We start from the raw sequence: 115,343 nt of genomic DNA, 5'->3' as shown, positions 1-115,343 counted from the left end.
CCGACGCAGTCCCATTATAAACTACAAATTGCCCAGGAGCTATTTCATTTCCTAATCCGAAACTACCGGCTAAATAGTCAGCCCCGTTAATCGGTTCTGCAGTTACAGGACTTGTACTGGCAACAATAATTCTTTTATCTCCACTACCTGTCTGCTTAGTAAAACTTACATAAAATCGGTTTCCATCAATATTGGAGATAGAGAGGTTGGTTGATGGTTCAGAAGGTGCTTGGGCAAAAACAGAGGTGTGAAGTAATAAAAGTAGAATTATCAAAAATGAATTTCGCCCTTTTAAAAAGCAATTTCCAAAATCAACCAATGAAGAGATTAGGGTTACTTTTTTACCTAAAATGGATTGTAAAATTGATTTCATAGTAATTTAGCTTAATTCCAAAAGTTCAGGACAGTCCTGATCCATCCCCAAAAATCCAAATCCTAACCTACAAAGAATATCACACCTGTATCAAATGATAGCATTTCAGTAACATTAATTTTTATCTTCAAAAATCTTTGATCTTCAGTAAATTCTGTAAAAAATGAAAGCTCGAATTTAAACCTTAAAAAGTCTTCAAAAAATGCTTGAGGTTTAAAAACCTTTAACATATACGAAATTGTAATTATATCCTTATTCAAAAAATCAGATTGGATCAAGCATTGATCTTATTCTATTCTCTTGACTAATGAATCTGCTAAAAAACCTAATGGATATTCATGAATGAAGTCTACCAATTCCTTTTTTTTCATTTTACCTGAATGAAATTTAACTCGAAATCTATTCTCATAAATTAATTCAAACTCCAAAATTGAGTCTTGAAACTTTTCCTTCAAAAACCCACGGTACCCTTCATGATAAAACACCCGTATTCGCTCGTTAGAATTGATTTCCTCAAAATTTTCTTTCAGACGCTCCATACTACTTAGCAAAAAAATAGAGCCGTTGACCCCAGCCCCGTCTAAAACCTCCACATAGATATGCTTTGAAGAATCATATTTGTGAATGAAATCAGCCTCAACCGAACTTACTCCTATTCTTTCATTTAAACCACCTATAATTTGAAATCTCAAAAAATCACACACTTGCAAAGGAAAAAAGTAATTAAGCTCTTCTCTTGTGAAAGGGATTGTCTGAGATAGTACCTCCTGGAGCTCAGTAAGCGAATGATAATCGGTAATTTGCTCATCCAATACAATTTCAGATTTATTGGAGACTTTCGAATTGCACTGGAAAAAGAGAATAAATAAGAACGGCAAATAGAGTTTCATTTTCACAATTTTAAATTCTTTGTGCTTGGTGAAGCTAATTTATTCTCTGCATTCTGGATAAAACAGTTGTAACAGTATCTGCTCCGCACGTAACATCAATTGAAAATCCATGTATTGAAATGGTATTTTTTAGATTAGAGTTTTTAAAATTGATATATGTTAAAATAAATACTTATAATACAGCGAATTATCAAAACGATAAAGTAAGGAATGTCAATTTCAACGAATTTTTTCATTATTTTAATTAGCGGCCTGTTTCTACTAGGAAATAATCAAGTAGCTTTTTCCCAAGAAAACGTCTCTTTCCGCCAACTTTCTGTTAATAATGGACTTTCACAAAACAGTGCAGTGTCAATTACGCAAGACCCAAAAGGCTTCCTCTGGATAGCCACACAAGAGGGACTTAACAGATACGATGGGAATGAATTCATCATTTATCCTAAAAAATTCAATGATATCACCCAAGAAAATCAAGTCATCTTGGGAAAAGTACTAGCCGACCGACAAGAACGAGTTTGGATAATTCCCGACACAAATATTCCTGAGCTTTTAGAGAAAGGAGAAAAGGAATTCAAACAAATCAACGAGATCCATGCAGCAAGCCAGCTATTCGAAGATGGGTTAGGAACAATTTGGATCGGTACTTTATCTGGTCAAATCTTTCGTTGGAATGAGGCACTGAATATTGCCGAAAGCGTATGGACAGATCCAGGAAAGGAAGTAGTGGATATTTCTGAAATAAATGATAAGCTCTTGATTACGTTCAGGAAAGAGGTGGTGATTTTTGATAAGGATGATTATCAAACCAGATCGATATTCGAAAACCAAAATTTAGGATCATTCTCCACTTCAATTCATACCTATAAGCAGGAAATTCTTGTTGGCACACTTAAGCACGGACTATGGATCGCAGAATCCGTTGAGGGTGATTTCATACCTATCCATGATTATCTGAAAATCGAAAAAACTGGTTTGGAAAATGCCATGATTTTAGACTTATTCCAAGACTCAAAAGGGCTAATTTGGATAGCTACCTATGGTCTAGGGAATTTTCTGATTGATCTTCAAAAGAAGCAGATTCAAAACTTTACTTACAGTAAGCAAAACCCCCGTTCCATTCATTACAATGATGTCCTGTGTATTTTTGAGGATTACACAGGCACGATTTGGATGGGAACAGATGGTGCGGGATTGAGTTTTTACGATTCTTTTTTAGAAAAATTCAATTTCTATCACGATCAGCAACTCCCAGAAAATATCAGTATTGATGTCATTCGATCGATTTTTGTTGATAAAAGAGAAAACGTGTGGCTCGGAACTTCGGGGAAAGGATTAACAAAGTTTGATCATGAAACCAAAGCTTGGAAAACCTATAAAGCTCAAAATTCAAACCACTCATCTATAAAAAGTAACCGTGTTATGAGTCTGATTGGTGACGAAAATCAACTTTGGATTGGCTACCAAGATGAAGGCTTGAGTATTTTAGATCATAGAACTGGAACCTTTACCCATTTTGATCAGGAAAGTCTGCCAAATTTACCTGCAAATACTGTATGGAAAATCCTTAAGGATGATCAAAATCGATTTTGGCTTTGTACTCGAAATGACGGTTTGATTTGGTTTGACCCCAAAGAAGGGGTGAAAAAACAATTTATCCATGATCCCAGTAACGATCAAAGTATCCCCGACAACAATATAAGAACCATCATTCAAGCTTCTCATGATGAGTTTTGGATAGGTACCGAAAACCGTGGAATAGCCCACCTGAATTTAAAAACCGGAAAATTTAAGCGCTATTTGGCAGATGAGTCTAATCCGAAGTCGATCAGCAGCAATGGTATCAAATCCCTATATCTTTCTCCAGATAATCACTTATGGATAGGGACCAATGGCGCAGGAGTCAATAGAATGAATCTCGAGTCAGAAGAGTTTGAATTTTTCACCTCTAATAATGGCCTAGCAAATGATGTAATTTATGGAATCCTCCCCGACGAAAACGGAGATCTCTGGTTGAGCTCCAATAAAGGAATATCTCAAATACAAAAATCGAAATCAGGATTCACTATTACCAATTATACCAACTACGATGGTCTAGCTACCGAATTCAATACCGGTGCCTATTTTCAACATCCCAGCGGAACTTTATATTTTGGAAGTCTGGAAGGCTACTATTGGTTTCATGCAGAAGATATATCACTAAATCATACTCCACCAAAAACTGTAATAACTAAACTAAATACTTTTGACACGACACTTCCATTAACTGAATTTTTAAAACTAAGTCACCATCAAAACACCCTCACATTTTCAATGGCAAGTATGGTTTTTTCATCCCCTGACAAGAATCAGTATCAATACAAATTAGAAGGTTATGATATGGACTGGATCGTCAACGAAACAAACAATCAAGCCCGATACACCAATTTACCAGCGGGAAACTATACCTTTTGGGCTAAATCAAGTAATTATGACAATATCTGGAGTGAGAAACCGGTAGGGTTAAGTTTCACAATCTTGCCTCCTTGGTATTATAACCTTTGGGCCAAATTATTCTACTTTTTTATTTTCTTAATCGGGATTTATGGGATTTTCAATTACCTGAGATGGCGATGGAAAATACAATACGAATTGAAGCTGAAAGAGGAAGAAACCAAACGATTATTGGAAATCGACGAGTTCAAAACCAATTTTTTCACCAATGTATCACACGAATTCCGAACACCCCTAACCTTAATCATGGGCCCAGTACAACGTCTGATAAAAGAATCCGAAAACCCTGTCATTAAGTCCCAGCTCAACCTAATCAAGCAAAACTCTGCACGCTTACTTAATCTAGTGGATCAATTGCTTGAAGCAAGTAAAATCAAAACAGGCAGGCTTAATTTGAAAATCCAAAAAGGAAATTTGGGGCTGCTGCTACAGACTATGGTTATGAATTTCTTTTATCTCGCCTCGGAAAAAGGGATGAAATTTAACCCTTCGATTCCTCTGATGACTGAAATATGGTTTGATTCGGATAAGGTGGAAAAAATTGTAGGTAATCTGATTCAAAATGCAATTAAATATGGAAAACCGAATACAGTAATTGATTTGGAATCAAAAATCATTGAAAATCAAGCGATAATTATTCTCAGAAATCTCAGTTCACGAAAATATAGTCAAGAAGAAAAAGATCAATTTTTTGACAAATTCTATAAACCTGATCAAAAATCAGAAGGTTTCGGAATAGGACTTCCCATGGTCAAGGATCTCACAGAACTACATCAAGGAAGTTTAAAATTGAATTTGGACGACCCGGAAATCTTTGAAGTGGAAATTCATCTACCAATCGATAAATTCTCTTTTTCTCCAAAAGATGTCATTGAAGAGCCTACAGAAAGCCTGAAAATCAACACCCGATTAAATTCTGGACACAAAGGAGTAGACACTCCTTTAGTGCTTATAGTTGAAGACAACGAGGATGTTAGAATGTTTCTTGAAAATGATCTAGAGGAACATTTCAACCTTCTGTCTGCAAAAAATGGGAAAGAAGGTATATACCTCGCTTTTCAAAAAATTCCTGATTTGATCATTTCAGATGTAATGATGCCAGAATTGGATGGTCTTGAGCTTTGTAAAACCTTGAAATCAGATGAAAAAACCTCACATATACCAATCATCCTTTTAACTGCAAAATCAGAAGAAGAGCAAATATTAAAAGGACTTGAAGTCGGAGCTGACGATTACATGATCAAGCCATTTTCCACTCGTAAATTGCTATTGAGAATGGGAAAATTGATTGAGCTGAGGAACAATCTCAGAGTCCGATATTCAGGAAAAAATGAAATTTTACCCAGTGAGATCGCAGTCAGTACAACAGACGAACGCTTTCTACAAAAAGTCCAGGAAATCGTAGATTCGGACCTCCTAGATTCAAATTTTTCAGTAGATGATTTTAGTAGAAAGCTGGGCATGAGCCGAATGCAGCTTCACCGAAAACTGACCGCCCTAACCGGTCTTTCAACTACAGCTTTCATTCGAGATCAACGCTTACGCAAAGCACTTCAAAAGCTAGAGAAAACAGATGACACGGTAGCTGAAATTGCTTATTCCGTAGGTTTTAGCTCTCCTTCTCATTTCAATAAATGGTTTAAGGAGATCTATCAAGTCACACCCTCAGAGTTTAAATTGAAAAGGAAAAATTCGAAATAATACCCTTCTATTTTTACGAATACCCTAAGGAAAATCACGGCGTTCCTAATGCCTCAATTTATCCGCTCCAGATAAAATTCCCCTTCGGTGATCATCACTGATTCTTTGGTAATTATATCATATACCCGACCTGAGAAAGTTCCTTTTGCCTCTTTTTCAGTAAGCTCAGTTAATTCAAAGGTCGGGTCTTCTTCATCTACATCGGAAACATAGGTTTTGCTATTGCTTTGTGTAAAATAACCTAAACTGGCCCCTCGAAGTCCGTATCCAGTAGATTCGAAAGGCTCTAAGAAATCATAGCTACCCACCCGAATTTCTTCCTCGTCTTTGATGGCGATAGTAAATCCTTCAGAGCTTCCATTATCGTCCTCATTGACTGCACCACCAACAATACTTGCCTCAAAGATTCCGGGGATATAACTCCCCACCATGATATAGAGCATATCGGGATTGTTGAACTCTCGCATTTGCCCATCTACTTTTGCACGGATATAGTAAGGGTAATTTTCATTTACTGTTAATTGAACTTTACTTTCATTTTCAGTAAACTCATCCGAATCATCGGATCGTTCTGCGCAAGAGAATACCAGGAGAGGAACTAATAGGAATAGACTCCAGAAAGTGCTATTGGGCTTAGTTTTCATATTAATATCGCTGGAAATCAGTTAAAACCATTCGATCATTAATTTTTCTGTTTAAATCTACAGATAAAAGGGAATCATGCTGAACTCGATAATTTACCTCTTGTCTAAGATTTGTTTTATCCCAAATTCCAGCCCATTTTCTAGTTCGCCCATCCATATATGTTTCAACATCCATGAGATTCCAACCGTCCTTTATTCGAGCGGAAACCAATTTCTGAAACGCTGATAATTCATAGTTCCTGTTAAGTAATCCATCTTTTCCTTCCACCCATACACCACACCATTTTTGTTGGCCATTTAAATAATAAACTTCGATATCAATTAATTTAAATCCATCATTTCCCAATTCTTCCCTCTTTTTGCCAAATTCATCAGGAGAAAATCCGCGATATAGGGCATACTTTCCATTACCCGGTAAAAATAATCCTGCATAGAGTCTTTTTGAACCTTCCATGTAGGTTTCCAAATCTATCAATCGATACCCTTGTTTACTCATCTCCTGCCATTTCTGATTGAATCCATCGGAATCAAAATTTCGCCACATCGCTTGTCCCCCCCGCTGCTTTTTGAAAATCCCATCCCAAACTCGTTTATCATTATGCATGTAGGTTTCAAAGTCCACGCAGACATATCCCGCATCTCTGAGCAATCTCCATTCATCACCAAATGAGTTGGTACTATATCCTCTCCTTAAAATAGTATTCTGATCTCCAAGGTGCCACACTGCGACATTCGATTCATTACATGGATTGTTGGTATTCCTATTATCTATATCTGAAAAATGATAGGGTTCAGCGTCAAAGGCCCGGTTACTAATTCCGGTAGCCCTAAAGATCCTTCTGATAATATTATCTCTAGTTCGAGTAGCATAAGCGCCCCCATTCACGGCAATGGCGATCCCATTATCAGCTTCGGTGCTAAAAATCATTTTGGTTCGCATATCTGCGTGGGCGCCCCCATGTTCTACAAATAATTCAGAACCTAATTGAACTCGCCTTAATCCTAACGAATAGTTTTCATTATCTGTAAACGTTCTTGTCCAAAGATCTTCTGTATTGTCTAAAAGGTCATCGTTCATTAAACCAACCATGAATTTTCTTAAATCATCTATTGTGGATAAAAAGCCACCGCCGGGAACTTTCCAAATGACATCACTCCCATCTGTTAAGGTCAGCATATCATCACAGAATTTATTGTACCCGGTCATTTGACGATTAGAATTATAGGTGAGAGATCTCATTCCCAGTTTATCTTTAATATTGGTATTAATGTAAGAGTCAAAACCGCCTCCCTGCTCATCAATTACAGCACCTAATAAACTGGTACCAAATGTGGAATACCGATGATCTGTCCCTGGTGTAAAGGCCAAAGAACCAGAACTAAACACATCCACACCCTCTTCTGCATCATATGCTTCATCCGCATCTCCAGTATAATTATTCCTATTATATAGTTGATAGTGTCTTATTCCACTTCTATGAGACAAAAGATGCTCTACGGTGATCAAGTTTTTATTACTTCTTGTCGGCCAATAATCGACCAGATCTGAAACTCGGTCATTGAGATCTATTCTCCCCTCTTCGACCAATTTATGAATAGCTACTGCTGTCAAAACTTTTGAAATGGAAGCCCACCGAAATAAGTCTGTGTTCCGAAAAGGAGTACGGCTTTCTACATCTTTATGGCCATAGGTTCTTTGATGAATCGTACGTCCATTTTGCACCACGGCAACTGCTACACCTACCAAGTTCCCATAGATCATTTCCTCTTCTATAATGCGATCTATGGCAGCTGTGGTTTGTTCCTCAGAACTAGAATCCTTCGTTGAATCGATCAAAGAAGGAACAAGAATGAGGATAAGAATTGGAAGAAATTTTACCGAAAGGATAGTTCGATTCCAATCCAACAGATTTTTGATAGTATTTTTCATCTGATTATAATTTGTTTTTTAGAGGTCAGATGGAATCTCGCACATTTTACAATCATCCTCCTGTGTGTCGCTTGCGTTGTGCTCGATTTCATGATTACTTCAGTTAAAAATTGGTTAAAATATTACCAGCCGTATGCGTCGATAATTGCATTGGCTAGCTCATAGCGAAAATCCGTATTACTTCCATTAGTTAAGACCACAATACCTGCACTGGAAATCCTTCGGTCTCGATCATTGATAGTAGGGAAACCGATAATAAAACTTCGGTACCCATTATTAACTCCACCATGGCAGTAATAATCGTTTTGTGCATTTATACTTGGATCACTTGTGTTAGTACCAAGCCCATCTTGTATTTTTAAGGCATGCTCCTTGGTAATGACAGATCTTCCTTTATAAACCCCACCATTATTGATCGTTATTAAAAGATTAGCCAGTTCATTGGCATTGGTATAAAGGCCCGCAGCGGCATATTCAGGATAGCGGTTTCGCACATTTTCATTTCTATATCCCCAAGTAAGTTCTTCAGGTTTGTATGTAGTTTCTGGAGATACCGTAAAGGCACTTTTTTGCATGCCCATTGGATTTAAGATAGTTGACTTCATCCATCGTTCATATGGGCTCCGATTAAGGTCAGTGGTTAATTTTTGTAAGACTGTAAAACCAGGTCCTGAATAATAATCCCTTCTCGCAGTATCTGCTTGGTAGGCAATCGTTATTTTTTCGCTATTCGCGGGATTATCCCCTTTTAAAATTTGGGTCAAATTTGGAAGTCTAGATGCTGGAATGTTTTGGCCATATCCTGAATATCCGCCACCCTGTAAAGGATCAAAAACACGAATTCCAGGTAAAGAGACGCCAGCGCCGTCAATCCCACTTCTGTGATTCAAAATTCCTTCTATGGTAATGTCATCTGCTGTAAAATTTTTCAAACCACTGTTAACCGGTACTTGATAATTGGTGAATGAATCTTGAATATCTTCATCCAGCTCGATTGAAAAATCCTCAGTTAATTTTACTCCGCCTAAAGCCGCTACTACTTTACTCACAGAAGCCGCTTGAAACATGGATTCAGGATGCACCGCATTCGTTTTGTCTCCGTTTTTCAAGAATCCGTAGCCGGTTGACCAAACAATCTCGTTATTCATCACCACCGCAATACTTACCCCAGGAACATTTAGCTCCCTCATTTTTTTCCATATATCTGGACTCACTGAATTTTCAAAATTCCTTATGGGATCTGAAGGGATTTGATTGATCCTTCCATTCGAAATGACCGACCATCCTCCTGTAGGAGTAAACATGACCAAATCGAGACGCTCCTTATTCCCACGCATCGTATTCATTCGTTTAAATGCCTCATTATCAATATTACGGGCAAAATGGTAATCATCTGCAATCACCAGCCATCCTCCAGAAGGGGTAAATTCTAGATGATGAATTTTGCGTGAGGCAGGTTTTCCCGGTAAAGGAGATTGAGAAAGGTTAGTTAAAATCTGATAGCATTCATCATCAATATTGCGCGCAAAAAAAGTCCCATCTTCTGCCAGAATTACCCAAGAATTTTCTGTCCGTGCAGAAGGAGGAAATACTACTTTTCTGATTTTTTTTCCTCGTTTTTGAAGACTTTGGATTTGTTTATGAGCTTCATCGGGAATATTTCTAGAAAATGTAGTTTTATCGGTCACAATTATCCAACTATTCCCCCCCTTTGGCGGAAAAGCTACATGCTTTATTATATGACCAAGTTTCTGAAATTCTTGTATCTTCTCATAGCATTCATCAGGGATGTTTCTGGAGAAACTTTTACCATCTTGGGTAGCGACTACCCATCCCCCATTGGGAGCAAATCCCACTGTATTAATCCCACCTGAAATCAGCTTTCCTATTTGGGTATGTGCTTCGCTAGGAATATTTCTGTTAAAATGGGCCTGGGAATTAGCTAGGTGATGAATTGAGAAGAATAATGCTAGGATTCCGCTTATTAAAAGTGACTTTTTCATTGTTCCAGTTAGTTAAATGGTTTAAAAAAACTTCCCGATCCAGCGAAACTGACTTGAGTCATCCATATTCCGAATAGTGGTTTTGGAAGGGAATGATCCCCTGATCATAGGATCAGTTTCAAACACTTCCTCGATATCGTATTGCACCCAATTAAAACCCGGCTCCAAAGTCAGTTTAAACTGATACTCTTGAAGAATATTCTCTCCCTCGTAAGGCATGGTTGCGGAGGTGGAATAATCAAGGGTGACTGGTTCTTCCACGTAAACGATATTCAAATAAGATCCGATCACCGCATTATTGTAAGCCGAATCTTCAAGCCAATTTTTTACTTCCTCACTGGTCACCGGAAATACATTTCCAGCCCAGCGGTTTTTACTGGCCATGATGGAAATATAGGGGTTTCTTAAGGCAATGACATCTGCCAACAAACCAAAATCATCTTTGGAAAATGCCCCATCAAAAGCAGTATTTAGTCCGCCAAAAAATACCGCCATATCCTCCTCAGCCATGTCTGCGGGCAATGTTGCCTGAGCCAGATCTATCGAAAAATCCCCTCCCTTGTTCACCGTTCCGATCTCAATGGGGAAATCCGCTCCCAGCGTAAACAAACCCAACTTCATTTCTGGAAGTTTATCAAATCCTTCAATAGTACCGGTGATAGCTTCCTCGTTTAGCGGAGTCATTGCCATCAGTCCAATCATTAAAATTCCAACTAGCTTTTTCATATATTTTGTAGGTTAAAGTTTATTCACATGGAAAATCATCGCTTGTCTTATCCATCATACTGATCAGTTTGGCCAATCCTCCCATGATTTTTTGAGGACGCCCGGATAGTCCGCTGTGGATATACCAAGCTGCATCACAGGCCCGCATCTGAAGGGCATTGAGTACATCTTGCTCTAGGTTTCGTGTATCCATCGTTTTGATGGCATGGGATGCAATGGCATATAATCGGATTAAGGCTACATGAAAGCCTATGAATCTGAAGCCACCCATAGATGTAAAGCTTAGAGTTCTACTGTAGGCCTTCATCACATCATTTAGGTCCTCATATTGAGTAAAAACTTTTCGCTTTCCGCCACCCGTTTGATCTGGCAAAATACCTAGTAACTCCCCTGTCTTCTTATCAATTTGCCAATAAGCCAAGGTGTCTAGCTCCTTTCCAAAAATCTTCACTTCCGAACCTGCTCGACTCCAATATTCTCTTATAAAATTGGCATAAGGTCCATCCCGAAGTTGCTCCTCAAACCAAACTTCATTTTTGGCTTCTTCGGTACTGATCAAATCAGCATTGCCCAAAAGGCTTAAGGTACTCTCTTCGAAAAATGCTCCCTCCACCAAAGCTAGATGGGCGGTCTTTTTGAGATTCAACCGAAAACTTTTCTCCAAGTCTTCTGATATCGTTACAAAATTTGCCGTCGGTAAAATATCCACCGAATCTTCGGAAAATTCTTGATTGATTCCCGTGGATCGCTTGACAATGACCATTCGAATCCCACTGGCAAAAGTCAAGGAATCCTCTCTGACTTGATCTGGCAAAGGCGCCAAAAGATGAATCATCAATGGATCGTAAATCCAGTTGGACTTTTCTACAGCTTCAATAGCTTGATCGAGATTTTCCGCTTTTATAGCTTCGATCCAAGATTGATTGCTAAGTCTAAATTCCAAAAGTTCATTCAGAGCATTCGCAAAAGTGGGGCCCTGTCCTTCCACTCCGATGATTACGGAACCAAACAGCAGATTACGAACTTCATCTGCGTGGTTTTTGCCGATTTGGCCTTCTTCCTCGACCGCCGGATCCCAACCGGCCAAGACTCGCTCTGTTGTTTGATTCCCGATTTTTATCTTCAAATAAATCCCAATGATCTTTGGACCGATTGATTGGGATTCTTCTCTATATTTAAATTGATAAATTTCACTTGCATTAACTCGATCTGAATCTAGAGAAACTTTAATTTCATTGCTTTCAGATTGAAGCGAACCATAAAAAGTAAATACATAAGGTGGCAATTCCAGCAGGGAAAGCTGCTCCAAAATCTCCTGCTGCGCGACACTTTGATCCTGAGCATTTATAATGTTGCCTTCACTGGATACGGACAGGTTTTCGAAAACCTCCCGGCTACTCGCTCGAGTCGAGTTAAATACATCCAACACGATCACCGGTGGTCCAGCTCGAAAAGCATCCAAATCTCCATCTTTCAGATCATCCTTATTATCCCCATCCGTGGCAAAAAGGATCAAGTCAAAGGAAGTTCTACTCGCTTTTCTTAGCCATTGGTATAAAGAAGAATCGGTGGCCCAACTTGTGACTGATGCTTTAGGAAAATCCTGCCGTATACCCTCCTCCAATTTTTCCAAAAAAGCTTCCATCCCTTCATTGCGATATTCCACGGGCATACTCAACGACGTATCGTAAAGGATCAACACTTTAGGAGCTGTTTCATTGGACTCCATCAAAGGATTGAGCGGAAGATCATTTTCCCAAAAAGTAAAATCAGAGGCCATCAAGCCTTCTACCAGATTTCCTTCTTGATCAGTCGGCCAAACTTCCATTTTAACCAGTGAAGGAAGTCCCGCAGTGATTTTTAACTTTAATTCCGATACATCTTTTGCCCGCGTGGATTCCTCTGTCCAATTGATCGGAAAACCGTTGACTCGGATAATCTTTGCTTTTTCATCTACCTCGATTTTCTGCCCCTCCAACGTAATGGTTTCGCCGAGTTGCGCCAAACCTTCCTTTTCTTCTTCGGAAAGATCAGGACGCTCAATACTTAAAGCAGGTGTAAAAACGCGAACTTGTTTAAAAGTAGTACTTGCTTGCTCTTCCCAGTCCAACCCATGATAAAATCCCAAATGCACCTGCCTTCCGATCAGATCTTTAGCCTCGTAATTTTTCGTCAAAAGAATTTTCTCTTCTGTTGGTTGTATATTGTCTCGATAGCTTAAGCTAAACTCGACCTGATCCAAAATATATTCCGCAGGATCAGCACTTCGGACCCTACCACCCGAATCAAAAGCTTCTCCAAATGGAACATTCGGATCAAATAGATGTGCAATAAGCGTTTTATTTTCCCATTGAAATTGGACAGCAGGACAGCGGGAATTATCCCATCTGAAGTCAAAATCATGAAACCGAATCTGTTCCTTTTCAGGAATGAGTTCCCATAGTTGATTGGCTAACTTTTCAGCCTCTTTTTCTTCCGAATTGATAAAAGTGAGCTCTTGAAGATCGGTTTCGGAAAGCTCCAGCATCTTCATCCATCGCTCATATTGACCTTCATTCAAATCTGCTAAAATTTCATTTTCTCTTGGCCTAAAAAAGAGGGAATTAACCTTTTCTTCATCAAAATCAGTTCGCTCAAAAACGACGGCTGCTTGGATTCCTGACTCTTCAAGAAGTTGTCTCAATAATTCTGCTTTTTCCCTTGGTGTAGCAAATCCATCTCTCAATACTCCTCTGACTCCCCCACGCATTGCGTTGCCCATTCCCCTCAATGAAGCTTCATTTGCAGGAATCAGAAAAATGGAGTCTCGCACAAATGCTAACATCTCCTTGGGATCCTTACTTTCCTTGACTCGCTCGTAGGCTTTGATCAGACAGTCTGGACTTGTTTGGATCAACTGCTGCATTTCCCTCCAAACCTGAAAAACACCTCCTTCCAGATTTTCGGGCTGAAGCTCAGCGTCATCACAGGAGGCCAACCAGCCCCCTGTAGATGACACTAACCCAAAAAATGCCAGTTTTTTGAAAAACTCTCTTCGATCTGAGGAATAAGACATGATTAAAAAATTAGATTAAAAGTTTTTAAACCATTCTTCAAAGCGAGCCCCCAAAATGGGTACCGGTTCCATCCGCCCATTGACCGCGTGAATCAAGCCCATCACCCACATGTAAATCATCACGATCAGACCTAGCAGGTAAATAATCCATCCTAAAATGGGGATCAAACTGATAATCACCAAGACCAAACCGACCACGACCAAGCCCAAGGATTGCTTGATGTGAAACTTGGTAAAGGGATACTTTTTCTCATTGTTCATCACAAATGCGATGATCAAACCAATCACGGTAATGTAAGCAATGATCGCCTCTGTTTTCCCCTCAGGGGCTGAAGCTACCGTTAAATTTTCTTTCGATTCTTGCATAGTTTTTTATAATTAATCCATGGTCCATCCTTCATCTCCCGGTCTCATGCGGAAAGTGAAGTCTCTGATTGTTATTTGATGTGAACCGTTAAATGTGGCCAAAGTCATAGATGCCACCTCTCCTGTCAACATATCGCCATCCGTTTGGATAGTGACCGAATTGCTGGTGTTTTCAAAACGGTAATAAGACACATAATCCCGCTCTTCGACATCATTCCAATAGCTCACGATGGCATAGCTATCGTATTGCTGCAATTGATTGATATAGGCGGTGGTATAATCATTGGATTGCGCCCATGGCTTGAGTTCAGGTGCTTTGATCGTCACCGAGAGCACATCACCTGCCCTAGGATTATCATCCGGTGGATAAAAATTCAGTGTCATCGTCCGGTCAAACTCCGTTGCGGTAACCATCAAATAAGTATCAAAATCATCGGTCAACAAAGTTTCTCCTTCAGTGCCCACATACTTGGATTCGTCGTAAACAATGTTTCCTGACACATCACCGGTGACATCCACCGAAAAATATTCATAGTCAAATGGCTCCATGTCATCATCTTTTTGACATGAAAAAGCGAGAATGCTGATCACTAAGAGTAATAGTTTGTTTTTGTAATTCATGGTTTTATCGATTAGAAATTGTGTATTCATAAGGTTCAAAAGTCACACACTCCATCGTGGCGCTTCCGTTCTTTTTACCTTTGTTTTCTTTATCCTCCATCTCCATGTACATCATCAGACTGCCTTGATGCTCTTCCACAAAGCGCTGCATCTCTGGGGGAAGATTACCCTGAGTATTTTTAAAGACATTATCAAAATTGGCCGGCATGTCAGTGGCGAAATAGACGATGAATTTGTACTGCTCATTTTCCATTTGCCTGCCTATGCAGTCATAGCCTAAAAATTCCCGATTGGGCAATTCGGTCAGCGTAAAGCTCTCATAGTCGATTTCGTACTCATCTTCAAGAGCCTCCCCGTCTTCTGCAATATCCATGGAAGTGGCAATAGGGTTGCCGTCGATGTAGTTCACGATGACTTTTCTGTCCTCATCGATGATGGAAAATAGATCCATTCCCATATCCATTTTATAACCGAGGTAGGATTCATTAGGATTGAGGAAATAGTCAAACTGCATATCACCAGCAGAAGTGGACATCTTCATCGCATACCTGTATTCGAAATAATAATTGTCGGGTAGCTCGGATGCATCTACTGACATTCCTTTACCGCCACCTTTCATCAATCCCTCCAGATTTGGATTCAGGATTTTGTCCAAGGCATTTTCTGTCATTTGACCGGCTTTGTCCGCGGTTTTATATTCGATGACTTCTTTGGTTCGCTCCTCTACTCTTTTTTTGAGATTTTTTAGAAACTGAGCCTCCGCAATCGGAATACTGCAAACCAGGGCAAGCAAGATTAAAATTGATTTTTTCATAGTCGTTTAAAATTTGATAGGATAAAGATCTCGGATGAGCTAAAAATGGGATATCAATGATGTATCAAATGATATAAAAATGGTAACATGAAGTGAAAAAGTGACTCTATTACACTGAAATGGATATTTCCCTTCGGAAAGAATGTTGTTATGTAAGCAATTCCCTGGAAAAGTATCCTGGATTAATTCAAAAAAATAGCCCGGAATTTTGTCCGGGCCATTGCAAAGTAGGTTTGTTGGATTTATTCAATTCTAAAAGAAAATTCAGCCGGAGCGATTCTTCCTCGGATTTCACCAACCGGAACCATTTCAAATTTGATCTGATAGGTGCCGGATCCTAAATTTCCATCCAGTTTATTTAAGTCTAATCTACTTCCTAAATCCGGCGCTGCAATTTTTTGCAAAGCCGGAATCAAATCAAAGGCCTCAATCGGCACATACATATCTCCGGGAAGCCATGGCCAATTGCCCCGAGAGCTGTGATGAATCGTCTTGCCGTCCTTGATCAGGGTAGTTTTCATATCAAAGAGTACGATACCTCGTTTTCCTACCTGATCAGCTTTGTAAGAGAACATGATTTTGTATTTGTTCTCTTTAAAACTTTTGAATATATCTACCGGTACTGATTCTCTAAGAACCTGACCACTGGAAAATCCCTCTACTCGGATTCTACCCTCGAGCGATTGGGCGGAAAGGGAATAAGACCCTAGAAGGAATGCGAAAATTAGAAATTGTTTTTTCATGGTTATATTAATTATGGTTGATTGAAACTTGCCTTTGATGAAAACTCCCACAGCTGGGATAAACTGATCCCAAAGCCTTTGATTTGAAATAAATACCGATTTTGATCTACAAACTCGATCTCGGCAAACTGCTGCTCTTTGTTTTCAGATTCCCTAACTCGCAGTCCATCAAGGAGATAAACCCGGGTCTCCATCCCCTCTTTATTTTCCTCGATATCTAATTTGAGGCGCTCTTGGGCGGCTTTTAATAAAATTGAACCATTTTCACCAGCCCCGTCTAAAATTTCAACTTTCACCTTTAATTCCTGAGAGTCTTGATGCTGATAATCGGCCAATACAGAAACTATTCCCGAATCTTCACGATGACCAGAAATCAATTGCGTTCGTTTATAATCCCCAACAGTCTCAGGTAGCCAGGTTTTCAATACCTCTTTAGAAATCGGCACTTTTTCCCGAAGTGGCACTTCCTGATTTAAGACGGGAACCTCTCCTGAATCCCGGCGGCTTTGGGACTCATTAATCACTTTGACCGGAGGCTCTATTCGATCCAAAAAACGCTCAGTCCGCTGACAAGCAATTGCCAGCGAACCAACAGAAAAAATGAATAGCGCTAGAATAAAATTACGTTTCATTGGGAAAGAGAGGTAGGATCTAAAATTTTTTGAAACTCCCAAAAAACCTCCGGGCCAATCTGCTGTCCCTGGAAGTTAAAGTAAAACCTATTGTCCACAGCATAATGCAAAAAAGCTTTACCATCTGCCGGAGTATGCCGTTCAAAGGCTTTGACCCCATTGTTTACAAAGACTTTGGCATAGCCGTCCAGCAAGGGCTCATCGTACTCCTCCCCAAGATTTGCCTTGATCATTCCGTTCACAGCGACCACTAGCGGACCTTTACCATCCAAAACATCAAGAGTAAATCGTTTCTGTGTATCTTCATCATGAACATATCTGACTTGTACCCGCGGAAGGTCTCCATAATCGGTAGACGGCTCTTTTTCACGTGTAAATCCCGCATGATTCATTGGCAACCAATCCAGCAGATCCGCTTTCGAAACAGGACTTGAATTAGTCGAAGAAGGATTTTCTTTGGCTGTTGATTCCGATCTTGCTTCCGCTTGGGTAGCCAATAAGGATTCATTTTTTGAATTTTCATTCCCCTCGCATGCGGTTAAACCTATAAGCATAATTCCGAGAATAAAGTATAAATAGTTGGGCGTTTTCATCGGTTGATTATTTTGGAAATTGATTGTTCTGAAGCTCATCAAAAGCCCCATATATTTCACCTGGCCCCACCTGATTTCCTAGGATTACCACGTGATAGCGTTGATTTTGAATATATTCGAGTTGAAAGTCCTTTCGGTCTTTTCTGGTTTTGCTAACGAAAAGAATTCGCTCGCCCTGATGATCTTTGATTTCGGAATGGAAGTCATATCCTGATTCGCTTCGAACAGTTTCAAGCATTTTATACACAGCATTGACATGCTGAAACTGATTGTTTCCTGCCCCATCGATTACTTCCAGACGCAATCCCGGATGTTCGCTTCCTTCTTCCTTGCTGTAAAAAGCGATAAAGCCATTCAAACCCGATTTTGGCTCTTTGGACTGCAAAGGAAACCCTTGTAGTGAAGCAGGCACCAATGCCAAGTACTCTTCCTCCGTCAAAGGCTTCTTGTCCATTAGCTTCATCAGCCAGGTTTTAGAATTCCCCTGTTCTGCACTATTTTCAGTTGAAAAATTCGCTAATTCCTCCGTACTACTTTGGGTTTTGTTTTCCTCACAAGAGAAAAAAATCAAGAAGATAAAACAGGCAAAATTAATCAGTTGGTGTGCTTTCATTGCTGTCTTCAGTTTGGTGTAAATGAGACAGCCAAGGTAATCGGCCAAAAAAAATTGGGATAAAAATCCTGTAACAAATGATCCTACTGTTGTAACATCAGGTTAAAAACAGGCCTATTTTAGCCTAAAATTTGGGAATTTAAACTTAGCGGGAGCCCTCCAAATAAAAAATCACCTCCGTTCCTGAGGGCCCCAATTGATCACCTTCATGGTCGATTATATCGAAATGATAATAAACCCGTTCATTTTGGTTAAAAAGTTCCAACCTTTCTTTGGACAAACTCATTCCGATTGATTCCTTTTTCATCGTGCGCTTGGCATTGATTTCTTGCGAAGCTTTTCGACCGATTCCATTATCCCTAATCGAAAGAAGGTGGCCCTTGTCATTCCTTTTTAACACAACTTTGATCCATTTCTCTCCTGCCCTATTCATCAATCCATGCCAGATCGCATTTTCAAAAAATGGCTGTAACAATAAAGGTGGAAGCTCGATCTCATTAAGCCGGACATCCTCAGCAACCTGCATTTTCAGCTCGATTCCATCTTCAAAGCGAATCGACTCCAAGGTCAGATAGAGCTGAGCAATCACTAATTCCTCTCCGAGTGAAATTTTCGTTTTCCGGGAGCTTTCCAGCACCAAGCGGATCAATTTGGAGAAACGATTGAGGTATAAAATCGCCCGGTCCTTATCTTTTTCAATCAGGAAAACTTTGATCGAATTGAGGGCATTGAAAATGAAATGCGGATTCATCTGACTGCGGAGTGATCGAAGATGCAATTCGGTGATTTTCCGCTCGTAATGAGCCTTGATTCTACTCATCCGTTCAGATTCCGCGTCTGATTCTAGTTCAATGATTTTTTCTTCTTTTTGGACGATTTCATGCTGTAATTGTCGATTTAACTGGGCTCGCAATTCACCATTTTCCGTAAATCGAAATAGCAGCTCATCTTGAATTTTAATTTTTTCCTCAAAATTTTCCCGTTGCTTGATGGCCAAAGCATAGGTGAAAAAAAAGTTTTCGATCAAAATCCCTACATATAAAATGTAAAAATACCGATCGGTAATGACCGTGTCTTTTTCAGCGGCAAGGAATCCAAATAAAAAAGCAGCTATTCCAATCGCTAGAAAACCATAAAGAATCGGAGCTTTTACTTTTTCGTTGGATTTGACTATCAAAAAAATGCCAATCAGCGTAAAAATTAGTGTAATCGGCATAAATACGAAAAAATAAAACTGCCTCATCAAGTCATATCCATCCCAGAAAAAAACACCCAGAAAAAAAACACCATAAACCAAAGAAATAAATACAGTGTAGCGGATATAAAATTGAATGAATCTTGGGTAATATGATTTTAACCGTAATATTTCGATCAGAAAGTATGAGAATACAATGAAGCTGATAAACTGAAGCGGGGTAATACTTAGCCTGAAAAATTCCGGAAAGGTGAAATAAATCTCCTTTAAAAAACTTTCATATGGTCTTCCGATTAAGGCTACGGCATTGACGAAAGCATAAGTACTGTAATGCAAAAAATACTTTTCTCTATTTTTTATATAGAGGATTAAATGAAAAACTGCTAGGTAAAAAAGAATAGAAATAGCCATGAGAGCCAGGCCATTTCGGTTGCTATTTTCCAAAAAATTCATCAAATGCTCCACAGATCTATCCATTTTTGACGCGTTTAAAGCCAAAAAATCACTTCAGTGCCCGTATCGTTTGGGGTGGAATGGTCCACGATCTCAAAGCGATAATTAACCGACTCATTCCGATTGAAAAGCTCGAGGCGGTCTTTGGAAAGGCTCATCCCGATGGACTCCTTTTTCATGGTTCGCCTGGAATTGATTTCTTGAGATGCCTTACGCCCAATACCATTGTCGCGGATAGAAAGCACAAGTACTCCTTTCTCCTTTTTTAGACTGACCTTGATCCATTTTTCGCCGGCCTTATTCATCAGACCATGCCAAATGGCATTTTCAAAAAAAGGCTGAAGTAGCAAAGGCGGAAGTTCAATTTCATTTAGACGGACATCCTTTTCGATTTCCATCTTCAGCTCAATTCCATCCTCAAAGCGAATCGATTCTAGCGTCTGATAGAGTTTGGCGATTTCCAGCTCCTCTCCAAGTGAGATCTTCGTTTTCCGGGAGCTTTCCAGTACCATTCGGATCAATTTGGAAAAGCGATTGAGGTACAATATTGCCCGGTCCTTGTCTTTGTCTATTAGGAAAACTTTGATCGAATTCAGGGCATTGAAAATGAAATGCGGATTCATTTGACTGCGGAGAGAACGCAGATGCAGTTCGGTGATTTCACGCTCGTAATGAGCCTTTACCCGTGCCATTCGCTCACTTTCTGCATCAGCTGCCAATGTCACGATTTGTTGTTCTTTTTGATCCAGTTCACTTTGAAGTCGCTGATTGAGCTTTTCCCTCAATTCTTCATTTTCCTTCAACTTGGCCACCAGTTTTTCCCTATAAAGGAGCTTCTCTACATAAACTTCGCGCTGCTTGACAGCCAAAGCAAAAGTAAACAGCAGGTTTTCCACCAAGACGCCGATGTAGTACACCCAAAAATTCTGATCTATCACCTCGGCAGGTTGTCCTACAGTTAAAATGGCAGAGAGGATGGCTCCCACTCCCAAAAACAAGGAACCCGTCAAAATATAACCTTTGACTTTCTCCTCGATTTTGAAAATCAAAACCGATCCGTAAATCATCACCAAAAAGTAAATGGGTAAAAAGATAAAATAAAAAAAGGTCTGAAGAATATTTAGGTCGGGCTTGAAATACTCAATAACTCCTAAAATCAAATAAATTCCCACACCGGAAATGGTGAAATAATCAAAAAACCGGACAAACTTTGGCAAGTGATTTTTCAAATGCAACACTTCTATTACGAAGTAGGAGAATAAAATATAACTCGCGAATTTTAGAGGAGAATCCAGCTGAATAAAAAAATCCGGAAAGGCAAGAAAGACATCCTGCAAAAAAACATTGTAGGGAATAGGTACCAATATCAAAACATTGGTAAAGGCATAGATGCTGTAATAAAGGTAAAAATTATCCCTGTTTTTTAAATACAAGACAAAGTGGTAAATCGACAAATAAAACAGAATAGATATGATTGAAAAGCCCAATCCGTTGTAATTACTATCCTGTAAAAAATTTATAAATCCACTCATCAGCCTTTCTTTAGTGAAGATTTTAAGGTTTCTAAAAATTCTTTTTTTCGAAGCCTCGATAGTGGCAAGCTTACCCCAGCGTCTAAAATCACATTGGAGTGGGTTTTATCCAATAGGTTGATTCGTTGGACATTCACCAAATAACTATGATGAATTCTAAAAAACAGCTGATCCGGAAGAATACTTTCCAAGTGTTTCAGATTCTTGGAAACCAATATTTTATCTCCTGATTTGGAGAAAACCCAAGAATAACTGCCCTCACTCTGACAATAGATGATTTCCCCAGGATCGATCAAATGCAATTCCTGATCGGTATTCAGGAGGACTTTCCCTGATTCTGAATTAAGTTGCTTTTTGGTTTCCAACTTACCCAGCACCCGATCCAAATCTTCCCCATCCACAGGCTTGAGCAAATAATCAAAGGCACGCTCTCGAATAGCCTGAATCGCATAGTCAGAATATGCCGTAACAAATACGACTTCAAAAGTACGAGGAGCTAATTTTTCCAAAAAACCAAATCCGTCCATTCCCGGCATCTCAATATCCAAAAACAAACAATCCACTTTTTCATCCTTCAAATGAATCAACGCCTCTTCCACCTGAGTGTACTGCGCGACTATCTCTACCCGACTTGCAAACTGCTCCAACTCATAAACTAATGACCGAATTGACTTCGATTCGTCGTCCAAAATTGCCACCCTAATCATAAAATAATGTTTTACTTTAAAGAATAAGCTAAAAACGTGTAACTAAAATACGGCTTTTTTCATTTTGGGAAAGCTAAAAAGCAAATTTTACCCAATTTTTTCCCATAAAAAGCAACAATTGTTTGGTTTTGGGCTGAATATACCCAATTACAAAAAATCTGATACATATACCTTTTGAGGTTGAGCCAATGAATATCTTCACTGATTAACTAATTAAAGAAATGATTAAGACTACTTTTTTTATCCATTTGTTTAGCCTCCATTTCATCTGGATCAATCCAGTATTTTCGCAGGAAAATATCAATTTTCACCAAATTTGGATGCCAGAAGGTCTAGCCAACAACCGAGTTTTAGACATTCAGCAGGACCGGGATGGATTTCTTTGGGTCGTTACCGAAAAAGGGCTCAATCGATACGATGGCTACGAAATCAAAACCTACCCAAAAGAATTTAACTTCCTTTTGGAACGGGATTTACTGATAAAGGGTAAAATATTAATCGATTCAAAAAATACGATTTGGACGATCCCGGCAACCCTGAATCCCGAATATTTTGACCGTGATTCAGAAAAATTCATTCCCTTGCCGGAGTTAAATTCGGTCATGGCGATGGTCGAAACGGACGCTGAAAAACTGCTATTTGGAACTTTGAGTGGGCAACTTCACGAGTGGGATCCTATTAGCAAAACAAAAAGTTTAATTCTTGCAAAGACTGATCAGGAAATTCTCAATCTGATCAAAAATCCTAGAAAATCCGATGATGTACTGGTTTTATTCCAAAATGAATTTGGAATTTTCAATACTGAAAATCAAGAATATAAATCCCTCTTCACTCTTCCTAGATCATCTGACCTCTTGTTTAGTGCTGCTGGTTTGGATGAGTTGGGTCATATTTGGATTGGAACTTTTGAGCATGGTTTGTTCCAATTTAAGTTAAATCAAGGACTGCTTCCTTTGGAAAATCCAAGTCACGAATCGAGTTCCTATTCCCCTATTTTAGATATTAAATATGATTCCGCCGGCCATATTTGGTGGGCCACTTACGGTGATGGAGTTTTTCGATATGATTTGGGAAATCAAGCCAATCAAAAATTTTTCTACCAAAAAAATAAAGTCAATTCATTGGCCAGCAATGATATTTCTAGCATCTACATGGATTACTCCGGTACGCTTTGGCTAGGAAGTCTCGGAGCTGGACTCAATTTCTATGACCCATATTTGGACAAATTCCAGGTCCTTTCCAATTCCAATGCACCGAATTCGATTACTCTGGAAAACATTCGGGCCATCTGGATAGACTCTTCCAACAAAATCTGGGCGGGAAGTGCTGGAAACGGATTGATCGTGCATGATCAAAAATCAAATCAATGGCAATCCTACACCAGCTCAAATGCTAGTCAAATCAAACTAAAAGAAAACAGAATAATCAGTTTAGCCGGAGATGAAAATGAACTCTGGATTGGATACCCGAGTGAAGGCATCAGTATTTTAGACCTGAAAACGAAGCGAATCAGACATTTTGATGAATATTCAGAGCCGGGTCTTCCCATGAGTCAGATTATAAGGATTTACAGGGATAATCAGAATCGAACTTGGCTCTGCACCCGAAACGAGGGCTTAATCCAATTTAATCCTATCGAGGGAATCAAAAGAAAATTTTCCTTTCATCCCAACCAGAATCAGTCTTTTCCTGATAACCATATCACTGATTTTATTCAAATTGGAAAAGATGATTTTCTAATCGCAACCCGATCCAAAGGGCTGTTTAAACTCAATTCTGAATCGGGCTCTTTTTACGGTATTTCACGCCGAGATACTACTCACAATTCAATGATAATAACAGTACTTTTCAAAGACAAAAACCAACGCGTGTGGGTGGGCACGGCAAATCAAGGACTAAAAATTCTGGACTTACAAACGGAGAATTGGCTCGATGATTCCAGCTTGGAAAGCTTTGAAAGCGCCCAGATTCACGGTATTCTCGACGATCAAGCCGGCAAAATATGGGTCAGTTCAGATTTGGGAATTTCCTCTTTGGAAGAGAAAAGTAGCTCCAATTTTAAAATCACCCATTACAGCAAATCGAATCATCTATCTTCTCCTTTTTATCCCAGAGCCTATTTTTCATCCCAAGCAAATGAATTGTTTTTTGGAGGATTTGACCGGATACTTCATTTTAGAGGAGAGGATATCAAATTAAATCCCATTTCTCCGAAAATATCCCTGACAAAAATCTCAAATGGAACTGTAGATTATAGCTCGGGAAAGACCAAAAAATTCAAAGCCAAGGAAAATAATTTGACGTTCTATTTCGCGAGTCTAACATTTTCTGCTCCAGAAAAAAATCAATATCAATACCGTCTGATCGGATATGATGACCACTGGAAAACCCAGCAGGGTAGCAATTGGGTTAATTATACCAACCTAGATCCAGGGAAATATGAGTTCCAAGTCAAAGGCAGCAATTATGATGGGGTTTGGAATGAAATACCCGTGACCTACACTTTCGCTATTTTACCTTCTTGGCACCAAACTCACTTAGCCAAAATTGCCTATTTCCTTATTATTATTGGTCTTTTTATCCTTATTTATCAGTACCTCAAATGGCGGTGGTCCATGACATACAAACTGGAAATCAAAAATCATGAAGCCCTTCGTCTCAAGGAAATTGACCAGTTGAAATCAGCATTTTTCAGTAATATTTCCCATGAATTACGAACTCCCCTCACCCTGATAATGGGACCCACGGAGCGTCTGATTCAGGAATGTGAAAACCCGGTACACAAATCACAGTTGAACTTGATTCATATTAATGCCAAAAAGTTGGAGGTGGTGACGGATAAAATTCTTTCCATCCGCAAAATATCAGCGGGAAAAGCCAAATTGAAAATAAGGAAGGGTAATCTGGGACTCCTGATTCAATCTGTTATCGTTAATTTTTATTACCTCAGCACAAAGAAAAATCTTACGATACAATCCAATATTCCGCTCATCACAGAGGTCTGGTTTGACTCGGATCAAATGGAGCGTATCCTAGAAAATCTCCTTCATTTTATAATAGAAGAGGCCAAACCCAAAAGTATATTGAACTTTGATGCAGCCTATAAAAATCAGCAGGTTACGCTCAATTTAAGCTTTATCGGCAACTCTCAAAATGAGATCCTGGGGGAAAAAATAAGCAAAAATGACCCCGACTCCGAAAATGATCTTTCAGATCACAGCCTCAAACTAAAACTGATCGAAAAATTAATCGATACACATCAAGGACAGTTAATTTTGAATCAGGAAAATAACGAAAGGAACAGGATCACAATTGATTTTTCACTGGATAAATATTCCTATCATCCTTCCAAGGTGGTGGATGAAGAAGAATGGGAAATGGACGGGATCAGCAGTGCTAAAGACACTACCAAACTGAGTGATCAAGCTCCCAAAATTTTGATTGTTGAGGACAATAAAAGTTTGCGAAATTTCTTGGTTCGAGAACTCAGCAATACCTATCACATCATTGAAGCAAGCGATGGCAAAGAAGGGATTTATGAAGCCTACAAGCACATTCCTGATTTGATTCTGTCAGATATCATGATGCCGGAGGTAGATGGCTTAGCCTTATGCAAAGAACTCAAAACCAATGAAAAAACATCTCATATCCCCATCATCCTCTTGACTGCCAAGATCGAAGAAGAAACCCAGTTGATGGGTTTTCAGCTAGGTGCCGATGATTATATTCAAAAGCCCTTTTCTTCCAGGCAATTAGCCCTTCGAATCGAAAAACTAATTGAGCTTAGAAACCGCCTTCGAATTCGCTACTCCCAAGGGACGTTTATTTCCCCAAAGGAAATTGCCGTTAGTTCCACCGATGAAAAATTCTTACAAAAAATTCAAGAAATCGTAGATTCAGATTTTATGGAATCAGACTTTTCAGTAGATGAATTCTGCCAAAAACTAGGTATGAGCCGGATGCAACTTCATCGAAAACTCACCGCATTGACAGGATTGTCTACCTCAGCTTTCATTCGAGATCAGAGATTGCGAAAAGCTATCCAAAAACTCGAAAAAACAGACGAAACGGTAGCTGAAATAGCCTATTCCGTGGGATTTAGTTCTCCCTCCTACTTTATCAAATGCTTCAAAGAAACCTATCAAATGACTCCTTTGGAATATCAGCAAAGTAAGGTTAACTAAAAAGCAGCTTTATTTTCCATCAAAGCAGCTTTCAATTTAATTTTCGTATAGTTCCTTGTAATAATCCTGATAGGCCCCTGAGGTGACATGATCCAGCCAGTCCTGATTTGACAAATACCAATCAATAGTCAACTCAATCCCTTCTTCAAACTGTAGGCTTGGCTCCCATCCGAGTTCCTGCTGGATTTTTGTCGCATCAATGGCATAGCGCAAATCATGTCCAGCTCGGTCTTTGACAAAGGTGATTAGCTTTTCGGAGGTTCCGGGTTCACGCCCAAGCTTCTCATCCATTTTTTTACAAAGCAATCGGACGATATCTATATTTTTCCACTCATTGAATCCGCCGATGTTGTAGGTTTCACCAGCCTTCCCTTTATGAAAAACCGTATCGATCGCCCGGGCATGATCTTTTACAAAAAGCCAATCCCGGACATTTTCACCTTTACCATAAACGGGAAGCGGCTTTCCGTTTTTGATATTGTTGATACAAAGCGGAATTAACTTCTCCGGAAAGTGATTCGGACCATAATTATTGGAGCAATTGGAGACTACGGTTTGCATTCTGTAGGTGTTGGCATAAGCACGGACAAAATGATCGGAAGCTGCTTTTGATGCCGAATAGGGTGATTGTGGATCGTAAGCCGTCGTTTCCAAAAAGAAGCCTCCATCATGAAGCGAACCATAAACCTCATCAGTGGAAACATGGTAGAATAGATGATTATTCAATTCATCCTTCCAATATTCTTTGGCAACATTCAGCAGATTTACTGTCCCAAAAACATTTGTTTTCACAAAAGCCAGCGGATCTGAGATCGATCGATCGACATGAGATTCTGCAGCCAAGTGAATGACATCAGTAATCTGATGTTTTTTAAAAACCTCCTCCAAGGCTTCCGCATCCTGAATATCCACTTTCTCAAAAGTATAATTTGGAGAATTTTCGACTTCCTTCAAATTTTCCAAATTACCAGCATAGGTTAAGGCATCCAGATTTACAATCTGATAATCAGGATACTTATTTACAAAAAGTCGGACCACATGACAGCCAATAAATCCAGCCCCACCGGTTATTAAAACATGCTTACTCATCAATTTTAACTTTATAATAATCTAAATACCAATCAGTAAATGCTTTCACCCCAGTTTCGATCGCAGTATTGGGTTTGTAATTGACATCGCGAACCAAATCTTCCACATTTGCATGGGAAGCCGGAACATCCCCCGGCTGAAGGGGCAAAAGGTTCATTTTGGCCTTTTTGCCCAAACCTTTTTCCACAGCCTTGATATAATCCATTAATAGCACAGGAGAAGAATTACCGATATTGTAGATTTTGAACGGTACTTTTCCACTTCCCGGATCGGGATTTTGTGCATCAAAATCAGGGTTGGGTCGAGCCGGTCGATCAGCCACTTTGAGCACCCCTTCGACGATATCATCGACATAAGTGAAATCCCGCTTCATCTCTCCATAATTAAACACTTGGATTGGCTCGCCTTTGATAATGGCTTCCGTAAATAAAAACAAAGCCATATCCGGTCTTCCCCATGGACCATAAACGGTGAAGAAACGTAAACCTGTCGTGGGTATTCCAAACAAATGACTGTAGGTATGCGCCATCAATTCATTGGACTTTTTGGATGCTGCATAGAGTGAGATCGGATGATCCACATTGTCGGAAGTAGAAAAAGGCATCTTTTCATTACTTCCATAAACCGAACTCGAGCTGGCATATACCAGATGTTTCACCGGGTGAAAACGGCAGGCTTCCAAAATATTCATGAAAGCAACAATATTACTTTCGATATACACCTCTGGATTGCTTAAAGAATAGCGCACTCCAGCCTGTGCCGCCAGATGGATCACCACATCGAATTTTTCCTCTTTGAAAAGTTCGAGTAATGGTTCCTTTATGGCCAAATCCATTCTTACAAAGCGGTAAGAGGGAAAAGTGGAAGACTGAACTACTTGGTTAAACTCCCGAGAATCACTTCCAATTCCCATATGTGCCAATCGGGAAAATTTCAGGTCGATATCATAGTAATCATTTACGATATCCAATCCTACTACCTCTTCTCCTCTTTCGACCAGTTTTTTGGCCACATGGAATCCAATAAAACCGGCAGTTCCGGTCACTAAATATTTCATATAGGAAAAATTCGTCTTTTTTAATCGGTCAAATATAAACTATTCATCGGTTTTGCTTGCCTTCAAAAGCTTCTCATAGGCCGAAAAAATTGATTCCTGCAGAAACTTTCGGTCATAATTAGTTTTCACTACCTGATGAAGATTATCAGCAAGGGCAATCATATGGTCTCTTTTCACAAATGCAAACTCAAGCGCTTCACGCAATACTCCTACATTTTTTACAGGAAAAATCAATCCGGTTTTTTGCTGGGCAATCAAATCGGTATTACCAATAATATCCGAGCAAATGACAGGCAACTGCATCGCTCCTGCCTCCAAAAGCACATTGGGGAATCCTTCACGATGGGACGCATGAACCAGTACATCTGCCAAAGCCATGTAATGGGCCACATGATCAGTCCAATCGATCTGAACTATTCGGGGATGATCCTGAATCGTTTGAATCGTTTCAGGATTAAGAGGATTGAGATTTTGTTCGAATTCTCCAAGCAGGATCAGCTTGGACTGATTGACAATCTTGGATCCCAAAAATGCCTCGACCAATTCTTCCACTCCCTTATCCTTGACTAACCTTCCCACGGCCAAAATCAAATACTCATCCTCACCGGGTAAAATCCGCATCGTAGCAGCCACCAAATGATTCTCTTTTAGCGCTTGCCGATTGAATTTTTCTAAATCCACACCATTGGAAGAACCCTTTGCAATAACTTTTAATTTGGATTCGGGACAGAGTTTTTGGGCTAAAACAAAATCGAGCAGGCCTTTAGAATTTGGCCAGATATGGGTGGCATTGGAATATGTCCACTTTTCAGCTTGCTCCAACAATCCCTTTTTCCGGCCATTTGCCGCCATTGCGGGAATTCCTGCAATCGTATGAATTCTTATCGGAACTCCCGCCATATTCGCAGCTATCATCCCTAGCAAACCCGCTTTGGGTGTGTGCGTATGGACGATATCCGGTTGTTCGCGTTTGAAAAGATGATAGAGCTTAACTAGAGATTTCAAGTCCTGAAATGGGGTGATTTGTCGAGTAAATGGCACTACTTCATGACGCACTTCCTCGGCCCGCTCCACAGTCTGCACTTCTCTGCCATCGGCGCTGACCATAATGACCTCCCAGCCCTTTTCTTTCAAAAAGCGCATTTGACCAGCGAGCAATAACTTTAAAGAAATAGGAACGGTGGTTATTCGGATTATTTTTGGCATCAGCAGATTCTAGTAAAAACGCAAAGGTAAACGATTATGGGATCATAGTCCCAAAACTTTTCCACTCAGGATCAAAAACCAATTTGATGAGAGCTCAAAAACAAAAAGCGACAAAATCATGCCGCTTTTGAATATTGTTCGGGATTTCCTCCGAATTATTCATCGATTAATCCTCCTCTTCCAACTGAAAAACTTCCTCCAAAGCAAGTCCAAATACACGAGCAATTTTTAAGGCCAACACAGTGGATGGAACATATTTTCCTGCCTCGATTGAATTAATGGTCTGACGCGAGACTTGGACCTTTTCAGCCAAATCCTGCTGGGTGAGATTGTGACGGGCCCGCTCTACTTTAATGGTGTTTTTCATAAAGAGAGTCCCATATTTCTATTCTGACGAAAAAGCGTCCAGCGAAAATGAAGGATAAAAATGACCGGAATCGAAAACATGTTGAAGAATAAAAATGAAAGGTAATCTAGGCCATAAAAAATGATCGTTCCAGCCATGTTTATGAAAAAATAAACGTAACAGGAAATCAAAATGGAGTCTAATCGCAGCTTTTGAATGTATTCATCTTCATTTCGTTCTTTGGAAAAAGAAATTAAAAATAAAGCCGAAAACAATCCCAAAATCGCCAGTTCATTGGTCAGGTTATTATCCGTCCCATCAAATGCTTTCGAAATGGAAAGTGGTCCCAAATCCAGCCATTCAAACTGAAATTCATGAAAGGCGGTCACATAGGCAAAGAATGCAAAAGGAATCAAAGTCAACCAGCCGAGTTGCTGATATCGATGAGGAAGAAGAATTTTTGAAAGTAGGTTAGTCATGGTATTCGTTAGTTTTGGTTTGATAAAGCTGCAATTGAAAGGCGGCATAGATATAAAGATTCAGAAGAAAAAGGACCAAATAAGCCGTAAACATTTCGGAGGTAAATCGCTCAAATCGAATGTAATTGATTAGCATCAAAGCACCCATTCCCCAAATCAGCCAAAAAAAGCCGGTCTGAAAAGCCTTTAGTCGCATCGATTGAATCATTTCATCTTCTACCTTTTCTCTTGTCAAATTCAAAATCGCAAAGGCTATGGCCCAAAACCCATAAATAATCTGGGCAACATCATTGGGATCAAAATCCGGATCGGCAATTCCCAATCCAATCACCAACAAAACAGGCAAGGGAAAAAAGATCAAAGCTATCTTTTTCCAAACCGGAACAAATAGCGGGACATTGAACAGCGCATTAGTCTTCATAAGTCAAATTATTTTTACCAAATGTAAAACAAACTTTACCTAAAGTCAAAATATCTTTTCAATTTTTTTCTCTACAAGGATTTTATGAATTTTAATTTCTTTAATAAAAGCCTCCTTTTATTTACCTTTATTTAACACATTCACTAAAAAATTGAAAAGTTGAAACTTCTCGATCAAAAAATTGCAATCATTGGTTGTGGTAACTTAGGAACTTCCATTGCCAATGGACTACTTCAGTTGGAAGGATTTCAAGCCAAAAACCTCACACTGACCAAACGGAACACGAAAGCCTTGGCCAAATTTGAAGCGAAGGGGGTTCACGTTCATCCAGACAATCTCCAGGCAGCCAAATATGCGGATATCCTGATTTTGGGTGTGAAACCCTATAACGTCGCTCCAATTCTCCGAGAAATCAAGCCCGAATTGGATCCCACGAGACAAATCATTGTCTCTTTGGCAACTGGAATTGCTTTGAGTGAAATATTTGAAGTAATTGATGGTCATTCCGTCGCTTTTCGGGCCATGCCGAATATTGCTGCTGACATCCAGGAGTCCATTACTTGCATTTGCTCTCAAAACTCAAATGCAGAGCAGATCGACTTAATCCGTGAATTATTTGATGCGGTTGGATTTACCATTCCTATCGATGAAAGTCTAATGGAAGCTGCCACTGTTTTGGGTGCTTGTGGAATAGCCTACGTTTTACGCTTTATGCGGGCGATGATACAGGGAGGAATCCAGATTGGGTTTGATGCCGCGACCGCAAGCAAAATCGTCAATCAAACCGTAAAAGGTGCCGCAGAACTCATGATTCAGCGAAACATGCATCCCGAAGAAGCAATTGATAAAGTCACCACTCCCAAAGGCTGCACTATCGTCGGCCTAAACGAGATGGAGCATCAGGGATTTAGCTCGGCCATGGTCAGAGGAGTGATTGCCAGCTATGAGAAAATCGAAAAAAATTGAATTTCCTTACCTTCCAATTCAAGCCGGTCAAATCGATCGGCTTTTTTATTTCAAAAAAATCGGTCTTCACAATAATTTAATATAGTTGAATTTAGGCTGGAAAAGGCCTTTTTAAAAAATCATAATTATTATAATCACACACATTATTGGTTTATTACAATTTAACAAAAAAGGAATTAATTTAAGTTTGTTTTTCTTTTGAATATTTTCATTAGTTTTGTCTCGGGTGATAAACAACTTTTGCTATTCCTTTTTGAAAGTCACGATTTTTAAAGGAAGGATTGTTTGGTATTTTTAATCCTTCCTTCCTTTTGGATTCTCTGCTCACAAAAAAACCCTGCCTCTCACAAGGCAGGGTCTTTTTTTTGGTGCAAAGCTGATTAATCAAAAAGCTCTGCCAATTTATTTTCCAGACTTGGTCCCCTGAGATCTTTTGCAATGATATTTCCATCCGGATCAATCATATAAGTAGCCGGTATAGCCTGAATCTGATAAGTTTCGGCTGCTACCGAATTGAAATACTTCAAATCAGAAACCTGCGTCCAGGTCAATCCGTCCTCGGCAATCGCCTCCACCCAGTCTTCTTTGGTCCGATCCAGCGACACGCCAAATACTTCAAATCCTTTGTCCTTATATTGATTGTATAATCTCACCACATTGGGATTTTCTACCCGACAGGGTTTGCACCATGCAGCCCAAAAATCGATCAATACGTATTTTCCTCTCAGGTCTGAAAGCTTCACCATTTCTCCTTCAGGATTGGGCAGCTCTATCTCAGGTGCAGGTTGCCCAACAGAAAGTGCGCGCATTTCATCGAGTTGCTGCTTCATCTGAAGAATCGAGTTGGTACCTGGATATTTTTGGTTTAATCGAGCGACCAATTCATCAATAAACGGAAAGTCATTTTTGGGATTCAAAAGCCCGATTGCGGCCAAAGACGCAAAACTATCCCCCATGCTGCTGATAGTTTCTTTGACTCGTTCGGCTTGATTTGACTCCAAAAGCAAGGCTTGAGACTGGATTTCCTTCACTTTTTCGGTATCATTGTTTCCCATGGCCTCATAGTAGGACTCATTCAGATTATTTACCTGAGCCTGATATTCATCCATCAAAGTCTCCAGCTTCAACATTTCTTTACTATCCTGAGATCCGATGATTTCTAGGCTTGACGGACTGTTCAAATCATATTTGATCTCCACATCCTCATCCAATAAGGCCAATCGAACGGAACGCTGACCGAAGAGATTGAGCTCATAGAATGTCGGGGTATCCACCTCCAATTCGTAGTCAAATTTTCCTGAATCGTCAACCGATAGCGTGTCCAGAACTTTTGGTCTATTATCAGTAAACTGGGATAAAATTACATGCCCGCTAGGCATATTTTCCAACTGGCCTTTGATTTTAACTTTTCCCTCCTCCTGCTGCGAACTGGTATTGCCGCAAGAGAAAAAGGTAAAAAGAGCTAAAGCCCATATTCCGATCATCGAATATTTCATCTGTATTTATTTTATTTTCAATTTAAATTTTAAGATTCATCGAGTGAAACTTTTCACCAAATGACACCCAAGTTTTGTTGGATTCTAATTTTCTAATAGTTCTGTCAATAACTTTGTAGCCACCTTTGGGTCAGCTTTTCCCTGAGACTTTTTCATCACTTGTCCCATAAACATCCCGATCAGCCCTTTTTTACCCAATCGGTACTCGGCTACTTTTGCTTTATTTTCCTCCAAAACACGCTCCACAACAGGTCTCAAAGAAGCCTCGTCACTTTCCTGAATCAAATTCAACCGTTGAGCAATTTCAACCGGGGATTCATCTTTTCCCTTAAGCAACTCCGGGAATATCGTTTGGGAAGCAGCCGAAAAACTCACCTTACCTTCATCAATTAGATGAATGAGTAAGGCTAAAACCTCGCCTGATATCGGGAAATTTTCTATGCTGAGGTTTTGCTCATTTAAATAAGACTTGATCGGTCCCATCATCCAATTGGATGCCGCTTTGTAATTACTTGTTTTCAAACAGAGCTCATCAAACCAAGCTGCCATTTCCTTGGATTCGGTCAGGAATCCGGCATCATAATCGGGCAAGCCATATTCGGACACAAACTTCGCATAAAGCTCTCTGGGCAAAGATGGCATGGTCGTACGGATCGAATTGAGCCATTCTTCCGAGATGACAACCGGGCTAAGATCAGGCTCTGGAAAATATCGATAGTCGTTTAAATCTTCCTTGGTTCGCATACTTGCAGTAGTGCCCTTTTCTGCATCAAAAGTTCTCGTTTCCGAAATGACCTCTTCCCCTTTTTCGAGCAAATTAATAATCCGCTCATGCTCATGATCTATTGCCCTTGCCACATTCCTAAAAGAATTCATATTCTTCACTTCCACCTTTTTACCATATTCCTGAGCTCCTTTGGGCATCACCGAGACATTGGCATCACAGCGCAGGGAACCCTCTTCCATATTCCCATCACAAATCTCAAGGTACTTCACCAGCTTTTTGATTTCTGCCAAAAAAGCGGTGGCTTCCTCCGGACTTCGTAAATCAGGTTCGGTCACAATCTCAATCAGCGGAGTACCAGCCCTGTTAAAATCCACCAAAGTATCCGTCTCTTCAGCCAAATGAATAGATTTGCCGGCATCCTCCTCCAAATGTATGCGATTGAGCTTAACCGCTTTTTTACGATCATCCCCGAGTTGGATGGGTACCTGTCCCCCTACACAAATCGGCTCCTTGTCTTGGGTAATCTGATAGCCTTTGGGAAGATCGGGATAGAAATAATTTTTCCTGGAAAAAATCGTATGCCTCGTAATCTCCGAATCACAAGCCAAACCCATTTTCACCGCAAATTCAATAGCTTTTTTATTCACCTTCGGCAAAGTACCTGGATGACCAAGGGTAATCACAGAAACCTGAGTATTGGGTTCATTCCCAAACTTGGTCGAGTCAGCAGCAAAAATTTTGCTCTGCGTCTGCAACTGCGCATGTACTTCCAGGCCGATGACGAGTTGATACTTATTTTTTATTTCTTCGCTGATCATTCGCGTATTTTCTCTCTGTTAAAGATACAATTCCCTCGCTTTTGCCACGGCTCGGTCCAATCCGTCAAGATCTTTTCCTCCTGCTGTCGCAAAGAAAGGCTGTCCTCCTCCTCCACCCTGGATCTCTTTAGCCAATTCCCGAACGATTTGACCGGCGTTTAATCCTTTGGACTGAATCAGTTCTTCGGCTAGAATTACTGCAATCTGTGGTTTATCCGAAATATTTGCAGCCAAAATCACAAAGGCATTTTCCAGCTCATTTTTCAATTCATAAGCTAACTTTTTCAAGGCATCCGCATTTGGAAGGATGACTTTAGCGATAAGGATACTTACACCTTCCTTATTTTGTACTTGCTGTAGCAGTTCTTTTTTGATCGAATATGCCTTTTCCATGTGAAGGCTTTCGATTTCCTTTTTTAACTCATTTCTCTCTCCCAACAAATTTTCCACCGCTTTCCGCAGATCTTTTGGGTTTTTTAACAAGTCCTTGATTTCTCTCAAAAGGTTTTCCTGCTCACGAAAATGATTCTCAGCTGCAGCGGCTGTAATCGCCTCGATCCGACGAACACCGGATGCTACTGAACCTTCAGACATGATCTTAAATAGCCCAATCTGAGAGGTAAATGGGACATGCGTACCTCCACAAAGCTCCACAGAAAAACTAGGATCAAAAGTGATCACACGCACATAGTCCCCATATTTCTCACCAAAAAGTGCCGTAGCACCCATTTTTTTAGCCTCTTCGATGGGGACATTCCGCTGCTCCATCAAAGCAATATTCTCCCGGATTTTGGTGTTTACGATTTCCTCCACTCGGCTGATTTCCTCATCAGATAGTTTGGCAAAATGTGAAAAATCAAAGCGTAATACCTGATCATTGACCAAAGAACCACGCTGCTGAATATGACTACCGAGTACTTCTCTGAGTGCTGATTGAAGCAAATGGGTAGCCGTGTGATTATTCATCGTTAGCTGACGCTTTTCCTTATCAATTTCTGCTGAAAATCGGACTTTAGGATTTTTTGGAAGCTTCTCGACAAAGTGAACAATCAGATCATTTTCTTTTTTGGTGTCGATGACTTTGATTTTTTCGGTTTCAGAAATCAACCAGCCGGTATCGCCTACCTGCCCGCCGCTTTCGGCATAGAAAGGGGTTTTGTCAAGTACCAATTGATACTTATCTCCTTTATTATCCTTGACCGTGCGGTATTTGATGATCTGGGAAAAAGACTCCAGAAAATCATAGCCGATAAATTCCACGCCTTCATCTTCGTGTACAAAAACCCAATCGCCAGTTTCAGATTCAGAAGCGGCTCGGGACCTTGTTTTCTGCTTTTCCATTTCCACGGCAAAACCTTTTTCATCCAGTGAAAAACCATTTTCCCGAGCTATCAGCGAGGTCAAATCCAAGGGAAAGCCATAGGTATCGTACAGCTCGAAGGCTATCCTTCCTGAAATTACTTTTTCTCCTTTTTGGTTCAGCTCAGACTTGATCGAATCGAGCATTTTCAGGCCATTGTCCAAGGTTCTTAAAAAGGAAATTTCCTCCTCCTGAATGACTTTGGCAATAAAATCCCGCTGGTCTTTGACTTCGGGAAAAATCTCCCCGAAATTTTCCGCAATCAGCGGAGTCAATTCGTATAAAAACGGTTCTGAAAAACCCAAAAAGGTGTAGCCATAGCGAACCGCTCTTCGAAGAATTCTTCTAATCACGTAACCCGCTTTATTATTGGAGGGAAGCTGTCCATCGGCAATAGTAAAAGAAATGGCCCGAATATGATCCACGATTACCCGAAATGCAATGTCGATTTGCTCGTCTTGACCGTAAGTTTTCCCAGACTTTCGCTCCAAGTATTGAATAAACGGAGTAAACAAATCGGTGTCGTAGTTAGAAGATTTGGCTTGGATTGCTCTTACCAATCGCTCAAAGCCCATTCCTGTATCGACATGCTTGGCGGGAAGTTCTTTCAAACTCCCATCCGAAAGTCGATTATATTGCATGAAGACCAAATTCCAGATTTCGATCACCTGAGGATGATCATTATTCACCAAGTCTCTCCCTGGAATTGAGGCTCTTTCTTCCCCTGAACGCAAGTCAATATGAATTTCTGAGCAAGGTCCGCATGGGCCGGTATCACCCATTTCCCAAAAATTATCCTTTTTGGAGCCCATGATAATCCGATCTTCCGGCACGATGCCTTTCCAAAAATCATAAGCCTCTTGATCCATGCCCAATTGATCTCCTTGATCTCCCTCAAAAACAGAGACGTAAAGTTGATCCTTAGGCAGTTTATAGACTTCCGTCAAAAGCTCCCAAGCCCAGGCGATGGCCTCCTTTTTGAAATAATCTCCAAAAGACCAATTACCCAGCATCTCAAACATGGTATGGTGGTAGGTGTCCACTCCCACCTCTTCCAGATCATTGTGTTTGCCACTGACTCGAAGACATTTCTGCGAATTGGCTACCCGGGAAAACTTAGCGGTTTCATTTCCGAGAAAGGCATCTTTGAATTGATTCATCCCGGCATTGGTAAACATCAAAGTCGGATCGTTTTTGACGACGATGGGTGAAGACGGGACAAACTGATGTTGCTTGGACTGGAAAAAGGATATAAATGTACTCCGGATCTGTTTTGCTTCCATGAAGATTATTGCAAACGAATGATTGAATTAGCGAATTGAGGCACAAAAATGCGCCTTTTTCATCGGGACTCAAAATTAGTAGAAATGATGGGCTTATGCGCACTTCTTGCAGTAAAATCCCAATTGCGTCTGAGTGCTTCTGCGAGATGAGAATTATTCCAAAGATTCACGGCTTACCAGTTTAATTATCAGATTCCTTTTCCTGTTTTTTGAAATACCTTCGAAAAAGAAAATTACTCCGCATCGCTTCTAGGTTTTCATTAAGCTTTTCCGAACTTTCTTTTAGTTCCAGCATCATTTGGGAGACATTTTCCTGAAAAGTAGTATCATTCAGCAGCATCCCCGCGGTTCCTTTTCCCTCCTCAAGATGATGACTGATGGTTGTCAGGCTTTCCAAAAGCTCCTCTGCTTTGGCTGTGCTTTTGACCAGCGACTCCATGGACTCCTCAAAAGAAGAAACCATCGTAGTATCGGTAAAAAGTGAATTGACCAACCCTTCGCCTTCTTCGAGATTGGTCATCATTTCTTGGCCAGCCAGCGTCATATTTTTTGCCGCAGATCCAGCTGCTCTAAATTCAGAGATAGTTGTTTTGATCGCTAAAGTCAGCTCCTCATCGGCAAGAAGATCCCATAACAAATTATTTTCATTGAGCTTCTCTGTAATCGAAGCAATATTAATCAGTGATTTCTCCAGATATTCACCCGATTTATCGAGCCTTTCGAGGATTTCGTCAGTACCTGAGACCAAGCTTGCTTGAAGCACATCCCCTTCTTCTACTTGAACAAAATCTCCCGCTATGACTAAAACTTGAAGGACTTTATTTCCCATCAATCCATCGGTACTGATTGCCACTTCATAATTTTTTCCGATAAATTGCTGCTTGGATTTATGAATAAGCAACTCTACCCGGATGGTTTGATCGTCCAGCATTTCTATCCCACTCACGGTTCCCACGTCCATACCCCGAAAGCGCACATTGTTTCCCGGAAGCAATCCATTGATATTTTCGATGTCAGCATATAGTCGAAAAGAAGTCCCGAAGATATTTTGATTTCTCCCGATCATATAAAGCGAGAATACCAGAAATATCAATCCCGCCAAGACCATAAAGCCCAACTTTGCATTCGCTATTTGTTTTTCCTTTTTCATAATCAGTCAAAGAATTCCCGGATTTTTGGATCGGGGTTATTACGTAAATTTTCTAATGTATCACTGGCATAATTTTTCCCATCAATCAGCATGATGACTCGGTTTGAAGTAATTCGGATACAATTCATGTCATGGGAAATAATCACCGAGGCAGTTTGATATTTTTGCTGGATTTTGACGATCAGATTGCTTATTTCTCGTGCAGTAATCGGGTCAAGTCCAGTGGTTGGTTCATCATAGAGGATTACTTTGGGCTTCAAAATCAAAGTTCTCGCTAAAGCAATTCGCTTTCGCATTCCACCGGAAAGCTCGGCCGGCATCATGTCTATGGTATGGGCTAATCCCACATCTTCCAAGGCTTCCAAAATAGCAGTTTTGGCATCTCTCACTCTTTGCTCAAGAGTCCAGTGCCTACGTAAGGGAAATTCAAGATTTTGCCTCACAGTCATCGAATCGTAGAGTGCGTTACTCTGAAATAAAAAACCAATATCCGCTCTTAAATCATCCATTTCATCTTGGTCCAGTTGATTGATATTTTTTCCCAATACGGTGATAAGACCTGAATCGGGTTCAATCAAATTGATGATGCATTTGATCAATACGGACTTGCCAGATCCAGACTTTCCCAGAATCACCAAATTCTCCCCCGGCAACAATTCCATGGAAAAATCATTCAGCACGACATTGCTCCCAAAGGCCTTGCTGATGTGTTCGACTTTAATAATTGATGCAGCTCTTTCCATATCAAGTCAGGCCCAATAAATCCATCAATTGCACCGCCAGCAAATCAATCAAAAAGACCATCAGCGAAGCCACAATCACCGCCGTGGTGGCTGATCGTCCCACCCCTTCAGTTCCTTTTTTGGAAGTATAACCTTTGTAGGACCCGACGATTCCGATGGCAAAACCAAAAAAGAAAGTTTTGATAAATGCAGGGATAAAATCACCATAACTCAGCGCATCGTAGGCTTGAAACCAATATAGTGACCAACTCACCTCACCCTTGATATTCACTCCCAAATAACCTCCATAGATAGAAATCGCAATGGCGAGACTTGACAAAACAGGAACCATCAAGGTGCTGGCCAATACGCGGGTGACAACCAAATATTTAAATGGATTGGTACCGGAAACCTCCATGGCGTCAATCTGCTCCGTGACACGCATTGAGCCCAGTTCCGCACCCATTCCCGAACCGATCTTTCCGGCACAAATCAATGCTGTAATCACCGGTGAAATTTCCCGCACCAAGGAAACGGAAACCATAGCGGGCAAAAGTGAGGCTGCACCAAATTCGACCAAAGTGGGGCGGGACTGAATCGTCAAAACCAAGCCCATGATAAATGCGGTAATACCCACCAAGGTCAGCGATTTGTATCCTATCCAGTAACATTGATTGATAAACTCCTCCCATTCCTGCTTAGGCTTAATGACCTCTCGGAAAAATCGACTCGTAAATCGGGCTATTTCTCCGATCTCGGTGAAGAATGGACCTTGGATTTTGAAAACCATAGCTGCTTAAAATTTTATAATGAAAGATTGATATTTTCCTTCAAAAAGTGGAGCGTAGAAATCAACAGTTTCAGTGATTAAAATCATAAGATTCTGAGAAGATTATAAAAATTCAATCAGCTGATACGGGAAGTTAAGCCCTTAATTCATTTTCCGGTCCTAAGATTTCCTTATTTTTAAAATTCAAACCAAAAATCCAGACTTCTAACTCATGTCATATCTCTCATCCATCAGTTCCCCCACTTTACTTATCAGCGAAAAAATCTGCAGAGCAAATATCAAGCGTATGGCAGACAAAGCTGAGCGCCACGGATTAAATCTCGCACCTCATTGGAAAACCGCTCAGTCTCGAATAATAGGTGAATGGGCTAAAGACTATGGAATTACCGAAATATCGGCCTCCTCGATCAAAATGGCCGAATACCTCAGCGGCCAAGGCTGGAAAAATATTCATATCGCCTTTCCTTTCAACATCCGGGAAATTCCAAGATTGAATAAAATTGCAGCTACACAATCCATTTCTCTGCAGGTCATCAATCCGGTAACAGCTCAGCGATTGGTCGATGAACTGACGGTTCCCGTTGGATTTTTTATTGAAATAGATGCCGGATACGGTCGAACCGGAGTTTCGGTTTCTGATTTTGGACTGATCGAGGAGATATTACTCATTGCCAAAAAGTCACCCAAACTCAATTTTAAGGGCTTTTACCTTCATGCCGGACATTCATATTACATGCCTGATATTCCCGAACTCTATGAGCAAACCCGAAATGCCTTAGACATGCTCAAAAACAAATATCGAACGGAATATCCCGAGCTCTTGACCCGAACCGGTGATACGCCAGGCTGTGCGGTCATGGAGGATTTTGGCGATATCGATGAAATGGGACCCGGTAATTTTGTCTTTTATGATTTGATGCAGGAGAAATTGGGGGGCTGTTTCAAATCTGATATTGCCGTGGCGCTAGCTGTACCAATCGTGGATATCAATCGGGAAAGAAATGAAATTTTGGTCCACGGAGGTGGCGTCCACCTGGCCAAAGATGTCCTCAAGGAGGAGGATGGATCTTCTAATTTTGGTGAGGTAGTTTACCTCAACGAAAATGGTTGGGAAATCCCTGAAATTCAAAACAGGTCCTACTTGAAAAGCATATCGCAGGAACACGGAATCATCAAAGCCTCCGATTCCTTGATGAAAACCGCAAAAATAGGTGAACTCCTTGGGATTTTACCGGTACATTCCTGCATGACCGCTGATGCCATGGGCAGTTACCTGAGTCTTGATGGAAAAATAATCGATCACTGCGAGGGTTCTTTTGACAAAAAATAAAATAGGCTAGCTTACGAGTTAACTTGGGTCAGTCTCCTTTTCTCATTTAAGGAACGGAGATTTTTTTATTGCTTTCGTAAAAGGCGTTTCTTTCTATTTTTGACAAAAAATTATCCCATGTCAAATTTCATTCTGGGCCGAATCAAAAGTATCTACTTTGCTTTGAAAGGCTTTTTTTGGTTGATCCGAAACGAAAACTCCATTATCACCCAGTCTATTTTTGCGCTCGGATTTACGATCTTGGGATTTTATTTGGAAATCAATCGGATGGAATGGGCACTCCAAATCCTCGCGATCGGATTTGTGCTTGCGATAGAGAGTCTAAATACGGCTGTCGAAAAAGTCTGTGATTTTATCCATCCTGATTACAACGGAAAAATCGGATTGATCAAGGATATTAGTTCGGGAGCAGTTGCATTCGCTGTTTTTACCGCAATCTTGATCGCTTGTCTGATCTATATTCCTTACCTCCTCTAAGTTAGAAAACAGGCTGGAATTCTACCGGAGGAGTTTTTCGCTTGGTGAAGTCGAGATTGTGATACACCGAAAAACGGATTAAATCTCGATTGGCATAATCGATTCCCGAATCCCGCTGCTGAAAACTCTTCGCATACCCTGCCTGAAACTGCACTTTTTCATTCAAAATATAACCGATCCCGACAAAGGTCCGGTTATCTTCAAAAGGGTTTCGGATGACCGGTTTTCCGGTTTGGATAAACAGCTCATTATATAACGAAGCAAAATAAGTTCCCTGCTGCAATTTTGGAGAATTGATCGGGATGTAGGTGGCGATTTTATAGCGCCATCTCCAAGTCAGCTCAAACGGCGAACCGACGTAATTATCTCTTCTCCAGCGCTGTTCGGTACGGATTTGATGATAAACTTTTGCCCGTCCCATCGATTGAATAAAAAGGGCCTGCTGCCAAAATCGAAACTGATTGACAACTTTGTCATAGGGTTTTTCCTGATTTTTGTAATCAGGAGTCGCCCAATAAAATGGAGTCGCGATTCCACCGGTGATCTCCAGGTTTTTGTTAATGATATAACTCATCCCAAACCGGAGATAAATCTGCGCCATATTCTGAATCAGCTGATCACGTGTTCGCACATGATATTCTCCATAGTAATACAGCTTTTCTCCCACTCGGTATTTGGTATATAAGCCATTCCACAGTTCAGATCTTCGCGAAGTATTTCGCTGTTCCGGTTCATCCTCTTTGCTTTGACTTTGGGCAAAACCAACTCCAAAAAGAAGCGTAAATGCGGCAGTCAGAAGAAAAGTAATTCCTGCCTGAGGTATCGTTAGTTTATGCAATCTCACAGTGATAGCAATTTTTTAAGTTGGTTAATATCGGATCCGGCTTGGTTGAGATTTCGTTCCAATCGCTTGGTGTTTCTACCTTTCAGCTCCATTAGTCGGTTTTCGAGGGATTCGAGTGTAAGGAATCGCGCTCTGACCACTTCAAAATCTTTAGTTTCTTTGATTTCCTGCAATTCATGATTGATGATTCGCTGGGCTGCCTGTACCAGAGTGGCTTGTCTAAGCACTTCAAATTCAGTCTCAAAGGTAAAGGGATCGAGCGTTTTCTCCGTGAAATCCTGCTGAAGATGCTGTCCCAAACCTGCGTATTGATTCAGTTCGGGAAGTCGGGAAAGCACAAATTCAAGCAATTCGATGATTTCATCTCCTGCGCTTGCTTTATCCAGAAAGTCCTCAGTTTGGTTGTACTCGTCCAATAAGAATTGGTATTGATCGACAGCCAGGTTTTCATAAAATGCCTGTACCAAACTTCGATGGGTTTCATTTTCTATAGTAAGCGATTTTCGCAGACTATCGATTAAGCCTTTTTCACTCAAAATCCTCGATTCGATCGCTTCGAGGTCCTTGTCCTGACGAAAATCCTGTTGCTGTCTTCCGACATATCGTTCTATTTCCTTGAAATAGGCTAATTCCTGATTGAGGTAATTGAGTAAGTCTTCTCCAAGCATATTCGCTTTCTCCACTTTTGAGAAATCGAGTTCTTTGGTTTTTACTTCTCCTCTATAAGTATATTCGATGCTTTCCGATTCTTTAAGGAAGTCCAATCCGTCTCGGAGATAATTACTCGGATCAAAAAAGCGAATATTCTCACTCTTTAATAAGTCAATAACCCGTTCAAACTTGTTGAGTTTATTTGTCAAATAGTCAAAATACGCCATGCTATAGGATAGTGAATCGGCGGTATTTTGATTGAGCATCAAAAAGTCCAAGCGACTCTTTTGGCTTGCCTCTCGCTGTAATTCATCAAAAATTCCGATTGCATCTTCGTATCGCTCCTCATCGTCTTCGCTGATTTCGTAAGCAAATCTTCGGGTCGAAATAGGCGATTTGATCAATTTGCCATCTTGGATAAAATTATCTTGCTCAAACTGCAAAATCCGAATCAGGGCATCCTCCAGCAGGTAAGTTCCTCGATATTGTCCCTGATATTCCTCGCTTTCCTCAGAAAATCCATCATTGAAGGTCAATCCAAAAAATTCCTCCGAAACCGAATAATCGACTTCAAATCCCTGATTCAGGGAATCCAGCTTTTCGATTGCATTATAGAAGACGACTTCATCTATATTTTCATTAGTGAGACTATTGACTTTGGACAGGCCAATCAGAAAGCCACTTTCGTATCGCCGGGTTTCGTGAATCGAAATTTGATCTGAAGTATAGAAAAAGTCCCAATTCCCATTCATCAAACCTTCATCATTGACTTGCCCAAAAATCTGATAGGAATTTGTTCCATCCGCACTTTCGAACCGGACTTCCCCGGTCAGTTTATCCGCTTCGAAAACTAAATCCTCAGCCTTAAAAATCTCGGTGGATTCCTCCCCTAACCATCTATTTTCGTAATAATCCCAGGTCCCCTGAAGATTTCCTTCAGCGTATTCGGCATTCAGATCGATGATTTTGCTTTCCAGTTCGGCGATGATCTCCCGATCTTGTATGTCTTCAATTTCAATTTTATGCTCAGATTTTTTGTAAACCCAGTTCTTATCTTTTTCATAAGACTTAAAATATCCATCTACACTGAGCTTGAGAAAGCTGGATCGAGTCAAACTGTCGAGTTTTTTATACTCAAAGTTAAATTCACCATCTAAAATAGCCTCATTCTCTTCTTCCAGGTAATAGTAAAAATCTCCTATTCCGCGAAGATTATTAAAGGTATATCCTCCTTTGTAATTTTTTGTTTCTTGGCCATACAGATTCAAACTGCTGAAAAGCACAAGTGCAAAGAGGAATAAAAACTGTTTCATAAGATTGAAGTTACCAAAATACTTGCCAAATAAGAATTGGCAGAAAATCGGGTGAATGGACTGAAAAAGAATCTGTTTCACGAAATCGATTGATTTTTTTCAAACCATTCCACTCATGGATTTTTTCCATAGATTCTTCTTTGATGGAAGGAATTGACAGTTTTTAAATTTTAAACTTAATTTTCATTAAAAACTGACCCAAGCTCAAAAATTTTGGTCTTGTTCCCTATATCCCAAAACCTTGAGCATGCTCTCCTCCGTTTGATCCGCGGCAAAAAGCCAGTGTTTGACTTGGCCGTTTTCATCCCGATCGATCAATACATGCTTGGGTGCCGGAATCAGACAGTGCTGAATCCCCCCGTAGCCTCCGAGAGATTCCTGATAGGCTCCCGTATGAAAAAATCCGATGTATTGGGTCTTTCCCTTTTCCACCTTCGGAAGATAAATATTGAATTGATGAGCTTCCGAATTATAATAATCCATGCTGTCACAAGTCAGTCCTCCAAGGGAGATATTATGATATTCTTCATCCCAATTATTAACGGCCAGCATGATGTATTTCTGATTCAGTCCCCAGCTATCCGGAAGCTGCGTAATAAACGAGCCATCGATCATATACCAGAGCTCTTTGTCGTTTTGAAGCTTTTCTTCCAAAACAGAATAGAGCACTGCACCGCTTTCTCCTACCGTGTAGCTGCCAAATTCAGTGAAAATATGTGGTTCGGTCGTGTTGTTTTTGGCACACATCCACTTGATATTTTTGACAATCTGATCCGCCATATATTGGTAGTCATAGTCAAAAAACACATTTGTCTTGATCGGCCAACCGCCACCGATATCCATAGTATCCAGACTTGGAGCAATTTTTTTGAGATCCACATACTTCTGGATAAAGCGAGTCAATTCAGACCAATAATAAGCCGTATCGCGAATTCCTGAATTGATGAAAAAATGAAGCATTTTCAGGCTTACTTGGGGGTTGTTTTTGATTTTTTCCTCATACAGGCTGAGAATGTCATTGTACCTCACGCCCAACCTCGAAGTATAAAAACCGAATTTAGGCTCCTCGTCGGCTGCAATTCTGATTCCCACCTGAAATGGCACTTTCACATGCTCCAGATAGTAATCGATCTCTGTCAAATTATCCAAAATCGGCACACAGTTTTTAAAACCGTCATTTAGCAATTCGGTGATGTATTGCTTGTACTTTTCCCGCTTGAAGCCATTGCAGACGATGTAGGTATCCTTGGTGATTTTGCCTTTGGCGTAGAGACTTCTCACCAAAGGAATATCAAAAGTCGATGAGGTCTCGATGTGAATGTCATTTTTCAATGCCTCGTCCAGCACAAAACTAAAATGCGAGGACTTGGTACAGTAGCAATAAGTGTATTTGCCCTGATAATTATGGGTCTGAATCGCATTGTTAAAATAAGATTTTGCGTTCTGAATGCTTTCAGAGATTTTGGGCAAATATGTGAGTTTTAAAGGAGTGCCGTAGGTTTGGATGATTTCCATGAGATTTACTCCATTGAAAAATAACTCATTATTCTCTACATGGAATTCATTAGTTGGAAAGTCAAAAGTCTGTTGAATTAAATCAATGTATCGGTTCATTTGCCCAGTTTTAAGATTGCAGTACAAAAATTGCTTTTTCTCAGCGCAATTCAAATCAATTGACAAAAATCCCACGAAAAGCTTCTTGATTCCGAGACAGTTTGAAACCCGAATCTGCTTTTCCCTTCATCATTATCTCCATTTCTAAATCTCAAAAGAAATGGATAAATGGGGCTTTTTAGCTAGTTTTGCGCACTTGAAAAAGGAAAACCCAAATCATTTTTGAAATTATGAGAGATATCAAATTAGTAGAAGTAAGATCCGAACTCGCTGCCGGTACTCGAGGAGCTAGTTTGGGGATCGATGCTTTGAAGATTGCCAGCTTGGACAAAAAATCGGATTTCTTCACCCAGTTTGACCCGATCAATGTGCAGGACGCCAATAATTACCTATGGAAAGGCAATAAATTCCCTCACGCAAAATATATCGATGGCGTCTATCAGGTGCTCAAAAATGTCTATTCCACGATTGAGTCCCTTCGATTGGAAAAGAAATTCCCCATCGTTTTGGCTGGAGATCACAGCACTGCTGCCGGTACCATTATGGGAATCAAAGCCGCCGAGCCTGAAAAGCGACTGGGGGTAATTTGGATCGATGCGCATGCCGATTTGCACACTCCCTACACCACCCCTTCTGGAAATATGCATGGCATGCCCTTGGCGATGGTTTGCCAGCTCGACAATCTGGAATCCAAAGTCAATGATCCCTCTGAGGAAACCGTGACTTATTGGGAACGAATCAAGCGAATTGGTGGAGATCAGCCCAAAATTGAACCCAAGGATATTGTATTTATTTCGGTACGAGACACCGAATCACCTGAGGATTTTCTTGTCAATAAATATGGAATCAAAAACTTCCCAACTCGTGAAGTCCGGGAAAAAGGGATTTCAAAAGTCGCGGCTGAGACTTTGGAGATTCTTAAAGATTGCGATCAAATCTACATTTCCTTTGATGTGGACAGTTTGGATACGAGCATTTCAGTCGGTACAGGCACTCCGGTTCCCGATGGATTGACCATCGAAGAAGCCATCCTGCTCAATGCCGAATTGATCAAAGACAAGCGGGTTTGCTGCTGGGAAATCGTCGAAGTTAATCCAACTTTGGACACCGAAAACACCATGGCAGAAGCTGCCTTTGAAGTCTTGGAAATTACTACCAAATCCTTGGTGGATAATTTCTAAATACCTAAAGTGATAAATTAGATGATTAAATTCAACTAACTTATTTACAAATATTTAAAAGAAAAATTAATTACAGGTAGAACAAGCCATTATGAGCATTCAGCAAAATATCCTTAGCGGAATTCAGCAGGCGTTTCATCAGATTTTTAAATTGGAAGTCGAGCTCGATAAACTCAGCCTAGCTCCCACTCGAAAGGAATTTGAGGGAACCTATACATTCGTCGTTTTTTCTTACTTGAAAGAAACAAAAATCTCCCCGGAAATGACCGCCTCAAAAATCGGTGATTTCCTCAAAGAAAACTGCGGAGATGTGGCGGATTACAATGTCGTCAAAGGGTTTTTAAATTTGGTGTTGAATGAGAATAGCTGGATCGATGTTTTTACCAGCTTGTATGCCAAAGAAAACATCGGTCAACTTCCCACCAATGGCCAAAAAGTCATGGTGGAGTACTCATCCCCTAATACCAACAAACCCCTTCACCTGGGTCATCTCCGAAATAATTTTTTGGGATATTCCGTCGCCGAAATTCTCAAAGCCAATGGCTATGAAGTGATCAAATCCAATTTGGTCAATGATCGAGGAATTCACATCTGCAAGTCCATGGTGGCTTACCAGCATTTTGGAAATGGAGAAACGCCCGAATCAGCTGGACTAAAAGGAGATCATTTGGCCGGGAAATACTACGTGCTTTTTGATAAAGAGTACAAAAAACAAATCAAAGAACTTCTGGAAAAAGGCCAAACCGAAGAAGAAGCCAAAAAAAATGCGCCAATTCTGATCGAAGCGCAGGATATGCTCCGAAAATGGGAAGCCAATGACAGCGAAACGGTTGCCCTTTGGAAGCAGATGAACGAATGGGTCTATGCCGGATTTGAGGCAACTTACCAGACAATGGGAGTTGATTTTGACAAATTCTACTACGAATCCGATACCTATTTATTGGGAAAAGACATCGTCGTGGAAGGCCTTCAGAAGGGAGTGTTTTTCAAAAAAGAAAACGGATCGGTCTGGGTTGATTTGACCGATGAAGGCTTGGATGAAAAGCTTGTTTTGCGGGCGGATGGCACGTCCGTTTACATCACCCAAGACATGGGAACGGCAGACTTGAAATACCAGGATTTTCAAATCGATAAGTCGGTTTATGTCGTTGGAAATGAGCAGGATTATCACTTTGATGTCTTGTTCAAAATTATGCGAAAGCTTGGCCGACCCTATGGTCCGGGGCTTTACCATCTCTCCTATGGCATGGTTGATTTGCCAACTGGAAAAATGAAATCCCGAGAAGGAACCGTGGTGGATGCCGATGACCTGATGCAGGAGATGATTGACACTGCCGAAAGTCATACCAAGGAACTCGGTAAAATCGAAGGATTTGACGAAAAGCAAGCCAAAGAACTTTACAAAATCTTAGGTTTGGGTGCTTTGAAGTACTTTTTACTCAAAGTCGACCCCAAAAAACGAATGCTATTCAATCCCAAGGAATCCATCGAGTTTCAGGGCAATACCGGACCTTTTATCCAATATTCACATGCCAGAATCGCATCCATTCTCCGGAAAGCCGATCAGATTGGAGTCAATTTTCAAACCCCGAATTTTTCCCAAATCGACCAATTGGCAGATTCAGAATCGGCTCTGATTTTGGTTCTCAATGATTTTGAGAAAAAAATCAACCAAGCCGGAGCGGAATACTCACCGGCTGTCATTGCGCAGTATCTTTTTGATTTGGCAAAAGAATACAACCGTTTTTATGCGGATGTGCCGATTTTCTCAGAAAATGATGCGACTCTTTTGGCTTTTCGGGTAGCTTTGTCTGCGCAGACCGCCAAAACAATCAAAAAAGGAATGCGTTTGCTTGGTATTGCAGTCCCTGATCGAATGTAATTATGAAAAAACTACTCGCGATTTTATTATTTTCCACGTCAATAGCCTGCGGTAAAACACTGGAAAGGCCTGAAAAGCTAAATGCCGATTTTCTCAAACAGAACGAACAAATGATGGATAGTAAATTTTACGATTTTAAGCTAAAAGATATTGATGGCAAGGAGGTGGATTTCAGTCAGTTTAAAGGCAAAAAAGTACTCCTCGTCAATGTTGCATCAGAATGTGGTTTCACGCCACAATATGAAGCATTGCAGGAACTTCATGAAAACTATGGAGATAAAATCGCAATCTTAGCCTTCCCCGCCAACAATTTTGGTGGACAGGAACCCGGAAGTAATGAAGAAATCAAGGAGTTTTGTACCAGCAATTTCGGTGTGACATTTCCCGTATTTGAAAAAATCTCAGTCAAAGGGTTTGATAAGCACCCGCTTTATCGATGGCTTTCTGACGAAAAAGAAAACGGTTGGAATAATCAGGAACCCAGCTGGAATTTCTGCAAATATTACGTCAATGAAAATGGAGAATTAGAAAAATTTTTCCCTTCATCGGTCACTCCTTTAGATGAAGCTATACTTTCATTGATAAGTTAATAATCTTTGAATGTCAGTGACTAGTGAAATAAAAACTAAAAAAGAAGCCTGGCTGCATGCAGTCAGGCTTCGTACTTTGCCCCTAGCGCTAGCCAGTATTTTGGCAGGTTCATTTCTGGCTGCCTATGCCCAGAATTTCCGATGGGAGGTTTTATTCCTTGCTGCATTGACCACCACTTTTCTGCAGATTCTATCCAATCTATCCAACGATTATGGAGACTCCATCCACGGAGCGGATTCAGTTGATCGACAGGGACCGATTAGAGCAGTACAATCGGGACTGATCAGTCTGGCAGAAATGAGGAAGGCGATGATTTTATTTGGTCTTTTATCGCTCGTTTCAGGCTTGAGTTTACTTTATATTGCTTTCCAGGATTGGATCCTATTTCTGATATTTTTGGGTTTGGGGTTTTTAGCCATCTGGGCGGCGATCACTTACACTTCCGGCAAAAACCCTTACGGCTACGCCGGTTTGGGCGACATATCGGTTTTCGTCTTTTTTGGGCTACTGGGAGTTTCTGGGACCTATTTTCTTCACACAGGCACTTTTAATGAACAAAGTCTGCTAATGGCATCAGCCTTGGGATTTTTCAGCACCTCAGTTTTGAATATCAACAATATCCGGGATATCGAATCTGATCAAAAAGCTGGAAAAAAATCCATCCCGGTGCGGATCGGAAAAAAGAAAGCCATTACTTACAATTGGGCTTTGGTGGATTTGGGAAATATCAGCTTAATCATTTGGGCTATCCTAACTCAAAATTACTTTTCACTCCTGGCCTTGGCGGCTTTACCACTGATGGTTTTAGTAGGACTTGGGGTACAAAAAGCAGAATCTTCGAAATCTACCGATCCTTTTCTGAAAAAAATGGCACTCAGCACCTTACTTTGGGTTTTGCTTTTTGGATTGGGACTTCTTTTTTAATCATTCCCCCCAAAAATCTTTTTTGATCTAAAAAAACTGTTAATTTGGCATAAACAATAACCTTTTTGACCATGACCAAAATACTCGTACCATACGATTTCTCAGAACAAGCCCAATATGCATTGGACTTTAGCACTTCGCTAGCCGATCGCCTGGACAATGTGCATGTAGAAGTCCTTCATGTACTCGAAATCCCAGCGAATACCGGCTTTGGGACCATGGGTGGCGGTGAGATGCTACCAGAAATGGAAAATCAGATTTTTTTCGTGGAATTAATGAATCGACGAAAAAAGCAAATGGAAGAACTGGACTCAAAATTCAAAAACAGTTCCTTTAAGTTTTCTACCCATCTCAAAATGGGGAATGCTTTCAAAGGGATCCATGAGTCGATCAAGGAAGAGGAACCGGATCTCGTTGTCATGGGTTCTCAGGGATCTTCGGGCATTGAGGAGATTTTCGTAGGAAGCAATACGGAAAAAGTGGTCAGAAATGCCACCTGTCCGGTGGTCACCATCAAGCATCCTATTGACCCAAAAGTGATTAAGAAAATCGTGTTTGCCAGTGATTTTAGAGAAAATTCTGCGGAAGTGGCGGCGCGAGTGAAACGACTTCAGCATTTGTTTGATGCCGAGCTATACTTTGTCATCGTAAATACACCAGGAACCTTCGAAACCAGCAGAGAATCTCTTCAGCGCATCAAGTATTTCGCTAAGCAGTTCAGTTTTGAAAACGTACAGGCAGAAATATATAATTCACTATCCGAGGAAGGCGGAATCATCGAATTTGCCGAAGATATCAAAGCGGATATGATCGCCATGGCCACTCATGGCCGAACCGGATTCATGCACCTGATTACAGGTAGTATTGCTGAAGATGTCGTGAATCATGCCAAACGGCCTGTCTGGACCTTTAGAGCAAAAGAATAAACACCTAAGCCTGTCTAAACCGCAGGCTTTTTTTATTTTTGGGCATGGCAAAGCGAAATAACGACTGGAAAAAGAGAGACGGTGTAGTTTTCTCCACTAATGATAATTTTGAGTTTGATTACGATTCGGAAGAAAGTAGCCAAACGCTTCCTCCTGCCCAGCAAAATCTCAAAGTAATGCTGGATAAGAAAGCCAGAGCGGGAAAGCAAGTGACTTTGGTGGCGGGATTTTCGGGTACCGAGGAAGATTTGAAAGACCTGGGAAAAATGCTCAAAACCAAATGCGGAGTCGGCGGATCTGCCAAAGATGGAGAAATCCTGATTCAGGGAGATCATCGGGACAAAGTCCTGCAGGTTTTGCTTTCCGCAGGCTATAAAGCCAAAAAATCAGGAGGATAAATTTTACTCTGTTTTTCAAATGCAATTTAAATGAATTCCTATCGGCTTTTTCAACTTGGACTTTATCCGGTTTTGCCGATTTTGATCTGGCAGGCAAGGGCTGTCAAAAACCAATTCCCTATTCCAATCGCCCAAAGTGAAAAAATCGTATTGGGTACTGGTTCCCGCAGATATCTGATCTTGGGAGAATCCACAGCAGCTGGTGTAGGCGCATCATCAATCGATCAAACTATCGCAGGTCACTTTTTCACCGCCAAGGGAGAATCGACCCAAGTGATCAATTTTGGAAAAAACGGAATTCGAGTTGCTGAGTGTCTCGACCATTTCCAATCCGATTTAATAGAATTATCACCTGAAATCGTGGGGGTTTTACTGTTTTTTGGTGCAAATGACACCTTCAAACTCACTCACCCACATAAATACAGGAAGGATTTTCAGCAACTCATAGTGGATTTACAAAGTAGATTTAATCCCAAATGGATTTATCTGGCCGATATTCCTCCGGTTCATTTATTTCCGGCATTTCCTCCTTTCCTCAAAAAGAAACTCCGAATTCAAAGAGAATTTTTAACCCATGAAATGGAGCAACTGGCCAATCAAAACCCCATTCTTATTTTTCAAAAACTTCAACTGCACTTAAGTCCTTCCTTTTTTTGCGAAGATCAGATCCATCCATCAGATCAAGGATACAAGGCAATTGTGGATTTTGTTTTACAAAGTATTCGGGAGTAAAATCCTGCCAAATTTTATCATTTAAAAAACAGTTCCCTTTCTTGTCTGTTTAAAAGGGGTACGTATCTTTGTCCTAGAAATGATTCAATTCTTCCAACATATTGAAACTTTTAGCAGCCATCAGATCGCAGGTGGTATGCATCATTTCCATCATTCCCATTGAGGAATACTTTTATACCCCCACCCGGTGACGCTGATGACAGGGATTCGGCCTTTCACCACTAATTTATTACCACCATTTTATTTCTTAGTGTAACTTGCAGACATGGAAAAAATAATTCGCATTGCTGTCCAAAAAAGCGGCAGACTATCCGATGACTCACTCAGCCTGATCAAAGAATGTGGAATCAAATTCTACAATGGTACTGGCAAATTAAAATCGACTTCGACCAACTTCCCCATAGAGTTTTTATTCCTACGTGATGACGATATTCCCGGATATGTCGCTGATGGAGTCGCAGATTTGGGAATCGTCGGAGAAAATGAACTGGTCGAAAAAAACAAATCAGTCACCACGCTCAAAAAACTGGGCTTTTCCAAGTGTCGGCTTTCGCTGGCTATTCCTAAGGGTCAGGAATACAACGGAATTCAGTATTTTGAAGGGAAAAATATCGCTACCTCCTACCCAAAAATCCTCGGTGATTATCTGAAAGCCAAAAACATCAAGGCCGATATTCATGAAATCTCCGGTTCGGTCGAAATCGCTCCTTCCATCGGTTTGGCCGAAGGAATCTGCGACATCGTAAGCTCAGGCTCTACTCTTATGATGAATGGACTTAAAGAGGTGGAAGAGATTTTCAAATCCGAGGCCGTACTAATTGCCAACAATAACCTGGAGGGCTGGAAATCGGAGATTGTAGAAAAGCTCCTTTTCCGGATGAATGCAGTCCAAAAGGGAAAAAGCAACAAATATGTGCTCCTCAATGCGCCGAATGAATCCTTGGATAAAATTGTCAGCCTGATTCCGGGAATGCGGAGTCCTACTATCCTTCCATTGGCCCAAGAAGGTTGGTCATCCGTACACTCAGTGCTCAGTGAAGATCAATTTTGGGAAAATATCGAAGAACTCCGGGCCGCCGGAGCCGAGGGAATCCTAGTCGTACCGATCGAAAAAATGGTGATTTAACCTTTTGACTACCTATGAACATTCTTGTAAATCCTGCCCCTTCCTCTTGGAAAAAAGAACTGGCCAGACCAGTATTCAAAACCAAGGATATCAATAAAATCGTCAAGCCGATTCTCCGTAAAGTCAAACGAAACGGAGACAAGGCCTTGTATAAATTTGCGCACGAATACGATCATGTTGATCTTGACTCTCTTTTGGTTGGGGAGGAAGAAATCAAAGTTGCTACAGCGGCTTTGGACCCTATACTCCGTACAGCTATAGAAACTGCCAAAAAGAATATCGAACGGTTTCACCAAGCGCAATCCAGTCCTGAACTCGTCGAGGAGGTCATGCCTGGCGTAATTTGCAGGAGAAAAAACGTTCCTGTTCAGCGAGTGGGACTGTATATTCCAGGAGGAACCGCTCCCCTATTTAGTACCGTACTTATGCTGGGCATTCCTGCTAAAATCGCAGGTTGCCAAGAAATTGTACTCTGCACGCCGCCAAACCGGGAAGGTAAAGTTCATCCTGCCATCCTCTTTACCGCACAACTTATTGGCATCCACAAAATCGTCAAAGCCGGTGGGGCTCAAGCCATCGCGGCCTTGACGTTTGGGACTGAGTCGGTACCGCAAGTGGATAAAATCTTTGGTCCGGGAAATCAATTTGTCACCGCAGCCAAACAATTGGCCACAAAATATGGGGTAGCGATTGATATGCCTGCCGGACCATCTGAGGTTTTGGTTTATGCTGATGACTCCGCTATTCCTTCATTCGTGGCAGCGGATTTATTATCTCAGGCAGAGCATGGCGTAGATTCCCAAGTGGTTTTGGTTACTCATTCTGAAAAATTTGCCAAAAAGGTGCTCAAAGAAGTCAATAAGCAATTGGAAAACCTTTCCCGTAAAGATATCGCTAAAAAAGCACTGAATAATTCGGTAGCTGTCGTGCTCGAAACTCAACAGGATGCTCTTGCTTTGATCAACGATTATGCGCCTGAGCACTTGATCATTGCTGTGAAAAACGAAGAGGAAGTGGTAGCTGGCATCATAAACGCCGGTTCGGTTTTCATCGGAAATTATACCCCGGAATCGGCTGGAGATTATGCTTCGGGCACCAATCACACGCTTCCAACTTATGGCTATGCGCGAAATTACAGCGGTGTTTCGCTTGACTCTTTTGTCAAAAAAATCACCTATCAAAAGATCAGTGCAGAGGGACTTAAAAACTTGGGACCTACGGTAGAAATCATGGCAGAAAATGAATTACTCGACGCACATAAAAATGCGGTGACCATTCGACTCAATTACCTGAAAGAAAACAACTTATGAGTTTTGAGCTCAAGTCCCTTTTGCGGCCACACATTGCCAAAATCCAACCTTACACCTCAGCAAGGGATGAGTATAGTGGCAAGGAAGGCATATTTCTGGATGCCAATGAAAATCCCTATGGTTCGATTACTGAGCAGGATTTCAACCGCTATCCCGATCCCTATCAGCAGCAATTGAAAGCTGAGATTGCTAAAATCAAACAGGTCAAATCAGATCAGATTTTCTTGGGGAATGGATCGGATGAGGCCATCGATTTGCTGTTTCGGGCATTTTGTCGACCAGGAATTGACAATGTGATTCTTCTACCTCCGACCTATGGAATGTATGAGGTCAGCGCGGCGATCAATGATGTAGAAACCAGAAAAGTACCGCTCACCTCGGATTTTCAGTTGCAGACCGATCGGATTTTGGATCAAGTGGACTCCAACACCAAAATCATTTTCATCTGTAGCCCTAATAATCCAAGCGGGAATAAACTACTTCGAACGGAGATCCAGCGAATCATTCGAGAATTTAATGGGTTGGTCGTGGTGGACGAAGCCTACATCGACTTCAATGATGAACCTAGCTTTACTACTGAAATGGCTGAGTTTCCCAACTTACTCGTCATGCAGACTTTCTCCAAAGCCTGGGGACTTGCCTCACTCCGCCTGGGAATGGCCTTTGCCTCTCAAGAACTCATCCGGATCCTTAATTTGATCAAGCCGCCTTACAATATTTCGGGTTTGACTCAGGATACAGTTCTCAAGGCGATTCAAAATATTGGAAAAGTAAACCGGATGATTGCGGAGATTCTGGAGGAAAGAGCCTTTTTGGCAAAGGAACTAAAAGAATTGACCTTCGTTCAAAAAGTTTACCCCTCACAGGCTAATTTCCTTTTGATCAAAATTCCGAATGCAAATGAAGTATATAATGCACTGATTAACGCAAAAATCATTGTTCGCAACCGGTCTAAAGTGATTCTCTGTGAAGATTGTCTGCGAATTACGGTGGGTACCCGGTTTGAAAATGAGATGCTTTTGACCGCACTGAATAAAGTCTTTGCCGAAATCGAAAATTAAAAACTAAGAATTATTAGACTTACTTCGATATTTTCAAAAGAAATAAAGAAAAATAAGAGCAACTAAGGTGCTCCTAAATCATAAATTTTAAATGAAAAAGAAAGTATTATTTATAGATCGGGACGGAACCATCATCAAGGAACCGCCTACTGACTTTCAGGTGGATAGCTTAGAAAAGCTGGAATTTGTCCCCAAAGCGATTTCCAACCTTCGGAAAATTGCCGAGGAAACCGATTATGAGTTAGTTATGGTCACCAATCAAGATGGATTGGGAACGGATTCTTTTCCTGAAAAAGATTTTTGGCCGGCACAATACAAAATGCTTAAAACCCTAGAGCAGGAAAACGTCATATTCAAAGCGATTCATATTGACAAAAGCTTTGAGCATGAAAACCTACCAACCCGAAAACCACGAATTGGATTGCTTCAAAACTATTTCTCTGATGAGTATGATTTAGCTTCAAGCTATGTGATCGGTGATCGGTTGACTGATATTCAACTTGCGAAAAATCTGGGAGCCAAGGCGATTTTTATCGGTGAAAATCAGGATGATGCCGAGCTCTCCACCCAGGATTGGGATGAAATTTACCGCTTTTTGAAATTTCCGCCTCGAGTGGCTGAAGTCAAACGGACCACCTCGGAAACAGATATTTACATCAAACTCAATTTAGATGGCAGTGGCAAATGCAAGATTTCTACGGGTTTGCATTTCTTTGACCATATGCTCGAGCAGCTTGGAAAGCACGGTTCGACCGACTTGGAGATTCAAGTCAAGGGCGATCTTCAGATCGATGAGCATCATACGATCGAAGACACCGCATTAGCGTTGGGTGAAGCTTATCTGAAAGCTCTTGGGGATAAAAAGGGAATTTACCGCTATGGATTTTTGCTTCCCATGGATGATGTCTTAGCACAGGTTGCCATTGATTTTGGGGGAAGACCCTGGTGTGTATGGGATGCTAAATTCAATCGGGAAAAAATCGGGGAAATGCCCACGGAGATGTTTTATCATTTCTTCAAATCCTTCTCCGATACCGCCAAATGCAACCTGAATATTAAAGCAGAAGGTGAAAATGAGCACCATAAAATCGAAGCGATTTTCAAGGGATTGGCCCGTGCAATCAAAATGGCTGTCCAGAAAGATCCCAAAAATCTTGATCAATTGCCCTCGACCAAAGGGGTGCTTTGATTTTAAATTAGTTGTAAGGGATAGAAAATATTTCAAAAAATTATTTTCTATCCCTTTATTTTTTTGTTTATTTAAGCATGCTACGAAAAATTCATATACCAACTATTGTACTGATAACTTTTTGGCTTTGTTCCTGTCAGTCTACCTTAAATGAAGCCGAAAGCTTATTCAAAAATCAGGAATACGAGGAAGTTGTGTCCAAACTAAACAACTACCTTTTTTTCAATGTGACAGACCTTAAGGCGCTGCATCTCAGGGCGAGGTCTTATGAGGAATTGGACCGTATTCCGGAAGCAATCGCGGATTATGAGCGAATTATTGATCTGGATAGAGATTATGCCCAAGCTTTTGCAGGGATAGGAAAAATTTATTTTAATCAAAAAAACTATAAAGACGCAGAACTCGCCCTACTCAATGCAGCCAATAAAGATCCTGAGGATTATGAGATTTTATACCTTTTGGCAAGGACACTTTTGATCAATGAGAACTACAGATTGGCAGAAGAATTTTTTATGAAAGCCCGCGATATCAATCGAAAGGATCCCAAGCTGCATTTTTATCAGGGCATGGCCAGAGCCATGTTGGGAGATGTACTCGGCTGTGCGGCCTCCTTCAACTCCTATGTACAATACGAGCCTGACAATGTCGTGGGTCGGTACAATCGGGGTTTTGCGCTGATGCATGTAGGCTATCTCGAGTGGGCTCTGGAGGATTTTGAAGCGGTTTTGAAACAAAACCCCAATCATGTCGAAGCCTTAGCCAAAAAAGGGATTTGCCTAACCCAACTCGGGGATTCTCAAGGCTGCCGATTGATTCAGGAAGCAGCTAATAGAGGTTCGGATTATGCCCAAAGCCATTTGGATCTTTGCAGCTGATCAGAGCAAACGTTCCCTGAGTGCGGTGATGTAATTTGGGATAGCCTCGGGAGTCAAGGCGAGAAACAGATACGGTTCGATGAGTTCCAATTCCATTAAGTGAAATTCGCCATTGACTAGAACTCCATCTACGCGGGCATAAAGCGAATTGGGGGCAAATTCACGAATCAATCGCTTGGCAGATTCGAGCATTTCTGGATCAGGTTCTATGACCTTAATTGTACCACCGAAATAATGCTGAACTCTAAAATCGGCTTTAGCGGGCGTTTTTAAGACGGCATGCGAAAACACTCCGTTGAAAAATAGAAGCGAATACTCACCTACCTCAGCTACTTCGGCCACAAAAGGCTGTACCAAAAATGACTCATCTTCTAACAAAGGAGTCAATTTGGGAAGGAAATTATCCCAATCCGAAAGCGAAATTTTAAAGGTATTCTTAGCTCCACCACTGACCAAAGGCTTGACCACGACCATTTCCTGCTGGATTTGCTCTCGGATCGCCTCATTATTAGGCAGCTTGCCTTTTTCCAAAAGCATCCCTGAGATCACCGGGAATCCTTTTTCGGCGATTTCTAATAAATAAGATTTAGAGCTATTCCAGCGAATCGTATCCAGATCATTTAAGACCGGAATTCCCAAATCCTTGATTTTTTCTAGCCAGTTTAAAAACTCCGGATAATAATCAAAATAATCCCAGACCGATTTGATCAGTAGCGTCGAATACTGGGTCCAATCTGCTTGTGGATCTGACCAAGGAACGATTTCATTGGTAAAACCTAAATCGGTTAAAATCCCCGAAAGGATCTCATCTTCGTTGACGGTATTGGCGTCATAGGCTCCTGTGGAAAAATAACTGACGATCGCAATTTTGGTAGACATAGGGTGAATTTTGCCACAAATGTAGCTTTTAAGTAAAATTTGCAAGCACCATTCTTCAAAAACTCCCGCTATCTCTTACTTTTGGACTTTGTATTTAAAATGAAACACCGCAAACTCGTCATCATTCCGACCTACAACGAATGTGAAAACATCGCTGAAATGATCCATCAGGTCATGGACTTAAATGGCAATTTTGAGCTGTTGATTATCGATGATGGTTCTCCGGATGGAACCGCCGAAATTGTAAAAGGATTTCAGGATCAATTTCCAAATCGACTTCACCTGTTGGAGCGAGAGGGTAAGTTGGGATTAGGAACTGCTTATATTCTAGGCTTTCAATGGGCACTGGCAAACCGCTACGATTACATTTTTGAAATGGATGCGGATTTTTCTCATGATCCCAAGGACCTCAGCCGACTTTATGAGGCCTGCTCAGTGGATAGCTACGATATGGCAATTGGTTCCCGATACATCACGGGTGTCAATGTAGTCAACTGGCCTATCGGACGCGTCCTGATGTCTTATTTCGCCTCCGTTTATGTCAAATTCATCACGGGACTACCGATCAAAGATGCTACGGCAGGATTTAAATGTTATCATCGTTCCGTTTTGGAAGGGATTAGGCTAGAAAATATCCGATTCATCGGCTATGCTTTTCAGATCGAAATGAAATTTACCGCATGGAAACTCGGATTTAAAATCACAGAGGTGCCGATCATTTTTACAGACCGAACCAAAGGAACGTCAAAAATGAGCAAGGGAATTTTTAAGGAAGCTGTAATTGGAGTGATATGGATGAAAATCAAAAGTATTTTTTCGCCCTACAAACTCAATCAAAGCGAATCGATTGAATGGGATTCACCCGTGAAATAACCACCACAGGAATCCAAAGCACCATCGCAGTCAAAACAGCAATACCCAAATTCAACAGCACAAAAACAGGCCAATTCCAATCAATGGGTACATAACCCATGTAGTAGCTTTCCGCATCCAATGGAATCAAGCGAAACTGGTATTGTAAAAATCCAAGTCCCAAACCAATAGCGTTTCCGATCACCAATCCACGTCCCAAAATCCGCATGCCGTTCCAGAAGAAAATCCGACGGATTTGGGCATTTTTGGCGCCTAGTGCTTTAAGCAACCCAATCATCTGGGTACGCTCCATGATCAGGATAAACAGGATCGCTCCCATATTGAAGATTGCCACAAAACCGATTAAACTAATAAACACGTACACATTGGTATCCAACAACTTAAGCCAGTCAAAAATCTCCAAATATTTTTCTTGAGAGTTGATAAGTTTCAGGTCAAGATCCAGGATTTTTTCCATATCAAAACTCATTTCTTCGCTTGGATCCTGATTTACAAAAACCTCCAATCCTCCGATTTGGTCTGCTTTCCAGCCATTGAGATTTCGAATGGTTTGAAGTTCTCCGATGACAATTTTTTCATCAAAATTTTCCAAAAAAGTTTCATAAATCCCCACTACTTCCACACGACGGTATCGGGGCGGATCCTGTACAAAATAGAGAATAATCCGATCCCCCACATTCAGCTGCAATCGATTAGCGATGAATAGACTTAGCATAATTTCGTTGGAAGTACCCTCGTCAGGAATCTGAATCATCCGACCTTCGATTAGGTATTCCTGAAATGCCAAGGTATCAAAATCCTGCCCGACGCCTTTCATGAGCACGCCTTCGACTTCCTCATCTCCTTTGATCAGGGCGGCCTTATGCGCAAATGATTGGGTTTTTTCGACAAAATCCAATTCGTTTTTTTTCTCCGAAAACTCAGACTTCTGCGAAAATGGCAATTCTTCAAAAGCATTGCTCATGCTAAAGCGCTGAATCTGATAATGCCCCGTAAATCCATACACCCGATCGGAAACCGTTTTTTGGAAGCCTCCCAACACCATGAAAGACAACATAGATACGCCCAGTCCCAAAGCCAAACTTCCCACAGCTATGCGATGGATGGTTTTGGAGAAACCTCCGCTTCCTTTAAAACTGATTCTTTTGGCTATGAAATAGGAAAGGTTCAAGAGAGTGATTTAATTTGTCTAAACGCAGCGCAAAATACTATGAAGCATATGAAAAATACAGTTCTTTCCCACTTTTTGACAGGGGTTTTATTTTTAGCCGCATGGACTACCGCAATCGCTCAATCCCAAATTCTCACCGGAGCCGAGCAAGGTGACTTGTATTTGCCTATGCTTCAAGGTAAAAAAGTAGGTATTGTGGGCAATCAAACCTCAATTCTCCCCCAGTCGGATAATAAACATGTGGTGGATTTTTTGTTGGAAAAAGGAATTGAGATCAATAAGGTTTTTGTGCCGGAGCATGGATTCAGAGGCACCGCAGATGCCGGGGAAAAAGTGGACAATAGCGTGGATCAAAAAACAGGCTTACCGATCATTTCGCTTTATGGAAGTAACAAAAAGCCTTCTGCGAATCAAATTCAAGATCTCGATGTTATTATTTTTGACCTGCAGGATGTGGGAACCCGTTTTTTCACCTACATCAGCACGATGCATTATGTGATGGAGGCCTGCGCTGAGCAGGGCAAAAAGGTGATCATTTTTGATCGACCCAATCCCAACGGTAGCTATGTGGATGGCCCAATGCTAAAGCCCGGCTATGAATCTTTTGTGGGCATGCATCCCATTCCGGTTGTCCATGGCCTGACTGTAGGCGAGCTAGCCCAAATGATCAATGGAGAAAAATGGCTCAAAGGAGGAATTACCGCTGATTTGGAAGTTATTCCAGTGTCCAATTGGACTCGTGACCAAGCATATAGCCTTCCGATAAAGCCTTCTCCCAATTTACCGAGCGACCTGGCCATCAAACTGTATCCAAGCACCTGTTTCTTCGAAGGTACGGTGATATCGTTGGGCAGGGGAACATACGATCCCTTTCAGATGTATGGCTATCCCGATCCTAAATTTGGGGAGTTTACCTTTACGCCTGTGAGTATAGACGGCATGTCCAAGACTCCGCCCCATCAGGACAAATTGTGCTATGGTGTGGATCTTCGCGGAGAATCAATGGATCATCAGTTTACACTTAAGTACCTGTTAGACGCGTACCAAAAATCCGGGATGAAAGAGAAATTTTTCAATAATTTCTTCAATACATTGGCAGGAACCGACGAACTGAAAAAACAGATTTTAGCAGGAAAAACTGAGATAGAAATCCGAGAAAGCTGGAAAGCGGGTTTGGAGGAATATAAGCGGAAGCGGGAGAAGTATTTGATTTACGAGTGAGAGGGAAGACAGCTTAAACCGAGCTTTTGCATTGATTTTTGCTAGTTAATTCCTGAAATATAACGGAGAGAAAACTCATAAAAAATACTGGAAAGAGAATGCTGAATAAGGAAGTGAAGTCAAAAGAGGATTTGCGAATTATATTCATGGGTACGCCGGAGTTTGCGGTCCCTGCCTTAGAAAAATTGGTGGATGCCGGTTGGAATGTGGTGGGAGTCATCACTGCGCCGGACAAACCTCAGGGACGTGGTCAAAAACTAGTGGGTTCACCCGTCAAGCAAGCCGCCGAGCGACTTGGTATTCCTATTCTCCAGCCGACCAATCTCAAAAATCCGGAGTTCCAGCAAGAACTGAAAGACCTTAAAGCAGACCTTCAGATTGTGGTTGCATTTCGTATGCTTCCCGAATCGGTTTGGAGCATGCCGCCTTTGGGCACCTTCAATCTCCATGCTTCACTCCTGCCCGATTACCGTGGAGCCGCTCCGATCAATTGGGCGATTATCAATGGGGAAACAGAAACCGGAGTCACTACATTTTTTCTCAAGCATGAGATTGATACCGGAAGCATCATTTTTCAAGAGAAAGTCTCTATTCTTCCCGAAGACGATTTGGGATCGGTTTATGAAAAATTGATGAATGTCGGTTCGGATTTGGTACTGAAAACGGTCGAGGCTATTGCTAAAGATGAGTTAAAGCCTTTGATTCAAGATGAAAGTAAGGCGCTGCATCATGCTCCCAAAATATTTAAGGAAACGGGTAAAATTGATTGGAATCAAGATGCTAGTTCCATTCACAATCTGGTGAGAGGACTCTCTCCCTACCCTGCGGCTTGGGCAGAATTTGAGGGGAAAATCTGGAAGTTTTTTAAGACAAAAATTCATAAGAGTTCAAAAGCCTTGGCTCCGGGTGAATTTTGGTCCGATGGCAAAAACACCTTTCTTATTGGAACGGGGACAGTTCCGCTTGAAATCCTCGAATTACAACTGGAAGGCAAAAAACGAATGAAAACTGAAGATTTTCTAAGAGGATACCGAATCTCCTGAAAGAATAGGTTACCCTGCTGATTAAAACCCTAAAAATAGTGAATGAAAAATATGCGATTATCAGCACCTTTTTTTCTGCGTCTATCTGCGGGGAAATGGTAGAGGATAGATATTACCAAATCCTCTGATCAGTTTTAATTCGTGAATTCGTGGCTAATCTTTTTTTGAAAGCCACTAATGCACGAATTCCTTTTTGAAGAATTTGACCAATACGCATAAGGTAGGCCACTAAAAATCTGCGATTATCTGCGCCTTTTTCTGCGTGTATCTGCGGGAAAAATTGTAGAGAATAGATTTAACCAAATCCCCGGATCAGTTTTAATTCGCGAATTCGTGGCTAATTTCTTTTTTTTGAAAGCCACTAATGCACGAATTTCTTATTGAAGAATTTGACCAATACGCACAAGGTAGGCCACTAAAAATCTGCAATTATCTGCGCCTTTTTCTGCGTGTATCTGCGGGAAAAATTGTAGAGAATAGATTTTACCAAATCCCCGGATCAGTTTTAATTCGCGAATTCGTGGCTAATTCCTTTTTTCGAAAGCCACTAATGCACGAATTCCTTTTTGAAGAATTTGACCAATACGCATAAGGTAGGACTCTAAAAATCTGCGATTATCTGCGCCTTTTTCTGCGTCTATCTGCGGGGAAAATTTCTGAGGATAGACTTTAACAAATCCCCGGATCAGCTTTAATTCGTGAATTCGTGGCTAATCTTTTTTGAATGCCACCAATGCACGAATTCCTTTTTAAAGAATTTGACCAATACGCACAAGGTAGGCCACTAAAAATCTGCGATTATCTGCGCCTTTTTCTGTGTGTATCTGCAGGAAAAATTGTAGAGAATAGATTTTACCAAATCCCCGGATCAGTTTTAATTCGTGAATTCGTGGCTAATTCCTTTTTTTGAAAGCCACCAATGCACGAATTTCTTTTTGAAGAATTTGACCAATACGCACAAGGTAGGCCACTAAAAATCTGCAATTATCTGCGCCTTTTTCTGCGTGTATCTGCGGGAAAAATTGTGGAGAATAGATTTTACCAAATCCTCTGATCAGTTTTAATTCGCGAATTCGTGGCTAATTTCTTTTTTTTGAAAGCCACTAATGCACGAATTTCTTTTTAAACAGACCCAATTTAATCTCTTAAACCTGATTCAAAACTTCTTATTCGCTGATCTGCTGGAAACATTTCAGAGGATAGATTTTACCAAATTCTTCCGCTTAACTTTTAATTCGTGAATTCGTGGCCATTCCCTTTTAAAATTAAATGCTGAAAAACCCCAATTCTCCTTTCCACTTTATCATATTTCGATGGATAATTTTTAATTCCACCAAATTTTAAGGAACTTTATATATGTAATAATTAACATTTTAACCTAAAAAACTATGAAAAGGCTACTATATATTTTTCTACCTATTCTACTTCTGACAAGTACCACGGTAGAAGCTCAATTAATCAAGAAAATCAAGCAAGCAGCTCAGCAGGGAGCGGAAAACGCCTTGGCCAAAAAGACCGAAGAGGAAGTCAATAAGCTCGTTCAGCGACAAATCGAAAAACAACTCAGCACCTTGGGAGGAAGCGAATCCAGCCCGCTTGATATGGATATGGAATCAATCATGTCCAAATGGGGCGAACCGGTAGACACGGAGGAAGCTTACGATTTCACCGGCTTTATGACCATGGAGGTTACCGCCAAAAATCAAAACGGGAAAGCAGAAGATCCGGTCACCATGAAGTCACTGCTCACCCCAAATGAATACATCGGCATGGAAGTAAGCGATCCAAAAACCAAAGAAGGTGCTTCCACCATCGTGTTTGATCTGAAAAATAGCGCCTCCATCATCTTTATGGAAAGTGACGGTACCAAAAATAGCCTTGCCTATAAGATCGACGGTGAAAATATGGTGAGTGAAGAAGTAGAAAATCAGATGGAAGACGAGGATGTCACCTTCGAAAAAACAGGAAACACCAAATCCATCCTGGGATATGAATGCGATGAGTTTTATGTGAAAAGCGAGGATGGAGAAGGCTATTATTGGATCACCCAGGAGCCAATCGAAAACCTGAAATCATTTTGGGGTATGGACAGTCCCATGTTGAAAAACAGTACCAAGCAGAAATATGCCAAGCGATTTGCCAATTTGCCCGCAGGGGATTTTATGGCGATGACATTCACTGACGTGGATGGTAGCAGTGTGGAAATGACCGTCATAGAAATCGAACTCAACAGCCCAAAATCACTAACCATGGCTGAATATCCCAATGTCATGGAAAGTATGGGGAAAAAATAGAAATATCCAAAAACCCTCAAAACTAAAAAGGCGATGATTTTTCATTGCCTTTTTCTTTTCAACCTAATTTGTTGTCAAATTTCATTTTTATAAACCGGGCAATCAGGGTAAATTCAGCACTTATCTATTCTTTCGCATGAAGCTAATTATCATCGCCGCTCGGGCAAAAAACAACATCATCGGAAAAGAAAATGATCTTCTCTGGAGATTACCCGCTGATTTCAAACGCTTTAAATCCATCACCTCCGGTCACTACATATTGATGGGGCGTAAAACTTACCTTTCATTAGGGAAACCCCTTCCCAACCGAACCCATCTGGTGATCACCCGAGATCCAGGTTTTGAAGTTCCCGAAGGCCATTATACCTTCCAAAATTTCGAAGATGCTTTTCGCTTTTGCAACAAATTAAACGTGGATAAGCTTTTCATTATCGGTGGAGGTGAAATCTACAAACAAACTCTCCCTCTAGCCGACGAGTTGATTCTGACCGAAGTGGAAGCCGAACTCGAGGGCGATACTTATTTCCCTGATTTCGATCCTGAAGATTGGAAGATCACCTTTGAAGAGTATCACCCTGCAGATGAAAAGCACCGATATGCTTTTCGATTTGTGGATTATGAACGGAAAAAAGCCAAATGACGGATCAAAAGGTAATCTGGATCACCGGAGCATCTTCCGGAATCGGAAAAGCCGCCGCCCTGCGCTTTGCCCAAGCCGGTTATTCTCTGATTATTTCAGCGAGAACCAGTCAGGCGCTACAGGAGGTAAAGACCGCTTGCCCAAATCCCAAAAAAGTAAAAATCCTGGAACTGGATTTGGCTGATTCCTCACTTATGCCTGACAAAGTAAGAGAAGCCATTTCTTCCTTTGGAAAAGTGGATATACTGCTTCACAATGCCGGCATCAGTCAGCGCTCCCTGATCAAAGATACGGCCCTTTCGGTGGACCGAAAACTGATGGAAATCAATTTCTTCGGTACGGTTGCTTTGACCAAAGCCATTCTGCCTCATTTCATCCAAAATCAAAGCGGGCATTTTGGTGTGGTAACTAGTCTCGTCGGAAAATTCGGTACCCATTACCGCTCTGCTTATGCCGCCTCCAAACATGCCCTTCACGGCTTTTTTGACACGCTCAGAGCGGAGCATTTTCAGGATCGGATCGGAGTAACCTTGATCTGTCCGGGTTTTATTCGTACACAGGTATCGGTCAACGCACTGACTGCCGATGGCACACCGCTCAATGAAATGGACGAGGCACAAGAAAAAGGGATGAAACCCGAAGATTGCGCCGAAGAAATTTTCAAAGCCATCACCCACAAAAAAGAAGAAGTGCTCATTGGGGGAAAGGAAATCTACGCGGTTTACCTCAAGCGCTTTTTCCCCAAACTCTTTTCAAAAATTCTCAGAAAAGCAAAAGTCAGATAAACAAATGAAGCAAATCAAGGCAGAAATCATTGCCATAGGAGACGAACTGCTCTACGGACAGATCGTGGATACCAACAGTCACTGGATCTCTCAGGAACTGGATCTCAAGGGAGTCAAGGTCGTTCGAAAAACTACCGTTGGAGACAATCGGGGAGATATTTTGAAGGCTTTTGCCGAAGCTGATAAGCGGGCGGATTTGGTTTTAATCACAGGAGGATTAGGTCCAACTCAGGATGATTTGACTAAGCCGCTGTTGGCCGAATACTTTGATTGCCCGATTCGGGAAGTTCCTGAGGCAGTCGAGGCAATCACCGCATTTTTTAAGCGTAGAGGCCGGGAGATGACTCCACTCAATGTACTTCAAGGACACCTCCCCTCCTGCTGTACCTATGTACCCAATGAAGTGGGAACCGCTCCGGGAATGTGGTTTGAGCGCAATGATACCTATTGGATGTCCATGCCGGGAGTGCCGCATGAGATGAAAAAACTGATGCGTGATTTTGTACTGCCCAAGCTCGATAGGATTTTTGAATTGCCAGTGATATTTCATAAACTGATCAAAACTGCCGGAATCGGTGAAAGCTGGCTTTCGGATATGATCAATGACTGGGAAAATGCCCTTCCCGATCATATCCGCTTAGCCTACCTACCATCCCTCGGTCATGTCAAACTTCGACTTACTGGATTTGGGACAAATCTGGAAAAAATTCAAGCAGAAGTCGAGCAGCAAATCCGACTGGTTTTGCCTCGAATCGAGAAATATGTTTATGGATTTGATGGGGAAAAGCTAGAGACTGCCATTGCCAAACTTTTGAAGAATTCGGGGAAAACCCTAGCTTTGGCAGAGAGCTGCAGTGGAGGATATGTCTCCCATTTGATCACAACTGTACCGGGAAGCAGTGCATATTTCCAAGGTTCGGTCGTTCCTTATCACAATCAGTTCAAGGAAAAAATCCTCGGTGTTTCCTCCGAAACCCTAAAAAATTGCGGGGCGGTTAGTGAAGAAACGGTGCAGGAAATGGCTCAGGGAGTTCGGAATCTATTTGACTCGGATTTTGGGCTTTCCTCCAGCGGAATCGCCGGTCCAGATGGCGGAAGCGAAGAAAAACCGGTAGGAACGGTCTGGATTGCAGTCAGTAATCGAAAGGAGACAAAAACCAAAAAACTGCAATTGACTCAGGATCGGATGCTGAATATTCAACTGACCGGAGTGGCTTTACTCAATTTGTTGAGAATATTCATTTCCAAAATTGAAGAATAAAATTTTATACTAAAGGCTTGTTTCAATGTTTGATAAAATTTAATTTTAAAACTTTAATATAAACCCAATTAAATACCAAAACTAGTATGGCAAGTGTAGAAATGCTGATGCCCAAAATGGGCGAAAGTATCATAGAGGGCACCATCCTTACCTGGCTCAAAAAAGAGGGCGACTCCATCGAGCAGGATGAGTCCGTGCTCGAGGTCGCCACTGACAAAGTAGATACTGAAGTACCTGCCACCCATGGCGGAGTGCTCAAAAAAATATTGGCCAAAGAAGGCGATGTGATCGCTGTAGGCGCACCCATCGCGATCATTGAGACCGAAGGGGAAATTTCCTCAACTGCTCCAAGCGCTGCCTCTACTGCGGAAAAACCTTCCCAAAAAGAAGAGCTAGTCGCCGCTGCACCCGCACATACTGAGTCGTTGATTGCTGCGGCAGAACCGGACCAATCTGGGGACGATGAGCGCTTTTATTCTCCCTTGGTTCGAAGCATCGCCAAAGAAGAGGGAATCGGAGCTACAGAGCTTTCAAAAATTCCGGGTACCGGCAAGGATAATCGGGTCACCAAACAGGACATGTTGGATTACCTGAAAAACCGAGGTTCTCAAGCACCAGTCAGTCAGCCCGCTGCCTCTGCCCCGTCAATTTCAGAAACTCCGAAAGTTCAAGTTAGCATATCGGCTACCGACGAAATCATTGAGATGGACCGCATGCGCAAGATGATTGCCCAGCGCATGGTGGATTCTAAGCGGATTTCCCCCCATGTGACCTCTTTTGTCGAGGCAGACATGACCCATATCGTGCATTGGAGAGAAAAAAATAAAATTGCCTACAAACAGAAATACGGGGAATCCATTACCTACACTCCGTTTTTTATCGAGGCAATTGCCAAGGCGATCCGAGATTTTCCGATGATCAATATCTCCGTGGACGGCGACCGCATCATCAAGAAAAAAGACATTAATATAGGGATGGCTGTAGCCCTTCCTTCCGGCAATTTGATCGTGCCGATTATAAAAAATGCCGATCAGCTAAATTTGGTCGGGATTTCCAAAAAAGTCAATGACCTCGCCAATCGAGCGAGAACCAATAAGCTCACCGCTGATGATCTCAGCGGCGGAACTTACACCGTATCCAATGTAGGTTCATTCGGCAATGTGATGGGCACACCGATTATTCCCCAGCCGCAGGTGGCCATAATGGCTGTAGGGGCGATTGTCAAAAAGCCCGCGGTGGTCGAAACCCCAACCGGCGATGTGATCGCAATCCGACACAAAATGTTCCTCTCCCATTCCTATGACCACCGAGTGGTGGACGGTTCCTTAGGCGGTATGTTTGTCCGGCGAGTGGCAGACTACTTGGAAGCCTTTGATATGAATTCCACCTTTTAAAATTTAAAGCCTCGATATTCGGGGCTTTTTTTGTGGAATCTAGACCTGCCAGGTTTCCAAAACCTAGCAGGTCTTCATTTTGAGGGTTCGTGCACCGGATTGCGCTGAAGGCGCAAACCATAAAAGCCCAAAATATAATTTTGGGGTACAGAGGATCAGGTGACAGCAGGAGCGCTGAAGGCGCGATCTATTTTAATTCGGATTAGAAATCCTACGAAAGGAGTTCGAGATTACACCCGATAATTATCGTGGATCCCGAACAGCCTAACAAAATACCCTTCAAGGGTTCAGCTCAGTCGAAAAGAAGGATTGGATATTTTCACAATCGTCAGAAAAACCAATCCCTTGGAGGGTTCGGAAAATTGGTAAAAGAAATCATGCCGAATTTAGGTCCTCAACGCTATTTCACTACTGATACCGCTTGGATAGCCTGTCCCTTTTCTTATACTTTTTGCTGATCCCAAAAGGACCAAAAACCCAAGGCTTTGAGCTTTGTAATCTTTCTGAAGAAAGATTTTTTTCAGGAAATCTCACTTAAAAATTGGAAATAGACCGCATAACAACTAAGCTTTCGTCGCGAGCGAAGCTCAGTAGGTCCCGATGACATTTGGTAAACAACGAAACCGATACTGAACAGTCTGCCCCGCTTAAGAAGGGCATTTTTGTGGCATGGATAAAGATTTTTCTACCTGCTAATAGTTAGCTATCAGATTTGGTTTGGGTCCTACGAAAAGTTTGCCCTGGAAGATCCTGTGAAAATAAAAAAAACAGTTGGCAGAACAGTAAATTAAAACACTAACTTGTTGTAGCCAAGGATGGTAGGATTGAAATTAGATTTGGATTCCTTTACCCAGCTTCACTCCTATCTTCTTGAAAAGGAGTCCACAATTCCGCTACTGTTTCTACACGAGGAACAATTCCACATACATAAATTAACCCAAGCATGATGATTATCGATCGAATTAATTATCTCAACGGAAGGAAGACGACTACAATGATCGTCATAGCAATTGGCTTAATTTGCACGCAATCATGCAAGCCTGAGGAAAAGCAAAATAATCAGGTCTCAGAAACAAAAAATGAGGAAAGCATAGAAATCATCACGGAAGCCATGGAGTTTCAGATGCCGGATACCATCACCTCAGGTTGGAATCTATGGCGGTATCACAATAAATCAACCCAGACCCATTTTATTCTCATCGATAAGTATCCTGAAGGAATCACTCTCGATTCGGTCAAACAACGGGTCCTTCCTACTTTTGCAAATGGGATGACATTAATTAACGATGGAAAAGCCGAAGAAGGATTTGCCGAATTCGGAAAGATGCCTCAATGGTTTTCGGAAGTTATATGGCCTGGTGGTGTAGGCTTGATATCACCGGGACTTACAGCCGAAACTTCGCTCAAATTGGATCCCGGTTATTATTTGGTGGAATGTTATGTGAAAATGAATAATGGCATGTTCCATACTAATATGGGCATGATCAAAGAATTGGTCGTGGTTGATAAGAAATCAAATCTGAAAGAGCCAGAAGCCGATATTGCTATAACTATTTCAAGAGAATCAGGTATCGAAGTTGAACCGCCCCTAATTGCCGGTTTATATACATTTTCTGTAAATTATCTGGATCAGGCTACCTATGACCATTTTTTGGGACATGACATCAATCTTGTAAAAATCGAGGAAAATGCAGACGAAGGGATTTTGGAAGCATGGCTGGACTGGCGTGATCCTAAAGGGTTGGTAGAACCGGCACCGAAAGGATTTATTTTTCTAGGTGGAGTAAACGATATGCCCGGGGGTAGTACGGGGTATTTTACTGCAAAGTTAGAACCCGGAAGGTATGCCTTGATTTCCGAAGTGCCTAAGGCCTCAGAAAAAGGTTTATATAAAACCTTCCTGATATCAGAATAATAGCAGATTATCACAAAATTTATTTTTTATATTCAGCATGCGGACAAGTTTTAATTTTCATAGATAAAGAATTACAACCATTTTTTAGCCTGAAAATAACCTCCAAAAATTGACAACTAAATTTTAGACTTATGCTCACAGCCATTAATCCAAAGTTACCCATGCGAGATATCGATCGAACAAAGGACTATTACCTGGATAATTTAGGTTTTACCCTGCTCGGAGATTATGGAAACTATTTGATCGTTGGAAAAGACCATATAGAAATCCATTTTTTTGAATTCAAAGGACTTGACCCCAATGAAAACTACGGACAGGTTTACATCAGAACTGAGGACATCGAGACACTTTATCAATCAATGATTGCCAATGACATACCCATACATCCTAACGGACATTTAGAAATCAAACCCTGGAGCCAGAAGGAATTTGCCTTACTTGACCCGGATAATAATTTGCTGACATTTGGGCAAAGAATTTAAAAATTCAGAAGCAAAAAATTATATGAAACCAAAATGTTCCCTGTCTCCATGTCCCCCTTTGGAACAATACACTTTGCCTGGATCAATAGGCGATTTCTGAATTTTTTACACAGAAAAGAGAATCATGTATCGGAATTTAAAGTAAACGAAAGGATGAAATTTAGAAAAGCAACAAGAAAGGATGTGGCAATAATTGTGGAAATGCTTGCCGATGATGAATTGGGAAAAACCAGAGAAAATTTTCAGATTCCCTTGCCTGCTGAATATCTGGCCGCTTTTGTAAAAATAAATGCTGATCCAAATCAAGAACTTATTGTCGTAGAAGATGAAAATGCAGAAGTAATCGGGACTTTACAGCTGTCATTTATCCAATACCTGACTTATCAAGGGGGAATTAGAGCGCAGATAGAAGCTGTCAGAATTAAAAAAGACAGAAGAGGAATCGGCATTGGAAAAGCGATGTTTGAATGGGCAATAAATAGAGCGAAAGAACGGAATGCGCATTTGCTACAATTAACGACGGATAAAAAAAGACCCGAGGCGATTAAATTTTACGAGAGTTTGGGATTTAACCCTTCTCATGAAGGAATGAAAATTACTTTGAAAAATAACCATTAGATATACTTATTCTTAAGCACTTCATTCAACTCTATAAAAATTGAACAAAAGAACTACCTAAACCGAGGCTTGTCTATTGTTTTTAATTATTACATAGCTTGACAGTTTGCCGACCAGCTACCTACTCTTTTCAATCAACTTCTGCAGGTAAAATTCTAATTTCTCTGCCAACACAGCCAGCCGAATAGGCTTCGTGAGATAATCATTCATCCCGGCTTCGATCGCCAAAATCTTATCGTCATCGAAGACATTGGCCGATAGCCCAATAATAATCAGCTTTTCTTTTCCAGGAAGATTACGGATTTCCCGGCTGGCTTCCAGCCCATTCATCAGCGGCATCTGCACATCCATCAGCACCACATCAAAGTCCTCTTCCTTGACTTTTTCAATCGCCTCCAAACCATTTTTGGCGATTTTGTACTCAAAGCCCAGCTGCTCCAGCATCAACTCCAATAGCTGAAGATTCAAATCATTATCTTCTGTGACCAAGATTTTAAATGGGGTATCCTTTCCCTTTTCTCTGACTTCTTTCCAGCTAATCGGCGACTTGGCCTCCTGCTCAAGTTCTCCCTGAGAGACTTTTTTGACGATAATCCCAAAAGTAAATTCAGAACCTTGACCGACTTCACTTTCGATCTCCAGTTCACCGCCCATCAGCTCGATCAGTTTTTTGGCAATTGCCAATCCTAAGCCTGTTCCCTGATAACTTCTCGTGGATGAACTTTCTATTTGATAAAAAGGGTCAGTTAGGTGCTCCAAATGCTCCTGAGAAATTCCGATTCCGGTATCGGTGATGCGGCATTTTAAAAAAAGTAAATATTCCGAAATGGGCTCCATGGTCAATTTCACACCGACCTTACCTCCTTCATTGGTAAATTTGATGGCATTGCCAACCAGATTCAAAAAGATCTGATTGAGCTTCACTCGATCTGCAGATACGATCAGAGGCTCTAGGTTTTCCTTTTCAATCGTAAACCGGATTTTCTTCTTTTTGGCCAAGCCAGAAAGAATCTGGGCTTGTTTTTCCAGTTCATCCATTGGGTCAAACTGTTCGGAATGAATCTCAACTTTTCCCGCCTCGATTTTGGAATAGTCCAAAATATCCTTGATAATGGACAGCAGGGTGTTCCCGGAGTTTTTGATGATGTCCACGTACTGCCGCTGAATCCTGTTTAAATCCGTATGCTCCAGCAGATCAATAATTCCCAACAGGCCGTTCATCGGAGTACGAATTTCATGACTCATATTGGCCAAAAATTCGGATTTGGCGCGGCTTGCCTGATCTGCCGCTTTCATGGCATCGACGAGGCCTTTTTCCCAGATTTTTTGCCCGGTGATTTCCTTAGAAATAGACATCATCCGATCCGAATCCAAGGGAAAAAAGCGGATTTCATAATGCCGCTCTCCCATTGGAGATTCCCATTTGACATCCACAGCCTTCATCTCCCCATATTTCCGGGCTTCGTTAAATGCTCCTCTCACCAAACTTGCCTGCCCATGAGGAACAAAGTCATCCAGTTTTTGTCCTACCGTGGCCTGGGAGGCATCAAAGATATTCCCCTTTTCCTGCACATGAAAATCCTGCACCACCCCCTCATTATTATAAATAAAAAGAATATCCGGAATATTTCCGATCAGAGTTCGTAGCCTATTTTCACTTTCAATAATTTTCAGGTTTGCCAGATAGTTCGCCGTAATATCCGTGCAAATTCCCATCCCACCGGTAAAGTCTCCAGCTTCATCATAGACCAATTTTTCGAATACCCGTAGTCGAACCTGACGACCATCCGGATGATGATAATCATATTCCAAATCGATCACGTCCTTGTGCTCAGCCACTGCCATTTTCACATTGTACTGAATTTGATCAACATCCTGATGCTCAATCTCCCTGTTAAAAGCCTTTACAAAATCAGATTTAGGATGGCCTAAAATTTCTTCTACCTCATCACTGACGCGAGTGATTTCGCCCTTGGCATCATGAAAAAACACAAAACCACGGAGTTCCTGCAAGAGCAGGTTCTGCTGCTCAAATAGCACTGAAATTTCTCGGATATTTTCTTCTTTGATTCGATCCGCTTCCAGGTTGTTTTTAATGGAAACGATGAAAAACCCAATCGTAAAGATCAAGAGGATCACAAATCCCAAAAACAGCAACAAGTAAGTGCCATAGATCCCAGACTGCAACCCCTCCACCGGCACTAAAAACACCAGCGTTCCCATTCGGCTAGTCAAATCAAAACTAAAGGGATATTGCGCCAAAATACCGGAGACATTTTCACCGTCTTTTCGCCATTTTAACTCATAAAGTCCTTTCAAACCCAGAGACAAATCCTCCAAGACAGGTTGGAGGTTTTGGGGTGAAAATTCAATCCCGGAAGAACCATAGGAACTCAAATCGATCAATCCATCATTGAAAATCATAAACTTAGCTCCTCCTGGATTGAGGTAATAATTGAGCACCTTTTCCTTGGTAAAATCAATCAAATTGAGCGAATAAATAATCCGGAAGCCCTTTTTCCCGATCACATCGTAGGTATACCGCCTAGAACCAGCCTCGGGATAAGCTTCCGTAGACTGGGTACGGATAAAATTATTCCGATCAGTAAGTGTAAAAATCAAAACCGAATCCTGCATATCCACCCAAGCGGTATCGATCAATCCCGGATAGGCATTGAAAAAGCGCCTTGCCGCAGAAGTCAACTCCTCATCGTAATCATCCAATTCGTGAAAAGGATCCTCCAAATAACTGATCAAGCCTTTGCCCTCATCCTCAAAACGACGGATATCCATTTCCAAACTTTGGGCAGCGAGTTCGGTCTGTTTGTAAAGAAACTCTTTTCGGGAATTAATCTGTGCTTCAAAAATGGCATCGAAAAAACTCAATCCTAAAATAATCACCAAAACCACCAATAAAGTACCGGCCGTTAGCGTCAACCAAAAATTAGAATGCCATTTAGCTTTACCTATCATCAGTAGTTATCGTTGATCCGAATAAGGTACCAATCTATCGCGGAAAATGACTTACAAACCGCATCGTTTAAAAAGGATTCCTCTACAAAACTAAAATGATTGTCTTTAGCCATCAGGAAGGTCTGTCCCATACTTCGGACTTCTCTGCTTTTGCTATTAAAGAGGTTGTAATCCGAGATCCGGAAATTATCCGAATTGATGGTTTCCAAATACACGTGATTTCGCAGCGGCGGCATACTCAATGCCTCTATTGCCGTAGCTTTTCCTGCTACGATATCTCCCTTTTTATTGACAATAATATAATTGCCTTTCTCCTCTTCTAAAAATCCCTGAATGATGTCATTGACGGTAAGATCTATCCCGATCACCGAATGCAACTCATCCTGATAATACACCGGATGAACAAGGGATAAAATCCATCCCCGACCCGCCGGATCCACATAGGGCTCGGGAATCCAAACCGGTCCACGGCTGGGATTGTGTTCTTCATCGCCTTCATAAAAAAAATTGAATTTGGTCACATCAATATCCGGGTCCACGATATTGACCACGTCATAAGGAGGATAAACTCGTGACAATTGCAAGTTTGAATTACTATATACCTGCTCGATCAAATCATACTTGGCGTAGAGCTCAGCAAATGCCGAATCCAACCCGTTAGTCACCAGTATATCATTTTTTGCTTTTGCGATATCGGGGCATTTGTTCAATAAAATCACCGAACTTTTCCCCTCAAGTGTATCGATGGAATTGGAAGAATAATATCCCTTAAACTCATATCGATTGGGATCTTGTAGCGGGCGAAGGCTATCTTGCTTTTCCAGTAAAAATTCACTGAATCTAGCCAGTTCCTCGATTTCATCAGAAAGCAACCTGAGCTCTTCCTCAATAGTAAAAACCACCCGCTCCATGTAAATCCGCTGTTCTCGAGTCTTCACAGAAGTCGAGGAATCACATGAAATCAGCAAGGCTAAAATCAAAAGAACAACAGGGATAGAAAAACGCATAAATTCAGAGATTTTCTGAAATTATAAATTTTCCAATTGCTCACGAAATGTTTTTCCCATTTCCTCAAATCTTTCGACCACTTTTTTGAAAAAATCCCCCGTTAAAAACTGCTCAAGATCAGCCTCCTCCAGCACATCCATTTCACTGAGTTTGAAGGTCTGCTCCAAGGGTCCCAACTCAAATTTCAACAGGTATTTATTGTTCCAGGAGAAGATACTGATCCGTACATCCTCCTGAACCAATTCTTTGACTACTCTCATAATGCTTTTTTGACTTCCGAGGAAAAGGTCACCCGTGACTTGAGTGAGGAAGAAACCGAGCAATATTTTTCTACCGACAGCGCTACCACTTTCGCAAACTCCTCTTCGTTGGCATTGGGCGAGACCAAAATGAATTTCAGATGGATATCGGTATAAAATGCAGGAATTCCTTCATTTCGAATCCCTTCTACTTCCACATAAAAATCCAGGATTTCCTTTCGCTTCTTTTTCATCATCAGTACCGCATCCACCGAGGCACAACCTCCCAGGGCAGAAAGCAATAAATCCATGGGCGATTGGGCTCTTTTGTCAGGAGCATCATACATGTCGATCTGCACTTTATTTCCCTGCTGATTGACCGCTTCGTATTCATAATCCGCCTTCATTCGGACGGTGACATTTCGTTTTGACATGGCGTTATTTTAACCTTTATTATTTTAGCTTAAACGGACAAATTACATATTTCTGCGGTACTGCCCGCCCACTTCATAAAGTGCCCGAGTAATTTGGCCAAGCGAACAAAACTTTGCCGCTTCCATCAATCGCTCAAAGACATTTTCATTATTTACCGCTGCCTTTTTCAAATTCATTAATTGCTCCTCTTCCTTGCCTGCATAGGCCTTGTGAAGTTTATTCAGTGTTTGGATCTGAGCCTCTTTTTCCTCAGAAGTAGCGCGAATCACTTCACCTGGTGTGACCGTAGGAGAACCGTCACTTGCCAAGAAGGTATTCACTCCGATAATCGGATATTCGCCGGTATGTTTTAGCATTTCGTAGTGCATGCTTTCTTCCTGAATTTTACCGCGCTGATACATCGTTTCCATCGCGCCGAGTACGCCTCCCCTTTCTGTAATCCGGTCAAATTCCAAGTAAACCGCCTCTTCGACCAAATCCGTCAATTCCTCAATAATAAATGCCCCTTGGAGCGGATTTTCATTTTTGGCCAATCCCAATTCTTTATTGATAATCAGCTGAATAGCCATCGCACGTCGAACCGATGCTTCAGTAGGCGTGGTGATCGCTTCATCGTAAGCATTGGTATGCAGGGAGTTGCAATTGTCATAAATCGCATAAAGCGCCTGAAGTGTCGTCCGAATATCATTGAAGTCGATTTCCTGGGCATGCAGGGATCGGCCCGAAGTCTGGATATGGTACTTCAGCATTTGCGAACGCTCATTGGCACCATATTTCAATTTCATCGCTTTGGCCCAAACCCGTCTCGCTACACGACCAATCACAGCATATTCCGGATCGATTCCATTGGAGAAAAAGAAGGAAAGATTGGGTGCAAAATCATTGACATTCATCCCACGGGAAACGTAGTATTCCACATAGGTAAATCCATTGGATAAAGTCAGTGCCAACTGGGTAATCGGATTGGCACCAGCCTCAGCGATGTGATAACCCGAAATGGAAACCGAATAGAAATTTCGAACCTTTTGTTCAATGAAATACTGCTGCACATCCCCCATCAGTCTCAAGGAAAATTCGGTGGAGAAAATGCAGGTATTCTGGGCCTGATCTTCTTTTAAAATATCCGCCTGTACAGTTCCTCTGACTTTGGAAATGGTATCGGCTTTGATTTTTTCATACACCTCCTTGGGTAAAACCTGATCTCCAGTCACTCCCAAAAGCATCAATCCCAAACCATTATTTCCTTCGGGAATGGCTCCCTTATAACTGGGTCGATCGATTCCTTTATCCTTATAAATAGCCTCTATTTTTTGATTAACCTCTTCCTCCAGTCCATTCGCTTTAATATACACCTCGCACTGTTGATCGATGGCAGCATTCATAAAAAATGCGGTCATCGTCGCTGCAGGGCCATTGATCGTCATCGAAACTGAGGTCATCGGATCAACTAGGTTGAAGCCGGAGTATAATTTTTTGGCATCATCCAGACAACAAACATTCACGCCGGAGTTACCGATTTTCCCATAGATATCCGGCCGGTAATCCGGATCTTCTCCGTAAAGCGTAACTGAATCGAAGGCTGTAGAAAGCCGCTTGGCAGGCATGTCTTTGGAGACGTAGTGAAAGCGCTTGTTGGTTCGCTCAGGCCCACCTTCACCTGCAAACATCCGTGTCGGATCTTCTCCTTCTCTTTTGAATGGGAAAACACCCGCAGTGTAAGGGAATTTACCCGGTACATTTTCCCGCAAACCCCATTTCAGTAATTCTCCCCAAGCTTCATATTTTGGCAAAGCGACTTTTGGGATTTGAGAATCCGAAAGGGAGCGATGATGGGTTTTTACCTTGATCTCCTTGTCACGAACTTTGAAAATGTAATATTCTTCTTTGTATCGAGCCGCTTCTTCCGGCCAATCCTCCAACCATTTTTTGTTTTTCGGGTCCAGATTTAGCTCGACTTGGGCATAAACTTCCTGAAGTTCTTTGGCAAGTCGATCTTTGTCCTCAATGCCGGTAGCTTGGATAGTTTCTATGGATTTTTGGATACTATAGAGTTGCTGCGCAATTTCCTTTTGCTCCTCTACCCACTGATCATAATTTCGGTTGTTTTCAGCGATTTCACTCAGGTAGCGTGTCCGGGCTGGAGGGATGATGTAGATTTTCTCGGAACTTCCCGCGGTAAGCTCAAATGTGCTTTCCCAGTTGGAAAACTTCTCGTTTACCTTTGAGATAATCGCCCGATAGAGCTGATTCATCCCGGGATCATTAAACTGAGAGGCAATCGTTCCAAAAACAGGAATATCCTCGTCACTCGTTTCCCAGAGATTATGATTTCGCTTGTATTGTTTTTTGACATCCCGAATCGCATCCAAGGCACCTCGCTTGTCAAACTTGTTGAGTGCAATCACATCGGCAAAATCCAGCATGTCGATTTTCTCCAATTGGGAAGCGGCTCCGTATTCTGGAGTCATCACATACAGTGAAAGATCCGAATGCTCGATGATCTCAGTGTCGGATTGTCCGATACCGGAAGTTTCCAATATCACCAAGTCAAACCCCGCAGCCTTGACCGTATCCACGGCATCCTGCACATAGCGCGATAGCGCCAAATTGGACTGACGGGTAGCCAAAGAACGCATAAAAACCCGCGGATGATGGATGGAATTCATCCGAATCCGGTCACCAAGTAAAGCTCCACCAGTTTTTCGCTTGGAGGGATCTACCGAAATGATAGCCAGACTTTTATCCTCAAAATCCATCACAAATCTCCGAACCAATTCATCGACTAGCGAGGATTTTCCGGCACCGCCTGTTCCGGTGATTCCCAAGACGGGAACGGTTGAATGTTTACTTTTCTCCCGTACTTTCTCCAAGATGGTTTTTGAGTTTTCCGGGAAATTTTCAAAAGCAGAAACCAAGCGGGCAACCTGCGGAATGTTTTCTTTTGATAACTCAACTGACTCTGAAACTTGATCTCCGATGGGAAAATCACATTTGGAAACCAAGTCATTGATCATTCCCTGCAAGCCCATGGAGCGGCCGTCATCGGGAGAATAAATCCGGGAAATTCCATACTCATGCAATTCCTTGATTTCCTCGGGAAGAATAGTTCCTCCACCTCCACCGAAAATCCGAATATGTCCGGCTCCTTTTTCTTGGAGCAAATCATACATGTACTTAAAAAACTCTACATGTCCGCCTTGATACGAAGTAATGGAAATGGCCTGCACGTCTTCCTGAATGGCGCAGTCTACGATCTCCTGAACAGATCGATTGTGCCCCAGGTGAATCACCTCGCATCCGGTGGATTGGATGATCCGACGCATAATATTGATCGCAGCATCGTGCCCGTCAAAAAGGGAAGCCGCTGTGACCATTCGAATGTGGTTCTTGGGTTTGTAAATTTCGACTTGGGTAGTCATATGGTTGGGTTTATATACGTTCTACGAATAAAAGAGCAAAGGCCGCTAAAAACCTGATGCTTTTTCGCCTGCGAATATAAGAAATAATGAAAAGGCGAGGGGTCAAAATTCGCGCAAAAACAAAATATTATTTGGTTGGTCAGTAAGCTTGTTGAAAAGCCAATTCACTCTTTGCTCTCAAACCTGCGATTATAGTTAAATTATTGCTCCGACTTGAGTAGAGCAAAAAGCACCATTCTTTTCTCCACTACATCACCCGATCATTCCTGAAAGCCTCTAATAAAAAGATCATTTTCCGATTCTTTGCTGGAGGTCAACAGGCTTTTCTACTACAGCGTTTACTTTTTCAAAAACCAAATCACGGATCGAAATTTCGAACCTTGGTTTTGAAATCCTCGGCTTCTTTTTAGTTTAGTAAAATATTCAATCCCAAAAAATCCATGGCATCCAATAAATACGTCTTTTTTGTTTCCATTACAGCGGCTTTAGGCGGCTTTTTGTTTGGATTTGATACAGCGGTAATATCGGGTGCCGAGCGTGCGATTCAGGAAGTTTGGATGCTGAGTGACTGGATCCATGGTTTGGCTATTGCTTCTGCGCTATACGGGACGGTGATCGGGGCGATATTTGGAGGCATTCCAGCAGATCGATGGGGCCGAAAGAAAAGTTTGCTCTGGATTGGGTTGCTGTATTTTGTCTCCGCAGTAGGCTCCGGACTGGCCTGGGACGTGACTTCTTTTACTCTTTTTCGATTTATCGGAGGTTTGGGAGTAGGCGCATCTTCGGTGGTCGCACCGATGTATATTTCTGAAATTGCTCCTGCAAAAAACAGAGGTTTATTGGTCGCCCTTTATCAATTCAATATCGTTTTCGGAATTGTGGTCGCTTATGTCTCCAATTATTTGATCGGAACGGCGGGATTACCCGAGGATTGGAGATGGATGCTGGCAGTGGAAGGCATTCCGGCTTTGATTTACAGTTTGATGATCTTCCGAATTCCAGAAAGCCCGCGTTGGTTGATTTCCAAATTCAATGATCAAGCACAGGCTAGAGCCATTTTAACCCGAACCGATCCCGAAGGCGTGGACGAATCCATCCGCCTCGCTATTGCCGAAGAAAAACTGGAAAAAGCCAAGGGCAGTTTCTCGGCGCTTTTCAATAAAAAATACTTCTCCAGCACCTTGCTTGCGGTAATGATCGCCTTTTTCAATCAGGTTTCTGGAATCAATGCTATCATTTATTTTGCACCGCGGGTCTTTGAGATGGCTGGAATATCGACCGAAAATGCCCTCATCTCTACCATCGGAATCGGAATCATCAATCTGTTTGGGACCTTTCTCGGACTCTACCTCATCGATCGTCTCGGGCGAATAAAACTCATGTACATCGGTTCTTTCGGATACATCATTTCACTTTCCCTGATGGCCTACAATTTTCTGGGTCCGGGAATCCCTTCCTTTTGGCTACCAATCTTTGTTTTTGGATTTATACTTTCCCATGCGATTGGGCAAGGATCCGTGATTTGGGTATTTATTTCGGAAATGTTTCCTAACGAACTCCGAGCTTACGGTCAGTCCCTGGGTTCCTTTACGCATTGGATTTTGGCTGCTGTAATTGCAAACGTATTCCCTTTCTTTGCCAATCAATTCGGTCCGGGTTATATTTTCGCTTTCTTTTGTTTGATGATGGTCGGACAGCTGATTTGGGTGCGGTTCAAAATGCCTGAAACCAAAGGAAGATCACTGGAAGAAATTCAAAAAGATTTACATGCTAATTATGTCAGATAAAGTCGTTGTTTTCGGAGAAATGCTCTGGGATTGCCTTCCCAGCGGAGATGTGGCCGGAGGTGCTCCCATGAATGTGGCGCTAAACCTACATCAGCTGGGGTTGGATACCCAATTAATTTCTGCCGTCGGTACTGATGATTTGGGCGAAAAACTGCTCAACTTTTACCGTGATTATGGGATTTCTGACGAACTGATCCAATTAAAGTCAGATCAGGAAACATCCAGAGTTTTGGTGGACAGTTCGGATCGGGAAAACATCAAGTACACGATCCTCTCCCCTGTCGCCTGGGATTTTATCAGTCTTACCGAAGAAAACAAAAAGGCGGTAAAATCAGCCAATGCCTTCGTTTTCGGAACTTTGGCGGTAAGGAATACCACCAGCTTAAAAACCCTCCTAGATCTGCTTCACTTGGCCAAGCTTCGAATTTTTGACGCCAATTTAAGACCCCCATTCTATGATTTTGAAGTGATCGAAACACTTTTAGCCTACACCGATATTCTAAAAATCAACGAAGACGAATTGGTCGCTTTTGCCGATTATTTCAATACCTCGGCCGATCCCAAAATCCTCTGTGAATTTCTAGACAAGCACTTTCCGGTAGATTTGATCTGTATCACCTTGGGTTCCAATGGAGCGATGATTTACCAAAAGGGAGAATTTTTTCATCATCAGGGTTATAAAATCCAGGTTCAGGATACCATTGGCGCAGGAGATGCATTTTTGAGCGGATTTATCAAAATGTACCTCGACCAGAAATCTCCTCAGGAAATTTTGGATTTTTCTTGCCGAATCGGGGCTTTTGTTGCCGCGCAGAATGGTGGTACCCCTCGATATCAATTAGCCGATATTTTAAAGATTCGATGATTTTTAATTCGGGCTTTGGCCAAAACAAAAGCCTTGCGGATTAGATTTTTCCCGATAGAAATGCCGTATTCTAAACAAATTGGCTGATTTTAAGACTGGAGACTCTTCCTTTTTAAAGACCATTTATCCCTTTTTGCAACTTTGTTTCACTTTTTGTGGTTTAATCTCCAAAAGCCCTCTATTTTTGCATTGTGAAGAAACAAGATATTTCAGCATTATTATTCACCATAGGTCTTTTCCTTGTCCTAAGCGCATTTCCCGCTCATGCGCAAAATTGTAATTTTTCTATCCGAGGAAAAGTTATCCATTTGGAAAACAACCAATCCATCCCAGGTGCCTACATCTGGATCGAAGAAGTCAAGAACGGAGCAATCACCGATGACGATGGAAACTTCATCATCCGGGACCTTTGCGCCGGGACTTATACACTGAAAATCCAATTTTTGGGTCACAAGGAAATCATCGAGACCATCACGCTGGAAAAAGGCTCATTTAATAAAACCTATCGTTTGGAAGAGGATTCCATGGAATTGGAAGGAGTAGAAATCCACGGCCATCAAGACGCTATTCAGACGACGACTGCCATTCAGGCGCTTTATGGTGAGGAGCTCTTGGAGTCCAGGGGTGAAAATCTTGGCGAAAGCCTCAAAAGAGTCGCCGGAGTGACCACCTTTTCTACCGGAAACAGCATCGCCAAACCAGTCATCCACGGACTTCACTCCAATCGGATTATGATTCTCAATAATGGAATTCGTCTGGAAGGACAGCAATGGGGAGCGGAACATGCCCCGGAAATTGACCCCTTTTTGGCAGATGAGATCACGGTAATTAAGGGTGCAGAAACTGTCCGTTTCGGTCCTGAAGCGATGGGGGGAGTAATCTTGGTTTCTCCTTCAGATTTACCCACGAAAAAAGAACATAAAACTGACCTTCACCTTCTCGGTGCAAGTAATGGTCGAATGGGAAACATCTCCTTGACCCACACTGGAGGTTCGGAAAAAATCAAAGGTCTCGGTTACCGAATTCAGGGATCAGCCAAAAGAGGCGGCACCATCCAAAGTCCAAATTATTATCAATCCAATACCGGAATCAGCGAACTCAATTTTAGTGGAACGCTGGGCTATTCCAACAAAAAGCTTGGGACAGAACTTTACTACAGTTATTTCAACAGTGAATTGGGAATATTACGGGATGCGCATACCGGAAATCTCTCGGATCTTCAGAGCATCATCGAAAATGGCAGGCCATTTACCGAAACGGATTTCACCTATGATATCGATAATCCCAAGCAAAAGGTTATTCACCATTTAGCGAAATTCAAATCACACTACCACCTCAACTCCAATTGGAAAGCCAATCTTCAGTATGGATTTCAGCTCAATGAGCGTCAGGAGTATGACCGAAGAAGAGGAGAATTAAATACCCGGCCGAGTTTGGATTTGCAGCTGTATACCAACACGCTGGATTTGTTTGTGGACCACACTCATCCCAATGCTTTTAGCGGAACCTGGGGATTGAATATCATTCAACAAGCCAATACAAATGTTCCGGGCACAGGCGTGACTCCCTTGATTCCGAATTATGACATGGTCAATCTCGGAATTTATGGAATGGAAAAATTTTCCAAAGGCCCGCTGGAGATCGAAGGAGGCATTCGATATGATTTTAGAAATGTAAAAACGGCCAGATTCATCAATAGAGAATTGGAAAGTGCGGATTTGAATTATCAAAATTTCACGGCTTTTCTGGGCGCGTATTATCAACTTTCCAAGACGATTACCCTTTCGAGTAATCTAGGGTCAGCGTGGAGACCGCCCAATGTAAATGAGCTTTTTTCCCAAGGGCTTCATCATGGAGCTGCAGCAGTAGAAATCGGTGATCAAAACCTAGAATCCGAAAAATCCCTCAAGTGGGTGAATTCATTGGAATATTCCACCAACAAAACAGTATTGGAACTGACAGGCTATGTCAATTCGATTGGAAATTACATCTACCTCAATCCGACGGGAGAAAACTTTGTCAGTCTCAGAGGCACATTCAATGTCTATGAATACCTCCAGGCCAATGCACTCTTCTACGGGATTGATCTTTCGGGCAGTCATGAATTTACAGGTAAGTTGAGTGGGTATTTAAAAGGTTCCATCATCCGGGCTCGAAACACCGAAACTGATTCATTTTTCCCCTTTATCCCCTCTGACCGCATGGACTGGGGAATGGCATACCGATTGAATGGTACAGGTAAAACACACAAATTCACCTTAAGCAATTTGCTGGTAGCAAGACAGCAACGTGAGCCCGATTTTGACCTTGCCCCTGCCCCTCCTGCATACGCATTGTTCAATTTTGCCTACTTACAGCAATTGCAATTAGGGGAAAACAAGCTGAATGTCGGCCTACAGGTCCAGAATATTTTCAATACTTCCTACAAAGAATACATGAATAGATTCCGATACTTTACCGATGATATCGGTCGAAATATTTTACTTAAAATCAATTACCAATTCTAATTAAACACAAACAATGAAAACCTATCACAAACTACCCATCTACGTATTGTCAGCGTCTCTATTTGCTTTTGCTTCTTGTGAAAGTGAAGATCCAGTAATAGAAAATGAAGAAGAAGTCATCACCGACATCAATTTGAATTTTACCGAATTGGATGAATCCGGAAATGAAGTGGGAACTACCCTTACGTTTAATGCTTCTGATGCAGAAGGAATTGAAGTGGGAGATGCTTTGACTGCGGACGATATCGAATTGGAAACTGGCAAAACCTACCGATTGGATATCGAGGTATTAAACGCAATCGAAAATGAAGATATCACTGAGGAAGTTCTCGAAGAAGGTGATGAGCATCAGTTTTATTTCTTGGGATCAGCTTTTGAAGGAAGCTCCGCTCCACTTACCTATGTCTATGATGACGAAAGCGGAGAGTTGATCGGGGTGAGTGGCATCGTCACGGTATCCTCCAGTCCCGGATTTAACAATGCTCAGTTTAGAGTAGTGTTAAGACATGATTTGGACAAAAACTTCCCAGGCGCCACAAATCCTAATTTCTCCAACTTTACTGAGGCTGGTGGTGAATCTGATCTCGACGTAACTTTCCCTTTGATTTTGAATTAATAGGAAAATAAGCTCAATAAAAAAACGGTCTGGAGTAATCCAGGCCGCTTTTTCGTTTTTAAGAATATTGAGATAATCAATAATTCTTTCCGCAAACTGCCATTTCATCCAGTTTGAAATCTGCCCCGGCATTCAAACCGATATTTCCAGCTGCCAAAATCACCTCATAGTCGGGACCATCTGCCGCCAAGTGAACTTTGATATGTCCGTCAAAGCCTGAGACTTCGTCAAAAGTTAACCGACTACCGTCAGAAAGCTGCTCCAATATCGTACTGCTTTTCAAATTCGAAGCGCTTACCGGATCTAGCATAAAGGCGATTGGGGTATCGGCTTCGGTGTAATTTCCAAAATGAAGATGCGCCGGATAATTCGTTTCTGAGTCTCCCCTAGCCCCTTCCAGCTGAATCGTCAATTCGAGATTTCCCCCGATGAGTTCTTTCACCATCGCTTTTCCCACATAGTCAAACTCAGAAGCTTGATAAAGTTGGTATTCGACAGCTTTTCCGGTATATTTTTCAGATTCCTGATCCGTGCAAGACCAAAGTCCAGCTAGCAAGATCATTCCAAGGATTAACTTTTTCATAGGTTCCAAGTTTTCAATTCTTAACGGTCAGGACTTCTGCCCTGTTCGATTTGAATCTAAATTTATTCATTAAAGTAGATTTTAATAGGACTTTGGTCACTTTAAGTAATTAATTTCCCCTCATGAAGGAATTTGCCGAGCTCATTACCCAACTCGATCAGTCAAATAAGACCAAGGATAAACTGGAGGCCCTTCATTATTTTTTTGAAAAAGCGCCAGCTAGAGACAAAGTGTGGGCAATCGCATTATTTTCTCATAGACGCCCAAAAAGACAGGTTTCCACCCGACAACTGGGTGATTGGTGTCTGGAATTAGCCAATATTCCGCGTTGGCTCTTTGACGAATCCTATCATAGTGTGGGAGATTTGGCAGAAACGATTGCCCTTTTGCTGCCACCTCCCACACAAAAATCCGATATCAGCCTGAGCGATTGGATTCAAGCGCTTTCTGATCTCAAAGAAAAAGATGATGAAAATAAGAAAAGCTTTATTGTCAACTCATGGCAGCAACTGGACAGGCAAGAGCGGTTTGTATTCAATAAAATCATCACCGGAGGTTTTCGTATCGGAGTCAGTCAAAATTTAATTTATCAGGCTTTGGCCAGTTTTCTGGATCGGGACAAAGCCGATATTGCCTACGCTCTGATGGGCAACTGGGATCCGACCTCAATTAGTTTCGAGCAGCTTTTTGATCAATCTGAGCAGGAAAAAGACCGCTCAAAACCCTATCCTTTTTTCCTCGCTCATCCGCTCGAAAAAAATCCCGAGGAACTAGGCCCGTCAGAGGAATGGCAAATCGAATGGAAATGGGACGGTATCCGCGGGCAATTAATTAAGCGAGAGGGTGAAGTATTTCTCTGGAGCAGAGGGGAAGAACTCGTCAACGATAAATTTCCCGAACTGATGAATTTAGGAAAAAACCTTCCCGACGGCGTCGTGCTTGATGGTGAAATTCTAGCATTCAAAGACGGTGGTCCGCTCCCATTCAATCTGCTTCAAACCCGAATCGGTCGAAAAAATGTAAGCAAAAAAATTCTCTCAGAGGCTCCAGTAAGCTTTTTGGTCTATGATCTGATCGAATATCAAAATCAGGATTACCGAAGCAAACCTTTAGTAAAAAGACGGGCTTATTTGGAGCAACTTGTAGCCAATCATTCTCATCCTCATTTGGAAATATCTGAACCGCTGTCGGCCAGAAATTGGGAAGAATTTGCTGAAATACGGGAAAAATCCAGAAGCTACTTCGCCGAAGGTCTCATGCTTAAAAAACTGGATTCTCCCTATGAAGCGGGCCGAAAAAGAGGCAATTGGTGGAAATGGAAAATCGAGCCTTTGACCATCGACGGAGTGATGATTTATGCACAGAAGGGACACGGCAGAAGAGCGGATTTGTACAGTGATTATACTTTTGCGGTTTGGGATGGTGATCAATTGGTTCCCTTTGCCAAGGCTTACTCCGGCCTCACCGATGCAGAGATGCGCGAGGTAGATCAGTTTGTAAAGAAAAATACCCGAGAGCGATTTGGACCCGTACGAACGGTGAAGGCTGAATTGGTTTTTGAAATTGCTTTCGAGGGAATTCAAGACAGTCCGCGTCACAAAAGTGGGATTGCCTTACGCTTTCCCCGTATTTTGCGCTGGCGCAAAGATAAACCCAAAGAAGAAGCCAATTCCCTGGAAGATCTCAGAGACCTGTTAAAATTGTATGGAGGATAAAGCCTTAGAAGTTGGACTAGCTTATTTCAAAAGTAAAGGCTGGGAGATTTTTCCATTTCAGCTGAAAACCTGGAAGGATTATTTAGCGGGAAAATCAGGCCTGCTCAATGCTCCGACAGGTTCGGGAAAGACCTTTGCCCTGTGGTTTCCCGTGATTTTGGATTTTATCCGAACCCATCCCGAAAGCTGGCAATCCAGCCGAAATAATGGCCTACAGCTCATTTGGGTCACGCCGCTTCGGGCACTTTCCCAAGACATCCAAAAAGCCATGCAGGAAGTCTGCGATCAAATCGGTCTACCTTGGCAAGTTGCCGTAAGAAACGGCGATACCGATGCCAAAACCCGGGCAGCCCAGAAAAGAAGACCTCCGGAAGTCCTGATCACCACACCTGAAACACTGCATGTCCTGATCGCCCAAAAGGACCATGGTACGCTCTTCCAATCCCTGCAAACAGTGGTCGTGGACGAATGGCATGAACTGGTGGGAAATAAACGAGGAGTACAAGTTCAACTTGCACTGGAATACATACAATCTATTTGTAATCAACGCTTTAAACGATGGGCTGTTTCGGCTACCATCGGAAACTTGGAAGAAGCGGCAAAGGTACTTTTGGGAGCAGAACTGCCATTGAACATTGTTAAAGCAGACATCCAAAAAGAAATTATTCTTCATTCGGTTTTCCCGGAGGAAATCGAAAAATATCCCTGGTCAGGACATTTGGGAATCCGAATGATGGATCAGGTCATTCCCATCATCGAAGCTGGCAAAACCGTTTTGCTATTCACCAATACTCGATCACAAACGGAAATTTGGTACCAAAAGCTTTTGGAAGCAAGACCGGACTGGGCGGGGCTGATCGCCATGCATCACGGCAGCTTGGATATGACGGTTCGTGCCTGGGTGGAGCAGGCCCTGCATGAAGCAAAACTCAAACTGGTGGTTTGTACCTCTAGTTTGGATTTAGGTGTAGATTTCAGGCCTGTGGATCGAGTGATCCAGATTGGTAGCCCAAAAGGTGTTTCGAGATTTATACAGCGCGCAGGACGCGCAGGACATCAGCCGGGCCTGCCCTCGGAGATCTATTTTGTCCCGACCAATTCTTTGGAGCTCATCGAAGCGGCAGCTTTGAGAGAAGCCATCGATGCTGGAGAGATGGAATCCCAATTTGCTCCTATCCTGCCCTATGACGTCTTGATTCAGTTTCTAGTGACCTTGGCTGTGGGAGAAGGTTTTGACCGAAATAAAGCCTTCGAAATCGCCAAGAGGACCTTTTCTTTTGCTTCGCTAAGTGAAGAAGAAATGAACTGGATGATGGATTTCGTTACCATCGGAGGAAACTCGCTGGGCAGCTATGAGGATTTTCTAAAGGTCAGCCGGGATGAAGACGGGCTTTACCGAGTCAAAAACAAACGCATTGCTATGAAACATCGGCTTTCTATGGGTACTATTGTTTCGGAAGCCATGATGAAAGTCAAATTTAAAAATGGAGCCTACTTGGGCAGTGTGGAAGAATATTTTATCACCAAAATGAAAATCGGTGATCGCTTCTTTTTTGCGGGACGCAGTCTCGAACTCCTTCAAATCAAAGATTTAAATGCCATCGTGCAGCTATCCGAAAAAAAGACATCCAATGTGGTCAGTTGGATGGGTGCCCGGATGTCTCTTTCCTCCAAGCTTTCAGAACAGATTTTACAGATTTTTCATGCCTATAATCAAGGCATTTATCGCTCTGAAGAAGTTCAACGTGTTTTGCCCATATTAGAATTACAAAGCCGCCTTTCCATCGTGCCTGATGATCGGACCTTTCTGATTGAATCGCATCAAAGTAAGCAGGGCTATCATTTATTTTTTTATCCCTTCGAGGGCAGAATGATTCATGAATTGATGGCGGCTTTGATTGCTTATCGGATTTCTACCAGCTTCCCGGTCACGTTTAATATGGCCATGAATGATTATGGATTTGAACTGCTTTCCGATGAACCCATCCGGATCGAGGAAATTTTAGAAGAGGATGTCTTTACGCTAAAAAACCTCGAAGAGGACGTGCTACACTGCATCAATGAAAGTGAGATGTCTAGGCGTAAATTTCGGGAAATAGCCAGTATAGCCGGTTTGGTTTTTCAGGGCTATCCGGGAAAGCCCATGACATTTAAGCACGTTCAATCCAATTCCAGTCTGCTCTTTCAGGTTTTTGAGCAATATGATCCAGAAAACCTGCTGCTCAAGCAAGCACGCTATGAAGCGATGAATCAGCAAATGGATCAGGATAAGTTGATTAAGGCCATGAAAAAAATAAACCAACTCCAGATGATCGTGAAGCATCCGGTTCAGTTTACCCCGTTCTCTTTTCCAATTATGGTAGATCGATTAAGCCGCACAACGATTTCATCGGAAAGCCTTGAAGACCGAATTGCCAAGATTCAAGCCCAATTTACGGTGTTGGACTAATTGGCTCTCCAAAAGAATGGGGTAAATAAAATCAGAATAGTAAACAGCTCCAATCGTCCCAATAGCATAATAAAGGAAAGGAAAATTTTAGCTGCTGGAGAAAAGAAAGCAAAATTATCCACAGGTCCCACCTCTCCAATGCCAGGTCCGACATTGGCCAAACAAGTAGCCACTGCTCCCAAGGATGTCGCCAAATCATAGCCCAAAAAGGACATCACCAAAGATCCCAAAACAAAAGTCAATAGATAAATAAGGAGGAAATTCATGATGTGAGTAATGATTCTTCCCGTGACTCGATCTCCATTAATCATCAAAGGGACTATTGCTCTTGGATGCACCAATCGCTTAAACTCCAGCCAGGAATTCTTAATAAAAGTCAAGTGCCTGACAAATTTTATCCCACCGGCGGTAGAACCCGCAGATCCGCCTAAAAATAACATCATGAAAAATAAAAATGTGATCCCTGCGCCATACTGTGTATAGTCGTCAGTTACAAATCCCGTGGTCGTGACCACAGAAACGACCTGAAAAAGGGACTTTCTAAAGGCAAGTTCGAAATCAACCCCTCCCTTGGCAAAAATAAAATAGGATACAATCACTGAAAGCCCCAGAAGCGAAAAGGCATAAACCTTAAATTCATCACTTCTCAAGACGCGTCTGAATTTCCCAATCAAACCAAAGTAAATAATGGTAAAGTTAGTACCTGCCAAAAACATAAAGAAAATGGCGACATATTGGATAAAGGCAGAATCATAAAAAGCCATAGAAGCATTCTTGGTCGAAAAACCACCCGTGGCCAAGGTGGTCAAGGCGTGATTGATCGCATCATAAAACGACATTCCTCCAACCCAAAACAATAAAGTAGCTACCAAAGTCAAACCGACATAAACGTACCATAGCCGCTTGGCGGTTTCTGAAATTCTAGGGTGAACTTTATCCGAAGTAGGTCCAGGGGATTCCGCCACAAAGAGCTCAATTCCTCCGATTCCCAAAAGCGGAAAAATCGCTACTGTCAAAACGATAATTCCCAAGCCGCCAACCCACTGTGTCATACTTCGCCAAAACAACAGCCCCTTTGGTATTACTTCTATATCGGTCAAAATAGAGGCTCCTGTGGTCGTCAGGCCAGACATAGTCTCAAACAAGGCATCATCGAAGGTTAAAATCTCCTTGCTCAAGATGTAGGGAAGCATCCCAAAAAGCGTCATAAACACCCAGCTGAGTGCTACGATCAGATATCCCTCTCGTTTGCGGATATTTTGGTCCTGCTTGGAAAATGAAAAATAGGCTATTCCACCCACAACAGAAGAAATGCAAATCGACACTAAAATCGGCCAGGGATCTTCTCCATAATAGATTGAAAAAATTACCGCCGGAACCATCAAAATTGCCAGAAGTCCAAGTAGGGCTCCCATGATTTTGGCGATTTCCTTAAAATGGATCATGGATTTAATGGAATAGTTTTTCTAAAGAACCCTTGGCCTGCGGCAAAGCAAGTACAATAGCCTTATCGCCTACTTGAAGCTGGAAATCTCCGTCAGGGATAAAAACCTCTTCCCCACGGATGACACCCGCCACAATAGCAGAGTCCGGAAAATGCAAATCTTTAAGCGTATATTTCGTTAGTCGATTGCTTTTACAAACCGAGTATTGAACAAATTCAGCATCTACCCCATAAATCCCCGAAACCGCCTCCACAGAGCCTTTTCTCAAATAGCGAGAAACTTCATTAGCCGCTACCAGCTTTTTGTTGATCAGCGAATCCACCCCGATACTATGCGAAATATGAATGTATTCCCGGGTATCTACGTGAGCGATGGTTTTATAAACTCCGTGATTTTTAGCCGTAAGACTGGTGATGATATTGGTCTCTGAGGAATCCGTCAAGGCCAAAAAAGCATCCATCTGCTCCAAGCCTTCTTCTACCAAAAGCTCTACGTTTTTATAATCCCCGTTGATCACCAAGGTATTGGGCAGGTTTTCTGCAAGCCATTTGCAACGGTCTTTATCCTTATTTACCAAGGTGACCCGGTAATGATTTTCCAGTTTCAAAGCGGTAGTCAAAGCCATATCGTCGCCACCGATAATCATCACATTTTTGATCTCTCTTTTCTCCTGTCCGATCAACTGAAGAATACTATGAGTATGCTTTTTTGTCGAAATAAAGAATACGTGATCCTGGTTTCTGATGATCGTACTTCCCCTTGGAATCAGCGTTTTTTGATCTCGAAGAATTGCAATAATCCTCACATCATCAAAAATGGGATTGGTACTCATATCCATGATTCGCTGATTGACGAGAGGATTGGATTGATCGAGCGTCACCCCAACGACATTAAGCTTTCCACCTTCAAAATCAAAAACCTCCGTAAAGCTGGAATTCTGTATCAGGTTAAAAATCTCCCGACTGCAAAGCATTGTCGGGGAAATAAGGTTGTCAATTCCTAAATTCTCAAAGTACTTGATATTATCTCCATGGAGGTACGAATGGTTTCTAACCCGTGCCATCACGCGCTTGGCACCCAATTGCTTGGCAAGAACTGCCGCGACAATATTGGTTTTTTCGGAGGTCGTCACGGCTAAAACCATGCTGGCATGGTCCACATTGGCTCGTTTTAAAACCTCTATGGAAGTGGCATCTCCCAGCACAGTCAAGACATCAAGTTTGGACGAAACATAGTCCAAGACTTCGCGCTCGGTATCAATGAGGGTAATGTCTTTATTATCGTAGCTTAATTGCTCAGCCAGGTGATATCCCATATCCCCGGCACCTGCAATTACAATGTGCATTGCCATAAATTCCTTTCTGCAATTTTAATCAGGGCGCAAAAGTAATTGCTTTTCCATTTGGTTATCAGGATTTAACAAAAAACTTTTTTACTCTAAGGGCTAATGTAACAAAGCTCCATTTAAAAAATTCAATTTTCGACCTAAAATTTACAGATCATCAAGCAGGCGTTTACTTTCCGATTCGGGCATTTCCTCTACATCTTTCAGCTTTCGCTGTATAGCCCGAGTTCGCACACCAACCAACTTATCCAGCTCCGAATGGGCTTCGGTGAGTTTTCGCTGTGTCTTCTCGATCAGTTCCCCAAACTTCCCAAATTCCGTTTTGATCGCTCCTAATATTTGCCATACTTCAGAGCTTCGCTTTTGAATAGCTAAGGTGCGAAATCCCATCTGCAGACTGTTTAAAATCGCTGAGAGGGTCGTCGGTCCTGTGACCAAAACCTTGTATTCTTGCTGAATCTGCTGAGTCAATCCGGGTTCGCGAAGAATTTCGGCATAGAGGCTTTCCACCGGAAGAAATAAAATCGCAAAATCCGTCGTAAATGGAGGATTCAAATATTTGTCACGAATATCCTGAGCGGCTTTTTTTACTGCTTTGAAAAGCTCAGCGCGCTGCTGATTGATTTCAGGCTTGGAAGCTAACTCATATGCGTCAACTAATCTGAGATAGGATTCTTGGGGAAATTTCGAATCAATCGGTAATAAAATCGTTTGGTCCTGACCGGGCATTTTGACCGCAAACTCTACCCGTTCCCGATTTCCCTTACCCACTGCAGCATTGATTTCATATTGCTCAGCAGTCAGCAGGTTTTCCAAAATCGCTTGCAGCTGATATTCTCCCAAAACTCCCCTGCTTTTGACATTATTGAGCACTCGCTTAAGATCCCCTACTCCATTGGCAAGGCTTTGCATTTCGCCCAGTCCTTTTTGGACGGCTTGCAATTGGTTGCTGACCATTTCAAAGGATTGACCCAAACGGGCTTCCAGCGTTTTTTGTAATTTCTCGTCCACCGTCTCCCGGATTTTTTCCAGCCGGAGTTCGGTGGATTTCATCAAATCCTCCTGTCGGCGATTGAGTTCGCTGAGTTTTTCTCGCTGCAGGGTATTAAAATCCTGGACATTTTGCCTAAAAACCTCCCCAAAGCTTTTCAAGGCCTCCTTTTGATCTTGGGAATTGCTTCGCAAGGATTGAAAAACCAGTTGAAACTGTCCAGTCAGGTTATCTTGATTTTCCTTCCGAACCAAAGAAAGCGTGCGGTCCAGTTCCTGCCGAAGTTCCTGAATCTGCTGATTCAGAGAATCTGAAAAGGGATCTTTTCGCTTCGAACTGACAAAAAGGACAAGCATTCCTATCTGAAGCAGGATGATCAGAACCAATAAAATTTCAATCGACATAGCTCACGTAATTGGGAGCCTGAAGGTAGTTTTTACGAACCTCCACTCCTAGAAAGGACAGGTATTCTGCGACAGATTCTGTCGGGATTTCCTCCATGGGCACATGGCCGACTCCTTCAAAAATAATCAGATTAGAACCCGATATTCCTTTTTCAAAGGCCAAAGCTTGATTTACAGGAATCCATCGGTCCAAATCTCCCCACATAATCAAGGTAGGCATCGTCAATCGCTCAAAGTCAATGGATGAATCCTTTTTGGAAGAGATTCGGTCTAGGGTAGCTTCCCGATTTCCCTCCCTGAGCATCAATTCAAAATACCGATCCACCGATTCGGCTTTGATTCGCTGGGGATCGCCGTAGACCTCTTTCAAATTCATGGAAAAGAGAAACTTAGGCGTGCATTTCAATAGAATTTTAGAAAAAACCGGATTTTCCAACAGGCGAAAAACCCATCTAGATTCCCTTTCAGAGCTATTTTCTGAAGGGAGTGTCCGGCTAGTAGGACGGGGCGCTCCTGAGGAATTGAGTAAATTCAGTGACAACACCTGATCAGGACGAGTGCTTGCCACTTGAAGGGCAACAGCTCCTCCCATGGAATTCCCTGCGATATGAAATCTTGGCAAATTGAGTTTCTCCGCCAGACGCAAAATCACCTGACCATAATCCTCCACCGTGTATCGCTTGAGTTCATCCGGTCCTGTAAGTCCGTGTCCGGGCAAATCCACCGAGATTGTCATAAAATGGGGACTCAATTCCCGCTGCCATTCATCCCAAGTGTGTAGGGATGAAAAACTGCCATGAATCAAAAATATCGGTACCCCTTCCCCCAAAAATCGAACGTGAAGATTGACTCCATCAACTTCGATAAAGTGGGACTCAGGATAGCTATATTTCTCAATAATTTCTTCTTGGGCGATATCACTCCGATAGAGCAAAGCCAAAAAAATCACAAACGCAAGCAGCAATGAAGCCAGAATTTTAAGAGTTTTACTAAGCCAGTTCATATAAAAAGGATTGATTCCAAAAGGATAACTACTGAAATAACAAATATTCTACCCAAAACACTATTTTGTCAAAAAACTACAACTTGAGCCTTCGAAACTTCCTTCACAATCTCGGACCAGGACCGATCATAACCGCGGCTTTTATCGGTCCAGGAACCGTCATGGTCTGCACCCAGGCCGGCTACCAATTTGGATTTTCGCTGATTTGGGGACTGTTGCTTTCCATTATTGCCACAATCATCCTACAGGAAACGGCAGGAAGAATCGGATTGGCCACCGGAAAAGATTTGGCACAACTTATTCGTAATCAAAAGAATAATACCCTGCTTAAAATTTTTCAGATTGTATTGGTTCTCTTAGCCATCGTACTGGGAAACATCGCTTACGAGTCGGGGAATATCACCGGTTCGCAGTTGGGATTACAGGTATTTTGGGACAGTCCCAGTTTGAGCATAGGAACTTGGCAGATTCAATCTGGTAATTTCCTAATCGGAGCCTTGGCATTTTTTCTTTTGGTTATGGGTAACTATCAGGTTTTGGAAAAATTCCTTGTCAGCTTAGTCATTTTGATGTCCTTGGCTTTTTTGGTGACGGCAGTTTTGGTAAGGCCGGCTTGGGGAGAAGTTTTTGAGGGATTTGTACCCAGTCTTGATTTGGATCAAACGACCACCTTGGTTGCTTTGATTGGTACGACGGTGGTTCCCTATAATTTATTTTTATATGCCGCTTTGGTCAAAAACAAATGGAAAAGTCCCACCGAAATCCACTGGATGAGAAGGGATATTATCCTTTCGGTGATTTTGGGAGGTTTAGTTTCCATGGCAATATTGATCGTCGGAACTGTAAACCAAAGCGTGGAAATCAATTCCGCTCAGGATATAGCCATGGGGTTGGACCAGGTGTTTGGAAGTTCGGGAAAATACTTGATGGGATTTGGGCTTTTGGCCGCAGGCCTGACTTCCTCGATTACGTCTCCCCTTGCGGCCGGATTGGTGATTTGCGGAATTATGGGTTGGAACCAAGATACCAGTTCGGTTCCGATGCGAATAGCAATCGGTTTGGTGGTGGGAATGGGTTTATTTTTTGCGTCTTTTGGCATTAAGCCTTCGCAGCTGATTGCTTTGGCGCAATTGGCAAATGGCATTCTTCTGCCTTTGATATCAGGATGGCTGATTTGGCTCGCCAATCAGAAAAGCTGGATGAAAGCTTATAAAAACCCACTTTGGATCAATATCCTCTCGCTAAGCATTCTTCTGATCACCTTCGGATTAGGATTAAAAAGTATCAGTGCTGTCCTCAACTTGGGGATTTTCTGATCAAAATGTCAATTGAAACTAAACCTTGATGCCCATCAGCGGTCTAATACGCAATGAATCAGAATCCCGACCAGGAAATCCTCCAATTGATCCGGCAGAATCACACCCGAGACATGGGATATCGTCAACTGATTCAGCGGTATCAGCAGCGGATTTACCAAGTCATCAGACGAATGGTTTTGATCCACGAAGACGCTGATGACCTTACTCAAAACACCTTTATTAAGGCTTTCAAGAATATTGATAAATTTCAGGAAAACTCCACCCTCTTTACCTGGCTTTATCGAATCGCAACGAATGAAACTCTGACATTTTTGGAAAAAAAGAAGAATCGGTTTTTCTTTTCCATTGACGATCATCAGCAAAGGCTGGAAAGCTACCTCGATCAGCCGGGCATGCCCACCACCGAAGAAATCGAATATAAACTTGAAAAGGCCCTATTAAAATTGCCTGCCAAGCAGCGGCTTGTCTTTCATCTCAAATATCAAGAGGAACTCACCTACGAACAAATGTCCCAAATCACTGAAACCAGTGTGGGTGCGCTCAAGGCCAGTTATCACCTGGCGGTGAAAAAAATCGAAGAATTCCTAAAAAACGAATAAACCTTCTTCACTAAATAAAGTCTAAATCATGATGAAGCAGCAATTTCCAAAGCTTAAGCCGTTTACAAGCCCTGAGGGATATTTTGAATCCTTGCCCGATCAAATCCTTCACAAACTTGAATCCAAGCCCGATTATTCTTGGGTCAAATGGGCGGCTGCCATTCTCGTTTTCCTATCTGTAGGCACCTATTTCTTTTATCCCAGCTCCCCTGAAAATGAGCTGTTGGCTTTGGAAGAAGAAGTAAACTTATATATCGAATCCAACTACTGGACTGCGGAAGATGTCTTGGGAATGAGCGAAAATCCTGAGGAAATACTTGACGATATTCTCGAAGAAGAAATTCCCTATGCAGATTTACTTTGGGATCAAGAAACTGAAATCACCCTAGATCAATGAAAAAATTACACCTATTACTATCCATTTTCCTTCTCACCGCAATCGCAACATTTGCGCAGAGAGGAGAATCCCGGGATTTTGACCCTGAACGGCTTCAAGCTGCCAGGATTGCCTTTATTACCAGTCGATTGGAATTAAGTCCTGATCAAGCCGAAAAGTTCTGGCCCATCTATAATGAGTACACCGAGAGCCGGGAAGCCAATCTGAAAGAAATGGTGGCGCTTTATCCGAAGCAAGATCAACAAGCCCTGAGCGAGCAAGAAGCAAAGAATGCACTGGAAAAACGGTTCCGAATTCAGCGAAAAATGATCGACGAGGAAGAGAAATTTGTCAAGGAAGTTGCTCAAGTGATTTCCTACCCCCAGGTCATGAAACTCAACGGAATAGCGAGAGATTTTACCCGGATGATTTACCAGCGAAACCGACAAAGGAGATCATCTGATAATTAATTTATTCCCGTAGCAAAATTCCCACTGGTATTTTATTAAAAAAAGGTCCCGCAAAGGACCTTTTTTTATTGATTTCTTAAGATTGTTTCTTGAGTAAATCACGGATTTCTTCCAACAAAACCTCTGACTTTGGAGGTGCAGGAGGTGGAGCTGCTTCCTCTTTTTTCTCCTCTTTGCGATTCATCTTATTAACACCTTTGATCGCAAGGAAAATCACAAAAGCCACAATTACGAAGTCAATTATATTTTGGATAAACATCCCATAATTGATCGTCACCGCAGCCACAGCCACTTCACCGGCGGCATTCATTTCCGCCTCTTTCAGTGTCAGCGCCAATTCTTTGAAATCCATACCGCCAAGTGCCAATCCAATCGGCGGCATGATTACATCATTGACCAAGGAGGTGACGATTTTTCCAAATGCAGCACCAATAATCACACCGACAGCTAAGTCGACGACATTGCCTTTGACGGCAAACTCTTTAAACTCTTTTAGCATTCCCATAAGTGTTGAGGTTGATGGTAAAATTATATCCATCAATATTTCACTAAATTTCCATTATTGCAATATTCGAGTCTAATTACGATCCAAAAACTCCCCCAAATTGACAGAAAATATTTTTTGGGGAACCCGCTCTCTCTGATTTTGATTAACATTGCATCCAAATTTTATTCCCCAACATGCAAGCTCCCAAAGCGACAAAAAAAGACCATTTTATAGAATTTCACGGGCATAGACGCAATGACCCCTATTATTGGATGAATGATCGGGAAAACCCTGAAGTCATCGACTACCTCAATCAAGAAAACGATTACCTTAAGTCCAAAATGAAGGATACCGAGGCGCTTCAGGAAAAGCTTTTTCAGGAAATGAAGGGTCGAATCAAAGAAGATGACCAAAGTGTCCCCTATCTCAAATATGGGTATTATTGGTACAGTCGTTTTGAAAAAGGCGGGGAATACCCCATCTATTGCCGAAAAAGAGGAAATCTGGAAAATCCTGAAGAAATCCTTCTTGATGTCAACGTTTTGGCTAAGGACAAAAGCTATTTTCAGGTGGCTGGAATTGCCGCCAGTCCCGATCTGAATTGGATTGCATTTCCCGTGGATGAGGTGGGCAGGAGGATTTATACCGTTTATTTCAAAAATATTATCACCGGAGAAATCTTGGAGGAAAGAATCCCAAATATGACGGGAAATGTCGTTTGGGCGGGGGATAGTTTGACGCTATTTTACTCCAAACAAGACCCAAATACCCTTCGGGCAAATCAAATTTATAAACACCAAATAGGCAGTTCGCCCGAAAACGATGTCTTGATCTATGAGGAAAAAGACGAGGAGTTTACCTGTCAAGTACACAAAACCAAGTCCGAGGAATTTATCCTAATTCATAGCGAAAGTACCATTTCTTCTGAAATCCGGTTTGCCCGAGCTTCCAAACCCGATGCTGAATTCCAACTTCTGCAAGCGCGAATCCCTCATCTGGAATATGCCGTAGATCACTATGGAGAACATTTTTGGATCCGGACCAATCATGAAGCAAGGAATTTTAAAGTAGTCAAAGCTCCTATCGAAAAACCAGGATTGGAAAACTGGCAGGATTTTATACCGCATAGAGATGAGGTATTAATTGAAGATTTTGATCTTTTTGCAGACTTTTTTGTCAGTCAGGAGCGGAGTAATGGCCTGACTCAGATTCTGATCAAACCTTGGGATGGAAGTCCCGGACATCAATTGGCTTTTGAGGAAGAAACCTATACCACTTGGATCAGCAATAACCCTGAATTTCACACGCCATGGTTGAGATTTGGCTATAATTCCTTGGTGACACCCGCATCGGTCTTTGATTATCACATGCACACCAAAGACCGAAAGCTACTCAAACAGCAAGAAATCGTGGGCGGCTATACCGAATCCGATTACGAATCAGCTAGAATCTGGGCCAAAGCCGAAGATGGGGTTTTAGTACCAATTTCGTTGGTTTATAAGAAAGATTTGTTCAATGCGGACGGCAGCAATCCCCTACTCCTCTATGCCTACGGATCCTATGGATTTAGCATGGATGCCTATTTCTCAAGTAGCCGACTTAGTCTCTTGGATCGCGGATTTGTCTTTGCCATTGCTCATATCCGGGGAGGAGAAGATCTCGGCCGTCACTGGTATGAAGACGGAAAACTACTCAAAAAGAAAAACACCTTCCTTGATTTTATTGCTTGCGCCAATCATCTGATTCAGCAAAAATACACCCTGCCTCAACACCTCTACGCAATGGGTGGAAGTGCCGGAGGCCTGTTGATGGGTGCGGTGATGAATATGCGGCCTGATTTATTTCAGGGAATCATTGCGGCGGTGCCTTTTGTAGATGTAGTGACCACGATGCTGGATGAAAGCATTCCTTTGACTACCGGAGAATTCAACGAATGGGGAAATCCCAAAAATCAGGAATATTACGAATACATGCTTTCTTACTCCCCCTACGATAATGTAGAGGCAAAAAACTACCCCAATCTGCTCGTAACTTCCGGCTTACATGACTCTCAGGTGCAGTATTGGGAACCCACCAAATGGGTAGCCAAACTCCGGGAAATGAAGACAGATGATAAGCTCTTGCTTCTCCACACCAATATGGAAGCCGGACATGGAGGAGCATCCGGTAGATTCAATGCACTGAAAGAAATGGCCTTGGAATATGCATTTATCCTCAAATTGGAACAAATCACGAATTGATTTCTATTGGGGCAGAATGAAACTAAGCGAAAGGAATGGAATGTTTGATTTTATTAGTCAAACATAAATTTTGGGAAAAGGAATTTTTCCTAACTTTGGCAGCAACCTATTAGATAGCTATTCATGAAAATCGCCTTAATCGCCCATGACGGAAAAAAAGCCGATATGGTGCATTTTTTAAGTGGATTCAAAGATCGCCTTCATCAGGCAGATGTGGATCTGGTAGCCACAGGAACTACCGGGGCTCATATCCAAAAGGCCGGTTTTGAAGTTCAGCGAATGTTGTCGGGTCCCATTGGTGGAGATGCGCAAATCGCCGCGATGGCCGCCCAAAAGGAACTGGACATGGTGGTGTTTTTCAGAGATCCTCTGGACAAGCATCCTCATGAACCGGATGTGCAAATGCTGATGCGGATCTGTGACGTACACAATATCCCCTTGGCTACCAATCCTGCTTCGGCAGATCTTATGTTTCGCGCCCTCACTCAAACCTAAAAAATGGAACTGAAAAACATCAAAAAAATCGGAGTACTGACTTCCGGGGGTGATTCTCCGGGAATGAATGCTGCCATTCGTGCGGCTGTTCGGGCCGGTTTTTATTACAACCTGGAGATGTACGGGATTTACCGTGGCTATGAAGGAATGATCCAGAATGACATTAAAAAACTACACTCCGGAGATATCGCCCACGTCTTGGAGCGTGGCGGAACATTCCTGAAGTCTGCCCGAAGCGCGGATTTTCGCACGACCGAAGGACGACAAAAAGCCTACAATAATCTGAAATCCCATGGAATCGATGCCTTGATCGTTATCGGCGGTGACGGTTCGTTGACTGGAGCGCACTTGTTTTACAAAGAATTCGGAATCCCTGCGGTTGGACTTCCCGGCACGATCGACAATGACCTCTCCGGAACGGACGCCACCATTGGCTTTGATACGGCATGCAATACGGCTATTCAGGCAATTGATAAAATCCGGGATACCGCGACTTCACATGATCGATTGTTTTTTGTGGAAGTGATGGGAAGAGATGCCGGCTTTATTGCCATCAATGCGGGAATCGGTTCTGCTGCGGCTGCAATTTTGATTCCGGAGAAAAAAATGGCCATCGAAGAACTCGTTGAGAAACTTCGAATCCGAACCAAAGCTAAAAAGGCATCTAACATCGTCATTGTAGCCGAAGGTGGAAAAAGTGGTGGAGCCGCCGAAATTGCCGAAAAAGTCAAAAAACATCTCCCCTACTATGACATCAAAGTCACCATCTTGGGACATTTGCAAAGAGGTGGAGCTCCGAGTTCCTACGATCGTCTGTTGGCATCCAAGCTTGGCGTTTCAGCCGTAGAGGGATTGCTTCAGGGAAAATATGACGTGATGGCAGGATTGATCAATCATAAAGTCGTCTATACCCCAATCAAACGGGCGATTGTCGATGATAAGGAAGTGGATGAGGATGATTTTCGGGTTGCGAAGATTTTATCAACCTAGATTTTACTCGCAATTTGCAAAGGGCCTAGATCGGCCCTTTTTTTGTTGAATGGGGACCCGTAAGCCTTTTGAATTTCTCTTTCCCGAGAAAGCTAAAAGATTTAATTTCATTTATTGAATCCAAACCTTATGAACAAACGATCCTTTTTAAAGAATTTAGGACTTGCTGGAGCGGCTCTTCCTTTTCTAGCTTTTGATGGCCAAAAATCGGTTCGATCCCAGAATTCGATACTTCCCAATCCCATTCAAAAGGGAAATACCGTAGGCCTCATCAGTCCATCAGCCGCTACTGCTGACCGGATGGAATTCACCTTTGCCAAAGAAGCCTTGGAAGCATTGGGATTTAAGGTAAAACTGGGCGCAAACCTCAAAAATCGCCGCGGACATTTGGCTGGAACGGATGAAGAAAGAGCGGGAGATGTAAATGCGATGTTTGCCGATTCCGAAGTCAAAGCTATTGTTTGTATTCGAGGAGGTTCGGGCGCTTCGAGAATTCTACCAATGATCGATTACGATTTGATCCGGAAAAATCCCAAGCCTTTGATGGGCTATTCGGATATCACTGCTTTGCACTGTGCGATTTATTCCCAAACCGGACTGATTTCTTTTCATGGACCCAACGGAACGGGAAGCTGGAACAGGTTCAATGTCGATCAGTTTGAACAGGTTTTTTTCGAAAAATCCAAAATGGTTTACCAAAATGAACAATCCGATAGTGGAGATTTGGTTATTAAAAATAATCGGATTCAAACGTTGACCCCAGGTCAGGCAAGCGGGAAAATACTCGGGGGAAATCTCACCGTACTCACCGCTTTGAGTGGAACTCCCTACTATCCGGATTTCAAAAATGCCATCATGTACATCGAGGATATTGGCGAAGATCCCTACCGAATCGACCGAATGATGAGTACCTTAAAATTAAACGGTACCTTAGATGCCATTGCCGGATTCGTATTTGGTCAATGCTCAGATTGCAACCCCGGAGGAGGATATGGATCACTGACCGTAGACCAGGTTCTGGATGATTATGTGCTTCCCTTGAGTATTCCTGCGTATTCGGGTGCGATGATCGGGCATATTCCCAAACAATTTATCATCCCCAATGGAGCTTTGGTCCAACTAGACGCCGATCAAGGCAGCATTCAACTGATTCAAGACCTTTTCAACTCATGATTCTAAATACCTTTATCCCATTCGTATTATCTGCGGTTTTTGCTTGTAGTTCACCTCAGGCAAATACCACAATCGAACAACAAAACATGCAAGATCGACCGCTTACCTATTTGGCACTTGGAGACAGCTACACCATTGGAGAAGGAGTCGAAGAAGCAGACCGCTATCCCAATCAATTGATCAAGCGATTAAACACATCTACAGAGCGAACCTGGTCTGATCCTGAGATTATCGCCAAAACCGGATGGACTGTCGAAGAACTCGAAGAAGGGATTTTGGATGCTGCGCCGACTGGAGAACCCTATAATTTGGTGACCCTTCTGATCGGTGTCAATAATCAATATCGGGGCAGACCGATAGACGATTTCCAAAAAGAATTTGAGCAAATGCTCTTACGAGCGATCGGGTTTGCAGGAAATCTCCCCAATCATGTTTTTGTCCTTTCGATCCCGGACTGGGGCGTCACTCCTTTTGCTGCCGAAAAGGGCTCGGATGTTGAAAAAGTCAAATCCGAAATCGACGCATTCAACGCCGCCAAAAAGGAAGTTTGTCGGAAATACGGGGTAGCTTTTATCGAAATCACGGAGGAATATCGTCAAATCGGTGGCTTGCCAGAAATGGTCGTAGAAGATCAGCTTCATCCATCCGCGCAGGTTTATTCCCGATGGACCGAAAAGCTTTTGGCAGAGGTCCTGAAGATTTATCAGAATAATTAAAAACCGACTGAAATTGATTGAAAATTGATGAGGGTCTTTTGAATAAAAATTTTAGCCTTTCATCCTTGTATCCATTTTTTTGCACCGGATATGGTTAATTTCACGTATTGAAAGCCCCAGGAACCAATTTCCAGTAAAGCCTAGAATCTATGAAAATCATCTGCATCGGCCGTAATTACGCGGCGCATATTGAGGAGCTTAAAAACGAAACTCCGGGAAATCCGGTCGTTTTTCTTAAACCCGATACGGCCTTGCTGAAAAGTGGAGCGGCGTTTTATTACCCTGATTTTTCGAAAAACATCCACCATGAAGCAGAATTGGTTTTGAAAATCAGCAAAGAGGGCAAATACATTCAAAAAGAGTTTGCCCATCGCTATTTTGAGGAGATCGGATTGGGAATCGATTTTACGGCCCGAGACCTTCAGGATCAGTGTAAAGCCAAAGGTTTGCCTTGGGAAATCGCTAAAGCTTTTAATGGATCAGCCCCCATTGGAGATTTTCTGCCGGTTTCTGAATTTGAGAACCTGAAAAACATTGATTTTCAGTTGACTATCAATGGAGAAGTAAAGCAAAAAGGAAATACCAGCTTGATGCTTTTTGACTTTGGGACCATCATCGAATACGTTTCTCAATTTTTCACCTTAAAAAAAGGGGATTTGATTTACACCGGTACTCCCGCTGGGGTCGGCCCCGTCCAAATCGGCGATCGATTGGAAGGATTTATTGGAACCCAAAAATTACTGGATTTTGAAGTTAAGTAAGTTCATTTTCACCTTTCTTGCTTTCTCTCTGTTTCAGTTTCAGCTTTTCCCCCAGGGAGTCATTCAGGATTATTTTCGCTCTCCGGTGAAGCCTGGAGGGCGAAATTTTCTGTCTGGAAATTTTGCCGAACTCCGACCCAATCACTTTCACACCGGGCTGGATTACAAGTTTGGCGGAGTAGAGGGCGAACCCATTTATGCCGCAGCTGACGGCTGGGTCCACCGAATCAAAATCTCTACCTATGGCTATGGCAATGTCATTTATCTCAAGCATCCTACCGGACATATTACGCTATACGGCCATCTTCGAAATTTCAACCCTGCGCTTCAGCGCTACCTGATCGAAAAAATGTACGATCGACAGGTGAATGAATTGGAAGTCTATCCCGAACCCGGTGAACTCCCCGTACTCAAGGGTGAACGAATAGCTGATGGCGGAAACTCCGGAAGCTCAGGTGGACCTCATCTTCATTTTGAGATTCGAGATAGTTTGGATCAGGCCATGGATCCTTTACTTTTTGGTTTTCCAGAAGTCCTGGACCGCCTCGCTCCGACACCGCAAAGCATCGCTTTTGTCCCCTTGGAAATAGACTCTCGGATCAATGGGAAATTTCAACGTTTGGAAATCACACCAAGCCCCAACGGAGCAAATTACCGAGTTCCCAATACCATCGAAATCACCGGACCCGTGGGAGTGGAATTCCGGGGATTTGACCAGCTCGATGGGGCCCCAAACCGCAATGGCTTTCCCTATTTCGAATTGATCGAGGAAGACAGTACACTACTAAAACTGCTGGTAGATCAGGTAAATTTCAATTTTTCACGTCAGTTTTTACTCCACACCCATCAAAACCGATTTACCAAACTCTATCATCAACCTGAGCTAAAATTTGATTTTCTTTCCCCAAATCAGCCTAGAGCTGGCTACCTGAATTTGGCACCAAAGAAGGAAAAAAACTATAAACTGATCCTCAAAGATGCCTACAACAATACCCGGGAAATCAGCTTTTCGCTCCGCGGAAAAGACGCTGTGCATCAAGTTGCTGACGGAACTGCCCCACCTCGGGCAAAGGTGGAGTATTTGGGAAATATCCTGAAAATCGAAGCCCCAATTTCTGCTGAAGGTGGTCTAGCGAGATTTTACGTCGGTGCCCATTCTTTCGAAATGCTGCCAGCCTATCAGGACGCCCAAAGCCGGACTTACCTTTGGGATATGCGGTTTGGTATTCCCGAGGAAGTGGATATTTGTTCGGAAGTCGTAATTCCCAATATCCAGGCTTTAATCCCCATGGCTGAAGAGAAATTATTTGCCAAGCGAGGGGTGCAAATGCATTTTGAAGAAAACAGCCTGCTGGAGGATCTTTACCTTCGCGTAGAAGACCGTGGAAGTATGACAAATCCCCGACTCGAGATCAATGATCCCAATGAGCATCTGTTTGCCCCGATTGAAGTCCTTTGGGATGTCTCGGGGTATACCGGAAACCGACAAAAAACCCATGTCTATCAACTTGGCAACCGGGAGCGGCGATCTTTTGTGGGCGGCACCTGGGAAGACGGAAATATCCGCTTCAAAACCAGAAATTTTGGTACTTTTGTGCTGGCTGAAGATCAGACCAAACCAACCATCCGGCCTTTGCGGGTGAATTCTGCCGAGATCCGATTTACCATCACAGATAATCTGTCGGGGATACAGCACTTTGAAGCTTGGGTCGATGGTAAGTGGGTTTTGATGCGCTACGAACACAAACGCGCACTGATCTGGTCCGAAAAATTGGATAAACAAGCTTTCCAAGGACCTGTTATACTTAAGGTCACCGATCAAGCCGGCAATGTCGCCGAGTGGAAAGGGACCATCAGTTAATTTGTTCCACCAAAAATAAAATTTTATGTCACTAGAAGTTGGCCAAAAGGCCCCGGATTTCGAAGCAAAAATTGAAACAGGAGAAACGATCAAACTCTCTGATTTCAAAGGCAAAAAAGTCATTCTTTATTTTTATCCCAAAGACAATACTCCCGGCTGCACGGCTCAAGCCTGTGATCTTCGGGACAATTACGAAGCTTTGCAAAAAGCCGGATATGTTGTTTTGGGAATCAGTTCAGATTCAGAAAAATCCCATCAAAAATTTATCGAAAAGCAAGAATTACCCTTTTCTCTGATTGCTGATGAGGATAAAAAAGTACATGAACTCTACGGAACCTGGGTAGAAAAATCCATGTACGGCCGAAAATACATGGGCACTGCCCGCACCACTTTTGTCATCGATGAAGAAGGGAAGATTGAGGAGATCATCGATAAAGTAAAAACCAAAGAACACACAGCACAAATTCTCAAATAAATCCTCCGTAATGGAAAAAAATTCAATCGAACAACTCCAATCAATCTGTTCTCAGGTACGCAGAGACATTCTCCGGATGGTTCACGCGGTCAATTCAGGTCACCCAGGGGCTTCTTTGGGATGTACAGAGTTTTTTGTAGCCCTGTATTTTGATCAGATGAACCACAATCCGGCTTTCAATATGGAAGGAAAAGGCGAAGACCTATTTTTCCTTTCCAATGGGCATATTTCTCCGGTTTGGTACTCCGTGCTTTCCCGATCAGGCTATTTCCCGATTGAGGAAATGAAAACCTTCCGTAAACTCAACTCTAGACTTCAGGGTCACCCGGCAACTGAGGAAGACCTTCCGGGAATTCGAATTGCTTCGGGATCTCTCGGACAGGGATTATCCGTGGCGATCGGTGCGGCTCAGGTCAAAAAACTGAATGGCGATGATCGTACGGTATATTGCCTGATGGGCGATGGTGAACAGCAGGAAGGACAAGTGTGGGAGGCAGCCATGTATGCCGCTCACTATGGGGTGGACAATTTGATTGCGACGATTGATTACAACGGACAGCAGATCGACGGTCCTACCAAAGAGGTGATGGACCTGAAGAATCTCAAAGGAAAGTGGGAAGCTTTTGGATGGGAAGTCAATGAAATCAAAAAAGGGAATGACATGGAGGCGGTTTTGGAAGGCTTGAACAAAGCCAAATCCCTTGCCGGAAAAGGCAAACCAGTTCTTAACCTTCTTTACACCGAAATGGGCTATGGCGTGGACTTTATGGTCGGCACGCACAAATGGCACGGCGTCGCTCCAAACGATGAGCAATTAGCCAATGCATTGGGCCAACTCCCAGAAACCCTCGGTGATTATTAATCCATCCAACAGAATATCATGAGCTTAGATTTAAAATTCAACTATACAGAAAAGAAAGATACCCGATCCGGATTCGGTGACGGGTTATTGGAAGCGGGACGTAGAAATCCCAAGGTCGTCGGACTGTGTGCCGATTTGATCGGTTCGCTGAAAATGGGGGCTTTCCAGAAGGAATTTCCCGAACGCTTTTTCCAAACCGGAATTGCCGAAGCCAATATGATCGGCTTAGCGGCGGGTATGGCTACCTCCGGCAAAATTCCTTTTACGGGTACTTTCGCCAATTTCTCCACAGGCCGAGTCTATGATCAGATCCGCCAATCAGTGGCTTATTCTGACAAAAATGTAAAAATCTGCGCATCTCACGCAGGTCTGACTTTGGGAGAAGACGGGGCAACCCATCAGATCCTTGAAGATATGGGCATGATGAAAATGCTCCCTCACATGACGGTGATCAACCCCTGCGACTACAACCAAACCAAAGCAGCTACCTTGGCGATTGCCGAATACGAAGGTCCGGTTTACTTGCGATTTGGTCGCCCGAGTTGGCCGATCTTCACTCCTGCCGATCAAAAATTTGAGATCGGAAAGGCGTGGAAAATGATCGATGGAAAAGATGTCTCGATTTTCGCCACAGGCCACTTGGTATGGGAAGCAGTAGTCGCTGAAGCCATGCTTCGCGAAGAAGGAATCTCTGCCGAGGTGATCAATATCCATACGATCAAACCTTTGGATGAGGAAGCAATTTTGGAGTCGGTGAAAAAGACAGGCTGCGCGGTATCTGCCGAAGAGCATCAGATCAACGGAGGTTTGGGGGATAGCATCGCGCAGACCTTGATCCGTCATAATCCTGCTCCATTAGAATATGTAGCGGTTAATGACAGCTTTGGAGAATCCGGTACCCCAACCGAATTGCTGGAAAAATACGGCTTGAATGCCGAGAATATCGTAAAGGCTGTAAAAAGAGCGTTGGCACGCAAATAACCGTTGAGGTCTCCCAAGACCTCGAAGGTTTAGTTTAAAAAGCTAAGATCATCAGGGTTCTTTAAAACCCCAAATATTTCCCCGTTTCTAAAACCTCCGAGACCTGCCAAAAGAAAGGAATCGGAGGTTTTTCTTTTGTGATTACCACAAAGCACACAAAGGGCACAAAGGAAAAGTGAAGGACAATACCAACCTTTGAGGTTTCTTAAACCTCGAAGGTTTTTTCTTTTTTATCAACCACTAAGCACACACCCTGTCCCGAGAATCGGGAAAGAACACGGGGGAAAACTGAAGGACATAAAATCAATTTTCCCCCATCCTCTGTTTAGGTCACCACAAACAGGAATAGTTAGATAATGGGCTAAGGTGAGAATCCGACTAGAACATTACACAACTAATCAAATCGCTTCTCCGAAACTCTGTTTCCTATTATCTTCATCTGATGCTACAATCAAAAGGCCTAGATGAGGCTTAAAAAGCCTAAGTCTTGAAAGGTAAAGCGCCAGCGGCGCGTTTTGATTTTAGAATTGTAAATAGATATAATCTAGAGCAGCAGCGCTGCGATTTGATTTTTAATTTATCGATCGATGAAGTCAAAAATCAACCCCTCATTAATTCTTTTTTTATCCCCTCATTTTCTACATTTTTACCTGATGATCAGCCTCAGCAAAGCAGTCACATTGATTCCCATCCGAGACTCCGATTCGGAAGATTTATTCCAACTGATGAACCGCATCTACAAGGATGCCTATACGGAATTTTGGGAAGATGGGGGCGATTGGTATGTGGACTTGATTTACAATAAGGAAAATGTCCTAAAGGAACTTGCTCGTAAGAGAACCCATTACTTTTTTGTGGAATGGATGGGAGAAAAAGTGGGGATTTTGAAATACGACTATCCCTTTTCACCCCGTGAAATCGACATTCCCAATGCCATGAAACTGCATCGGCTTTACCTCGATCCTTCCACGCATGGTAAAGGCATCGCTAAATCACTTCTCGAGCATTGTGAGCAAGTTGCCCAGGGAGAGAAACTGGATTTTATCTGGTTGGAGGCCATGTCCTGCAAACCTCAGGCAAAGCGCTTTTATGAGAAAAACGGCTTTGAGCAGGTATTGACCTACACGCTTGCATTTGAGAAGCTCTTACCGCAATACCGAGAAATTGAGATTATGCGGAAGCCTATCTGAAATAAAAATTTTCGATTAGCAAATCTCTATTTTACTTGTAATTAAAAGCTGAAAAATACCGGGGTACTATCTACTTTTTAATATTTCCACCTCCCTAGCCAATACGGGAATGTTTTTTTGAATGATGCCCCACAACATTTCTGGCTCAACAGAATCATAAGCATGAGAAATAATATTTCTTAATCCAATAATATTCCGAGAAGCCGTAATTTGAATAGTTGGGTCAATTTCAAGTAATTTTTTTATTGCTTCCCCAATTATTTCTAAATCTCTTTCTACAGCCCTCTGGAAAATGATATTGTTTGAAAAATTAGTAAAGTCATTTTGAGTTTTCTCCTTAATAGAATCTATCTCCCTAATTACGCTTTCGATATCTAAAATATACTTAAGTACTTTAAGCTGCATATAAATCTACTTTGGATTGATCTATAGTCTGCTTCAGTATCGGGTTTTTTAGAGACTTTGTTGAAACTAAATCCACTTTCTTATTTAAGATTCCCTGAAGCTCTTCCAACAAAGAAAAATAGTTGTCCGCATACTCCAAGACATTAATATCATCAAAAAACTCAACAAGAAAATCGATATCACTTGTTTTTTTCAACGTGCCATTTGCTGCTGAACCGAACAAAAAAAGTGAGGCAACCCGATGTTTTTTACATGAGGTAGTAATTTTTTCAAGGTTATTTTTAACCAATTCGATCATATTCCAAAGATACATCAAATTTGACTAAAGAGGCAAAAGCATCATTTAATCGGCTTGACTGTAGGATCAAATTTGCCTTTTTTCCATGGCCTTGGTTTTATCCGGGCAACGGGACTTGACTCAACCGGAAGGAAGTTTGCCTGCTGAATGGTACCGCGGATTTTATTTACTTGGTCAAGGGTAAAGCTGTTTCTTGCGCTGGGTCGATAATCCATGAAATTGGAGGCATAGAAAAATTCTCCCTCGCAGTTTTGAATCATTTGTTCATCGAAAATTTTTCGGTCTTGATTATAAAATTCAGTATCCGGCAGTCTATCTCCGTCTTCGCATAAATCGGTGTCGTTGACAAAGGTGTGCCGTAAACCCAAAAAATGTCCGATCTCATGGAGCATGGTTTTGGTAGATAGCCTTTTATCGATCACAAATCCATAAAAAGAAGTCAGTGGATTGCTTGAGTCATAGCCTGGAGGATAAAAAGCATAACCACCGGCACCTGAAATATTCATGACAAAAATATTTACATATTCCCGGGGATTCCACATCTGCTCGAAAAGAAAAGCATAGGTTTTTTCATCCCTATAAGGAAAAACACCCTTTTCGGCATCTATTCTATTGATTCCTTCCTCTTCTAAGGGAGTTCCATCCGGGCCTGTAGTTGCAGGATAAAACTGAAACTTCGGATCGAGTTGATTATGGCTTTTGCGAAAAGCAGATGGCTTTCCCATCAGCGCCTCATTAGTTTCATCCAAAAGTTGCCGGAGAGATGCCTGCCCAGGGTTTTCAGCAGTACCTCCTGCTTCCCCCCGGTGAACCACATGAAAAACCACAGGCAGATAATAGATTTCCGACAAATCCGGGATTGCTCTGGAACGAAGGATCTTTACCTCACTTTTTATATCCTCTACCTCTGCCCAAAAAGGCAAGTCCCCCGATTCGGTTACGAGGACCCGGTGTAAATTTTCCTGAGGGACACCATTCAAATAAAATTTAAAGTCAGGTTGATACTGGATGGGAAAAGGTCTCCCTTGATAATTTAAAACCCTGACCTCAAAATCCACCTGAGACTTACCGGCAATAGCATAGGGGGAATGGGTAGAATCGGCCATATCTACTTCGATGCGGGAAACGTAGGTATTGGGATCAACGTCAACTACCTTTATTTTAAGGGGTCTCGAACTGACTTTCCCAATTCGCCCGATTACCTCATATTCTCCAACTCGATCGGTAGATATCCGTGCCGGATTCCCCGATTTTTTCCCATCGATCAATAATTGAAGGGAAGGGATCTGATCAAGATACACCTCATCCCCAAAAGCTCCGATAAATTGAGGAGTAACTCTAAGCATCTTTTCTCCGGAATTGAATAAAAAAACAGAGTCACTGGGAATCAGTTGTATTCCTTTGACCTGCACAAAGTCTTCAGGAAGCGGATCTTCCTTTTCCCCGCAGGAAATCAATACAAAACAGATCGAAACATAAAGAAAAAGAGAAACAAATTGCGTAAAAAAGGGTCTGATACCCGGACGAAAATGGTGAATCATCAGAGGATTGGGTTAAATTATTTTTACATAAAGCAGTCTTAATTTTCAGAAGCTGGAATCTAAAATAGATGGAAATCAAGGAAAATCGGTCAAAATTCCACTTCGATTTAACTAACACGAAGCAAGTTTGCCAAACGCTACCTGATGCTAGATCTAAATACAATTTTTCTAGTCACAAATACACGAATGGAAATCCTAAGCCTCTAAAAAAAATCTTTTCTACTGGTATTGGGCATTTTAACTCTCATCTCTTGCTTCCATTCTCTGACCTATCATGGTGGGGATCAAGCCCGAATCACCTGTCCCGATGAGCGAAGCGATTTCGGGAGGTTGTACTTACAAAAGATATTTCTCATCAAATTCGATTTCATGTTCATTCAAAAGGGCTTTGTATTCGTCTAAAAATGAAACGTTCCGATGATGTTCTTCCTGGTTTTTAATGTATGTGATTAATCGCTCTTTGGCCTGTATCGATTCTGTAAAGGCTCCATATCCATCTTGCCAACCCTTAAATTTTGGAAAAATAGCTTCTCTTTTGATAAAATCATCTGCGGCCAATTTGATGTCTTTGATTAAAGAGGAAATGGAAATAGTCGGATGAAGGTGTGTCAAAATATGAAGGTGATCCTCTACCCCATTGATTCGGTAGAGATGGCAATTTTTATTGGTCAATAGTTGATGGAGGTAAGCAAATAGGCGCTTTTTATGATCAGGGACGATGGTGGGTTCACGGTGTTTGGTGGAGAAAACAAAATGATACAAAAGTTGAGTATGTGTGGCCATAACGAATCGGTTTTGTGTGAAAAAAGACAATTTGAAAATCGTGAATTAATTCAAAAATGGCAAGAATGAAATGAGTTCGACCCTTTCAGGCTTGCCTGTCGCAGACAGGGTCGGGAAAACATTAAACGGAAATCATCTTTTCTATTATTGGACGGTGAATCCGTCCAACTTCTCAATAACCGCGGGTGAAACCCGTGGATAGAGGTAACCTACATATAATGGTGGGGCCCAACCCCGAAGGCGGTTGAACTTCTGTGAAGGAAAAAAATGGATCTGCTACATTTGATTGGACAGTAAGTTAAGCCCCTTAACTTAGAACCAATGAAAGAAGGAACAAGAAGAAGTTTTGACAAGGAATTCAA

The 115,343-nt window shown here is 42.0% G+C and carries 98 protein-coding genes (1 of these 98 running past the window's edge); 49 read left to right on the top strand and 49 right to left on the bottom strand.

The window, feature by feature from the left end:
- Positions 1-373 carry part of the coding region annotated (locus tag BM043_RS19565) for a hypothetical protein (RefSeq protein ID WP_218144161.1) on the bottom strand (this coding region is incomplete at its 3' end). Its footprint begins 307 nt before the window's first position, so 373 of the 680 annotated nt are shown.
- 287 nt (positions 374-660) lie between these two features.
- Positions 661-1,185 carry a hypothetical protein gene (locus BM043_RS16285; RefSeq protein WP_143189560.1) on the bottom strand — a complete coding sequence of 175 codons (525 nt, stop codon included), beginning with the start codon at positions 1,183-1,185 and terminating at the stop codon, positions 661-663.
- Between the two features lie 288 nt (positions 1,186-1,473).
- Here BM043_RS16285 and BM043_RS16280 point away from each other — a divergent pair, with 288 nt between their 5' ends.
- Complete coding sequence (locus BM043_RS16280) at positions 1,474-5,454, top strand: hybrid sensor histidine kinase/response regulator transcription factor (protein WP_092793595.1); 3,981 nt, start codon at positions 1,474-1,476, stop codon at positions 5,452-5,454.
- A 53-nt stretch (positions 5,455-5,507) separates the two neighbouring features.
- Here the strand turns inward: BM043_RS16280 and BM043_RS16275 are convergent, their stop codons facing one another.
- The 15 genes from BM043_RS16275 to BM043_RS16205 all read right to left on the bottom strand — a co-directional run bounded on the left by BM043_RS16275 (position 5,508) and on the right by BM043_RS16205 (position 22,081).
- Positions 5,508-6,098, bottom strand: coding sequence for a hypothetical protein (locus BM043_RS16275; RefSeq protein ID WP_092793594.1), 591 nt, complete (start codon positions 6,096-6,098; stop codon positions 5,508-5,510).
- 1 nt (position 6,099) lies between these two features.
- The gene (locus BM043_RS16270; protein WP_092793592.1) at positions 6,100-8,028 is read right to left on the bottom strand and encodes a serine hydrolase; all 1,929 of its coding nucleotides are present in this window, start codon (positions 8,026-8,028) and stop codon (positions 6,100-6,102) included.
- A 122-nt stretch (positions 8,029-8,150) separates the two neighbouring features.
- Positions 8,151-10,031 carry a serine hydrolase domain-containing protein gene (locus BM043_RS16265; protein ID WP_092793590.1) on the bottom strand — a complete coding sequence of 627 codons (1,881 nt, stop codon included), beginning with the start codon at positions 10,029-10,031 and terminating at the stop codon, positions 8,151-8,153.
- A 21-nt stretch (positions 10,032-10,052) separates the two neighbouring features.
- Entirely contained in the window at positions 10,053-10,757 is a 705-nt protein-coding gene (locus BM043_RS16260) for a hypothetical protein (protein ID WP_092793588.1), read from the bottom strand.
- A 19-nt stretch (positions 10,758-10,776) separates the two neighbouring features.
- Positions 10,777-13,812 (bottom strand): hypothetical protein, encoded by a 3,036-nt coding sequence (locus BM043_RS16255; protein ID WP_092793586.1) that lies wholly within the window; start codon positions 13,810-13,812, stop codon positions 10,777-10,779.
- A 15-nt stretch (positions 13,813-13,827) separates the two neighbouring features.
- Positions 13,828-14,178 carry a DUF4870 domain-containing protein gene (locus BM043_RS16250; protein WP_092793584.1) on the bottom strand — a complete coding sequence of 117 codons (351 nt, stop codon included), beginning with the start codon at positions 14,176-14,178 and terminating at the stop codon, positions 13,828-13,830.
- Positions 14,179-14,190: 12 nt separating this feature from the next.
- Complete coding sequence (locus BM043_RS16245) at positions 14,191-14,799, bottom strand: hypothetical protein (protein WP_143189559.1); 609 nt, start codon at positions 14,797-14,799, stop codon at positions 14,191-14,193.
- 4 nt (positions 14,800-14,803) lie between these two features.
- Positions 14,804-15,613: a hypothetical protein gene (locus BM043_RS16240; protein ID WP_092793581.1), complete on the bottom strand. Its 810-nt coding sequence runs from the start codon at positions 15,611-15,613 to the stop codon at positions 14,804-14,806.
- 242 nt (positions 15,614-15,855) lie between these two features.
- Positions 15,856-16,356: a hypothetical protein gene (locus BM043_RS16235; protein WP_092793579.1), complete on the bottom strand. Its 501-nt coding sequence runs from the start codon at positions 16,354-16,356 to the stop codon at positions 15,856-15,858.
- Positions 16,357-16,367: 11 nt separating this feature from the next.
- Positions 16,368-16,988 (bottom strand): hypothetical protein, encoded by a 621-nt coding sequence (locus BM043_RS16230; protein ID WP_092793578.1) that lies wholly within the window; start codon positions 16,986-16,988, stop codon positions 16,368-16,370.
- The gene (locus BM043_RS16225; RefSeq protein ID WP_143189558.1) at positions 16,985-17,581 is read right to left on the bottom strand and encodes a hypothetical protein; all 597 of its coding nucleotides are present in this window, start codon (positions 17,579-17,581) and stop codon (positions 16,985-16,987) included. The genes BM043_RS16230 and BM043_RS16225 overlap by 4 nt, the downstream gene beginning before the upstream one ends.
- Positions 17,582-17,588: 7 nt before the next feature.
- Positions 17,589-18,194, bottom strand: a complete 606-nt coding sequence (locus BM043_RS16220; protein ID WP_143189557.1) for a hypothetical protein — start codon at positions 18,192-18,194, stop codon at positions 17,589-17,591.
- Positions 18,195-18,339: 145 nt separating this feature from the next.
- Positions 18,340-19,866 carry a histidine kinase gene (locus BM043_RS16215; protein WP_092793573.1) on the bottom strand — a complete coding sequence of 509 codons (1,527 nt, stop codon included), beginning with the start codon at positions 19,864-19,866 and terminating at the stop codon, positions 18,340-18,342.
- An 11-nt stretch (positions 19,867-19,877) separates the two neighbouring features.
- Positions 19,878-21,374 carry a sensor histidine kinase gene (locus BM043_RS16210; protein WP_092793572.1) on the bottom strand — a complete coding sequence of 499 codons (1,497 nt, stop codon included), beginning with the start codon at positions 21,372-21,374 and terminating at the stop codon, positions 19,878-19,880.
- Positions 21,374-22,081, bottom strand: a complete 708-nt coding sequence (locus BM043_RS16205) for a LytR/AlgR family response regulator transcription factor (protein ID WP_092793570.1) — start codon at positions 22,079-22,081, stop codon at positions 21,374-21,376. Before BM043_RS16205 ends, BM043_RS16210 begins: the two co-directional genes overlap by 1 nt.
- 221 nt (positions 22,082-22,302) lie before the next feature.
- Between BM043_RS16205 and BM043_RS16200 the strand changes: the two genes are divergently transcribed.
- Positions 22,303-26,265, top strand: coding sequence for a response regulator (locus BM043_RS16200; protein ID WP_092793569.1), 3,963 nt, complete (start codon positions 22,303-22,305; stop codon positions 26,263-26,265).
- Between the two features lie 36 nt (positions 26,266-26,301).
- On the opposite strand, the gene rfbB is transcribed toward BM043_RS16200, so the two are convergent.
- From rfbB to BM043_RS16170, 6 genes are all read right to left on the bottom strand, one after another.
- Complete coding sequence (gene rfbB / locus BM043_RS16195) at positions 26,302-27,354, bottom strand: dTDP-glucose 4,6-dehydratase (RefSeq protein ID WP_092793567.1); 1,053 nt, start codon at positions 27,352-27,354, stop codon at positions 26,302-26,304.
- Positions 27,347-28,411: an NAD-dependent epimerase gene (locus tag BM043_RS16190; RefSeq protein ID WP_092793566.1), complete on the bottom strand. Its 1,065-nt coding sequence runs from the start codon at positions 28,409-28,411 to the stop codon at positions 27,347-27,349. The genes rfbB and BM043_RS16190 overlap by 8 nt, the downstream gene beginning before the upstream one ends.
- 39 nt (positions 28,412-28,450) lie before the next feature.
- Entirely contained in the window at positions 28,451-29,617 is a 1,167-nt protein-coding gene (locus tag BM043_RS16185; RefSeq protein WP_092793564.1) for a glycosyltransferase family 4 protein, read from the bottom strand.
- A gap of 166 nt (positions 29,618-29,783) precedes the next feature.
- Positions 29,784-29,984 (bottom strand): helix-turn-helix transcriptional regulator, encoded by a 201-nt coding sequence (locus BM043_RS16180; protein WP_092793563.1) that lies wholly within the window; start codon positions 29,982-29,984, stop codon positions 29,784-29,786.
- Positions 29,981-30,442 (bottom strand): hypothetical protein, encoded by a 462-nt coding sequence (locus tag BM043_RS16175; protein ID WP_092793561.1) that lies wholly within the window; start codon positions 30,440-30,442, stop codon positions 29,981-29,983. Before BM043_RS16175 ends, BM043_RS16180 begins: the two co-directional genes overlap by 4 nt.
- The gene (locus BM043_RS16170; RefSeq protein ID WP_092793559.1) at positions 30,435-30,863 is read right to left on the bottom strand and encodes a hypothetical protein; all 429 of its coding nucleotides are present in this window, start codon (positions 30,861-30,863) and stop codon (positions 30,435-30,437) included. Before BM043_RS16170 ends, BM043_RS16175 begins: the two co-directional genes overlap by 8 nt.
- Before the next feature lie 159 nt (positions 30,864-31,022).
- Between BM043_RS16170 and proC the strand changes: the two genes are divergently transcribed.
- Complete coding sequence (proC, locus tag BM043_RS16165) at positions 31,023-31,829, top strand: pyrroline-5-carboxylate reductase (RefSeq protein ID WP_092793558.1); 807 nt, start codon at positions 31,023-31,025, stop codon at positions 31,827-31,829.
- A gap of 380 nt (positions 31,830-32,209) precedes the next feature.
- Here the strand turns inward: proC and BM043_RS16160 are convergent, their stop codons facing one another.
- The 6 genes from BM043_RS16160 to BM043_RS16135 all read right to left on the bottom strand — a co-directional run bounded on the left by BM043_RS16160 (position 32,210) and on the right by BM043_RS16135 (position 40,175).
- Positions 32,210-33,325: a TlpA disulfide reductase family protein gene (locus BM043_RS16160; protein WP_092793557.1), complete on the bottom strand. Its 1,116-nt coding sequence runs from the start codon at positions 33,323-33,325 to the stop codon at positions 32,210-32,212.
- An 84-nt stretch (positions 33,326-33,409) separates the two neighbouring features.
- The gene (gene gatB, locus BM043_RS16155; protein WP_092793555.1) at positions 33,410-34,870 is read right to left on the bottom strand and encodes an Asp-tRNA(Asn)/Glu-tRNA(Gln) amidotransferase subunit GatB; all 1,461 of its coding nucleotides are present in this window, start codon (positions 34,868-34,870) and stop codon (positions 33,410-33,412) included.
- An 18-nt stretch (positions 34,871-34,888) separates the two neighbouring features.
- Positions 34,889-37,513 (bottom strand): alanine--tRNA ligase, encoded by a 2,625-nt coding sequence (gene alaS, locus BM043_RS16150; protein ID WP_092793553.1) that lies wholly within the window; start codon positions 37,511-37,513, stop codon positions 34,889-34,891.
- 181 nt (positions 37,514-37,694) lie between these two features.
- Entirely contained in the window at positions 37,695-38,663 is a 969-nt protein-coding gene (locus BM043_RS16145; RefSeq protein ID WP_092793551.1) for an MlaD family protein, read from the bottom strand.
- Positions 38,664-38,665: 2 nt separating this feature from the next.
- Positions 38,666-39,406, bottom strand: coding sequence for an ABC transporter ATP-binding protein (locus tag BM043_RS16140; RefSeq protein ID WP_092793549.1), 741 nt, complete (start codon positions 39,404-39,406; stop codon positions 38,666-38,668).
- Position 39,407: 1 nt separating this feature from the next.
- Positions 39,408-40,175, bottom strand: coding sequence for an MlaE family ABC transporter permease (locus BM043_RS16135; RefSeq protein WP_092793547.1), 768 nt, complete (start codon positions 40,173-40,175; stop codon positions 39,408-39,410).
- 211 nt (positions 40,176-40,386) lie between these two features.
- Between BM043_RS16135 and BM043_RS16130 the strand changes: the two genes are divergently transcribed.
- Positions 40,387-41,505 carry an alanine racemase gene (locus BM043_RS16130; RefSeq protein ID WP_092793545.1) on the top strand — a complete coding sequence of 373 codons (1,119 nt, stop codon included), beginning with the start codon at positions 40,387-40,389 and terminating at the stop codon, positions 41,503-41,505.
- Positions 41,506-41,622: 117 nt separating this feature from the next.
- Positions 41,623-41,982 carry a diacylglycerol kinase gene (locus BM043_RS16125; protein WP_092793543.1) on the top strand — a complete coding sequence of 120 codons (360 nt, stop codon included), beginning with the start codon at positions 41,623-41,625 and terminating at the stop codon, positions 41,980-41,982.
- A gap of 1 nt (position 41,983) precedes the next feature.
- Here BM043_RS16125 and BM043_RS16120 read toward each other — a convergent pair whose 3' ends face one another.
- From BM043_RS16120 to BM043_RS16110, 3 genes are all read right to left on the bottom strand, one after another.
- Positions 41,984-42,826, bottom strand: coding sequence for a DUF2490 domain-containing protein (locus BM043_RS16120; protein ID WP_177188503.1), 843 nt, complete (start codon positions 42,824-42,826; stop codon positions 41,984-41,986).
- Positions 42,823-44,790 (bottom strand): hypothetical protein, encoded by a 1,968-nt coding sequence (locus BM043_RS16115; RefSeq protein WP_092793539.1) that lies wholly within the window; start codon positions 44,788-44,790, stop codon positions 42,823-42,825. Before BM043_RS16115 ends, BM043_RS16120 begins: the two co-directional genes overlap by 4 nt.
- Positions 44,791-44,994: 204 nt before the next feature.
- Entirely contained in the window at positions 44,995-46,404 is a 1,410-nt protein-coding gene (locus tag BM043_RS16110; RefSeq protein WP_092793537.1) for an arginine decarboxylase, read from the bottom strand.
- A gap of 230 nt (positions 46,405-46,634) precedes the next feature.
- Between BM043_RS16110 and rocF the strand changes: the two genes are divergently transcribed.
- From rocF to BM043_RS16050, 12 genes are all read left to right on the top strand, one after another.
- Complete coding sequence (rocF, locus tag BM043_RS16105; RefSeq protein ID WP_177188502.1) at positions 46,635-47,585, top strand: arginase; 951 nt, start codon at positions 46,635-46,637, stop codon at positions 47,583-47,585.
- A gap of 91 nt (positions 47,586-47,676) precedes the next feature.
- On the top strand, positions 47,677-49,467 hold the full coding sequence (gene argS / locus BM043_RS16100; protein ID WP_092793535.1) for an arginine--tRNA ligase: 1,791 nt from the start codon (positions 47,677-47,679) through the stop codon (positions 49,465-49,467).
- 2 nt (positions 49,468-49,469) lie between these two features.
- Positions 49,470-50,057, top strand: coding sequence for a glutathione peroxidase (locus BM043_RS16095; protein ID WP_092793532.1), 588 nt, complete (start codon positions 49,470-49,472; stop codon positions 50,055-50,057).
- Positions 50,058-50,067: 10 nt separating this feature from the next.
- Entirely contained in the window at positions 50,068-50,982 is a 915-nt protein-coding gene (locus BM043_RS16090; RefSeq protein WP_092793530.1) for a 1,4-dihydroxy-2-naphthoate polyprenyltransferase, read from the top strand.
- 71 nt (positions 50,983-51,053) lie between these two features.
- Complete coding sequence (locus tag BM043_RS16085; protein ID WP_092793528.1) at positions 51,054-51,908, top strand: universal stress protein; 855 nt, start codon at positions 51,054-51,056, stop codon at positions 51,906-51,908.
- 44 nt (positions 51,909-51,952) lie between these two features.
- Positions 51,953-52,306, top strand: coding sequence for a translation initiation factor (locus tag BM043_RS16080; protein ID WP_092793527.1), 354 nt, complete (start codon positions 51,953-51,955; stop codon positions 52,304-52,306).
- A gap of 30 nt (positions 52,307-52,336) precedes the next feature.
- Positions 52,337-53,038 (top strand): SGNH/GDSL hydrolase family protein, encoded by a 702-nt coding sequence (locus BM043_RS16075; protein WP_092793525.1) that lies wholly within the window; start codon positions 52,337-52,339, stop codon positions 53,036-53,038.
- A 265-nt stretch (positions 53,039-53,303) separates the two neighbouring features.
- Positions 53,304-54,164 carry an ATP phosphoribosyltransferase gene (gene hisG, locus BM043_RS16070; RefSeq protein WP_092793524.1) on the top strand — a complete coding sequence of 287 codons (861 nt, stop codon included), beginning with the start codon at positions 53,304-53,306 and terminating at the stop codon, positions 54,162-54,164.
- A gap of 14 nt (positions 54,165-54,178) precedes the next feature.
- Positions 54,179-55,474, top strand: a complete 1,296-nt coding sequence (gene hisD / locus BM043_RS16065; RefSeq protein WP_092793522.1) for a histidinol dehydrogenase — start codon at positions 54,179-54,181, stop codon at positions 55,472-55,474.
- The gene (hisC, locus tag BM043_RS16060) at positions 55,471-56,535 is read left to right on the top strand and encodes a histidinol-phosphate transaminase (protein WP_092793521.1); all 1,065 of its coding nucleotides are present in this window, start codon (positions 55,471-55,473) and stop codon (positions 56,533-56,535) included. Before hisD ends, hisC begins: the two co-directional genes overlap by 4 nt.
- 91 nt (positions 56,536-56,626) lie before the next feature.
- Positions 56,627-57,724, top strand: a complete 1,098-nt coding sequence (gene hisB, locus BM043_RS16055; RefSeq protein ID WP_092793519.1) for a bifunctional histidinol-phosphatase/imidazoleglycerol-phosphate dehydratase HisB — start codon at positions 56,627-56,629, stop codon at positions 57,722-57,724.
- A 77-nt stretch (positions 57,725-57,801) separates the two neighbouring features.
- A complete protein-coding gene (locus tag BM043_RS16050; protein WP_092793518.1) occupies positions 57,802-58,599 on the top strand; it encodes a tetratricopeptide repeat protein in 798 nt (265 codons plus the stop codon).
- Here the strand turns inward: BM043_RS16050 and BM043_RS16045 are convergent, their stop codons facing one another.
- Positions 58,600-59,478 carry an ATP-grasp domain-containing protein gene (locus tag BM043_RS16045; protein ID WP_092793516.1) on the bottom strand — a complete coding sequence of 293 codons (879 nt, stop codon included), beginning with the start codon at positions 59,476-59,478 and terminating at the stop codon, positions 58,600-58,602.
- Between the two features lie 99 nt (positions 59,479-59,577).
- Between BM043_RS16045 and BM043_RS16040 the strand changes: the two genes are divergently transcribed.
- The gene (locus tag BM043_RS16040) at positions 59,578-60,351 is read left to right on the top strand and encodes a polyprenol monophosphomannose synthase (protein ID WP_092793502.1); all 774 of its coding nucleotides are present in this window, start codon (positions 59,578-59,580) and stop codon (positions 60,349-60,351) included.
- On the opposite strand, the gene BM043_RS16035 is transcribed toward BM043_RS16040, so the two are convergent.
- Entirely contained in the window at positions 60,308-61,522 is a 1,215-nt protein-coding gene (locus BM043_RS16035) for an ABC transporter permease (RefSeq protein WP_092793500.1), read from the bottom strand. The genes BM043_RS16040 and BM043_RS16035 overlap by 44 nt on opposite strands.
- A gap of 48 nt (positions 61,523-61,570) precedes the next feature.
- Between BM043_RS16035 and BM043_RS16030 the strand changes: the two genes are divergently transcribed.
- The 10 genes from BM043_RS16030 to BM043_RS15970 all read left to right on the top strand — a co-directional run bounded on the left by BM043_RS16030 (position 61,571) and on the right by BM043_RS15970 (position 73,175).
- Positions 61,571-62,743: an exo-beta-N-acetylmuramidase NamZ family protein gene (locus BM043_RS16030; RefSeq protein ID WP_177188501.1), complete on the top strand. Its 1,173-nt coding sequence runs from the start codon at positions 61,571-61,573 to the stop codon at positions 62,741-62,743.
- 98 nt (positions 62,744-62,841) lie between these two features.
- Positions 62,842-63,786 (top strand): methionyl-tRNA formyltransferase, encoded by a 945-nt coding sequence (gene fmt, locus BM043_RS16025; RefSeq protein WP_218144160.1) that lies wholly within the window; start codon positions 62,842-62,844, stop codon positions 63,784-63,786.
- Between the two features lie 1,388 nt (positions 63,787-65,174).
- On the top strand, positions 65,175-66,080 hold the full coding sequence (locus BM043_RS16010; protein WP_092793493.1) for a DUF4412 domain-containing protein: 906 nt from the start codon (positions 65,175-65,177) through the stop codon (positions 66,078-66,080).
- Between the two features lie 136 nt (positions 66,081-66,216).
- Positions 66,217-66,720, top strand: a complete 504-nt coding sequence (locus BM043_RS16005) for a dihydrofolate reductase (protein ID WP_092793491.1) — start codon at positions 66,217-66,219, stop codon at positions 66,718-66,720.
- Positions 66,717-67,505 (top strand): SDR family oxidoreductase, encoded by a 789-nt coding sequence (locus tag BM043_RS16000; RefSeq protein WP_092793489.1) that lies wholly within the window; start codon positions 66,717-66,719, stop codon positions 67,503-67,505. Before BM043_RS16005 ends, BM043_RS16000 begins: the two co-directional genes overlap by 4 nt.
- Positions 67,506-67,509: 4 nt before the next feature.
- Positions 67,510-68,766 carry a competence/damage-inducible protein A gene (locus tag BM043_RS15995; protein WP_092793487.1) on the top strand — a complete coding sequence of 419 codons (1,257 nt, stop codon included), beginning with the start codon at positions 67,510-67,512 and terminating at the stop codon, positions 68,764-68,766.
- A gap of 86 nt (positions 68,767-68,852) precedes the next feature.
- Positions 68,853-70,160 carry a dihydrolipoamide acetyltransferase family protein gene (locus BM043_RS15990; protein WP_092793485.1) on the top strand — a complete coding sequence of 436 codons (1,308 nt, stop codon included), beginning with the start codon at positions 68,853-68,855 and terminating at the stop codon, positions 70,158-70,160.
- A gap of 943 nt (positions 70,161-71,103) precedes the next feature.
- Positions 71,104-72,075 (top strand): hypothetical protein, encoded by a 972-nt coding sequence (locus BM043_RS15980; protein WP_218144159.1) that lies wholly within the window; start codon positions 71,104-71,106, stop codon positions 72,073-72,075.
- Between the two features lie 131 nt (positions 72,076-72,206).
- The gene (locus BM043_RS15975) at positions 72,207-72,557 is read left to right on the top strand and encodes a bleomycin resistance protein (RefSeq protein ID WP_092793481.1); all 351 of its coding nucleotides are present in this window, start codon (positions 72,207-72,209) and stop codon (positions 72,555-72,557) included.
- Positions 72,558-72,710: 153 nt separating this feature from the next.
- Positions 72,711-73,175, top strand: coding sequence for a GNAT family N-acetyltransferase (locus tag BM043_RS15970; RefSeq protein WP_092793604.1), 465 nt, complete (start codon positions 72,711-72,713; stop codon positions 73,173-73,175).
- A gap of 117 nt (positions 73,176-73,292) precedes the next feature.
- On the opposite strand, the gene BM043_RS15965 is transcribed toward BM043_RS15970, so the two are convergent.
- The 5 genes from BM043_RS15965 to BM043_RS15945 are packed head-to-tail and all read right to left on the bottom strand — an operon-like array spanning position 73,293 to position 81,249.
- Positions 73,293-76,148 (bottom strand): PAS domain-containing hybrid sensor histidine kinase/response regulator, encoded by a 2,856-nt coding sequence (locus tag BM043_RS15965; RefSeq protein WP_092793479.1) that lies wholly within the window; start codon positions 76,146-76,148, stop codon positions 73,293-73,295.
- On the bottom strand, positions 76,148-77,155 hold the full coding sequence (locus BM043_RS15960; protein ID WP_092793477.1) for a cache domain-containing protein: 1,008 nt from the start codon (positions 77,153-77,155) through the stop codon (positions 76,148-76,150). The genes BM043_RS15965 and BM043_RS15960 overlap by 1 nt, the downstream gene beginning before the upstream one ends.
- Before the next feature lie 21 nt (positions 77,156-77,176).
- Entirely contained in the window at positions 77,177-77,416 is a 240-nt protein-coding gene (locus BM043_RS15955) for a hypothetical protein (protein ID WP_092793475.1), read from the bottom strand.
- The gene (locus BM043_RS15950) at positions 77,413-77,829 is read right to left on the bottom strand and encodes an OsmC family protein (RefSeq protein WP_092793473.1); all 417 of its coding nucleotides are present in this window, start codon (positions 77,827-77,829) and stop codon (positions 77,413-77,415) included. The genes BM043_RS15955 and BM043_RS15950 overlap by 4 nt, the downstream gene beginning before the upstream one ends.
- Before the next feature lie 42 nt (positions 77,830-77,871).
- Entirely contained in the window at positions 77,872-81,249 is a 3,378-nt protein-coding gene (locus BM043_RS15945) for a methylmalonyl-CoA mutase family protein (RefSeq protein WP_092793471.1), read from the bottom strand.
- 440 nt (positions 81,250-81,689) lie between these two features.
- On the opposite strand from BM043_RS15945, the gene BM043_RS15940 reads away from it, so the two are divergent.
- From BM043_RS15940 to BM043_RS15925, 4 genes are all read left to right on the top strand, one after another.
- Positions 81,690-83,036, top strand: a complete 1,347-nt coding sequence (locus BM043_RS15940; RefSeq protein ID WP_092793469.1) for a sugar porter family MFS transporter — start codon at positions 81,690-81,692, stop codon at positions 83,034-83,036.
- Positions 83,026-83,901 (top strand): PfkB family carbohydrate kinase, encoded by an 876-nt coding sequence (locus BM043_RS15935; RefSeq protein ID WP_092793467.1) that lies wholly within the window; start codon positions 83,026-83,028, stop codon positions 83,899-83,901. Before BM043_RS15940 ends, BM043_RS15935 begins: the two co-directional genes overlap by 11 nt.
- A 191-nt stretch (positions 83,902-84,092) precedes the next feature.
- Positions 84,093-86,408, top strand: coding sequence for a TonB-dependent receptor (locus tag BM043_RS15930; RefSeq protein WP_245753060.1), 2,316 nt, complete (start codon positions 84,093-84,095; stop codon positions 86,406-86,408).
- A gap of 13 nt (positions 86,409-86,421) precedes the next feature.
- Positions 86,422-87,024 (top strand): hypothetical protein, encoded by a 603-nt coding sequence (locus BM043_RS15925; RefSeq protein ID WP_092793465.1) that lies wholly within the window; start codon positions 86,422-86,424, stop codon positions 87,022-87,024.
- Between the two features lie 76 nt (positions 87,025-87,100).
- On the opposite strand, the gene BM043_RS15920 is transcribed toward BM043_RS15925, so the two are convergent.
- Positions 87,101-87,607 carry a hypothetical protein gene (locus tag BM043_RS15920; RefSeq protein ID WP_092793463.1) on the bottom strand — a complete coding sequence of 169 codons (507 nt, stop codon included), beginning with the start codon at positions 87,605-87,607 and terminating at the stop codon, positions 87,101-87,103.
- 122 nt (positions 87,608-87,729) lie between these two features.
- Here BM043_RS15920 and BM043_RS15915 point away from each other — a divergent pair, with 122 nt between their 5' ends.
- Together BM043_RS15915 and BM043_RS15910 are read left to right on the top strand one after the other, a co-directional pair.
- On the top strand, positions 87,730-89,322 hold the full coding sequence (locus BM043_RS15915; RefSeq protein WP_092793461.1) for an ATP-dependent DNA ligase: 1,593 nt from the start codon (positions 87,730-87,732) through the stop codon (positions 89,320-89,322).
- Positions 89,312-91,771 carry a ligase-associated DNA damage response DEXH box helicase gene (locus BM043_RS15910; protein ID WP_092793459.1) on the top strand — a complete coding sequence of 820 codons (2,460 nt, stop codon included), beginning with the start codon at positions 89,312-89,314 and terminating at the stop codon, positions 91,769-91,771. Before BM043_RS15915 ends, BM043_RS15910 begins: the two co-directional genes overlap by 11 nt.
- Here BM043_RS15910 and BM043_RS15905 read toward each other — a convergent pair.
- The 4 genes from BM043_RS15905 to BM043_RS15890 form a co-directional block, all read right to left on the bottom strand.
- The gene (locus tag BM043_RS15905) at positions 91,768-93,216 is read right to left on the bottom strand and encodes a TrkH family potassium uptake protein (protein WP_092793457.1); all 1,449 of its coding nucleotides are present in this window, start codon (positions 93,214-93,216) and stop codon (positions 91,768-91,770) included. The genes BM043_RS15910 and BM043_RS15905 overlap by 4 nt on opposite strands.
- 4 nt (positions 93,217-93,220) lie before the next feature.
- On the bottom strand, positions 93,221-94,567 hold the full coding sequence (trkA, locus tag BM043_RS15900) for a Trk system potassium transporter TrkA (RefSeq protein WP_092793455.1): 1,347 nt from the start codon (positions 94,565-94,567) through the stop codon (positions 93,221-93,223).
- Positions 94,568-94,708: 141 nt separating this feature from the next.
- Positions 94,709-95,956, bottom strand: a complete 1,248-nt coding sequence (locus BM043_RS15895; protein ID WP_092793454.1) for a DNA recombination protein RmuC — start codon at positions 95,954-95,956, stop codon at positions 94,709-94,711.
- Positions 95,946-96,959, bottom strand: coding sequence for an alpha/beta fold hydrolase (locus tag BM043_RS15890; RefSeq protein WP_092793453.1), 1,014 nt, complete (start codon positions 96,957-96,959; stop codon positions 95,946-95,948). Before BM043_RS15890 ends, BM043_RS15895 begins: the two co-directional genes overlap by 11 nt.
- 65 nt (positions 96,960-97,024) lie before the next feature.
- Between BM043_RS15890 and BM043_RS15885 the strand changes: the two genes are divergently transcribed.
- From BM043_RS15885 to BM043_RS15870, 4 genes are read left to right on the top strand one after another with little or no spacing between them, the layout of a single operon-like run.
- On the top strand, positions 97,025-98,275 hold the full coding sequence (locus BM043_RS15885) for an Nramp family divalent metal transporter (RefSeq protein ID WP_245753059.1): 1,251 nt from the start codon (positions 97,025-97,027) through the stop codon (positions 98,273-98,275).
- 53 nt (positions 98,276-98,328) lie between these two features.
- Positions 98,329-98,877 carry an RNA polymerase sigma factor gene (locus BM043_RS15880; RefSeq protein WP_092793451.1) on the top strand — a complete coding sequence of 183 codons (549 nt, stop codon included), beginning with the start codon at positions 98,329-98,331 and terminating at the stop codon, positions 98,875-98,877.
- A 28-nt stretch (positions 98,878-98,905) separates the two neighbouring features.
- On the top strand, positions 98,906-99,274 hold the full coding sequence (locus BM043_RS15875) for a hypothetical protein (protein ID WP_092793449.1): 369 nt from the start codon (positions 98,906-98,908) through the stop codon (positions 99,272-99,274).
- Positions 99,271-99,723, top strand: a complete 453-nt coding sequence (locus BM043_RS15870; protein WP_092793447.1) for a hypothetical protein — start codon at positions 99,271-99,273, stop codon at positions 99,721-99,723. Before BM043_RS15875 ends, BM043_RS15870 begins: the two co-directional genes overlap by 4 nt.
- 76 nt (positions 99,724-99,799) lie before the next feature.
- On the opposite strand, the gene mscL is transcribed toward BM043_RS15870, so the two are convergent.
- On the bottom strand, positions 99,800-100,228 hold the full coding sequence (mscL, locus tag BM043_RS15865) for a large-conductance mechanosensitive channel protein MscL (RefSeq protein WP_092793445.1): 429 nt from the start codon (positions 100,226-100,228) through the stop codon (positions 99,800-99,802).
- A 176-nt stretch (positions 100,229-100,404) separates the two neighbouring features.
- Between mscL and BM043_RS15860 the strand changes: the two genes are divergently transcribed.
- The 11 genes from BM043_RS15860 to BM043_RS15810 all read left to right on the top strand — a co-directional run bounded on the left by BM043_RS15860 (position 100,405) and on the right by BM043_RS15810 (position 111,954).
- Complete coding sequence (locus tag BM043_RS15860; protein ID WP_092793441.1) at positions 100,405-102,450, top strand: S9 family peptidase; 2,046 nt, start codon at positions 100,405-100,407, stop codon at positions 102,448-102,450.
- A 123-nt stretch (positions 102,451-102,573) separates the two neighbouring features.
- Positions 102,574-102,945, top strand: a complete 372-nt coding sequence (locus BM043_RS15855) for a methylglyoxal synthase (protein WP_092793439.1) — start codon at positions 102,574-102,576, stop codon at positions 102,943-102,945.
- Between the two features lie 3 nt (positions 102,946-102,948).
- The gene (gene pfkA, locus BM043_RS15850) at positions 102,949-103,935 is read left to right on the top strand and encodes a 6-phosphofructokinase (protein WP_092793438.1); all 987 of its coding nucleotides are present in this window, start codon (positions 102,949-102,951) and stop codon (positions 103,933-103,935) included.
- A 129-nt stretch (positions 103,936-104,064) separates the two neighbouring features.
- Positions 104,065-105,108: a S66 peptidase family protein gene (locus tag BM043_RS15845; RefSeq protein ID WP_092793436.1), complete on the top strand. Its 1,044-nt coding sequence runs from the start codon at positions 104,065-104,067 to the stop codon at positions 105,106-105,108.
- The gene (locus BM043_RS15840; protein ID WP_092793435.1) at positions 105,105-105,824 is read left to right on the top strand and encodes an SGNH/GDSL hydrolase family protein; all 720 of its coding nucleotides are present in this window, start codon (positions 105,105-105,107) and stop codon (positions 105,822-105,824) included. Before BM043_RS15845 ends, BM043_RS15840 begins: the two co-directional genes overlap by 4 nt.
- A gap of 149 nt (positions 105,825-105,973) precedes the next feature.
- Positions 105,974-106,585, top strand: a complete 612-nt coding sequence (locus tag BM043_RS15835; RefSeq protein ID WP_092793434.1) for a fumarylacetoacetate hydrolase family protein — start codon at positions 105,974-105,976, stop codon at positions 106,583-106,585.
- A complete protein-coding gene (locus BM043_RS15830; protein WP_092793600.1) occupies positions 106,572-108,446 on the top strand; it encodes a M23 family metallopeptidase in 1,875 nt (624 codons plus the stop codon). The genes BM043_RS15835 and BM043_RS15830 overlap by 14 nt, the downstream gene beginning before the upstream one ends.
- 25 nt (positions 108,447-108,471) lie before the next feature.
- Positions 108,472-108,921, top strand: a complete 450-nt coding sequence (gene bcp / locus BM043_RS15825; protein WP_092793432.1) for a thioredoxin-dependent thiol peroxidase — start codon at positions 108,472-108,474, stop codon at positions 108,919-108,921.
- Positions 108,922-108,931: 10 nt separating this feature from the next.
- The gene (locus tag BM043_RS15820; protein ID WP_092793430.1) at positions 108,932-109,783 is read left to right on the top strand and encodes a transketolase; all 852 of its coding nucleotides are present in this window, start codon (positions 108,932-108,934) and stop codon (positions 109,781-109,783) included.
- 18 nt (positions 109,784-109,801) lie between these two features.
- Positions 109,802-110,764 (top strand): transketolase family protein, encoded by a 963-nt coding sequence (locus BM043_RS15815; RefSeq protein ID WP_092793427.1) that lies wholly within the window; start codon positions 109,802-109,804, stop codon positions 110,762-110,764.
- 587 nt (positions 110,765-111,351) lie between these two features.
- Complete coding sequence (locus tag BM043_RS15810) at positions 111,352-111,954, top strand: GNAT family N-acetyltransferase (RefSeq protein WP_092793425.1); 603 nt, start codon at positions 111,352-111,354, stop codon at positions 111,952-111,954.
- A gap of 66 nt (positions 111,955-112,020) precedes the next feature.
- Here BM043_RS15810 and BM043_RS15805 read toward each other — a convergent pair whose 3' ends face one another.
- The 4 genes from BM043_RS15805 to tnpA all read right to left on the bottom strand — a co-directional run bounded on the left by BM043_RS15805 (position 112,021) and on the right by tnpA (position 114,981).
- Positions 112,021-112,359 carry a HepT-like ribonuclease domain-containing protein gene (locus BM043_RS15805; protein ID WP_092793422.1) on the bottom strand — a complete coding sequence of 113 codons (339 nt, stop codon included), beginning with the start codon at positions 112,357-112,359 and terminating at the stop codon, positions 112,021-112,023.
- The gene (locus BM043_RS15800) at positions 112,349-112,672 is read right to left on the bottom strand and encodes a nucleotidyltransferase family protein (RefSeq protein WP_245753058.1); all 324 of its coding nucleotides are present in this window, start codon (positions 112,670-112,672) and stop codon (positions 112,349-112,351) included. The genes BM043_RS15805 and BM043_RS15800 overlap by 11 nt, the downstream gene beginning before the upstream one ends.
- A gap of 26 nt (positions 112,673-112,698) precedes the next feature.
- The gene (locus tag BM043_RS15795) at positions 112,699-114,198 is read right to left on the bottom strand and encodes a M43 family zinc metalloprotease (RefSeq protein ID WP_092793420.1); all 1,500 of its coding nucleotides are present in this window, start codon (positions 114,196-114,198) and stop codon (positions 112,699-112,701) included.
- 336 nt (positions 114,199-114,534) lie between these two features.
- Complete coding sequence (tnpA, locus tag BM043_RS15790) at positions 114,535-114,981, bottom strand: IS200/IS605 family transposase (RefSeq protein ID WP_092793418.1); 447 nt, start codon at positions 114,979-114,981, stop codon at positions 114,535-114,537.
- Between the last annotated feature and the right edge of the window lie 362 nt (positions 114,982-115,343).

Source organism: Algoriphagus hitonicola (genome assembly GCF_900113375.1).
Classification (GTDB): Bacteria; Bacteroidota; Bacteroidia; order Cytophagales; family Cyclobacteriaceae; genus Algoriphagus; species Algoriphagus hitonicola.
This window is presented reverse-complemented; position numbering and strand designations above follow the sequence as displayed.

Excerpts from the sequence above, each read along its gene's own strand:
- hisB (WP_092793519.1), top strand. The coding sequence starts at position 56,627 with ATGAAAAAGAAAGTATTATTTATAGATCGGGACGGAACCATCATCAAG.
- BM043_RS16245 (WP_143189559.1), bottom strand. The coding sequence starts at position 14,799 with ATGAATTACAAAAACAAACTATTACTCTTAGTGATCAGCATTCTCGCT.
- BM043_RS16225 (WP_143189558.1), bottom strand. The coding sequence starts at position 17,581 with ATGAAAACGCCCAACTATTTATACTTTATTCTCGGAATTATGCTTATA.
- pfkA (WP_092793438.1), top strand. The coding sequence starts at position 102,949 with ATGGAACTGAAAAACATCAAAAAAATCGGAGTACTGACTTCCGGGGGT.
- BM043_RS16210 (WP_092793572.1), bottom strand. The coding sequence starts at position 21,374 with ATGAGTGGATTTATAAATTTTTTACAGGATAGTAATTACAACGGATTG.
- BM043_RS16190 (WP_092793566.1), bottom strand. The coding sequence starts at position 28,411 with ATGAAATATTTAGTGACCGGAACTGCCGGTTTTATTGGATTCCATGTG.
- hisD (WP_092793522.1), top strand. The coding sequence starts at position 54,179 with ATGAACATTCTTGTAAATCCTGCCCCTTCCTCTTGGAAAAAAGAACTG.
- BM043_RS15905 (WP_092793457.1), bottom strand. The coding sequence starts at position 93,216 with ATGATCCATTTTAAGGAAATCGCCAAAATCATGGGAGCCCTACTTGGA.
- BM043_RS15960 (WP_092793477.1), bottom strand. The coding sequence starts at position 77,155 with ATGCGTTTTTCTATCCCTGTTGTTCTTTTGATTTTAGCCTTGCTGATT.
- BM043_RS16200 (WP_092793569.1), top strand. The coding sequence starts at position 22,303 with ATGATTAAGACTACTTTTTTTATCCATTTGTTTAGCCTCCATTTCATC.
- BM043_RS16135 (WP_092793547.1), bottom strand. The coding sequence starts at position 40,175 with ATGGTTTTCAAAATCCAAGGTCCATTCTTCACCGAGATCGGAGAAATA.
- BM043_RS16115 (WP_092793539.1), bottom strand. The coding sequence starts at position 44,790 with ATGAAACAGTTTTTATTCCTCTTTGCACTTGTGCTTTTCAGCAGTTTG.
- bcp (WP_092793432.1), top strand. The coding sequence starts at position 108,472 with ATGTCACTAGAAGTTGGCCAAAAGGCCCCGGATTTCGAAGCAAAAATT.
- mscL (WP_092793445.1), bottom strand. The coding sequence starts at position 100,228 with ATGGGAATGCTAAAAGAGTTTAAAGAGTTTGCCGTCAAAGGCAATGTC.
- BM043_RS15860 (WP_092793441.1), top strand. The coding sequence starts at position 100,405 with ATGCAAGCTCCCAAAGCGACAAAAAAAGACCATTTTATAGAATTTCAC.
- BM043_RS16000 (WP_092793489.1), top strand. The coding sequence starts at position 66,717 with ATGACGGATCAAAAGGTAATCTGGATCACCGGAGCATCTTCCGGAATC.
- rocF (WP_177188502.1), top strand. The coding sequence starts at position 46,635 with ATGAGAGATATCAAATTAGTAGAAGTAAGATCCGAACTCGCTGCCGGT.
- BM043_RS16220 (WP_143189557.1), bottom strand. The coding sequence starts at position 18,194 with ATGAAAGCACACCAACTGATTAATTTTGCCTGTTTTATCTTCTTGATT.
- BM043_RS16205 (WP_092793570.1), bottom strand. The coding sequence starts at position 22,081 with ATGATTAGGGTGGCAATTTTGGACGACGAATCGAAGTCAATTCGGTCA.
- hisC (WP_092793521.1), top strand. The coding sequence starts at position 55,471 with ATGAGTTTTGAGCTCAAGTCCCTTTTGCGGCCACACATTGCCAAAATC.
- BM043_RS15950 (WP_092793473.1), bottom strand. The coding sequence starts at position 77,829 with ATGTCAAAACGAAATGTCACCGTCCGAATGAAGGCGGATTATGAATAC.
- BM043_RS15810 (WP_092793425.1), top strand. The coding sequence starts at position 111,352 with ATGAAGTCAAAAATCAACCCCTCATTAATTCTTTTTTTATCCCCTCAT.
- BM043_RS15870 (WP_092793447.1), top strand. The coding sequence starts at position 99,271 with ATGAAAAAATTACACCTATTACTATCCATTTTCCTTCTCACCGCAATC.
- BM043_RS15955 (WP_092793475.1), bottom strand. The coding sequence starts at position 77,416 with ATGAGAGTAGTCAAAGAATTGGTTCAGGAGGATGTACGGATCAGTATC.
- BM043_RS16265 (WP_092793590.1), bottom strand. The coding sequence starts at position 10,031 with ATGAAAAAGTCACTTTTAATAAGCGGAATCCTAGCATTATTCTTCTCA.
- BM043_RS16045 (WP_092793516.1), bottom strand. The coding sequence starts at position 59,478 with ATGTCTACCAAAATTGCGATCGTCAGTTATTTTTCCACAGGAGCCTAT.
- BM043_RS16095 (WP_092793532.1), top strand. The coding sequence starts at position 49,470 with ATGAAAAAACTACTCGCGATTTTATTATTTTCCACGTCAATAGCCTGC.
- BM043_RS16240 (WP_092793581.1), bottom strand. The coding sequence starts at position 15,613 with ATGAAAAAATCAATTTTAATCTTGCTTGCCCTGGTTTGCAGTATTCCG.
- BM043_RS15980 (WP_218144159.1), top strand. The coding sequence starts at position 71,104 with ATGATGATTATCGATCGAATTAATTATCTCAACGGAAGGAAGACGACT.
- BM043_RS15890 (WP_092793453.1), bottom strand. The coding sequence starts at position 96,959 with ATGAACTGGCTTAGTAAAACTCTTAAAATTCTGGCTTCATTGCTGCTT.
- hisG (WP_092793524.1), top strand. The coding sequence starts at position 53,304 with ATGGAAAAAATAATTCGCATTGCTGTCCAAAAAAGCGGCAGACTATCC.
- BM043_RS15805 (WP_092793422.1), bottom strand. The coding sequence starts at position 112,359 with ATGCAGCTTAAAGTACTTAAGTATATTTTAGATATCGAAAGCGTAATT.
- BM043_RS15910 (WP_092793459.1), top strand. The coding sequence starts at position 89,312 with ATGGAGGATAAAGCCTTAGAAGTTGGACTAGCTTATTTCAAAAGTAAA.
- BM043_RS16250 (WP_092793584.1), bottom strand. The coding sequence starts at position 14,178 with ATGCAAGAATCGAAAGAAAATTTAACGGTAGCTTCAGCCCCTGAGGGG.
- BM043_RS16160 (WP_092793557.1), bottom strand. The coding sequence starts at position 33,325 with ATGAAATATTCGATGATCGGAATATGGGCTTTAGCTCTTTTTACCTTT.
- BM043_RS16270 (WP_092793592.1), bottom strand. The coding sequence starts at position 8,028 with ATGAAAAATACTATCAAAAATCTGTTGGATTGGAATCGAACTATCCTT.
- BM043_RS15975 (WP_092793481.1), top strand. The coding sequence starts at position 72,207 with ATGCTCACAGCCATTAATCCAAAGTTACCCATGCGAGATATCGATCGA.
- BM043_RS15800 (WP_245753058.1), bottom strand. The coding sequence starts at position 112,672 with ATGTATCTTTGGAATATGATCGAATTGGTTAAAAATAACCTTGAAAAA.
- BM043_RS15795 (WP_092793420.1), bottom strand. The coding sequence starts at position 114,198 with ATGATTCACCATTTTCGTCCGGGTATCAGACCCTTTTTTACGCAATTT.
- BM043_RS16280 (WP_092793595.1), top strand. The coding sequence starts at position 1,474 with ATGTCAATTTCAACGAATTTTTTCATTATTTTAATTAGCGGCCTGTTT.
- BM043_RS16080 (WP_092793527.1), top strand. The coding sequence starts at position 51,953 with ATGGCAAAGCGAAATAACGACTGGAAAAAGAGAGACGGTGTAGTTTTC.
- fmt (WP_218144160.1), top strand. The coding sequence starts at position 62,842 with ATGCTGAATAAGGAAGTGAAGTCAAAAGAGGATTTGCGAATTATATTC.
- BM043_RS15990 (WP_092793485.1), top strand. The coding sequence starts at position 68,853 with ATGGCAAGTGTAGAAATGCTGATGCCCAAAATGGGCGAAAGTATCATA.
- BM043_RS15845 (WP_092793436.1), top strand. The coding sequence starts at position 104,065 with ATGAACAAACGATCCTTTTTAAAGAATTTAGGACTTGCTGGAGCGGCT.
- BM043_RS15995 (WP_092793487.1), top strand. The coding sequence starts at position 67,510 with ATGAAGCAAATCAAGGCAGAAATCATTGCCATAGGAGACGAACTGCTC.
- BM043_RS15970 (WP_092793604.1), top strand. The coding sequence starts at position 72,711 with ATGAAATTTAGAAAAGCAACAAGAAAGGATGTGGCAATAATTGTGGAA.
- BM043_RS16145 (WP_092793551.1), bottom strand. The coding sequence starts at position 38,663 with ATGAAAAAGGAAAAACAAATAGCGAATGCAAAGTTGGGCTTTATGGTC.
- BM043_RS16050 (WP_092793518.1), top strand. The coding sequence starts at position 57,802 with ATGCTACGAAAAATTCATATACCAACTATTGTACTGATAACTTTTTGG.
- BM043_RS15895 (WP_092793454.1), bottom strand. The coding sequence starts at position 95,956 with ATGTCGATTGAAATTTTATTGGTTCTGATCATCCTGCTTCAGATAGGA.
- BM043_RS16110 (WP_092793537.1), bottom strand. The coding sequence starts at position 46,404 with ATGAACCGATACATTGATTTAATTCAACAGACTTTTGACTTTCCAACT.
- BM043_RS16085 (WP_092793528.1), top strand. The coding sequence starts at position 51,054 with ATGACCAAAATACTCGTACCATACGATTTCTCAGAACAAGCCCAATAT.
- BM043_RS16010 (WP_092793493.1), top strand. The coding sequence starts at position 65,175 with ATGAAAAGGCTACTATATATTTTTCTACCTATTCTACTTCTGACAAGT.
- BM043_RS16030 (WP_177188501.1), top strand. The coding sequence starts at position 61,571 with ATGAAAAATACAGTTCTTTCCCACTTTTTGACAGGGGTTTTATTTTTA.
- BM043_RS16255 (WP_092793586.1), bottom strand. The coding sequence starts at position 13,812 with ATGTCTTATTCCTCAGATCGAAGAGAGTTTTTCAAAAAACTGGCATTT.
- BM043_RS15920 (WP_092793463.1), bottom strand. The coding sequence starts at position 87,607 with ATGAAAAAGTTAATCCTTGGAATGATCTTGCTAGCTGGACTTTGGTCT.
- BM043_RS16235 (WP_092793579.1), bottom strand. The coding sequence starts at position 16,356 with ATGAAAAAACAATTTCTAATTTTCGCATTCCTTCTAGGGTCTTATTCC.
- BM043_RS15835 (WP_092793434.1), top strand. The coding sequence starts at position 105,974 with ATGAAAATCATCTGCATCGGCCGTAATTACGCGGCGCATATTGAGGAG.
- BM043_RS16140 (WP_092793549.1), bottom strand. The coding sequence starts at position 39,406 with ATGGAAAGAGCTGCATCAATTATTAAAGTCGAACACATCAGCAAGGCC.
- tnpA (WP_092793418.1), bottom strand. The coding sequence starts at position 114,981 with ATGGCCACACATACTCAACTTTTGTATCATTTTGTTTTCTCCACCAAA.
- BM043_RS16090 (WP_092793530.1), top strand. The coding sequence starts at position 50,068 with ATGTCAGTGACTAGTGAAATAAAAACTAAAAAAGAAGCCTGGCTGCAT.
- argS (WP_092793535.1), top strand. The coding sequence starts at position 47,677 with ATGAGCATTCAGCAAAATATCCTTAGCGGAATTCAGCAGGCGTTTCAT.
- gatB (WP_092793555.1), bottom strand. The coding sequence starts at position 34,870 with ATGATCAGCGAAGAAATAAAAAATAAGTATCAACTCGTCATCGGCCTG.
- BM043_RS16040 (WP_092793502.1), top strand. The coding sequence starts at position 59,578 with ATGAAACACCGCAAACTCGTCATCATTCCGACCTACAACGAATGTGAA.
- BM043_RS15840 (WP_092793435.1), top strand. The coding sequence starts at position 105,105 with ATGATTCTAAATACCTTTATCCCATTCGTATTATCTGCGGTTTTTGCT.
- BM043_RS15820 (WP_092793430.1), top strand. The coding sequence starts at position 108,932 with ATGGAAAAAAATTCAATCGAACAACTCCAATCAATCTGTTCTCAGGTA.
- BM043_RS15965 (WP_092793479.1), bottom strand. The coding sequence starts at position 76,148 with ATGATAGGTAAAGCTAAATGGCATTCTAATTTTTGGTTGACGCTAACG.
- BM043_RS15815 (WP_092793427.1), top strand. The coding sequence starts at position 109,802 with ATGAGCTTAGATTTAAAATTCAACTATACAGAAAAGAAAGATACCCGA.
- BM043_RS16180 (WP_092793563.1), bottom strand. The coding sequence starts at position 29,984 with ATGAAAAACACCATTAAAGTAGAGCGGGCCCGTCACAATCTCACCCAG.
- BM043_RS16185 (WP_092793564.1), bottom strand. The coding sequence starts at position 29,617 with ATGCCAAAAATAATCCGAATAACCACCGTTCCTATTTCTTTAAAGTTA.
- BM043_RS16275 (WP_092793594.1), bottom strand. The coding sequence starts at position 6,098 with ATGAAAACTAAGCCCAATAGCACTTTCTGGAGTCTATTCCTATTAGTT.
- BM043_RS16260 (WP_092793588.1), bottom strand. The coding sequence starts at position 10,757 with ATGAAAAAGCTAGTTGGAATTTTAATGATTGGACTGATGGCAATGACT.
- BM043_RS15945 (WP_092793471.1), bottom strand. The coding sequence starts at position 81,249 with ATGACTACCCAAGTCGAAATTTACAAACCCAAGAACCACATTCGAATG.
- rfbB (WP_092793567.1), bottom strand. The coding sequence starts at position 27,354 with ATGAGTAAGCATGTTTTAATAACCGGTGGGGCTGGATTTATTGGCTGT.
- BM043_RS15875 (WP_092793449.1), top strand. The coding sequence starts at position 98,906 with ATGATGAAGCAGCAATTTCCAAAGCTTAAGCCGTTTACAAGCCCTGAG.
- trkA (WP_092793455.1), bottom strand. The coding sequence starts at position 94,567 with ATGGCAATGCACATTGTAATTGCAGGTGCCGGGGATATGGGATATCAC.
- BM043_RS16125 (WP_092793543.1), top strand. The coding sequence starts at position 41,623 with ATGTCAAATTTCATTCTGGGCCGAATCAAAAGTATCTACTTTGCTTTG.
- BM043_RS16170 (WP_092793559.1), bottom strand. The coding sequence starts at position 30,863 with ATGAAGACTAATGCGCTGTTCAATGTCCCGCTATTTGTTCCGGTTTGG.
- BM043_RS16175 (WP_092793561.1), bottom strand. The coding sequence starts at position 30,442 with ATGACTAACCTACTTTCAAAAATTCTTCTTCCTCATCGATATCAGCAA.
- BM043_RS16215 (WP_092793573.1), bottom strand. The coding sequence starts at position 19,866 with ATGGATAGATCTGTGGAGCATTTGATGAATTTTTTGGAAAATAGCAAC.
- BM043_RS16075 (WP_092793525.1), top strand. The coding sequence starts at position 52,337 with ATGAATTCCTATCGGCTTTTTCAACTTGGACTTTATCCGGTTTTGCCG.
- BM043_RS16230 (WP_092793578.1), bottom strand. The coding sequence starts at position 16,988 with ATGAAACGTAATTTTATTCTAGCGCTATTCATTTTTTCTGTTGGTTCG.
- BM043_RS15940 (WP_092793469.1), top strand. The coding sequence starts at position 81,690 with ATGGCATCCAATAAATACGTCTTTTTTGTTTCCATTACAGCGGCTTTA.
- BM043_RS15935 (WP_092793467.1), top strand. The coding sequence starts at position 83,026 with ATGTCAGATAAAGTCGTTGTTTTCGGAGAAATGCTCTGGGATTGCCTT.
- BM043_RS16130 (WP_092793545.1), top strand. The coding sequence starts at position 40,387 with ATGTCATATCTCTCATCCATCAGTTCCCCCACTTTACTTATCAGCGAA.
- BM043_RS16005 (WP_092793491.1), top strand. The coding sequence starts at position 66,217 with ATGAAGCTAATTATCATCGCCGCTCGGGCAAAAAACAACATCATCGGA.
- BM043_RS15855 (WP_092793439.1), top strand. The coding sequence starts at position 102,574 with ATGAAAATCGCCTTAATCGCCCATGACGGAAAAAAAGCCGATATGGTG.
- alaS (WP_092793553.1), bottom strand. The coding sequence starts at position 37,513 with ATGGAAGCAAAACAGATCCGGAGTACATTTATATCCTTTTTCCAGTCC.
- BM043_RS15880 (WP_092793451.1), top strand. The coding sequence starts at position 98,329 with ATGAATCAGAATCCCGACCAGGAAATCCTCCAATTGATCCGGCAGAAT.
- BM043_RS15925 (WP_092793465.1), top strand. The coding sequence starts at position 86,422 with ATGAAAACCTATCACAAACTACCCATCTACGTATTGTCAGCGTCTCTA.
- BM043_RS15915 (WP_092793461.1), top strand. The coding sequence starts at position 87,730 with ATGAAGGAATTTGCCGAGCTCATTACCCAACTCGATCAGTCAAATAAG.